The following is a 115,343-nucleotide window of genomic DNA, read 5'->3' as shown; positions in this document are numbered from 1 at the left end:
TGGCCATCACGGCGTACCGGGTGCCATTCGTGCATGTCGACGCCCGGCGATGTATTAACCGAAGCGCGAACTTTTTGCCGAACCTCGGGATCGGGGAAAAATAACGCTAATGGATCGGCCTGCTGATTGAGCTCATTAATGCTCCAGCCAAATACGCGTTCGCACTCACCATTCCATAATACGCAGCGGTTACTTTTATCAAACGAGTTCATTAAAACCGGGGCGCGTTCAAATAGTGCTTTATATTGTGTCACTATGCGCTGCATCTCTTTTGCTGTGCGTTCTCTGGCGACAATTTCCGCAAGATAGTTTTTTAGTTTTTCGACCAGAACAATAACGACATTTTTCACAATAGATAAAGAGTTCAAGGGCTGAGAAAATGCCAAAAAGAAATAACCTTCGAGCCCCAACTCTTTATAATGTAACTTACATAAAATACCGCTGCGTAATTTTCTGGCCGATATTTCTTGATGCGGAAATAATAAATCGCCGGCATGCCGCCGCCAGCAAATGACTCGCCAGGCACGCTGATGTCGTTGCAATTGAGACTGCTCAAGAAAGATTTGTACATCCTGCAGCGTGCAGCCCGGCGACCCTGCGCTGACGAGCTGCCACGCGTCATCCTGCCGGATAACCACCCACGCAAGCGTGGATCCTAGTGCTGTATTGATTGCGCGTAATATCTCTTCCATTGAACGTTGAGCGGTGAGCCAGGGCATCAGCCTTACCAGAACCGACAACGCCGCATCAGCATCCTCCGGCGGCACGGCGGAATTTTCTATTTTCATATTTTTTCATTCGCAGGTTATAAGACGCGAAACCAGCTTCAAATGATGTCATCAGGAAAAAAGAAGAGGCGGCCATCAATTCAGTTAGCGCAACTGCACGCGCAAATATCTTCCTCACGCATGAAAAACGTGATGAAAAGAATATATCGATAAAGATCAAAACCCTGAATCATCATTCACAGGCTAATAAGATTTTCCTCAAAAGCATAATATATGCGACACAAGCTGTAAACGTTGTAGCAATTAGGATGCTAAATATCACTCATATGTATTAGTTGGAAAAAACATTAATTCCTCCGCACGCATAAATATATTGGCAATATATTTACGAATGAAACACAACTATCACGATGCAAAAAGCACGCTTTTTGTACTGGCGAATAAATCAACAAATGTGATATAGTTCACACATTCTTGAAACGGGGAATGCCGTTTCAATTCGTTGTGTTATTCGCGGATGTTCAGCATTGCCACTCGCGCAACGTGCTTGTCCGCCCGGTATTCGGTCTTTCTGAGGATGGTTTGATGGCTACCTTTACCGCCAGCGTCGTGCTTCTCCGCTGGCAGTTACTGAGTGCAGTGTTGATGTTTATGGCCAGTACGCTGAACATTCGCTTCCGTCGTGCTGATTATATTGGCCTGGCAGTGATCAGCAGCGGCATGGGCTTAGCAGCGGCATGCTGGTTCGCTACCGGTTTGTTGGGCATTACGGCGATAGATCTCTCCACGACCTGGCACAATCTGCTCGTCGTGATGGAAGAGATCGCGCAAAAAGCGCCACCCGAGTGGCCGATGATCGTTACCTGATTACTGAAAGCGCCTGCGGGCGCTTTTTTATTTCCTCTGGTGGTCATTTTTCTACCCGACGGACTTTCGCATAAATATAAACAACGACTCTGCGCCAGCGGCCGATCTTTACCGGGACTCACCGGCGCATAAAGAGGCTAACAGCCATTTCTTTGCAAAACGGATCGGGCGGATAAGCCGTCTTATTGCCAGCCAGGGGGTAAACGGGAGTACACACTCGCCGAATCGGGGCGTAAAAACAGAGATGCCCGCTAAGACTCTGCTTCGCGGGCATCTGCACTTTTACTTCATCACCACGATTGTTTTATTCAAGAATACGGGTTTCCCACGGTCGCCAGAGCGGGTGGAATTTTTGTGGCTGATAGTGCGTCGTTTCGCGCTTGCCGAAATAGAATAGCGCGTCCATCTCATTTTTTATCACCACCATATTTGAACCGTCCGCATGCCCGCCAACGGTGACCGAACCGTGATAACCTTTTACCGGCACGCCGGTGTAATTCGCCAGTTTTTGTGCGAAAGAATCAATGCCACCTTCCGCACCATGGCAGCTTAAGCAACGAATGTTCTTAAACCGCACATCGCCAGCCAGTTCCAGCGTATCCAGCGCCACATCAAACGGCCCTTTGATACCACCAGCAACCTGCAGGCCGGTCGTGCTGTCACCGTTTGGTGTAAAAATGCCATGACCAATGATATTCAGCCGCGGCTCGCCTTTATAGCTATCGGTGAAAAACATATACATATTCGGATCATTTAAAGGGCCATCGCGACGCACAATATTGATTTCACCGGATAATGTCACCCTCCCCATCTCTTTCTCACCCACATCCGCGCCAACTTTAGCAATATCAGCGAATTGTTTGATGTTGAGTTTTGACGACGCCATAGGATCGGAAAAATTTTTTCCTCCCGCTTGCGGTAATGAGACATGTAACACGTCCGGGCCAGCGGATTCGGGTACGGCGTGGCTTAATGGCTTGCTGCCGGGAACATTCGCTTCCGCAGCTGGATTTAATGGCCTTTCCACCGCGATTTTCGGCTCCGCAATAGCGGCTTTGATTTCACCGTGCGGACCTTTAGCAGTGCCAGAAGGTCGTTCAGTAAGCCGCGCCGCGCCCGCACCGGGAAGCGATCGCACTCCGCCCGGGAATTCCGGCAACGGCCCGCCCAACACCGCGCCCAGAAAAACCTCCTGCAAACTTTCGCCCAGCGTGGGCAACGGGATCTTGCCTTCATCTTTGGGGACATGGGAAATATCGGCCTGTTTATCACCGGTTCGCCACGCATAATGCCGCTGCTGAAACGCCTGAAAAGACTCCTTTGCGGGCGTATAGGCAGGCTCCAGCTGAACCGCTCTGAGTGTTTTGTCTTCGTAAGGGGAAATATCATAAGGTTTGAATACATCAATCGCTGCCGGGCCTTTGATATCCATACGTTTTCCTCCGACTGTTGCCGTCTTGTTTTGGCTGGTAGCGTCGCGCCACAGCTATCTATTAAGTGGCCCGGCATGCGCCTTTTCGTGACGTCGTCAGATAATTATTTCCCCAGTTTCGACAGCATTTCCGGGCGCATAAATTTATGGATAACCAGCATAAACAGCACCGATGGCACCAGCAGGATCAGCGCGGTGATAGATGACACCTGGTAGTTGCCCGACATACTGGCGGTATAGAGCAAAATGGGCAGCGTGGTGATATCCGGTGCGCCCACAAAAAAGGTGGCGGTAAACTCATCCAGCGATTCCAGAAACACAAAAATGCTGGCGGCAATCAGCCCGGGCGCGGCCTGCGGCAAAATGATATGGAAAAACGTGTAAACCGGCCCGGCGCCCAGGTTGCGCGAGGCGCGCGCCAGCAGCGGATCGAGTGAAGCGAACGCCGCCACGCTTATCCAGATCGAATACATCAAGCCGTGAACGCTATGCACCAGCACCACACCCGCCACCGTACCGTTCAGTCCCCACTGATAAAACAGCCGCGCCACGTTCATATACACCGTCAGGTTGGGAAACGCCTGCGGGATGAGAAACAGCAGCATAAAGAAGGCGCGACACGGCATGGATCGATGCGACAGCGCGTAACCCGCCGGAACAGAAATCAGCAGGCAAACCAGCACCGATAGCACGGCGATCAACACGCTAATGGAGAGCGATCCCGAGACATCGCTGTAGGGGCTAAACACCTGGCTCCAGTACTTTAATCCCCACTGGCTCGGCAAGGTGTGCGGGAAAAACCAGCTTTCCGCCACCGTCCAGATAAGCAGGTTCAACAGCGGGCCAAACAGCGCCAGCACCAGAAAAGTGAGCAACAGCGTTTGCAGCAGAAAACTGCCGCGGAGTTTTTGTCGAAACGTGGTCATCACTGCGCCCCTTTCGCATGCAGGCTGTGGCGTAAATAGAACCAGGAGAGCGCCGCGCAAATCAGATAGGAGATCACGCCCATCGCATTCGCCACCGGGTAATCGCCGTACGAGTTAACGCGAAACGCCATATCGACGGTCATCATGGTTGGCGTGCCGGTGCCAATCATTAGCGGCACGGAAAGTACCGACATCATCGTCACCGTCGAGAGCACCATCGCCACACCAATCGTCGGCAGCACCTGCGGCAAAATGATGTCGAACAGAATGCGTAAACGCGACGCGCCGAGGTTTTTCGCCGCCAGAATATGCGACGGATCCACCGCCGACATCGCGCCGCAAATCAGTAACGTCGAGAACGCCATCTGCTTCCAGACAAAGGTAATAATGATCCCGCTCCAGCCCAGCAGCGAGGTGGTGTCCATTGGCGTTAACAACCCGCTCGCCACCAGCACATTGTTCATCAGGCCGTTTTTGGCGAGGAAGGTGCGCATCATCTGCGCGGTAACAATAAAGGGAATAAACAGCGGCAGGCGGTATAAAAATGCCAGCGTCTTAACGATGCCGCGAAACGGCGACAGCACAATAATGGCGGAAATTGTTATCGACAGCAGCGCCAGAATTACCAGTGAAACCAGCACGATAAGTACGGTAAAGAGAATATCGTTCGAGTAAAGCGCAAAGACTTTATCAAAGTGCGCCAGCGTGAATGTCTGCGTATCACTGGTGAACGCAGAGATCAGCGAAAAGCCCAGCGGCCAGAGGAAAAAGACGGCGATCAGCAGCGTGGCCGGGCCAACCAGTAAGAAGTATTTAAAGGCGTGTCGCATGGTGAACCTGAATAATCACAGCAAAAAATGCCCGGGCGAAATGCCCAGGCATATCCGTCAATCAGTTAGAAACCTGGCTCTCGTAGCCCTCTTTGATATCGTCAAAGTACGGCGTGATCGGGAAACTTTTGCCGTATTTGGCTAAATCATCCGGCGAGATTTCCGCAAACAGTTTCTGCCAGGTGGCGGCGTCCAGCTTCTCTTTGACGTATTTCGCGTCAATCCCCGGATACCAGTTGAACTGCTTCACAATGCCCTGCGCCTGCACATCCGGGCTGGTCGCCAGCGCAATAAACTCCTGCGCCAGTTTGGCCTGCGCAGCGTGTGCCGGAACAACGTAATACATTGGCTGGCCCGGCATCCCTGGGGAGATTAATGCCAGCTTGATCGACGGCGGCACTTTGCCCTGATCTTTCCAGCTATAGAACATATCGACCCATACCGGCCCCATGGTGATTTCACCCCGGCTGAGCATATCCAGCGTCCCGGCGTTACCCGGCGTGAAAGTGACGTTTTTATTGAACTCTTTCAGCCTGGCGAACGCCTGACTCCAGGTTTTTTCCACGCTTTTGTCATACGGCAGCGCGGAAAGACGCGCTGCATCAGTGCCGTAAGCATAAATCCAGCCGACCACGAAGCTGACGCCGGACATGCCGTTTTTAATGCCGTTATAGCCAAAAGCTTTCGGGTTTTTCGCCGACCACTGCACCAGCTCGTCGTAGGATTTCGGCGGGGTTTTAATCAGATCGCTGTTATACGCAATGGCGGTCTGGCTCAAAAACATCGGCATTACATAACCATCAACGTTAACGCCCAGCGCGTTTTTGGCATTCTCCGCCGTGACCATTGAGCCGGTGTTAATGGACGAGCGGTATTTCTCCAGCAGCCCTTTTTCCACCAGTTGACCACCTGCGGCCTGGTGTACAACCGCGACGTCGATATCCCAGCTTTTCGCGCCGCTCTGCTGTTGCGCCGTCAGTTTTTCGACAATCTTGTTTGAGCCCGCATCGCCCGGCCCGGTGCCGACCACCTGCACTTTCACGCCCGGATGCGCAGCTTCAAACTTTGGCCCCAGCCAGGTTTTAACGTAGTCGACCATATTTTGATCGCCCGCCGTCGCCACATTGAGAACCGTTTCGGCGCTGGCGGTGTGAACGGCACCCAAACAGAGTGCGGCGATGACAGCAAGTTTCGGTTTTACTGACATGATAATCCCCAGGAAAAGTGTGTTGGTTGGCTTAAGAGGTTGCAAAAACATGCAGCGCCGTTTCCGGCACATGCAAAATCACCGGCGTTCGGGCAGGCCAGAACTGTGTGGAATCCGCGAGAAAAATCTGCCCCTCGCAGCGCACACTATGACGATACTGGTGACCGAGAAATGCGCTCTCTTCCACCACGCCATTCAGTACCAGGCCCGGCTGCTCCGACATCGTTAACGGGCGGTGCATGTTGACGTCCGAACTGCGAAAATAGAGCGTTTCCCCGCCCGCATCAGCCCGCGTCATGCAGTTATCCGCGCCCATAAAATCCGCGACAAACGGCGTTGCCGGGCGGTGATAAATATCTTCCGGCGTCCCCATTTGTTCGATGCGCCCGTTATTCAGCACCGCAATTCTGTCGGCCATCACCAGCGCCTCTTGTTGGTCATGCGTGACGATTAACGAGGTGAAACCGAGCTTTTTCTGAAGCGCTTTGATCTCGTGGCGCACATTGAGGCGCACTTTGGCGTCCAGGTTCGACAGCGGCTCATCGAGCACCAACACATCCGGCTCAATGGCTAATGCGCGCGCCAGCGCCACGCGCTGACGCTGGCCGCCGGAAAGCGCCGTCACTTTTATATCCGCATAATTTTCAAGGTTGACGATTTTTAATAATTCCTGCACGCGTTGCGCAATCGCCTCTTTTTTAACGCGGCGGACTTTTAAGCCATAACCAATATTTTGCGCGACGGTAAAATGTGGCCACAAGGCATAACTCTGAAACACCATGGTAATATTTCGCTGCTCCGGCGTGCTGTAAGTAATATCTCTACCGTTAACGGAAATACCACCAGAACGCACCGGAATAAAACCACATAACGCATTGAGTAACGTGGTTTTTCCACAACCAGACGGCCCAAGCAGCGCAATCATTTCGCCCTTTTCCACAGCGAGATGAATATCGTGAAGAACGATATTTTCGCCATAGCCAATTTTCAGTTTTTCAATCTGTAAATAACTCACGGGCGTTCCTTTCTTCAGCTTTTCTTTCGCCGATGAACACGTGTTCATTTATTTGCAAAAAAAATGCAACGTTGCACCGACATTATGTGAGCCTACTTTGTCGTCTATTTGTGACAGTTTGATTAAGTGCGCAATAAATTTGGTGGGGCGAAATGAAAATAGATGTTCTGGGCTGCGGTAGCGCCTTCTCATTGCAGCAAAACACCTCGGCAATCCGCGTTATCGATAACGAAAATCGCCAGTTGCTGATCGATTGTGGCCCGACAATCCCGCGCGCGCTGTGGCAGCGCGGCGGCGACGTAAACGACATCGACGCCATTTACTTCACCCACGTTCACCCGGATCACTGCACCGGGCTGACGGCGCTGCTGAATTACTGGAAAAGTTTTCAGCGTCGTAAACCGCTGATCATCTGGTCGCAGCGTGAACAGCGCCCGGTGCTGATAAAACTGGCGAGCCTCGCTAACTGGCCGGAAAGCAGCCTCTGTTTCGACATTGACTGGCGCGACAGCGAAGCCGAATGGCAGTGGCAAGGCTGGCAGATGCGCACCGCGTTTACGCACCATGAGCTGCCTAATCTCGCCCTGCGAATCGAAGCAGACGGCCACAACCTGTTCTACAGCGGCGACGGACGCCCAACGCCGGAAAGCATCGCGCTGATGCACAACGCGACGCTGGCGTTTCAGGAGTGCGCTTCGGCAACGGCGCTGCCCAATGACGCCTCGCACGGCGATTTTCCCGGCTGCCTGGCGCTGTTCGGGCAACTGCGTTTACCGCGCCTGGGGTTGTACCACTGCAACGACGCCGCCTTGCCCGCGATTGAGCAAGCCTGCACGCCGTATCCGGGTTTGTTTCTCAGCCACGATGGTTTCGCCACCGATCTCAGCCGCCGTGCGGAGGGGAAAGTGTGAGCCAGAGTTTACGCAAACAAGCAGTAACCGCTGAAGACGTGGCGAAGCGCGCGGGCGTGTCCCGCGCCGTGGTGTCGCGCGCGCTCAGCAGCAACGGCAGTATTTCGCCTGCCACCAAAGAGAAAGTGCTGCGCGCCGCGCAGGAGCTTGGCTACCAGGTCAATTTCCTCGCCCAGGGGCTGAACCGCCAGCGCAGCCACTTGATTGGCGTGATTGTCGCGCGCATTGGCGACCCGTTTCGCAGCAGCCTGCTGGAAGGCTTGCTGCATGAAATTCAGCGCCGTGGTTACCAGGCGCTGGTCACGGAGATCACCGGCGAGCAGGATCTGGTCACCACGCTGCGCCGTTTTACTCAGTTTCGCGTCTCCGGCGTGATCGTCACCTCCGGCCAACCGCCGGAAGCGATAGTGAACGAGTGCGTCAGCCAGCGCATTCCGGTGGTCGGCATCAACCGCCACCCGGATATTCCATTGGTCGATTTCGTCTGTTCCGACAACGTTTCCGGCGCACGTCAGGCCGCTGAACAGCTTTATCACGCCGGTTGTCGCCGTTTTGGCTGGCTCAATAATTGCGGATCGACCTGGGCGGGCATTCAGCGCGGCGAGGCTTTTTTCCAGGCTTTGCAGCAACTCGGCGTGGATACTCAGCAGCAAGTGCGTTGGTATGACGCGCGCGAAGAGGGCTACGAGGGCGGATTTCAGGCCGCGCAACAGAGTGATGAAGATCTGCCGGAGGGCATCTTTTGCGCCAACGCGCAATTGGCCTGCGGTTTTCTCGACGGCATGCGCCAGCGCGGAAAATTCGCGCCAGACGATTTTCATCTGATAGGTTTTGATAACACGCCGCAGAGCGGCCAGTTCAGCTACCAGTTAACCACGCTGCATCAGGATGTGGCGGAGATAGCGAACCGGGCGCTGACGCGCCTGCTGGAGCGGGCGAAAAATCCTTTACAGCCTTCCCGCGTTGAGTGGGTTAAGGTGAAACTGATCCACCGACAAACATCGCCACAGATTGGCTAAGAGTCCAGATATGACAGAAGAGTTTACCCAGGCGCTGTGCGCGCTGATTCGTCGTCTCGGTCAGCAGGCGAAACAGCTTCGTGATAACGGGCTGACCATCGAACAAAAAGGCCGCCAGGATTTTGTCTCCCAGGCGGATGTGTATGTCGAAACCGAGCTGCGCGCCTGGCTGAAAGCCGAACGCCCGCAGGACGGTTTGCTCGGCGAGGAGCGCGGGCTGGAGCCGGGCAGCGACGGCGTATGGGTTATCGACCCGATTGATGGCACCACCAATTTTATTCTCGGCATGGATTACTGGTGCATTTCCGTCGCTTACGTGCGCGACGATGCCATCAAACTGGGGGTGATTTACGCCCCGGATCGCAACGAGTTTTTCTTCGCCGAAAGCGGCAAAGGGGCGTTTTTAAACGGCAAACGCCTGAGCCTGAGCGAGCCGGATGCCGACGCGGTAGTGCTTGGCATTGGTCGCTCCAGCCGCAGACCGCCGCGCGAATACACACAAACCATCGAAACCTTGTTTGAACACGGCGTGGAGCATCGTCGTTTTGGTGCGGGCGCGTTAATGCTGGCGCACGTTGCCGCCGGCCAGGTGCATGGTTATTTCGAAGCGCACCTGCACAGTTGGGATGCGCTGGCAGGGCTGGTGATTATTAAAGAAGCGGGCGGCATGCATAACGATTTTCTTGCCAACAACGGCCTTACGCAGGGCAATAACGCCTGGGCGGCAACCCCGCAAGTGTGGCAGCGTCTGCAACCCGTTTTGCTGCCAAACGGTTAAACCTGGTTTGATACGTACAATCCGCCTTCGACGAAGGCAGTATTAATGGCGCTCTCAGGGGCCTTCGAAAAGAAACCTCAACTTACCCTGTGAGTTGCCAATCCATGCAATGCAGCGCTAAAACCTGTTAATGACCCCATTCACCGGACGACTTTTCAATGAGCAATAAACCGGTTTCCGCGCGCCGTTATGTTTCCGGGTATGCGTAGTGAACCGCCAGCCAGATAGTCGGTGGTTCCGCCTGCGTCCAGTTCACCCGGTGGCGGCATTGCGCGGGAATATTGACGAAATCGCCGACGTTTAACACACGTTCTTCCCCTTCACCTTCAAGCTGTAACCCTGCCGCGCCCTGCACGATCAGCACCCACTCGCTTTGCGGCTGGCAGTACCAGAAATCCGGCGGGCTGGCCTGCCCGGTGGAAATAATGCGCTCAATTTTCACATCCGGGTGCGAAAGCAGATCGTCAAACGTCTCTGCCTCGCCCGCGCTTGCGGGGAAATCTCGCAACAGGTTGGTTAGCATCGGTTTTCGCGTATTCACAGAGCGCCTTAATTGTCAGTGAACATTGTGTCAGGTTTTATACGGGGTTTTTATTACTCGCACTGGCGGTGAAATGCATAAAATAGCAAACGGCTCCGCAGAGCCGTTTGCTAAAGATACTTAAAACTAAAGCGCTTTTTTACCGACAACATACAATTCTGTGGCATCAGTCAGCACACCGGAGTTGTTAACGTACTCACTACCATCACCCAGCGAGATGTTGCGATGAACACCATTATCCCCCACATCGGTTACCCAGCAATAATAATTAGAAGTAACGCCTGCATTCGCATACCGGGAACAGTCGCCCCATTCCGACCACAGGTATGACGCCCAATGTCGCTGGGGTAGATCAAACTCTGGCTCATAGTAAACAAGATCGTTTTGGGAAGGCATCTCCAGACCATTTTCCTTACACCAGGCATTAGCATCCGCCCAGTTTTTTTGCACCCCGCCCGCCGTAACAAACCATTGACTTACGGTAAAGGTATAGACATACCTCGGCGTCCCTGTGTCGATAGGGAGAGCCGTGACCGTCACCGTATTGTTGGTGCTATCCGGCGTATCAATAAAAGTGACATTGGCGTCACTGTCTATACTCACCCACGGTTGATCGACTGACCACTGGTAACCGCTGTTGTTTGATGCAGTTCCGTTGAACAAAAATTGGAATTTCGCACCAAGTATGCCTGTTACGGGGAAGTGGCTGCCTATACTAAACTCGTATCCATTCACCGAGAACTCCGTGTCAGCAGGCATCGGTACAGCGACAGGCAGGATGTGGAAAGTCGTCGAAAGACCTTCAAGAACCTTACCATTAACCTTCACAGAGAGGGTGACATCACCCCGGGTCACGCCACCTATCATCGCATCATATGAACCATTTTTCCTGTCAGTAAACCCGGAATGGACAAGCTCTGCCATGCTACTGATAAGCTCAATGCTTTGCCCGGCGATCAGGTTGCCATAAATATCTTTTAGTATAAGGGTGAGGGTTGACATGCTTAAACCTGACTCGTCGATAGACGAAGGGTCCGCTGCCAGTGTCGACAAGGTTGGGCTCAGGTGATTAACGTCAGCCGTGAAAGTCACCATCACAGAAGCGTGATGACCATCGCAGGTAGCGTCCACCGTATGTTGCCCAGCAACAGTACTGGTCACGACAGCCGTTACGCTACCATCCTCACCCGTGCTCTGCGTAAGCGGTTCAATGCTAACGTCGCTATCGCTGCTCAATGTCACAACTTTACCAGCCAAAGGATCGCCATACGGGTCATAAGCTATAACGTTGATGGTGTTGCCTGCCGTTTCACCGACTACGCCATTGTTGGCAACGACGGTTATCTCAATCCACCAGTCTGGCTGAACGCCTAAAAGATCGTTTTCATCTTCGCTGACCACAAACCATGGCGTATAAAGCGTGCGCCGCTGATAGCCTTTGGCGGTGAGCACCTCTCTTTCACGCCCGAGCGGATCGAAATAGTGCGTATCGGCATACAGATCCTCTCGCGCACTGTCGTCCGTTACCCATTCCCAGTTGTTGAGGAAATAGGGTTGATACGTGCGAATAGCCTGGCCTTTGTTGTCATACTCCGTACGTCCACTCACCGCCCAGCGGGTATCCGTGTGCGCCGTTTCCGTCACCAGCGTTCCATCGTCCGCACGCTGCCAGGCGTCTCCGGCTTCGAAGCGAACCGAGGTTTGCAGTAAGCGTCCAAACCCATCGCTGAATTGAACCGTCTGGCGGATCTGCTGCTCATCACTGCCTTCCCCCTGATCGTAACGATCGGTAGTGAGTGTCAGCACATGGGGTGGTATGCGATTTAGCTGCCAGCTATCACTCGCATAAACCAGGCATTGCGCCACCGGTAACGGCGGTGTTAGCGCCAGCGCCTGATCCACACTCGTTGGCGGCACGAAGTCCGCATCGCTGTAACCGGCTGCTACCCCATTTTCAGTTCCGCTGAAACGAGAACTGGTGACACGGCCTAATCCATCAAGGGTAACCTGCTGAATATTGTTGTTCACATCGGTGAGTTTGACCGGCGTTAAGAACCGCCAGTCATACTCAGCCTGGGTGGTTAATCCGGCGGCATCCACCACTTTCGTTACCACGCAGTCGTGCGCATCGCGCGTCAGGGTAATCGCGCCGGTGAGCTCAGAATCGCGTACGGTCTGCGGCAGCCAGAAATGTTCAGCCGTGCCATAGGTGGTGAGGTTCCGATGTACAACCCAGCAATTGAAGTACGCATACCAGATATAACCGGCCTGTTTCAGAACACTGTCGGTGAAATCTTCTTTCAGCGTTTCCACCATCTCCTGATCCAGTACAGCTGTTTCGGTAAAAGCAACGCGCGGTGGGAATGCAGGCTGTTCCGAAGTGGCATTATTATTGCCATCCAGATACCACTGTTGTTGCATGCCCGCAAATGCCTGGCTGGCTGGCGTGCCCAGTGGCGTGCCGGAAAGACTGAGTTCTTCCAGCGTTAACCCTGTTTCTGGTGCAGAGGAATAGAGGTAAACATCACTGGAAAAAAGGTCAGTCAGCCCATTAACCCATATTCCCGAAGCCATATCGTCAATGGCATACCAACGGCTAGTCTGGCAGGTCACCACCAGTTGCTGCTGCTGATCATCATAGCTGGAAGCAAACAATGTATCCGGCAGTGTATCCGGGTAAGGGCTGGTTGCCGGTTGAGTGCGGCGCGGATAGTTCACCGTTACCGAATAGAGCGGCAGGCCATGTTGATCGCTGGAGAGCGTTATCTGCTGGCTACATTGCGGATCGTTACTCACCCGTTCGTAGATATAGGTGCGCGTTTCTGCGATCGTCGGCCAGACAACCGGATAGATCCCCTCCCCCTTTGCCGCCACCAGACGAATTTGAGGGCGAGATTCGCTAACCTGGTAGGGAACAGGTTGCTGCTCGCTACCGTCCAGGCCATATAGCTCACTGCGTACTAACAGGCCTTTCATCCCCCGACGCAGCCAGAAATCGTCGCTTTCATCTGCGGTATACGGTTTTTCATTGTCACCATAACCACTGGTAAAGCGCGCGGTAAAATACGCGAATGCGCCGCTATCACCAGACCACCAGCGCTGCGCCAGCCGGTCATCTACAGCAGGCAAACCGGTGGCAAACCAGTTGCGCGTCAATGACGGCTGGCTGATTTCCGTGGTCGTCCCCTGGCTGGTCAGTGTGTCGGTGTCCTGCAATTCCACATAGCCGAAACCGCGAAATTCACGCTCCTTGCCATCCCACGCGCCACCACGGTAACGGGCAGAGCTCACCAGGTGATTACCGGTAATTTCATCCGTTACGTCAGTGCGGGAAAGCAGGTGAAGCGGAAACGGTAAATAGCTGGCGGGAACAGGCTCCCCGGCGGTTACCGCGTCTTGTTTTTCATCCAGCCAGAACTGCGCCGAGCTGCGGTAAGTGAAACCATGCCGCGCGCCCATGTTGTTGCTCATGTTATTCAGCAACCACGGTTTAACGGCTGTTAAATCGCAGACATAATGCCGCGGTTTCGGGTGCGGCACAGTCAGTATCAGGCTGGCAACGCCTAAGCCTTGAATATCTGCGACCTGTAACTCGCAGGTATTATCAAAACGCACGCCATCCGGGAGAAGGACCTCAAACGGTTCTGCAAAGCTATTACCACTTTGGTTAATGGAGATAACCACCTTTTTGCTGAGCGCATAAATCACATCCGTGGTGCCCGAGCCGTCAATATCCGCCAAAAAAATCTGCGCAGGGTTAAAGATCACATCCGCCGGAACCTGCCAATTCGCCATTGAGATTGGCAGGCCAAACTGACCGTGCCCATTGTTAGGCCAGTAGCGGACACTATCTTTTTTTACCTCAACCAGATGCTGCTGCCCACTCCCCGCCATATCGCTGAATGCGACCAGCACCCGCTCATCCATGCCGGGCACCGGCAATGTCACGCCGGTAGGTTGTATCACGTTCAGCGCTTTTTCCCAGCCATCTCCGGTACCTGCGTAAAGCCGAACGCTTTTCGGCCCGATTAATACCAGATCCGCCAGCCCAGCCCCCGAAACATCGGCAAGCTGAGCGCGCGGATGCAAATATTCCACCGGATAAGCTGAGAGCGGCGTGAAATTAAGCCAGCCCCGCTCCGGCGTGCGTGAATAATAGCCATTGACCCCTGCCGCAGAGACGACCCACTCCATATAACCATCGCCATTGAGATCCGCCAGCACACCGCTATCACGTAACGCGGGAATAATTGGCAACGCCGTCGGTTCATCCCAGGTAACGGCATCTGCATCGTCACCTGGCTGGCGAACCGGAGCGCGATACCACCAGGCCCCGCTGTCCTGATACAAAATGCCAGCCAGCCCTTCACCGTTCAGATCCACCATCTGATACGGTTGCTGAGTGTTCGTATTTGCCAGGTCTTCACGCTCTTGCCATGAGACCTGCCATTCAGGCTGCCCCGTATCCGCCTTAAATGTACTCCATCCAAATACCGTCTCAGGCAGAGAGGTGAACGCACCATCAGACGCGAGTCCCGACTGCGACACACCAACGAGCGTGGTCACTATTGGTGATTCGGTGTAGCGCATGGCGAGGCGGGTAACTAATTGCGGAACACTCTCGGACGTGCTGCCGCTTAAGGTGTCGGTAAAGTGGTAACTCAACACCTGGTGGCAGAGGCGGCGGGTGCGCACCTCAAAACCATATTCCCAGCTTGAGAAGCAATCCTGGCGGCAAGTCCAGTCGCCAGAACCGGGCGCTATCCAGGTCGGTGACGTGGCGGTATCGGCGGTGCGCTCGCCATAATCGAAAAGCACCACAAATAACCAATCCGTCAGCGTGGGTGTGGTGGTCAATCCGGGTAAGACGCGCCCGGCAACCCGGTTGCCATAGCAAACCGCAGCCAGATAGCGTTGCGCACTGACATTCGGGTGCGCTGCAGTTTCTGTGGCATCGCAGCCCGTCTCATCTTCGGCGCGATACATCCAGTAGATCTGCTCACCGGTAACGGATACCGACGACGCTATCAACCAGATAGCAGTGTCTTCCAGGGCTTGTGGATCACTGACACGCGCTTGCTGGGTATTGCCGTACAGGAGAACTTGCCCGTCCGGCATGTACTGCACCCAAAAATCACGCCCCGTCGTCTCGCTTGAAACCCAATATTCCAGCCGACTGAAATCACTTTCAATGCGATACCGATAACGGTAAACGGTAAAGCCGTCGCCAAGATCAATGCCAAGTAAGGTGTTGGATGTACGGACATTCGCGGTACCGTCGTCAGCCAGAAATGGCACGATCACTTCCCCATTCGGCCCGACAAATTCATCCTTCTCGTTGTAATCTGGCACCCCTTTTTTCGAGCGCCGACGAATGGCGGGCGGATCAACGCTCCATCCCATACCAAATGCGCCGTTACCAGAACGGCTGTGATAGCTCAGCGCCAGTGAAGGCGCATAGCCTCTGCCGGGGTTGATCGGTAGCGGTATGCTCAGGGCATTTGCCCCGTCCGGCCCTGCGCCGGCAACATCACCTTTTAAGCCGGTGATAGCACCGCCGCCTTTGGGCAACGAGAGGGTCTCTGGCCTGACAATATCTGTGTTTTGCATGGCTGCGCTCCCACAGGCTCCCCACAGGGAGCCTGAAATAAAAGACAGTGATTTAGCCGGTAATGGTGTAGCGGATATGCAGAATGATGTCCTTGAGGCTGAGTAGCAGCTCTTTTTGCTCGCCCGTCACATCCTGGAGACTCAGGGTCAGCGTGCCGCTGTCATCCACCGGGATCCCTTCGAACGGCAGCCAGCGCCCGTCATTAAAATCAAGCTGGAACTGGCCGCTGTCGTTCATGCCGTGCGACACCGCCACGGCATTGCACCCCTGCGGCAGCGCCACGCTGCCCCCGTAGCTCAGCACCGCGCGGATATTCTGGTAGGGGCCGATCAGAAACGGCAGCGTGACGCTTACCTGTTTGATACGCCGCCGCGCGCCCAGCTCAGCCGGATAATTACCGGCAATATTCAGTTCGGTGAGTTTCACGCTGGCCTGCAACTGGCCTTCGGCGACCGACAGCGTATTCCCCCCGCTGCCTGCGCTCCCCGAGCCGCTGTGGATAATTGATGCGGACTCATCCAGGAAATTGAACCCCCCGTTCGGCAACCCGCTGTAGAATTTTGCCAGCGACACGGTTTTGCTCACTTCCAGCACGCGCGCATCCTGCTCTATCCACGCCTGCGACATCCGCTCCAGCCCCAGCATCAGCGTTTCGCCCGCCATAAAGCCCAGCCAGTTACCCTGCCACGCTCCCGGTCTGATAAACGTCGTCGCCTCATCGCCGAAGTGCAGCTGCCACGCCCGCTGTGCCAGCAGGCAGCGCGTCAGCGCCGCGTCATAGAACTGGTAGTAAATTGTCGACAGCGTACCGCGCAGCCAGCTGTACAGCGCCTGGCCGCTGAACTTACCCTGCAGGTAATCCAGCTGCGCCTGCGTCTGCGCCAGCTGTGTTTCCACCACCGCTTTCTGCAGCGCCACCCCTTCGCGACGCACAGCCAGCGACGCCAGCTGCGCATCCACCTGCCTGATCTCGGACTCCGCGTTATCCCGCTGGATCCCCCACTCCTGGCGGCGGCGGCGGTATATTTCCGACTGCGTAATCTTGTCGCCGGCGATCCGCACCCCGTCAGCAGCAATCTGTACCCCTATCCCTGCCGCCGACATCAGGGCACCGTAGCGCATGCCCCCGACCGCCAGACCGTAGATGTTGGGTACCATATCCAGCCCCGCCGCCACCATATGCAGGACAGCGGCGGCTTCAGCCGTCACCGAGGAGGCCATCAGCAGGTTCATCGCCTGCGTCTCCCCGGCGTTGACGTTTTCGTCATACAGCTGCCGGTAGCTGTCCCGCCGCTGTTCGGCACCACGGCGGCTCGCCTGCAGCGCCGCTTTGTCCGCGTCCAGTTCAGCCAGCATGTGCTCCTGCACCTGAATGTTCTGGTCCAGCAGCGACACCCCCTGGGTCTGCAGCAGTACGGAGAGCGCCTCCGCATCCTGCCGCTCGGTGATGGCCTGCAGGGTGGTACCGAACTGGATAAGCTGGCTCACCACGCCCCGGGCACTCTCCAGCAGCGTCGGGAAGCGCAGCAGCGGCAGGGACACTGACGGCAGCGAATCGCCCCCGCCGGCGGCACTCACCGCCGCGCTCAGCAGCGCCGACGGGTTCGCCGCCGCCGCATACACCGGCAGGTAGAGCGCCTGGCCGTCTATCGACAGGTTATGGCGCAGGTTGTACAGCCGCTGGCGCAGCGTCTGCCAGTAGCCGCTCAGTTTGCTGTTGAACTGCGGGTAGAACAGCCCCAGCAGCGAGTTCGCCGTGCGGGTTTCCACCTCCGCCACGGTTTCAGTCCGCAGATTGAGCAGCTCTGTCTGGTAAGCCTGCCGCAGGGTCTGGCTGGCGGCGGAGCCCAGTACCGGGCTGGACCAGTTCCCCCGCCCCTGCACCAGCGCGTCATAGGGTTCATCGCCCAGCAGGTTCAGCGCCTGCTCGTACCACATTTTGGCTTCGTTCAGCGTGTCGCGCTCCAGCAGCCGGTAGGCCGCATCGCCGCGGGCGATGAGTAAATCCAGCGCCCGCATGAAGATGGCGACCTTGTAGTGCATCGGGTCGGACTGGGCCACCGCGTCCGGGTCAACGGAATCGAGCGGGTCCGGGTTCCACGAGGTGTCCTCCTCCAGCGGGCGTACGTTCCACGTCCACGGTGCCGGGGAGCCATTGCTGCTGTAGTAGCCGGCGGGGTTCCAGATGTATTCCATCCAGGTGGTGGCGTCGTCGAATTTGCTTTCGTGCAGCAGGCGCTGGAACACCATTGCCGGCACGTAGAAGAACATCTCCCAGAAATAGAGCGCGTTGGCACCGGTGAAATCCATTGGCTCGCTCTCGCTGCTGTGAATTGAGGAGGTTAATCCCCGACTGCTATCTGCTGTATCCTTCACATAGGCGCTGGCAGCACTGTCCCAGGTATAATTCTCCATCGTTTTGTATGAGTTCATCCCGTTATAATCGGAATACTCAACACCAATGAAAGATCGATTACTTTCAGCGCCGGTTTTATTGTTATCACGGGGAAGAAAAATCGTAACAGTGGTATTTGTATCCGCTGAGACATTACCCGATGAAATAATATTTATATCACGACTTTCTGTATCACTAGACGAAGAGTTAATGCCCACCAAATATAATTTGTACCAGCCGCTGCCGTGTAATGCCTGGGTATATTTATCGAAGGTCACCGTAATATAGCTACCGGGGCCTAACCGGGGCTCCTGCAGTAATTGGGTTTCCATCGACAGCACCGCGTCCAGCCCGAGAGTGGCACGAGCAACCAGCTGGCGGGCAAACAGGGTATTAATACGCACGCGGTAAGGCCCGCGTTGTAGATACTGCACGCCGGTATCAGCACGCATAAGCGACATTTTACGCGAGTCCACCTGCTGGTATACGGTCAGGGTGGCATGCTGCGATCCCAGTGACTGCCCGAACGTGTTTTGCGCCCACAGATTGATAGTGAACTCAACTTTCCCGTTCACAAAATCACTTACGGGGAATGTGAAAAAATTGCCTTTAAAGCTGTAGGTAGTATCCCAGTCAGGGGTGGCCATGCCGGCATTTCCGGCTTCGTACAATGATTTGCCCTTCCATGAGATGGTGTACCCCACATCCTGAGGATTGACCTTCGTTGAATAGTTAATCTTGTCACTAAAGTGTTGTTGGTAAACAACAAAACCCTCTGCAGAGCTGTATAGCCAACCACTTTCAGGCAACTGATACTCCAGGGTTTTAAATTCCCATTCATTCCAATACCCGGCATAGTTAATGGGGGGATTGCGTACATATGTCTTAATCCGAAAGTCCTGGGCAAAATAAACGGTCGGCTCAATTAAATCGCGGCTCATTTTAATGAGCCCCGTCACAACATTAGTGTGATCACTCTCAATACCATTAACACCCTCAACAACAACAAATCCCTCACCCGGCTCCAAACGATTGGCAAAACTAAACGGGGTTTTATAAAAAGCATAAGTATGACCTACGCCCTGTAACGTTTTAATATAATCAATCCAGTTCCTCCGGTTATAACCAAAACTACCGGAATTGTAGCCATTAAATATATATCTGACATTCACATCGTAATAAACGGCGACCTTTTGCGTATCCACATTTAAAAAAGCGCCAGCAACTTTATAATTTCCGTTCATGATGGAAAGGTTTTCATAACCCCACGAATACTCCAGTGGTTCGGCGGTATAAGTGACAGCCTGCACTAACAGCATATTAATCCGTCGTTCACTCTGCGTGTCGAGCTGCTGCCAGATATAGCCACGGTAATTGTCAGCATTATTAAGGGTGGCTATTTCATGCTCCACCGAAACGGTTAAACCCGACACCTGTATATTCAGGTTACCCGCCTCGCTGTCCGCCGGGGTGTAAAACAGCACCATTATCTTCGGGCTGTTTTCATTGCTGTTGGTACAGAACAGATGTTTCGATGACAGCGCGCTGACATCTCCGGCCGGCAGATAATCCGACAGTTTGCCGAACAGCGGGGCACTCCAGCTGCCGTCGTGGCGCAGGTACGAGAAGCTCAGGAAGTAGTCTTTTGCCTCACTCACCGTACCGTTGTTATCTGTCGCCACCGGTCGCTCCGTCACCCACACCACATACAGCCGGTCATTAAAGACCACCGGCCGCACCATGTTGTTGTACGCCGCGATACCCGTGCCGATTTCCAGCCACTCGCTCCATGCCGTCGCCGGGTACTTCCCGTCCGTCAGCATGCTCTGCTGCAGCGAGCGCCAGTAGTATTTCTCCCCCTCGTCCGTCGATTTGCCGATAAACCACGTCTTCCCTTCCTCTATGCTGGCGTTGTCGTGGTAGGCACTCACAATGTCCAGGTTGGCGATTTTCTCAAACTGCGTCATGTACCCCTTAAACGCATCCCCCACCGTGTCCGCACTCAGCTCGCTCTGCCCGATGGTGTTCAGCATCGTGTCCATCATGCTGGTCTGACCGGTACGCACCGTCGGGTCGATATAGTTTTCCGGGTAGTACACCAGCTGCGACACCCCCGCCCACGTGCTGTAGCGTTTGTTGTACAAATCCCAGTCCGTGAAGAACTGCCGCGTCAGCACCGCCTGCTGCACCTCCGCCTCCTGGGCGTTACGGCAGCGGTTCACGTACAGCTGGATACTGGCAATCGCCTCCGCCACCCGCGTCGTCATCACCTGCGACGACACCTGACCGTCTATCAGCAGCCACGCGTACAGCTGCTCCCGGTTGTCCACCCCGGCAATGGCCGCCGTCTGAATGTAATAGTTACTCAGCGCCGCGCTGGTCAGCTCCTCCAGCTGCTGCTGCAGTCTGACCGTCAGCTCTGCATTCAGTCCCGCCTGCAGCTGGTTACTCACCGCCAGCCACGCCCCGTACGACGGGGCGCTGTCATCACTGATGGTCGTGTATTTCAGCGCCACCAGCGCCGCCGCCGTCGACGGTGTGCAGTTCAGCGCCGCGGCAAAATCCAGCCACTGCAGCGTCACGTCCAGCGTCTGCAGCGAGCGGATAATCCCGCCCGCGCCGCTGTCCGCCAGCCCCAGCGCCTGGGCCGCCGCCTGCGGCGTCACTCCCAGCGCCTGCGCCAGCAGGTCGGTGGTCAGTGTTCCCGCCTCCAGCGCCGCCAGCAGCTCCTGTGCGTAATTTCCCGTCTGCAGGATGCGCCGGTTTATCCGCCCCAGCAGGCGCAGCGACTCCATGTCCAGCGGGATGACGCTCACCCCGTCCGCGAACCGTGACGGCGCATCAATCAGCATCGCCAGCAGGTAGTCACTGATGTTCGTCTTGCGCACCAGCAGCACCAGCTGCCCCAGCGCCTGGCAGAACGCCACCAGCTGTGCCGTTTCCGCCTCACTGCGGTCATCCTTCAGCGCCAGCGTGACAAACGTCTTCACGTCCGTCCCGCCCGGTTTCAGCTGCTCCAGCCAGCGCAGGACACTCTCCGCCCGGCCCGACAGCTGCCCGGTGGCGGCTGCCACCGGTGCCAGCGCGCTGATGAGCACGGACACCTCCGCGTCCGCTGAATCCACCGCCCCGCGTACGGCCGCAATCAGGCTGCTGATTTCCGGCGTCAGCACCGTGCTGTGGCGCGGGGTCACCATCAGGTACAGCTCACTCACCGTCCAGCCCAGCTGTGTCAGCCAGCGCGTGGTGCTGTGGACAAAGTTCACCAGCGTGGCAAAACCGTTCTCATCCAGTGCCGAGAGCGGCGTCTGCCCCCACGGCGACACCGACAGCAGCAGGCCGAGTTCGGTGGCTGTCAGCTGGTGCACATCCGCCAGCAGGTGCACCCGGTAGAGCAGCGCCAGGTTCTCCGCCGTGGCGGTGAAGGTCACGCCCGTCCCCGCCGCCAGCTGCCACAGCGTTTTCAGGTCCGTGCCGCTCACGTGGAAGCCGCGCTTGATGACGCTGGCGCGGAACAGGTGCTCCGCGTCCTGCGAGTCCCAGTCCACCGGCGCGCCGTCGGCGGTAAAGCTCCGGTTACTGAGCAGCGGCGTGTTGAACAGGGTGGTGAACCAGCTGACCTGCCCTTTCACCCCCACCGCGCTGATGCGCCCGCCCGCCAGCACCAGTGCGTCTTCCAGGCGCAGGCCGTAGCGTTTCAGGTAGTAGTAGCTGAGGAAGCTCAGTCCCAGCATGCCGGTTTCAAACGGCTCTTCACCGGGGTTGTTGTAAATCAGCAGGTACATCTGCTCGGGGGTGAAATGGCAGGCTTTGTACAGGCGGATAATTTTATTCAGGTACAGCAGGTACTGTTCCGCTGACAGGGTGTAGAGCCGGAAAGTGGCTGTTGCATACTTATAATCGTGTTGGGCAGCACGGTAGCGCGATATCCCAATGGTGACGCCGGCGGCAACTTTATCTCTCGGGATGGTTACCGGAACACTGATATGCTCATTTGAATGCGGTGTGAGAGTGGCTCTATATAAATCATAGGAATTTCCCCCGGTGATACCGATACGCACTTCCTCTGCGGAAGCAAACACTGACTTGAAATTAAAATTCAGCAGATAGCTGTCGCCGCCCTGCGGCAGCAGCTCCATATAACTGAGCGTGTCGTGCAGCCCGCTGCGGACAATCTGCACCACCTGCCCCACAGACGTGTCATCGCCCGCGATCAGCGTGGTCAGGATATTACTGGTGTAGTACTGTACCGGTTCAGAAAAGTCATGGCTTGCCAGCAGGCTTGTTAATGCCGACAGCGCGTCAATGCTCACGTCGTAATAACTGGCCTGCATATAGATGTTCGTTAATCTGTTAGCGGTGACGGTACCAAAGTTTTTCGCGTATAACGCCGCAGCAGTATCCGCGGTGATCTCCTCCGTCAGAATGCGGTACAGCTCCGGTGAGACATCCGCCATGATCGCCAGCAGCGAGGATAAATCCACCTGCTGCGCAATCGCCGGGCTTTCCGCCAGCGCATCCAGCATCGGATCCTGCAGCAGGATCGCCTGCCGCGCGCTCTCGTACGCCAGGTGGTACGGCGTGGCGCCGGAGAAACGCCAGGTGGAGAGTTTTTCCATCACCGCGTCGCTGTCCGTCCCCTCCCGGCTGACAATCGTGTCGAGCACAATGTCATTGGCGATCGACAGCGTGCTCACCTCCGCGTCCATGTTGTCCTGGCTCAGTGCCAGCCGCGTCAGATCCGGGCGGCGGCTGTCCAGGTGCCGGGCACTGCCGGTGGTGTGCAGGTCGCGGGCTTCGCGGTAGAGCTCGGTCAGGTAACCGGCGGGGGAAAACATCGAGGCCACTGACCCTGGCAACACATACTGCTGCGCGCGATTGCCGAACAGCGAATCATAAGCCCGCAGGTTCTGGTTCTGGGTTTGGGTTTGGGTTTGGGCCTCAGAAATGCCCAGCCGGATAGCACGGGCAAGTTGCGGGTTGGCCCGGCTGAAGATACGCGCTTCGGCTTCGGTGTTTTTTTTCTGCGCGTCGCGGACCACCTGGTCAAGGAACCGGGCCTCGCCCCACGAGAGAACATCCTGGTAGCTGTCCCAGATCTCGGCAAACGAGTTAGGCATCAGAGAGGCGAGCAGGGTGTTTGCATCCACCGTACTGGAGCGGGAGGTATTGATTTTACTTAATATCGTCTCGGTATCGTAATAGGAGTCATACATAGCGAATATTCCCCTGAGTTACTCATTCTTTAAACAGAAGAGACTGGCTAATTTTCCGGGGTTATTACGGACTCCCGCCGGGAGCCCGTAATAAAGAACAGCGCCTTAGCCGGTAATGGTGTAGCGGATATGCAGAATGATATCCGTCAGGCTGAGCAGTAGTTCTTTTTGCTCGCCCGTCACATCCGGGAAACTCAGGGTCAGCGTGCCGCTGTCATCCACCGGGATCCCTTCGAACGGCAGCCAGCGCCCGTCATTAAAATCAAGCTGGAACTGGCCGCTGTCGTTCATGCCGTGCGACACCGCCAGCGCATTACACCCCTGCGGCAGCGCCACGCTGCCCCCGTAGCTCAGCACCGCGCGTGTATCCTGATAAGGCTCTACCTGTAACGGCAGCGTGACGCTTACCTGTTTGATACGCCGCCGCGCGCCCAGCCCAGCCGGGTAGTCGGACAAAATGTTCAAATCGGTGAGCTTCACACTGGCTTTCAGTTGCCCGTCAGCTATCGACAGCGTATTCCCCCCGCTGCCTGCGCTCCCCGAGCCGCTGCTGACCAGCGCCACAGCCTGTTCCGCAAGCGAGAAAGATCCACTATAGAAATCTGCCAGCGACACGGTTTTGCTCACTTCCAGCACACGCGCATCCTGCTCTATCCACGCCTGCGACATCCGCTCCAGCCCCAGCATCAGCGTTTCGCCCGCCATAAAGCCCAGCCAGTTACCCTGCCACGCTCCCGGTCTGATAAACGTCGTCGCCTCATCGCCGAAGTGCAGCTGCCACGCCCGCTGTGCCAGCAGGCAGCGCGTCAGCGCCGCGTCATAGAACTGATAGTAAATTGTCGACAGCGTACCGCGCAGCCAGCTGTACAGCGCCTGGCCGCTGAACTTGCCCTGCAGGTAATCCAGCTGCGCCTGCGTCTGCGCCAGCTGTGTTTCCACCACCGCTTTCTGCAGCGCCACCCCTTCGCGGCGCACAGCCAGCGACGCCAGCTGCGCATCCACCTGCCTGATCTCGGACTCCGCGTTATCCCGCTGGATCCCCCACTCCTGGCGGCGGCGGCGGTATATTTCCGACTGCGTAATCTTGTCGCCGGCGATCCGCACCCCGTCAGCAGCAATCTGTACCCCTATCCCTGCCGCCGACATCAGGGCACCGTAGCGCATGCCCCCGACCGCCAGACCGTAGATGTTGGGTACCATATCCAGCCCCGCCGCCACCATATGCAGGACAGCGGCGGCTTCTGCCGTCACCGAGGAGGCCATCAGCAGGTTCATCGCCTGCGTCTCCCCGGCGTTGACGTTTTCGTCATACAGCTGCCGGTAGCTGTCCCGCCGCTGTTCGGCACCACGGCGGCTCGCCTGCAGCGCCGCTTTGTCCGCGTCCAGTTCAGCCAGCATGTGCTCCTGCACCTGAATGTTCTGGTCCAGCAGCGACACCCCCTGGGTCTGCAGCAGTACGGAGAGCGCCTCCGCGTCCTGCCGCTCGGTGATGGCCTGCAGGGTGGTACCGAACTGGATAAGCTGGCTCACCACGCCCCGGGCACTCTCCAGCAGCGTCGGGAAGCGCAGCAGCGGCAGGGAAACGGACGGCAGCGAATCGCCCCCGCCGGCAGCACTCACCGCCGCGCTCAGCAGCGCCGACGGGTTCGCCGCCGCCGCATACACCGGCAGGTAGAGCGCCTGGCCGTCTATCGACAGGTTATGGCGCAGGTTGTACAGCCGCTGGCGCAGCGTCTGCCAGTAGCCGCTCAGTTTGCTGTTGAACTGCGGGTAGAACAGTCCCAGCAGCGAGTTCGCCGTGCGGGTTTCCACCTCCGCCACGGTTTCAGTCCGCAGATTGAGCAGCTCTGTCTGGTAAGCCTGCCGCAGGGTCTGGCTGGCGGCGGAGCCCAGTACCGGGCTGGACCAGTTCCCCCGCCCCTGTACCAGCGCGTCGTAGGGTTCATCGCCCAGCAGGTTCAGCGCCTGCTCGTACCACATTTTGGCTTCGTTCAGCGTGTCGCGCTCCAGCAGCCGGTAGGCCGCATCGCCGCGGGCGATGAGCAAATCCAGCGCCCGCATGAAAATGGCGATTTTGTAGTGCATCGGGTCGGACTGGGCCACCGCGTCCGGGTCGACGGAATCGAGCGGGTCCGGGTTCCACGAGGTGTCCTCTTCCAGCGGGCGTACGTTCCATGTCCACGGTGCCGGGGAGCCATTGCTGCTGTAGTAGCCGGCGGGGTTCCAGATGTATTTCATCCAGGTGGTGGCATCGTCGAATTTGCCCTCCTGCAGCAGGCGCTGGAACACCATTGCCGGCACGTAGAAGAACATCTCCCAGAAATAGAGCGCGTTGGCACCGGTGAAATCCATTGGCTCGGTGTTTTGTACTCTCAGAACGCTAATCTGCACGTCGCGAAGCGCGCTCGTATCAGTACCACCGGCAAACCCGGTCAGGGATAAATCGTCGAACGTTAGATCTTTAAAAACCCCTTGATAAAACGTACCTTTTTGACACGTCAAAAAAACGGCAAGCCCCTTGTCTCTGTCTTCAGGGAATTGAATTAAATCGCCATAAGCAGTCTGGGATGTCGGGATAAAAAGTTGAACTGTTAAGGGAGTTTCTTGTAATACACCTGACCAGAAGGGATATCGGGTAGTATCCGTTGACGTCGATGAGTCTGGTGAAATACTCAGTTGCACGTTCGCATTCGTACCATGCTTGTCTGCGTTATATGGCGGGAAAGTGACACTGACATAACTCCCTTTACCCAGCTTCGGCTCCTGCAGTTTCTGGGTTTCCATCGACAGCACCGCGTCCAGCCCGAGATTGGCGCGGGTCACCAACTGGCGGGCAAACAGCGTGTTAATACGCACGCGGTAAGGCCCTCGTTGCAGGTAAATCATCCCCGTATCGGTGCGCGCAAGCGACATTTTCCGCGAATCTGTTCCCTGATAAATCGTCAGGGTGGCGCCAGGGTTACCCAGGGATTGTCCCAGCGAATTTTTCGCCCAAACGCTTACTGAGAACACCATTTTCCCGTTTTTAAAATAAGACACCGGGCAGTGAAGGACAGAGTTTGAAAAACTATAGACGGTATTCCAGCTCGGGGTAGCCATGCCAGAGTTACCAAACTTGTAAAAAGACTTACCTGGAATATCAAAGGAGTATCCAACATCTTCCGGGTTAACGAGAGTGGAATATTCAAAATAATTACCAAATAGTTGTCGCGTATAAAAACCCGAACCATTATTTATCGTATAGCAATTATTTATATCGGTCGAATTGATATCAGCCACCCACATATCTCCAAAATTATTACCAGAGGAAAAAGGATCATATGTCATTTTCCAATAATGGGCGCTTCCAATAAAATAACCGGGTGCCGTAGTAGGATATTGTGTTCGCAATAAAAAAAGAGGCCCTCTGGTTCCGTCATTATCTCGCGCATAAACAACAACCCCTTCGCCATTTTGCGCAACATACGTATATTGCAGTGGTTGTTTAAAAAATAAATAGCCATGCCCAACCGATTGGACGGATTTAACCAAATCCATCCAGTTTCTTCGGTTATTACCAAATGAACCACCGCCATAGCCATTAAAAACATAGTTGAGACTTATGTCATACCAGACATCAACATTTCCTTTTTCTGTATCCAGGGAAACACTACGAATATGATAGTTCCCAAAGGTTATTGCCATGTGTTCATACCCCCAGGCATAACCCATTGAGCTGGCGGTATAACTTAATTCTGGCACAAATAAAAAATTCACCCGCCGTTCGCTTTGCGTATCATAAGCTCGCCAGACATAACCATGGTAATAACCCGCATTCGTCAGGGAGGTTATTTCATGTTCTACCGAAACGGTTAATCCTGACACGGACACCCCCTGGTTACCCGCCTCGCTGTCCGCCGGGGTGTAAAACAGCACCATTATCTTCGGGCTGTTTTCATTGCTGTTGGTACAGTACATATGTTTCGATGACAGCGCGCTGACATCTCCGGCCGGCAGATAATCCGACAGTTTGCCGAACAGCGGGGCACTCCAGCTGCCGTCGTGGCGCAGGTACGAGAAGCTCAGGAAGTAGTCTTTTGCCTCACTCACCGTACCGTTGTTATCTGTCGCCACCGGTCGCTCCGTCACCCACACCACATACAGCCGGTCATTAAAGACCACCGGCCGCACCATGTTGTTGTACGCCGCGATACCCGTGCCGATTTCCAGCCACTCGCTCCACGCCGTTGCCGGGTACTTCCCGTCCGTCAGCATGCTCTGCTGCAGCGAGCGCCAGTAGTATTTCTCCCCCTCGTCCGTGGACTTACCGATAAACCACGTCTTCCCTTCCTCTATGCTGGCGTTGTCGTGGTAGGCACTCACAATGTCCAGGTTGGCGATTTTCTCAAACTGCGTCATGTACCCCTTAAACGCATCCCCCACCGTGTCCGCACTCAGCTCGCTCTGCCCGATGGTGTTCAGCATCGTGTCCATCATGCTGGTCTGACCGGTACGCACCGTCGGGTCGATATAGTTTTCCGGGTAGTACACCAGCTGCGACACCCCCGCCCACGTGCTGTAGCGTTTGTTGTACAAATCCCAGTCCGTGAAGAACTGCCGCGTCAGCACCGCCTGCTGCACCTCCGCCTCCTGGGCGTTACGGCAGCGGTTCACGTACAGCTGGATACTGGCAATCGCCTCCGCCACCCGCGTCGTCATCACCTGCGACGACACCTGACCGTCTATCAGCAGCCACGCGTACAGCTGCTCCCGGTTGTCCACCCCGGCAATGGCCGCCGTCTGAATGTAATAGTTACTCAGCGCCGCGCTGGTCAGCTCCTCCAGCTGCTGCTGCAGTCTGACCGTCAGCTCTGCATTCAGTCCCGCCTGCAGCTGGTTACTCACCGCCAGCCACGCCCCGTACGACGGGGCGCTGTCGTCACTGATGGTCGTGTATTTCAGCGCCACCAGCGCCGCCGCCGTCGACGGTGTGCAGTTCAGCGCCGCGGCAAAATCCAGCCACTGCAGCGTCACGTCCAGCGTCTGCAGCGAGCGGATAATCCCGCCCGCGTCGCTGTCCGCCAGCCCCAGCGCCTGGGCCGCCGCCTGCGGCGTCACCCCCAGCGCCTGCGCCAGCAGGTCGGTGGTCAGTGTTCCCGCCTCCAGCGCCGCCAGCAGCTCCTGTGCGTAATTTCCCGTCTGCAGGATGCGCCGGTTTATCCGCCCCAGCAGGCGCAGCGACTCCATGTCCAGCGGGATGACGCTCACCCCGTCCGCGAACCGTGACGGCGCATCAATCAGCATCGCCAGCAGGTAGTCACTGATGTTCGTCTTGCGCACCAGCAGCACCAGCTGCCCCAGCGCCTGGCAGAACGCCACCAGCTGTGCCGTTTCCGCCTCACTGCGGTCATCCTTCAGCGCCAGCGTGACAAACGTCTTCACGTCCGTCCCGCCCGGTTTCAGCTGCTCCAGCCAGCGCAGGACACTCTCCGCCCGGCCCGACAGCTGCCCGGTGGCGGCTGCCACCGGTGCCAGCGCGCTGATGAGCACGGACACCTCCGCGTCCGCTGAATCCACCGCCCCGCGTACGGCCGCAATCAGGCTGCTGATTTCCGGCGTCAGCACCGTGCTGTGGCGCGGGGTCACCATCAGGTACAGCTCACTCACCGTCCAGCCCAGCTGTGTCAGCCAGCGCGTGGTGCTGTGGACAAAGTTCACCAGCGTGGCAAAACCGTTCTCATCCAGTGCCGAGAGCGGCGTCTGCCCCCACGGCGACACCGACAGCAGCAGGCCCAGTTCGGTGGCTGTCAGCTGGTGCACATCCGCCAGCAGGTGCACCCGGTAGAGCAGCGCCAGGTTCTCCGCCGTGGCGGTGAAGGTCACGCCCGTCCCCGCCGCCAGCTGCCACAGCGTTTTCAGGTCCGTGCCGCTCACGTGGAAGCCGCGCTTGATGACGCTGGCGCGGAACAGGTGGTCCGCGTCCTGCGAGTCCCAGTCCACCGGCGCGCCGTCGGCGGTGAAACTCCGGTTACTGAGCAGCGGCGTGTTGAACAGGGTGGTGAACCAGCCGGGCTGCCCTTTCACCCCCACCGCGCTGATGCGCCCGCCCGCCAGCACCAGTGCGTCTTCCAGGCGCAGGCCGTAGCGTTTCAGGTAGTAGTAGCTGAGGAAGCTCAGTCCCAGCATGCCGGTGTCAAACGGCTCTTCACCGGGGTTGTTGTAAATCAGCAGGTACATCTGCTCGGGGGTGAAATGGCAGGCTTTATACAGGCGGATGATTTTATTCAGGTACAGCAGGTACTGCTCGGGTGACAGGGTGTAGAGCCGGAAAGTGGCAGTTGCATAATAATATCCTCCCGTATCGGCCCTCACCCTGGAAATACCAATGGTGACGCCGGCGGCTAATTTCGCTGCCGGGATCGTGACCGGAATAGTGATATGTTCATTCGACTGTGGCTGGAGTGTTCCGCTGTACAGATCGGAGGAGTCCCCACCCGTTGTGCCAATATAGAGTTTTGTCCCCAGGCTCCACACGGATTTGAAATTAAAATTCAGCAGATAGCTGTCCCCGCCCTGCGGCAGCAGCTCCATATAACTGAGTGTGTTGTGCAGCCCGCTGCGGACAATCTGCACTACCTGTCCGGCTTCCGTCTCTTCTCCGGCAACCAGCGTGGTCAGGATATTACTGGTGTAGTACTGCACCGGTTCAGAAAAGTCATGGCTTGCCAGCAGGCCGGTTAATGCCGACAGCGCATCAATACTCACGTCGTAGTAACCGGAAAGTGCATAGACATTTTTTAATCTGTCCGTTGAGACAGTACCAAAGTTTTTCGTGTACAACGCCTCGGCAGTATCCGCGGTGATCTCTTCCGTCAGAATGCGGTACAGCTCCGGTGAGACATCCGCCATGATCGCCAGCAGCGAGGATAAATCCACCTGCTGCGCAATCGCCGGGCTTTCCGCCAGCGCATCCAGCATCGGATCCTGCAGCAGGATCGCCTGCCGCGCGCTCTCGTACGCCAGGTGGTACGGCGTGGCACCGGAGAAACGCCAGGTGGAGAGTTTTTCCATCACCGCATCGCCGTCCGTCCCTTCCCGGCTGACAATCGTGTCGAGCACAACGTCATTGGCGATCGACAGCGTGCTCACCTCCGCGTCCATATTGTCCTGGCTCAGCGCCAGCCGCGTCAGATCCGGGCGGCGGCTGTCCAGGTGCCGGGCACTGCCGGTGGTGTGCAGGTCGCGGGCTTCGCGGTAGAGCTCGGTCAGGTAACCGGCGGGGGAAAACATCGAGGCCACTGACCCTGGCAACACATACTGCTGCGCGCGGTTGCCAAACAGTAAATTAGAATCCCGCAAGGAACGATCCAGATCGATTCCCAACCTGACCGCACGGGCAAGTTGCGGGTTAGCCCGGCTGAAGATACGCGCTTCAGTTTCGGTGTTTTTTTTCTGCGCGTCACGGACCGCCTGATCGAGGAACCGGGCCTCGCCCCAGGATAAAACATCCTGATAATTTTCCCAGATCTCGGCAAACGAGTTGGGCATCAGCGAGGCGAGCAGGGTGTTTTCATCCACCGTACTGGAGCGGGAGGTGTTGATTTTACTTAATATCGTTTCGGTATCGTAATAGGAGTCATACATAGCGAATATTCCCCTAACAGACTCATTCTTTAAAAAGAAGAGAGTGATTAATTTTCCAGGGCCATTGCAGGCTCCCGCAGGGAACCTGCAATAATGTCATCGACTTAGCCGGTAATGGTGTAGCGGATATGCAGAATGATATCCGTCAGACTGAGTAGCAGATCTTTCTGTCGGTCAGCCACGTCCGGGAAACTCAGGGTCAGCGTGCCGCTGTCATCCACCGGGATCCCTTCGAACGGCAGCCAGCGCCCGTCATTAAAATCAAGCTGGAACTGGCCGCTGTCGTTCATGCCGTGCGACACCGCCAGCGCATTACACCCCTGCGGCAGCGCCACACTGCCCCCGTAGCTCAGCACCGCGCGGATATCCTGATATGGCGCAAGGAGCATTGGCAGCGTGACGCTTACCTGTTTGATACGCCGCCGCGCGCCCAGCTCAGCCGGATAATTACCGGCAATATTCAGTTCGGTGAGTTTCACGCTGGCCTGCAACTGGCCTTCGGCGACCGACAGCGTATTCCCCCCGCTGCCTGCGCTCCCCGAGCCGCTGTGGATAATTGATGCGGACTCATCCAGGAAATTGAACCCCCCGTTCGGCAACCCGCTGTAGAATTTTGCCAGCGACACGGTTTTGCTCACTTCCAGCACGCGCGCATCCTGCTCTATCCACGCCTGCGACATCCGCTCCAGCCCCAGCATCAGCGTTTCGCCCGCCATAAAGCCCAGCCAGTTACCCTGCCACGCTCCCGGTCTGATAAACGTCGTCGCCTCATCGCCGAAGTGCAGCTGCCACGCCCGCTGTGCCAGCAGGCAGCGCGTCAGCGCCGCGTCATAGAACTGGTAGTAAATTGTCGACAGCGTACCGCGCAGCCAGCTGTACAGCGCCTGGCCGCTGAACTTACCCTGCAGGTAATCCAGCTGCGCCTGCGTCTGCGCCAGCTGTGTTTCCACCACCGCTTTCTGCAGCGCCACCCCTTCGCGGCGCACAGCCAGCGACGCCAGCTGCGCATCCACCTGCCTGATCTCGGACTCCGCGTTATCCCGCTGGATCCCCCACTCCTGGCGGCGGCGACGGTACATTTCCGACTGCGTGATTTTATCTCCGGCGATACGTTCAACATCGGCGGCAATCTGTACCCCCATTCCCGTCGCCGACATCAGGGCACCGTAGCGCATACCGCCATCAGCCAGACCGAAGAGATTGGGCACCATATCCAGCCCCGCCGCCACCATATGCAGGGCGGTGGCCGCTTCAGCCGTCACCGAGGAGGCCATCAGCAGGTTCATCGCCTGCGTCTCCCCGGCGTTGACGTTTTCGTCATACAGCTGCCGGTAGCTGTCCCGCCGCTGTTCGGCACCACGGCGGCTCGCCTGCAGCGCCGCTTTGTCCGCGTCCAGTTCAGCCAGCATGTGCTCCTGCACCTGAATGTTCTGGTCCAGCAGCGACACCCCCTGGGTCTGCAGCAGTACGGAGAGCGCCTCCGCATCCTGCCGCTCGGTGATGGCCTGCAGGGTGGTACCGAACTGGATAAGCTGGCTCACCACGCCCCGGGCACTCTCCAGCAGCGTCGGGAAGCGCAGCAGCGGCAGGGACACTGACGGCAGCGAATCGCCCCCGCCGGCAGCACTCACCGCCGCGCTCAGCAGCGCCGACGGGTTCGCCGCCGCCGCATACACCGGCAGGTAGAGCGCCTGGCCGTCTATCGACAGGTTATGGCGCAGGTTGTACAGCCGCTGGCGCAGCGTCTGCCAGTAGCCGCTCAGTTTGCTGTTGAACTGCGGGTAGAACAGCCCCAGCAGCGAGTTCGCCGTGCGGGTTTCCACCTCCGCCACGGTTTCAGTCCGCAGATTGAGCAGTTCTGTCTGGTAAGCCTGCCGCAGGGTCTGGCTGGCGGCGGAGCCCAGTACCGGGCTGGACCAGTTCCCCCGCCCCTGTACCAGCGCGTCGTAGGGTTCATCGCCCAGCAGGTTCAGCGCCTGCTCGTACCACATTTTGGCTTCGTTCAGCGTGTCGCGCTCCAGCAGCCGGTAGGCCGCATCGCCGCGGGCGATGAGTAAATCCAGCGCCCGCATGAAGATGGCGACCTTGTAGTGCATCGGGTCGGACTGGGCCACCGCGTCCGGGTCGACGGAATCGAGCGGGTCCGGGTTCCACGAGGTGTCCTCTTCCAGCGGGCGTACGTTCCACGTCCACGGTGCCGGGGAGCCATTGCTGCTGTAGTAGCCCGCCGGGTTCCAGATGTATTTCATCCAGGTGGTGGCGTCGTCGAATTTGCTTTCGTGCAGCAGGCGCTGGAACACCATCGCCGGCACGTAGAAGAACATCTCCCAGAAATAGAGCGCGTTGGCACCGGTGAAATCCATTGGCTCGGTGTCATTGCTCAGGATATTGACGCTCTGGAACATGCTAATATCCGAATCATCGTTAATGATTATTGCATCGCCGCTATAGATAAAATGGGCTCCCCTCCAGCCTTCGTTAGCATGATCGACCGGCCTGTTTGCATAGACCATAAACACCTGGGCAATAGCCTCACTATTAAGCGGAGTTTCATCGAGTGGCACAAATACCCTGACAGTGGTTGCTGTATCGGCTAAGGTGCCTGAATAGATGGGGTATTTACCTGTGGCGTCAGAAACAAACATCAGGTAGAGGTAGAACGCCCGGCTGTTACCATGGGTGCTGGCGTTGTAGGGCGGAATAACGAAGTCGCAATAGAACCCTTTACCCAGCTTCGGTTCCTGCAGTTGCTGGGTTTCCATCGACAGTACCGCGTCCAGCCCGAGATTGGTGCGGGCCACCAACTGGCGGGCAAACAGCGTGTTAATACGCACGCGGTAAGGCCCGCGTTGCAAATACTGCGCGGCGGCATCGGTACGAATAATCGGCATGACCCGGCTTACTGTGTCTGCCTTTTGGTAAATGGTCAGCGTTCCGTTCTGCTGACCCAGAGAAAACTGCGTACCAACTTGCATATCCTGTGATGTGGCGGTAAACAGAACATCTATCTCTGCTCTTCCGTAAACAAATGCACTTCCAGGAATAGTGAACGGCATATTGGTGAAAGGATAGGTTGTGTACCAACCGGGTTGTGGCCTGTTTTCATTAGTTACATAGTCTGTATGAGAACCGTTATATTCTTCCGTCGAACCTTCACAACTGAACTTAACCTTAACTTTATCAGGGCTAACATTTGTTGAAAACATAGTACTTGCAGACCCAAACTGATGGAAACCATAGCCCACCGAAGTAATTTCATATGAAGACCGCATATCTTCATTCCGAAGGAGAAATATAAATAACGTACGATCCTTCACAGCTGAAGTTAGGGATGGATTATTATTATCATCAAATTCAATTTGTGGATTAGTTCTAATATATTTATCCGATCCGATATAACCTCTGGGTGCAGCATTAACTATATCATCATCATCATTTGTATAAGCAACCATAAATTCCGGGGTATTCGGATCGCTATTTTTCACCGTAATAGGATCTTTAAAAAAGTAAGATGTCAGACCTATGCTCTGCACACTCTTAATCATATCCATTAAAACTCTTCGATTATTTCCATATCTCCCTTTATTCAAGCCATTAAACTGATAACACACATTTGCATTTATAGTGAGATCCACAGACTGCGTATCGGTATTTAATTTCGCGCTGCTAACAGAAAAATTCCCATCTATCATAATTGACAGGTGTTCATATCCCCAGCCATAACCCATTTCCCCGGCAGACCAACTTATTGTTCCGGGGCTAAATAAAAAATTAACCCGCAATTCACTCTGCGTATCATATTGGGGCCAGGAAAAACCATGATAATAACCAGCGTCAGTAATTGCGGCGAACTCATGCTCAATAGAAATAGATATACCGGGTACTTCCTGACCTTTATTATCTGCAGCAGCTTCGGCGGCGGTATAAAATAGTGCAACAATTTCCGGTTTTGCCTCATTACTGTTGGTACAGAACAGACGTTTCGTCGCAATCGCGCTAATTTCCTCTGAAGGCAGGTAATCCGATAACTTACTTTTAAGCGCTGCACTCCAGCTGCCGTCATGGCGCAGGTACGAGAAGCTCAGAAAATAGTCTTTTGCCTCACTCACCGTGCCGCTGTTATCTGTTGCCACCGTCAGTTGCGTCACCCACACCACATACAGCCGGTCATTAAAGACCACCGGCCGCACCATGTTGTTGTACGCCGCGATACCCGTGCCGATTTCCAGCCACTCGCTCCACGCCGTTGCCGGGTACTTCCCGTCCGTCAGCATGCTCTGCTGCAGCGAGCGCCAGTAGTATTTCTCCCCCTCGTCCGTCGATTTGCCGATAAACCACGTCTTCCCTTCCTCTATACTGGCGTTGTCGTGGTAGGCACTCACAATGTCCAGGTTGGCGATTTTCTCAAACTGCGTCATGTACCCCTTAAACGCATCCCCCACCGTGTCCGCACTCAGCTCGCTCTGCCCGATGGTGTTCAGCATCGTGTCCATCATGCTGGTCTGACCGGTACGCACCGTCGGGTCGATATAGTTTTCCGGGTAGTACACCAGCTGCGACACCCCCGCCCACGTGCTGTAGCGTTTGTTGTACAAATCCCAGTCCGTGAAGAACTGCCGCGTCAGCACCGCCTGCTGCACCTCCGCCTCCTGGGCGTTACGGCAGCGGTTCACGTACAGCTGGATACTGGCAATCGCCTCCGCCACCCGCGTCGTCATCACCTGCGACGACACCTGACCGTCTATCAGCAGCCACGCGTACAGCTGCTCCCGGTTGTCCACCCCGGCAATGGCCGCCGTCTGAATGTAATAGTTACTCAGCGCCGCGCTGGTCAGCTCCTCCAGCTGCTGCTGCAGTCTGACCGTCAGCTCTGCATTCAGTCCCGCCTGCAGCTGGTTACTCACCGCCAGCCACGCCCCGTACGACGGGGCGCTGTCATCACTGATGGTCGTGTATTTCAGCGCCACCAGCGCCGCCGCCGTCGACGGTGTGCAGTTCAGCGCCGCGGCAAAATCCAGCCACTGCAGCGTCACGTCCAGCGTCTGCAGCGAGCGGATAATCCCGCCCGCGCCGCTGTCCGCCAGCCCCAGCGCCTGGGCCGCCGCCTGCGGCGTCACTCCCAGCGCCTGCGCCAGCAGGTCGGTGGTCAGTGTTCCCGCCTCCAGCGCCGCCAGCAGCTCCTGTGCGTAATCTCCCGTCTGCAGGATGCGCCGGTTTATCCGCCCCAGCAGGCGCAGCGACTCCATGTCCAGCGGGATGACGCTCACCCCGTCCGCGAACCGTGACGGCGCATCAATCAGCATCGCCAGCAGGTAGTCACTGATGTTCGTCTTGCGCACCAGCAGCACCAGCTGCCCCAGCGCCTGGCAGAACGCCACCAGCTGTGCCGTTTCCGCCTCACTGCGGTCATCCTTCAGCGCCAGCGTGACAAACGTCTTCACGTCCGTCCCGCCCGGTTTCAGCTGCTCCAGCCAGCGCAGGACACTCTCCGCCCGGCCCGACAGCTGCCCGGTGGCGGCTGCCACCGGTGCCAGCGCGCTGATGAGCACGGACACCTCCGCGTCCGCTGAATCCACCGCCCCGCGTACGGCCGCAATCAGGCTGCTGATTTCCGGCGTCAGCACCGTGCTGTGGCGCGGGGTCACCATCAGGTACAGCTCACTCACCGTCCAGCCCAGCTGCGTCAGCCAGCGCGTGGTGCTGTGGACAAAGTTCACCAGCGTGGCAAAGCCGCTCTCATCCAGTGCCGAGAGCGGCGTCTGCCCCCACGGCGACACCGACAGCAGCAGGCCGAGTTCGGTGGCCGTCAGCTGGTGCACATCCGCCAGCAGGTGCACCCGGTAGAGCAGCGCCAGGTTCTCCGCCGTGGCGGTGAAGGTCACGCCCGTCCCCGCCGCCAGCTGCCACAGCGTTTTCAGGTCCGTGCCGCTCACGTGGAAGCCGCGCTTGATGACGCTGGCGCGGAACAGGTGGTCCGCGTCCTGCGAGTCCCAGTCCACCGGCGCGCCGTCGGCGGTGAAACTGCGGTTACTGAGCAGCGGCGTGTTGAACAGGGTGGTGAACCAGCTGACCTGCCCTTTCACCCCCACCGCGCTGATGCGCCCGCCCGCCAGCACCAGTGCGTCTTCCAGGCGCAGGCCGTAGCGTTTCAGGTAGTAGTAGCTGAGGAAGCTCAGCCCCAGCATGCCGGTTTCAAACGGCTCTTCACCGGGGTTGTTGTAAATCAGCAGGTACATCTGCTCGGGGGTGAAACGGCAGGCTTTATACAGGCGGATAATTTTATTCAGGTACAGCAGGTACTGTTCCGCTGACAGGGCGTAGAGCCGGAAGGTGGCCGGTGCATAATAATATCCTCCCGTATCGGCCCTCACCCTGGAAATACCAATGGTGACGCCGGCGGATAATTTCTCCGCCGTAAGAGTAACCGGAATGCTGTAATGCTGATTTGCCTGGGGGGTGAGCTCTCCATGGTATAAATCGGAGCTGTCTCCTCCGGTCGTACCAATATCTAAAATTGTTTTGTTGCTTTGTGTTGAATTAAAACTGAAATTCAGCAGATAGCTGTCCCCGCCCTGCGGCAGCAGCTCCATATAATTGAGCGTACTGTGCAGCCCGCTGCGGACAATCTGCACCACCTGCCCCACAGACGCATCATCACCCGCGACCATCGTGGTCAGGATATTACTGGTGTAATACTGCACCGGTTCAGAAAAGTCATGACTCGTCAGTAAACTGGTTAATACTAAGAGCTCTTCGGGGTTTACATCATAATAAGCGCCCAGCGGCCAGGCATTCGTTAAATCATCGATGGGGGTGCTGCCAAAGTTTTTCTCATATAACGCTGCGGCAGTACCAGCGGATATCTCTTCGGTCAGAATGCGGTACAGCTCCGGTGAGACATCCGCCATGATCGCCAGCAGCGAGGATAAATCCACCTGCTGCGCAATCGCCGGGCTTTCCGCCAGCGCATCCAGCATCGGATCCTGCAGCAGGATCGCCTGCCGCGCACTCTCGTACGCCAGGTGGTACGGCGTGGCGCCGGAGAAACGCCAGGTGGAGAGTTTTTCCATCACCGCGTCGCTGTCCGTCCCTTCCCGGCTGACAATCGTGTCGAGCACAATGTCATTGGCGATCGACAGCGTGCTCACCTCCGCGTCCATGTTGTCCTGGCTCAGCGCCAGCCGGTTCAGATCCGGGCGGCGATTATCCAGGTGACGCACGTTGTCGGTAGTGTGCAGATCCCGGGCCTCACGGTACAGTTCAGTCAGGTAACCAGCAGGCGAGAACATCGAGGCCACCGAGCCGGGTGTTACATACTGTTGCGCGCGGTTGCCAAACCAGGAGGTGTAGTCCCGCAGATGGCTGCTCTGGGCGATACCCAGCCTGACCGCACGGGCAAGTTGCGGGTTGGCCCGGCTGAAAATACGCGCTTCGGCTTCGGTGTTTTTTTTCTGCGCGTCACGGACCGCCTGATCGAGGAACCGGGCCTCGCCCCAGGATAAAACATCCTGATAATTTTCCCAGATCTCGGCAAACGAGTTGGGCATCAGTGAGGCGAGCAGGGAATTTTCATTCACCGTGCTGGAACGGGTGATATTGATTTTATTTAAGATCGTAGAGATATCGTAATAGGAATCGTACATAAGGTATCCCTCAACTTTTTAAATAGGGAAGGCTGGTTAGATACAGATGAAAATTTACGTTGCGAGCAGCCACGCCATCATTAATTAATGCTGGCGGATATAACCCCAGATAAAGACATGCTGTTTTCAGCTTACTGGAGTATGCGTTAAGGCGCTTCGAATGCGCTTACAATGAATTACCGTTAAAAACCTCGTAATAAAGCGGATAGAAGAATGCCCCGCCAGAGGAAGATGAAATACAGCGTAGGATATCCTTGCGCATCACTCCAGCGACGATACACACGACTCAAAACGCGGAAAAAAAGTGATAAACGAGAGCATTTCAAGAGGATAAAAATGCAAAAGGATAAAAAAAGACGGCCCTTTAGAATTTTATCCTGTCCTTTTTAAATAAAAAAACCGCCATAAACCGGATGTGAATTTCAAAGGCATATAAATACCTAGGATTTTTCATGAAAACATTAAAAACACAAATAGGATAATTCACGAAAAATAAAAAACATCCAGGATTCTTCATGATCATTTAGTGCGCAAATATATTTTAGAGCAGAGAGATATTGAAGGACAATATATCCTACTCAATAATGGAGGTTATCTAGCGAGGCGCTGATTGATCTCATCTTTGCTGTGCGAGCAACTCTTTTTCATCGGGGAGAAGTCCACCTGTTGCAACGTCTTAGAATTCAACAGTAGCTCCATATCACCATCGACTAAGTTGCAGTATTTTATGGTTTTTAGCGCAACCATAGCCGGCACACATTCAACGGAATTTACGTCAGCAAGGAACAATTCTTCGATACTGCGATTCTTCTCAAGGACAGCAAATCCCCGTAACGCGTTGCATTTTTCCAGATAGCACGCGGAAAGATTATCCCGCTTATTGATTTCAGAAATAGCTTTTAAATTAGGGTGATAAATCAGACTTAGCGCCGGAGCGGCGATAATTCCCGCCAGGCTGGTTACTTTTGTTCTGCCGATCCGCAACGTTTTCAGCTTATTAAATTCATTAAAATCATTACGGCCTTTTAAATAGGAAATAGTCAGTTTTTTAACTTCGCCATACGATAAAGTGGTGAAAGATCGACGCCTTTTAATTTCACATCATCAGTAATATAAAACGAGACGATTATGTCGTTATTGATCAATGGCGAGAAGTCTGGCTTTTACGGGATAGATAAATTTTATTTGATCAAACTTTTTGCTTGCGACTTACGCACTCCCTTGAGCCAATAAAACAAAAGGAACGTCCAGCTCATGACTATTTTCGTTATAGACAATAGCTTTCATATATTATCTTTAGCACCGAGACACAGAAGTTAATATGTAAGCCACGCCAAATGAGGTAAGTATTAAAAAGAAGTGAAGCGCAACGTCTTCACTTCTTTATGCATCAATGTTGCGCCAGATATTGCTGTACCAGCTCGTTACCGGCAACGCCCATCACATTGAATTGCTTGTATTCGCTTTTATCAAGCACTCTGACGTACTCATCGCCATTGTATAAATGCCCGGCGCTGTGGAATATTTGCAGCTCTTTTTTCCAGTCCGTCAGCGGGATATTACCGATGATTTCCCACTCACCACTTTTGAGGCTATCCACCGCTGCAAAGATCACCTTAGTGATGCCTCGTGAGTTTTTAAACGGCAGAAACTCATCGTGTTGCGGAATGGTTTTATCAGCCTGAATGCTCAGCACGCCAAATGCGAAAGCCTTTTTAAAGCGCCCTTTTAAGGCACAGACGATCTGACACACGGCAAACCGACCATCGGCAGTTGGGATCAGAAAGATATCACCTTCCTGGTATTTTTGACTCATATGCTACCCCTTATGATAGACAGCGCGTCTTGTAAGATTTCTTTACCCCATGCTGAGCTATCGCCAGCGATTTTATAGGTGGGTGCGTTTTTATTTCCGGGGCGGTAAGACCGGATATCATTCAATAAATTTGTTAAAGGATTCATCGACTTAGCGCCACCATGCATACCAATCAGTTTTTCTTCCAGAAATTTAGCTTCAGCTTTGGTTAAGTTGTTGTCAAAAATGATCAGCTGTTCCAGATGCGATTTACCCGGCGTTTTTGCATGGGCGTTTAAACGGGTGGGCGCATCACCGCGCCCAACATAACGGATTTTGCCATTCTCGTGCAGAATATATAACCCTTGCCCTTTGGCGCGGTTGTACTTCTTCTTCGAGCCTCCGGGCGGGCGCGTAGACGGCAGGCCCAGGCAGCGCTGCAAGCCGAGCGGATCGCTCCAGGCCAGTGGATTTGGCGCATATTGGTATACGCTAACCCCCGCCACCATCCCCACGGGATCCTGGCTGATATAGGCCGCAATGTTCGGGTCATAATAGCGATAGCGGTTGTAATGCAGCCCGGTTTCCGCGTCATAATACTGCCCCTGAAAACGCAGCGGGTTGTCGATGCGGCTGGCATAAACCTCTCCTTTCTCGCCCCAGATGCCGCTTTTCTCCGACCAGACAATCTCTCCCTGTGGCGAGGTCAATCTGACCGGCGCACCGTTGGGATCGCAGTGGTAGTGCCAGCTCTGCTTTTCACCCTCTTCTTGCGTCAGTAACGCCAGCGGCCAGAAGCTGTCCGGGTAGTAGATATATTCCCGCATCTCATTGAACAGTTTGGCCTGCGCTTTCTGCCGTTTTAACCTGCCGCCGGTATCGAAAATACTGAGCGCGGCCAGCGGTTCCTGCTGCGTAGTGACCGTTTCCCCCGCCAGCACATCATCCTGCCAGTAGAACCAGCGGGTTTCGCTCGCCGTCTGCTTGAATACCCGTCGACCCAGGCCGTCATAGCCATAGCGCACCAGGCTGTCGCCTTTACGCACGGCGACCAACTGGCGGTTGTCATCCCAGACAAAATCCTCTTTTTCGCCTTCGCACTGGCTATCCCGCCGCTGGCGTAGCTCACCGGCGCGGTCAAACACATAGCGCACGCCGTGGTGAATGCCTTCGCGAAACCAACCGCCCGCGGTGTCATTCACCTCATGCGTTTGCGTCTGCAATTGATTACCGGCGGCATCCTGCACAAATTGACGCAGTGCGCCATCCGGTGCGGTATGCGCCGTCAACCGTCCCACCGGATCGTAACTGTAGCGATCGCTGCCCCACAGGCTATCTTCCCGTAACGTCAGATTCCCGGCGCGATCGTAAGCAAACCCGCTGGCAAACAATGGTAAATCGTGTTGCAGCACCTGCTGGGTACTGAGTCGCCCCAGTCTGTCGAAAGTAAAGGTACGCAGGACATCGGCGGAGAGCTGTTCGCTCACGCATCGCCCGGCCTCGTCGTAGGTGAACAGAATAGGCGCATCGTCGTTAAGCTGTATCTGGCTGAGCCGCTCATGCGCATCGAGGTGATAACGCACCTGATGACCACTGTCGCTTTCGCGTGTGATTAACACACCGCGTTCGTTGTAACCGTAGCGCAGTTGAAAACCATCCTGATCCTCCTGCAGAACACGCCCGGCATCGTCATAGCGCCAGCTCAGCCGCCGCCACGGGTTTTCACACAGCACCATCCGTCCGCAGGGATCGTAATGGTATTTAACCTGTAACGTGTCGCCGCTGCGCCGCTCCGTCAGCCGTTCCCTTTTGTCATAGCCGTAACGCACTTCGCGACCCAGCGGATCCTCGCGACTTATCAACCGGCTGGCCTTATCCCAGCCGTAACGCGTCACCTGCCCCCAATAATCATGCTCTTCCGTCACCCGCCCGAGCGCATCGCGCGTCAGTTGCCAGCGTTGACCATTTTGATTCACCACCGACACCAGGCGATCTTCCGCATCATAGATAAAGCTCAGCGTCGCGCCGTCCGGGGTTTCGCAGGCTGTCAGCATGCCGCTGCCGTTATAGCGAAGCTGCGTAGTGCGCCCCTGCTCATCGGTGTAACTGACTGGATCATCTTCTCGATCGTAGACAACACGTATTTCCCCGCCTGCCGGATCGGTGGTTGCCACCAGACGGTCTTTTCTGTCCCAGTGAAAACGGGTTACCCCCCCGCTTTCGTCAATACGCTCCAGCAGCGTTCCACGTACCGCGTGGCGAAGCTGTATCGCGCCCGCGCCAGCCTGTTCAATCCGCTGCGGAAAGCCATAACGATCATACTGGTAGCGCGTGGGCGAAACACCGGGCACATGCGCCGCGCAAAGCTGCCCAAACGCGTCGTACTGATAACTTGTGGCAACGCCGGTGGGATCGATTTCGCGGTTAAGATTACCGGCCTCACTGTATTCCGATCGCCAGACCGCGCCTTTCTCATCGGTAAGCGCCAGTAATTGCCCGTCATCGTCATAAACCGCCTGAATTACGCAACCATCGGGCATCTGTTCGGCGGTCATGCGCCCCTGTTCGTCATACTCCCAGCGGTGTGTGCTGCCGTCCGGCTCTGTCACTTCCACCGTGCGGCCAAAATCGTCATAGCGGAACACGGTGTTGCCACCCAACGGATCGATTTCCGAGACGGGCAGACCATTTTCATCAAAGGTGATACGCGAAACAGCACCCTGCGAGTCGGTGACTTCCACTTCGTTGAGCAGCGCGTGGTACGCAAAGTGATAATCCCAAACCCCACCGTCGCCCCAGGCGTGGATAACCTGCCAGGCCTCGTTGTACTGGTAGTGAAACCCCTGCCCGTTGCGGTCAACATGGCTGACCATACGACGCTGCTGATACGCAAAACGGCGCGGATGCGACAACGCATCGATCTCCGCGCTCAACTGGCCGTGGGTGTCATATTCGTAGCGGGTAAGCGGCGTTATCTCTCCGTCCAGCACATTATGCAGACGCAGAGAATGCAGACGGTTTCGCTCCTGCGTGACGAGGATTTCGCGCCCGGTCATCCCCGCGTGGGTATACTCACGAATTTTCCGTAACTCGCCCTCTTCCCGCTCAAATCGCCACCCATTACCGCTACGATCGACAATATCGGAAATCGGCAGGCCGCCCTGCTTACCGCTAAAGTGCAGCAGCGGACCACTTTCCTGATCCACCCGCCACACCACCTCGCCATCACGGGTTTCCCGCCACAGGCGGCTGCCCTCCGGCAAACCGTGAATGGCATGTTCGCGTCCGTCGCTTTGCGGCAACGCAGCAAATAATGTCATCCCTTCCGGCTGCGTCAGCAGCGCGACGCCCTCTTCTGCCAGCACATCGAGGCGGATATCTGCCGGGGTTGACCAGCCAAAGCCGCACAGCCCTTCGACCTCAATATCTGCCGACGAATAGCTCCGCGCCCACGCCAGCGGCAGACGACCCGCTAACAGGAAATCCTGCTGCTCCAGGCTGACGCTGCCGTCGCGAATATCCACCGGTTCAGCGCGCAACACGCGGCACTTGAGGAAGCCGGAGTCCATATTACGAAACAGCTTTTGCCGCAGCTTACGAAAGCGGCGCATAAACAGCCGCCACTGCGGCGTTTTCTTCAGTTTCTTGAAGCCTTTACCCAGCCCGCTTAACCCGGCGCGCATCAGCAGCGCCATCAGGTTGATGGTCGGCGGGCCGCCAACCACCACGTTATTGGGAATGGCGAGGTTAAAGGTGAGTGGGAGTGTGAGAGAGAGCGGTTTTGGCTTGGTGGCGCGCTTGAGGCGAAACGGCGGTACAAGACCAATAATGTTGCAGCTCAACACCGGCATGCCGATGCGCGAGAACGGCTCGCCGTCCACCGAGACGGTTTTGCTGCCCATAAACAGCTCGTCTTCAATCTGCGGGCCGCCCGGCGCGCGCAGCGGCGGCACCCATACGCCGCCGACCGGAATATGCACCGCGATTCCGCCCGTTCCTGCACTCGCGCGCTTAATGCTGTTGACGTGCACCGTGGTGCCAATCAGCGGCAGGTAATCGAACACGTCAAAAACAATGCCGATATGCGGCGTTGGCAGCGGCCACGGGTAGGTATGAATATCCAGCCCGAGCTGCGGATCGAAGTGCGCGCCGGAGTGCATAAGTCTGGCCTCAGAACATGGCGCGCAGTAACGCGCGTAAGAACGTTCGAACCTCTGTCGCCAGCTCGCTATCGGAAAGGCTTAAAAACAGCAGCGCGAGCAGCGTGACGACAACAATAATAATGATGCGATTTTTCATAGCGGGTTGCTTCCTGCAGTGTCAGATAACGATGCGTCATGGTTGCCCCAGGCGGGCAGGTTTTGCCACTCGCCAGGGGGCGCATCAAAGGGGTGAGCGATCTCCGGCAGGCCGTTCCAGTGCGGGTGTAATTTCTCCCGCGCCAGCCGGATAACACGGCGAAAACTGTCATCGCCGCGACGGATCAGATTTTCCCGCTCCTCGCGGATCACGGTAAACATGGCCTCAAGTTGTAACTGCAAGCGGCTTTCAGCCTGCTTAACCTGCGCGACGGTCGGTTCACTGAGCAGCGCCGCTTCCGCCTGCTGGATCAGCCGCTGTTTTTCACGTTGCCAGCGCGCAGCGCAGGCTTCAAGCGCCTCGGTGCGGCGCTTATCGTGCATACGCAATAAATCCTGAAACACCAGCGGCAGCGTGGTCTGGCTGCGTTCGGGCAGCGGCACGCTTTCCGCCGCCTGCACGGCACGCGCGTACTCCTCCATCGCCGTCGGTCGGTGACCGGCGAGCCAGAGGCAAAAACCGGACATGCGCCAGCCTTCCATCTCAAATACCGGATGGGGAATGGTCTGCGCTTCCAGCGCCGCCTGGCGATACCCTTTCGCCGCTTGCAGGTGATCTTTTTTCGCAAACCACGCGCCCGCTTCACCGAAGGTGCTTTGCGTGCGCAACTGCCCTTTCAGCGCCGGATCAGGGATATCACAAGCGAGGGTTTGTGCCTGCCGGTAGTGGGTGACGGCCTGCGCATGGTCGCCGCCTTTTAGCCAGCCACCGGCCATCAGGTTGTGCATCATCGCTTGTTGATCCGTCCAGCCGCGCCGCTGCGCAATGCCCAGCGCCAGCTCGCCGCGTGCGGCGACTTGTGCAGCACTGCCTTTTTCCAGCAGCAGCATCGCGTCCGCCAGGTAGCGGCGAAACAGCAACCGGTCGGCATCGGTATCCGTCTGCTGCTGCGCGGTCTGGTGCATCACCCGCATGCCATCGACTTCATCGACAATCAACTGCACCTCGCGCGGATGCGCCTCATATAACGGCTGCCAGATCGGTTGTTCCAGCGTATCAATCAACAGCACACGCGGGGCACTCGCATCCTGCTCCAGCCAGCCTGCCAACCAGCGCGCCAGGGCGCTTTCGTCGCTGACGCCGGAGGGTTTAAGCACCAGTACCAGGTAACGGAGATCGTCGGCGAAAGCCTGTGCGAAGCTCTGTAATAAGCTGTTCAGCTGCGCCGGGGAGTAACAGGGCAGCCAGGGTTCCGCGTTCCAGGCGGCGGCATTTTCCGTGGCTTCGTACTGCTCGACAAACTCCCGCCCCAGCGCGTCGCTGTAGCCATAACCGGTTTCGAAGGGGGTATTCAACCCAAGAAACAGATCCGGCAATGTGCGGCCTTCCGCGTGCTGCTGCAGGGCGATAAAGGCATCCAGCAGCGATTCGCCGCCTGCCGGAACGCGCCAGATAAACAGGCGGGTGCGCGCGGCATTCTCGCTGGCGTCCAGCCAGCTTAGCTCCAGCTCGCTCATCACTTTTTCTGTGGGATTCTTTGCCGCGCGCATTCCGTGTCCTTATCAGGCGTTAAGCTCGATTTTCTTGCCATTGACCATCACGCCTGCCGCGTTAATGGTGATGGTCGAGCCGCCCGCGGTGATCTCCACGCTGCCGTTGCCAATCAGAATGCCGCTTTCGCCGACGTTGATCTGGAAGGTATCCGTTGCGCTGTCCGCCACGCTGCCCTGGGTAAAACGGGTGTCGCCGCCGGTGATGCTCAGCGTGCGTCCGGCACCAATATTCACCTCTTGCTTTTGCACCACCGTGCGCACTTCACTGCTGCTGACAGTGACATTGCGGTTGCCGGTCACTTCCAGTGTCTGGTCGCCGGTGACCTGCACAGTGCGGTTTTGCTGCACGCTCACTTTTTCGTTGCCCTGCACGGTGCGGGTTCTGTCCTGCACCACGGTCAGCGTCTGGTTGCCTTGCACTGTGCCGGTGTTGTTGCTCTTCACCGTGGTGGTGTGGTTGCCGGTAATGGTCTCATCGCGGTTTTGCTCGACACTGAGGGTTTCATTGCCTTTCACGCTTTCCGTGCGGTTCTGCTGCACGGTAGTGGTTTCGTTACCGTTGATGGTTTTGCTGCGATCCTGGCCGATAGTGACGGTTTCATTGCCGTCCACTGTGCGGGTACGGTTCTGTTTGATATGGCTGGTTTCGTCTTTGCCAACGGTTTTGGTGCGGTTGCTGCCAACATCATGGGTTTCGTCGTTTTCGACTTCGGTATCCATGTTGCGTTCGGCATGCAGCCAGAGTTGCTCCTCACCGGGTTTGTCTTCAAAGCGCAGGGCGTTAGCGTTATCCGGCGAACCGTCTTTCGAACGGCTCATAAAGCCCATCTGCGTCGCCGCCGCCGGCAGCGCCCACGGCGGCATGCTGGCTTCGTTATAAACGCGGCCAATGATTATCGGTCTGTCCGGCTCACCGTTAATAAAATCGACCACCACTTCGTCGCCCACGCGCGGGATCTGCACACCGCCGTAGCCCTGCCCGGCCCACGCGCTGGAGACGCGCACCCAGCAAGAGCTGTTCTCATCGCCCTGGCTTTGCCGATCCCAGTGGAACTTCACCTTCACGCGGCCATATTTATCCGTCCAGATCGACTCACCTTGCGGCCCGACCACGCGCGCCGTTTGTGGGCCATAAGTGCGCGGCCAGTCGGTGACCGATGCCGGGCGAAAAGGCGTTGTCGCCGGAATAACGGTAAAGGCGATGTTGTGCTGTGAGCTGAAAGGCCCACCGGAGGCGTACTGATTCTCTTCAAACGCATATTGGGCGCCAATCACCAGCCACTGTGCGTTATCGGCGAAGTTTGGCGCATTGGTAAGCCGAAAAAGATGGCCGGGCGCGATACCGGTCGCGGTGCCGGAGCCTTGCATTTGCTGCTGCTCCGCTTGCCATGCCTGCTGGCGAATACGCGCGTACGCTTCACCGTCGCCATGCTCAACAAAGCGGCCAGGCCAGTCATAGACATCAATTTTCCCGGGGCTTGGCGAAACGGGGTTTTGCAGGGTTTGCAGCATCCAGGCGTGCGGCTTGCGGAAATCGTAATCATCGGTGCTGTACAGACCCGGCGTCACCACGTGGTTCGCCACCAACTGGCTGATGCCCTCTTCGTTGACCGCGCCGCCGCCGGTTTGCGCGTGCCAGGGGATAGTGCCGTAACCGGGAAAAGCTTCGGCCTGCGAGTAGTCGTCCATCAACACCAGCGTGTGGCCCTCTTTGCTGTGACGAAACAGGTAGCTGATGCCTTCAAGCTCCAGCAGACGGCTGATGAAGTGGAAGCTACTTTCACCATACTGCACGCTGTAATCCCACTGGCGGTAGCTGCGCGTCAGCTTGTCTTCAACCCTGACGTTGTATTCCGAAAACAGCGTTTTGGCGATATCCGGCACGCGCTGCTGCTGGAAAATGCGGAAGTTGCGATCGCGCATCATCGGCCAGAAATCAGGTTCAAGTGTTACCTGATACGCCGCATAATGCGTGCCGTCCAGCTCTTCGGTGCGCACCGAAACGGCGGTCACTTTCCCGGAAAGATAGCGTTCGCTGCCCGGCATCTGGCACGGGATCACCACCGTCATCTCCTGCCCGAGCAGTTTTTGCCGATCAAGGGTGAAGTCTTTGCTCAGCAGGTCAACCTGAAATCGAAAAGGGGTGGAAAGGTGCTCTTCACCTTTCAGTTTCCAGAACAGGAGTGAATCACTGCCAACGGATGACAGGACGGTTATCCGGTTAACCATACGTATTCCTTGGTAGCGGCGGCGGATATTTCGGGAGAAAACGATTTGCGGGAAATCATTCAAAAGAAACTTATACGCGCGCGTATTATTTACTAACAACCAATGATTACGATTAATATTATCTGCAGTTCATAAAAACGACAGTTAAATACATCTCAGAATCGTCTTATTTTATAATTAAAATAATAACTTATTTAAAATCAATTCAGTGCAAATTACCATACTAAAAAAGAGGACTTCAGGTTATTCGATTCAGCTAACAATAAATAATGACGCATCATATATTCTTCAATTTACAATAATATCTCCCTAAATGAAACTTGCGTATTTAAAATTATAAACAGCCGTCAGTTGGCCTACATTTTTAAACTTCGGTGCGGGCTATGGCATCCACCGTTGCCGATTTGCGGTTTCGCAACAGCCCGCTGCCCAACAGTTGTCCGCTGTCGCACAGCCAATGGCCTTTAGCACATTTGCGCATATTCTTATTCGGATATATTGGTTTTCGCCGCAGGTGCAACGAATATAATCCGCTTAAATACGGTAGCAGAATGAACAACTGAAATATTTACAAGCATTCTGCCAGCTTTTTCTGGCAATAATGATGTGCGGAAGGTGTGTAGTGCCAACATGGTTACCCTTAGCGATCGATTCGTTCTGGCCAATGCTTTCCGCCGGGCTGAAATTTACCATTCCCTTAACATTAAGCGCATTTATTCTTGGTCTGGCGCTCGGTTTTATTGTGGCGTTATTGCGTTTATATGGCCCGGCATTTTTAAAACCGATAGTCAGGTTTTACGTCTGGTTAATTCGCGGCACCCCGTTATTAGTACAGCTATTTTTAATTTTTTACGCGTTGCCCAGCGCAGGAATTACTATCGATGCATTTCCGGCGGCGGTAATTGGTTTTACGGTAAATATTGGTGCTTATACCTCGGAAGTGATCCGCGCCACGCTGCTCGCCGTGCCTAAAAGTCAGTGGGAAGCCGCCCATGCCATCAGCATGACCTGGGCGCAGGCGCTACGGCGCATTATTCTGCCGCAGGCCGCGCGCATCGCTGTGCCGCCGTTATCCAATACCTTTATCTCGCTGGTGAAAGACACCTCGCTGGCCTCGGTGATCACCGTGCCGGAGATGTTTCTCGCCGCGCAGCAAATAGCCGCAGTGACTTACAAGCCGTTAATTTTATATAGCGAGGCCGCGGTGATTTATCTCTTATTCAGTTCTGTCTTATCGCATTTACAAGAGAAGCTGGAGCGGAAATTAGCCGGGACAACCGTTAAGGAGCGAGCAAATGATAACGCTCTGCAACATTGAAAAAAGTTTTGCTGGTCACCGGGTGCTGCAAAATATTCATTTAACGGTAGCAGAAGGCACCGTCACCGCGTTAATTGGTCCCTCCGGCAGCGGGAAAAGTACATTATTACGTTGTATTAATTTGCTGGAAATTCCCCAGTCCGGAGAATTAACCATCGGCAAAGAAGAGATGGTATTTACGCCAGGTGCCCGTATTAAAGGCCAGGATATTCGCCGGATGAGCCGTCAGACCGGAATGGTTTTTCAAAACTTTGCGCTGTTTCCGCATATGACCGCTCTCGACAACATTACCGAGGGACTGATTACGGTGCATAAATGGGACCGCGAGCGAGCCCGTAAACGCGGCGAGGCGCTGCTGGAGAAGGTTGGCATGCTGCATAAGCGTAACGCACTGCCGAATACACTTTCCGGCGGCCAGCAACAACGCGTGGCGATTGCCCGCGCGCTGGCACCTTCGCCTGCGGTGTTGCTATGCGATGAGCCAACCTCGGCGCTCGACCCGGAACTTTCCGGCGAAGTGGTCGCCGTCCTGCGCCAGCTGGCACACGAGGGCACGACGATGATTATGGCCACCCACGATCTGCGCTTAGCAGCCCATATCGCAAGCCAGGTGGTATTTCTCGAAGCCGGGGAAATTGTCGAATCGGGCAGCGCCAGCACCCTTTTTTCACAGGCGAAGAAACCACGAACCACGGAATTCATCGCCTCTTTAAGCACAGCGTTTTCGACTATCGAAGCGCATCAATAACAATATTTACGGGGTAACGCAGATGAAGGCATTCGCAACACTGGTGATAGCAGGCGTTATGCAGCTGGGCTTTGCTCACGCGGCGCTGGCGCAGGATGATCTGGCAAAAATTCAATCCGCCGGGGTGTTAAAAATTGGCACCGAAGGGACTTATCCGCCCTTCACTTTCCATAATGCCGCCGGCAAACTGGAAGGGTTTGATGTCGAAATCGGTCAGGAGATCGCTAAGCGCCTGAAAGTAAATGCCCAGTTTGTTGAAGGTAAATGGGATGGCCTGATCGCTGGTATCGACGCCAACCGCTACGAGGCGGTGATCAATCAGGTGGGCATTACGCCGGAACGCCAGAAAAAATATGACTTCTCCGAGCCGTATATCGCCTCTAAAGCGGTGCTGATCGTTAACAGCAAAAATGCGGCAATCACCCGTTTCGAGGATTTAAAAGGCAAAAAATCCGCCCATACACTGACCAGCAACTATGCGCAGATTGCCCGCAAATATGGCGCGGAGATCGTCGCCACCGACGGCTTTAACCAGTCTGTCGATTTGGTGGTGCAGGGACGCGCCGATGCGACCATCAACGACAACCTGTCATTCCTGGATTTCAAAAAACATAAACCCGACGCGCCGGTGAAAATTGTCGCCACGCAATCTGACGCGGAGAAATCCGGCGTGTTGTTCCGCAAAGGCAACCCGCAACTGAAAGCCGCGATTGATAAAGCCCTGGAAGAGATCAAAGCCGACGGTACTTATCAGCGCATTTCGCAGAAATACTTCGGCGCGGATGTGTCGAAGTGATGCGCAGCCGCTGAATGGTAAGACCCCGCAACGCGGGGTTTTTTATGCCGCTGGAGCCTTGCGCACGGACACCATTTTATTTGTGCGCGTCTTCGACAATATGTAAGTTCGACCCTATGCAAAGCTGGGGCGCTGCGTTTGTGCTGCTTGCCGTTGCGACGTTGCGCCCACTGTTGCGGTGCTACTGCTGCATCAGTTCAGCGGGTGCGGCGCATAATAACTGGCTTAAAGCTGAAAACTTTGCGGAACCCCGAGCCTGGCTGGGGGTTTTCTGTAAACAAAAAAACCCCGCCAGGCGGGGTTTTTAAATTTGCGGAGTAACGCAAATCAGAACGGAATGTCGTCGTCAAAATCCATCGGCGGTTCGTTAGACGGTGCCGGTGCGGACTGCTGCTGCGGGCGAGACTGCGCGCCGCCGCTAAACTGGTTGCCACCCTGTGGCTGCTGAGGCTGACCCCAACCGCCCTGCTGCTGACCGCCACCTGCCGGAGCGCCGCCACCCTGACGACCGCCCAGCATCTGCATGGTGCCGCCAACGTTAACCACTACTTCAGTGGTGTATTTTTCCTGACCGGATTGATCGGTCCATTTGCGGGTACGCAGCTGGCCTTCAATATAAACCTGAGAGCCTTTACGCAGGTACTCGCCGGCCACTTCCGCCAGCTTGCCAAACAGCACAACGCGGTGCCATTCGGTCTGCTCTTTGGTTTCGCCGGTCTGCTTGTCACGCCAGGATTCGGAAGTAGCCAGCGTAATGTTGGCAACTGCGCCACCACTCGGCATATAGCGTACTTCCGGGTCCTGGCCCAGATTACCGACGAGAATCACCTTGTTTACGCCTCTGCTGGCCATATTGTGTCTCCTGAAAACGTTGCTTGATTCTTAGTAGTGTAAACGCGCGATTGTAGCATTACAAAGCCACACTTAGATAGCTGCGAGGAGGATTCCAGATTATCGCCGCGCGCCATAGTTTGACATACCCGAAGCGAAGATGCATGCGAATACTGTATATTCATTCAGGTTAAATTGTGTCATAATTAGCCGTTTCTGACCGCTGGTTGTCCTTCAAACACACCAGGCAAAAAGTGTTCCTCCGGGTAAAAGGTGAATGGATTGGATAAGATAGAAGTACGGGGCGCCCGCACCCATAATCTCAAAAACATCAACCTCGTCATCCCTCGCGACAAACTGATTGTCGTTACCGGGCTGTCGGGTTCTGGTAAGTCCTCCCTGGCTTTCGACACACTCTATGCCGAAGGGCAGCGTCGTTACGTTGAATCGCTCTCAGCGTATGCGCGTCAGTTTCTGTCGCTGATGGAAAAACCGGACGTTGACCACATTGAAGGTTTATCGCCCGCCATTTCTATTGAACAAAAATCGACATCCCACAACCCGCGCTCCACCGTCGGCACGATCACGGAAATTCACGATTACCTGCGTCTGCTGTTCGCCCGCGTTGGCGAACCGCGTTGCCCGGATCACGACGTTCCGCTGGCGGCGCAAACCGTGAGCCAGATGGTGGATAACGTGTTGTCGCAGCCAGAAGGCAAGCGCCTGATGCTGCTGGCGCCGGTTATCAAAGAGCGTAAAGGCGAGCACACCAAAACGCTGGAAAACCTTGCAAGCCAGGGTTACATCCGTGCGCGTATTGACGGCGAAGTGTGCGATCTCTCCGATCCACCAAGCCTCGAGCTACAAAAGAAACACACCATTGAAGTGGTGATTGACCGTTTTAAAGTGCGCGAAGACCTCGCCCAGCGCCTGGCAGAATCGTTTGAAACCGCACTGGAACTTTCCGGCGGCACGGCCGTGGTGGCCGATATGGACGAGCCAACCGCTGAAGAGTTGCTGTTCTCCGCCAACTTCGCCTGCCCGATTTGTGGCTACAGCATGCGCGAGCTGGAACCGCGTCTGTTCTCGTTCAACAACCCGGCTGGCGCATGCCCGACCTGCGACGGTCTGGGCGTGCAGCAATATTTCGATCCCGATCGCGTGATCCAGAACCCGGAGCTGTCGCTGGCCGGCGGCGCCATCCGCGGCTGGGATCGCCGCAACTTCTACTATTTTCAGATGCTGAAATCGCTGGCGGAACACTACAAATTCGACGTGGAAGCGCCGTGGGAAAGCCTGAGCGCTAACGTGCAGAAAGTGGTGCTGTTTGGTTCCGGTAAAGAGTCGATTGAGTTCAAATATATGAACGATCGTGGCGACACTTCCGTGCGTCGCCACCCGTTTGAAGGCGTGCTGCATAACATGGAGCGTCGTTACAAAGAGACGGAATCCAGTGCGGTACGTGAAGAACTGGCGAAGTTTATCAGCAATCGCCCGTGCGCCTCCTGTGAAGGGACGCGTTTGCGTCGCGAAGCGCGCCACGTTTTTGTTGAAAACACCCCGCTGCCGACCATTTCCGATATGAGCATCGGCCATGCGATGGACTTCTTCAACAACCTGAAACTTTCCGGCCAGCGGGCAAAAATCGCCGAAAAAGTGCTGAAAGAGATTGGCGATCGCCTGAAGTTCCTGGTTAACGTCGGCCTGAACTACCTGACGCTCTCGCGCTCGGCGGAAACGCTCTCAGGCGGTGAAGCGCAGCGCATTCGTCTGGCAAGCCAGATTGGCGCAGGTCTGGTAGGCGTTATGTACGTGCTGGATGAGCCTTCAATCGGCCTGCATCAGCGCGATAACGAACGTCTGCTTGGCACGCTTATCCATCTGCGTAACCTCGGTAACACGGTGATTGTCGTCGAACACGACGAAGACGCCATTCGCGCCGCCGACCATGTGATCGACATCGGCCCTGGCGCGGGCGTACACGGCGGCCAGGTGGTAGCGGAAGGGACGCTGGATGCCATCATGGCGGTGCCGGAATCCCTGACCGGGCAGTACATGAGCGGCAAACGTAAAATTGAGCTGCCGAAACAGCGCGTGAAAGCCGATCCGGAAAAAGTGCTGAAGCTGACTGGCGCGCGCGGTAACAACCTGAAAGATGTAACGCTGACGCTGCCGGTGGGCCTGTTCACCTGTATCACCGGCGTTTCTGGTTCCGGTAAATCGACGCTGATCAACGATACGCTGTTCCCAATCGCCCAGCGTCAGTTGAACGGCGCGACCATCGCCGAACCTGCGCCGTATCGCGATGTGCAGGGGCTGGAGCATTTCGACAAAGTCATTGATATCGACCAGAGCCCGATTGGGCGTACGCCGCGCTCCAACCCGGCCACCTATACCGGTGTCTTTACGCCGGTGCGCGAGCTGTTTGCCGGTGTGCCGGAGTCCCGCTCGCGCGGTTACACGCCGGGGCGCTTCAGCTTTAACGTGCGCGGCGGTCGCTGCGAAGCGTGCCAGGGTGATGGCGTAATCAAGGTTGAGATGCACTTTCTGCCGGATATTTACGTGCCGTGCGACCAGTGCAAAGGCAAGCGCTACAACCGCGAAACGCTGGAGATCAAATACAAAGGCAAGACTATCCACGAAGTGCTGGATATGACTATCGAAGAAGCACGCGAGTTCTTCGATGCTGTTCCGGCGCTGGCGCGTAAGCTGCAAACGCTGATGGATGTTGGCCTGACCTATATTCGTCTTGGACAGTCGGCGACGACGCTTTCCGGCGGTGAAGCCCAGCGCGTGAAGCTGGCGCGCGAGCTGTCGAAACGCGGCACCGGTCAGACGCTCTATATCCTCGACGAACCAACCACCGGCCTGCACTTTGCTGATATCCAGCAATTGCTGGACGTGCTACATCAGTTACGGGATCAGGGCAACACCATTGTGGTGATTGAGCACAACCTGGACGTGATTAAAACGGCGGACTGGATTGTCGATCTCGGCCCGGAAGGCGGCAGCGGCGGCGGCGAGATCCTGGTCTCCGGCACGCCGGAAACGGTCGCCGAATGCGAAGCCTCTCATACGGCGCGCTTCCTCAAACCGATGCTGAAGTAATTACACGGAGAGTTGCTGCCGGACCTGTTCCGGCACCAACTCAATCGCCTGCTGATACGACGCATCCACCAGGTAGTAAATCTGCGAATCCGGTAACGAACCATCCAGGTAAACGGTGCTCCAGTGCGCTTTATTCAAATGGCGGCTGGGGCGCACATCTTCATGCTGCTGGCGCAGCAAATCCGCGAGTTCCGGGCTCGTTTTCAGCGACGCTGCCGGCCGGCCTTCCACCTCTTTCACCATCACAAACAGCACATCCGCAACTTTGATTTGTGTTGCTTTCCAGTCGCTGTGCACGCTCTGTTCAGCGCCAGGCTTCGCCATGCAATATTGCAGTAACTCGGAAATTGTCACTTTTGCTTCTCCTTGTCATGTCGTGGTGGGGTATCGCGATCGGCATAAATACATCATTTAAGCGTAGTGTATGGATAAAAAAATCGTGGGCCGTTACAAAACCTGACGATCAACACAACCTAAACAGAATCGAGAACGCTGGAACCTTTTGTGATTTAGAGTGACAAATAGTTACAAGTAGAAAGTAATAGTTATTTTTTCATTTTTTTCAATAAGATAAGAAAGGCACATTATTGTGCTGTTGATTGCGGATAAAAGAGAAAACTCCCGGAGATGCCTGATGAGCATATTACATGGCGAGAAGAAAACCGTCCTTGTCGCTGAAGATGATAGTGATATTGCCGGTGTTATGATTGCTTACCTTGAGCGCGACAAGTTCGCGGTGTTTCATGCCCCTGATGGTGAAAAAGCGGTCATCATGGCCGAAAAATATCAGCCTGATTTTATTATCCTTGATATCAAAATGCCGAAAAAGGACGGCTGGCAAGTGTTGATGGAGCTGCGCCAGACCACCGATATCCCCATTATGATGCTGACCGCGATGGACACCGATGCAGATAAGATCCAGGCATTAAAAACGGGCGCTGATGATTTCCTGGTGAAACCGTTCAACCCGGAGGAATTAGTCGCCAGGGTGCATGTTATTTTAAAAAGAAGCCAGCAATATCATGCTCGGGAAAATCTCAAACTTTATAAAACCAGAAACATTGAAATAAATAAAATAACGCATCAGGTGTACGTTGGGCCGAAGAAAATGGATTTATCTACAGACTTAACCTCTACAGAGTTTAAGATATTGATGCATTTAATTCGCTACCCGCAGCGCGTTTTTACGCGCGAAGAAATCATGAATTCTTGCATGCCAGAGGGTAATGCCTGCGATCGCACCGTGGATAGCCATGTCAGCAAATTAAGAAAGAAGATCCAGCAGGCGGGCATTGTCAATGTGCCGGAGTGCGTACGCGGCTTCGGCTATCGGCTGGGAGATTAAGGTAGCCAAAAACTCCCGGCGGGGGATAACCACCGCCGGGAGCATTCATTAAAACAGCGTCCTGCCCAACGGCAGAATGTCGCACCACTGTTTTTTATAGCTCCAGTAATCTTTATAGACCCCGAGAGAAAATTTAAATTTTTTATCTTTCGCGAGACATAATTCTTTTGCTTTGCAGATATTCACCCACAACAAAATACTGCCCAGATTAAATTCAGGATAGTTCTGAGAATACCCACCATTAATATCATCGAAATAAAAATAGCCATCGCACTCGGCCATAAAAATGATATCAAACGCGCAGGGGCGACCATGCATAAACAACACCGCGCCAAAGAGTAAATGTCGCAATGCGGCAAATGTTCTGATTAAGTCATCACGCGCAAAACAGTAAATTTTACCCTGCCAGCGCTGCCTGAACACGTCGATATATATGTCGGCCAGTTCACTATCTGAAAAGTCATCAACCCACCGAACTTCACCGCCACAGGCAAGAAACTTTTTCATTTCGCCGTTGCGTTTTTTCTGTGACGCTTTCGACAGGCTCTCTTTGACGTAGCAGATCTTGTTTTTTAAATAACGGCTGAATAAAACATTGAGAAAATCTGTGCGATGGTGCGGCGACAGCCGCTTGGTAACCGCAGGTAAATACCCCACCTTTTTCGTTTGCAGCGGCAGCATGATGTCATCAAAAACAAAGGGATAACGCCGGTCCTGTAGCGATAGCGAACCCTTCACCGCGTAACACGCGCCAACGTATACCTGCTTGCGACGAATGACGTAAAAATCCAGCTTCGCCCCCGTTTCAGCACTTAAAAATTGCAGCACATCCGGATGTGTACAGACAGAACCGCCAAATTGTTGCCAGACCATTTTGTAGGTGGCGAAATCGCACGGTTCCCAACCGTACAGCCACACGAAAACATTCCGTAAAACCATAACTACCCCGTGTTATCAGACGCACCCACACGTCTTTATGCAGGCTTATAACCGGGGTATATGGAGGTTTGATGGAGCGGCTACTCTCCTTGCAGCGTGGCGATGATTTTGCGCGAGCCGCCGTGAATGCGGTGCTCGCCAAGCCAAATTCCCTGCCATGTGCCCAGCACCACGCGCCCGTTTTGCACAGGTAACAGCAGAGAAACGCCTAACAGCGAGGATTTAATGTGCGACGGCATATCATCCGGCCCTTCGTAATCATGCTCATACGGCGCGTTGTCCGGCACGGCTTGCAGAAAATGCTGCTCCATATCGTGGCGCACGGTGGGATCGCAATTTTCGTTCAGGGTGAGCGAAGCAGAGGTATGTTGCAGCAACAAGTGCAGCAAACCAACGTTAATGCGGGAGAGATCGCGAAGTTGCCCAAGCACCTCGTCCGTCACCAGATGAAACCCGCGCGACTTCGCGCCAAGCGTAAGGGTTTGTTGATACCACATGCCTATCTCCTGTCAGCAAAATGAACTCTTGTCAGTGTGGCAGCATGTTGCCAAAACAGGAAAGCCAGGGCTAATACTCGGAGTTCACAATCACTTCCTCGCCCAGCGCACCCGCCTGCGGTAAAGGGCGATAGGTCGAGTTTGAAGCGCGTAGCACGCGAATTGGCCGGGCTTCGCTTTCTCGTGCCGCGGTGATATCGCTGTCTGAATCGCCATAGAAAATACGGATTTTATTGGCCTTCAGCCACTGAGTTTTGCTGTTCTGGCCAGGCTTATCGCCGGCGAAAATCACCGGGTTCATATTGGCCGCAGGAATAAGAAAATCGTCCTGTAACGTTTTACTTACCGTTTCTGTTTTTGTCGGGCTACGGCCGGTGATGAAAAAGATGCTGTCACCGCGCTTTACATGCATCGCAATCAGATGGCGGGCCACTTCTTTCGGAATACTGAACTCGTCCCAGCCGTTGTTCATCTTTTCCCAAAAGGCCGGGTTTTGCAGATAGGCTTCGCTCTCGGGTGACCAGGTTTTTTTACCGCGCCAGAAACCGGGGCTGGAAAATAGCACCGTGTCGTCAATATCAAACCCGACCGCCATTGGCGGGCGTTCGATCAGAGAATTTTCAATTTGCGCCACGGAAACCCAGTGAACGGGTGCCTGTTCGGCGAGTCTGGCAACATTGGTGCCTTCAGATACCGGCGTGGGTGCCGATGCGTAAACCGCGCTGCCAAACGTCATCCACAGGCAGACCGCGCCGAGCGCGCGTATGAACTTTCGCATATTTATCCCTAAATTATCAGTTCGTTATATTTTATAAATGGTGCGAATGGTCAAAATGTTACCAGACCATACCCTGTGAAGCCGATGAAAAAAAGGATTTTTTGCAGATTATTCAGAGAATAAGCGAATATTGAGGCATAAATAATCCCCTGCCAGACCGCAGGGGATGAAGAAAAGTAAGTGGGTGCTTACATTACTGCGGCGAATGCTTGCGCCACGCGGTGGACATTGCGGCTGTTAAGACCGGCAACGCACATCCGCCCGCTGGCGATGAGATAAATACCAAACTCTTCACGCAGACGATCGACCTGCGCCGCGCTCAGGCCGGTATAACTGAACATGCCGCGCTGTTTAAGCAGGTAATCGAAATTGCCACCTGGTACCGCCTCTTTCAGCACGGTGACCAGCTCCTGGCGCATCGCCAGAATACGCGTACGCATGGCTTCCACTTCCGCCAGCCAGGAGGCTTTCAGGCCTGCGTCGCCAAGCACTGTCGCGACCAGCTGTGCGCCAAAATTCGGTGGGCTGGAGTAGTTACGGCGCACGGTGGCTTTGAGCTGCCCCAGCACGCGGCTGGCGGCGTCCGCATCGTCACATACCACGGAAAGCCCGCCAACGCGCTCGCCATACAGCGAGAAAATTTTCGAAAAAGAGTTGCTGACCAGCGCAGGCAGCCCGGCGCGGGCAACGGCGCGGATGGCGTAAGCATCGTCTTCCATTCCGGCACCAAAGCCCTGATAGGCGATGTCGAGGAACGGGATCAGATTGCGCGCTTTCAACACCTCAACCACCTGGTCCCACTGTGCGTGAGTGAGATCCGCACCGGTTGGGTTATGGCAGCAGGGGTGCAGCAGCACAATGCTCTGTGCGGCCAGGGTGTTCAGTTTTTCCAGAAATGCTTCAAAACGCACACCATTAGTGGCGCTGTCGTACCAGGGGTAAGTACTCACTACAAACCCGGCACCTTCAAATATCGCAACATGGTTTTCCCAGGTCGGGTCACTGACCCACACGCCGGAATCTGGAAAGTAACGTTTCAGAAAATCTGCGCCGACTTTCAGCGCACCGGAGCCGCCTAAGGTCTGGATGGTAGCAACACGTTTTTGCGCCAGTACCGGATGTTCTGCACCGAACAGCAGCGGAGCTATCGCGTCGCGATAGCTGTTGAGCCCTTCCATCGGCAGATAGACCGATGCACCGTGAGGCTGTGCGTTCAGGCGCGCTTCGGCTTCGGCAACCGCCTGCAAACGCGGGATGATTCCGTCTTCGTTGTAATACAGCCCGATACTGAGATTGACCTTGTCGTTGCGGGGATCTTCTTTAAAGCGCTCCATTAACGACAGAATCGGGTCGCCGGCGTAGGCGTCAACTTTCTGAAACACGCGTGTACTCTCCAGGTTTACAGTAGGCAAGAACCACCACAATAAACCGGAAGCAGAGGAAGATCGAGAGCAGCAACCGCGGTGTTAAAAAATAAGCGCTTTAGCCGCGCAGCGCGGCGAGAATTTGCGCCACGCGCTCGCTTACCGAACCGTGTACACGCAGAAAGGGAATGCCGCGTTGCGTCAGCTGTTCGTTGTACCAGGCCTGCTGGCGCTGGCGGAAGGTTTCATCCTGGCGGGTGCCATCCTGTACAAACGGGAAATCGTCGTCACACAGCACCACGAGGTGGTAGTGCCGCTGCGCCAGTGCATAGAGCGCATCAGGCGCGTGGCCAAACATCGCCAGCGTATAGAACAGCGTCGTCAGCGGGGAGGTGTCGCACACCAGCCACTGCCGGGCGTCGGCGGCATCTTCGCGCTGCACCTGCGTTTGTGCAATCAGCAGCATATCGTCATAAACCAGTTCACCGCCCTTTTCGTCCCAGCGTTCGCGGCCATATTCCGCCACAAACGCCGTATCCAGCGCTTGCGCCAGCGCGATGCTCAGCGTGCTTTTGCCGGTCGATTCACCGCCCAGCAGACAAATGCGCTGCACAAAATCCCGGTAAACAACGGGCGCTAACATCTGCCGCCAGCGATGAACATCATTGCGAATCAGCGTACCAGAAGGCGCTTGTTCTCCCTGCTCACGCTGCAAACGCACATGCACAACAGGGCGTGCAAAGCGTTCACTGAGTACGCGGGCAAAGCCATCGCCGTACTCTTCGGCGGTAAACACCGCCTGCGGTTGGCAATGCAGAATCTGCAAACAGATATCGGCCATATAGTGGCGATGCAGATCGCCGTCGGCGTCGTTATGCGGTGGCGCGCTCAAGCCATAATCAGCGAGACGCTGGGGGGTGAGAACCAGAATGTCGCATTGCGGAAAACGCGCACGCAGCCAGCGTTCACGCTTTTCCGGCTCGCATCCAGGCAACTCTGGCACAGAGTAGCTGACGATCCACAGACGTTCGCACTGTTCCAGCGCGGCGTTAATCAATCGTTCGTGGCCGCAGTGTAACGGCGCAAATTTACCGACGATTAACCCGCTGGCAAAGCGTTTCATCGCGCGGCCATCGCTTTGCGCCATTGATACAGGCCATGCCAGGCGTTACACCAGAAAACAAGATATAACCCGGCGGTGAGCCAGAGATCGCGGGCGGCATACAGCGGCACGGCAATGGTGTTAACCAGCAGCCAGAAATACCAGCTTTCGAGCCTGCGCCCCATCAGCATAAATTGCGCGAGCACGCTGAAAACCATAATGGCGGAGTCCAGCCACGGCGACCACGCGTTGGTAAAGCGGTGCAACAGCCAGGCGTAACACCCGGCGACAACCAGCGCGCCCGCTAACATCAGCAACAAATGGTTAAGCGGCGTTTTGCGTACCGCCAGTTCGCTGCCGTGGTTGCCTTTCAGCCAATTGATCCACCCGGCAATACTGCTGGCGATAAAGAACAGTTGCAGCGTGACATCGGCGTAGAGCTGTACGGAGTAGAACACCCAGCCATACAGCACGCAGCCAATAATCCCCGTCCACCAGGTGTGCATATTGTTGCGCGCGGCAAGCCATACAGAGAGGGCATAAGCCAGGCAGGCGGCGATTTCCATTGGCGACAAGGCGCAATCCTTTTAGTCGATGTATTTTAAAGTGGCCCGCGAAGTCAGGCGCGTGATAAGTTCGTAAGCACTCACTTTTGTTGCTTCAGCAATGCGTTCAACGGGTAAACCTTCGCCCCACAGCACCACTTCATCACCGGCTTTGTCTTGCGCATCCGGGCCGAGATCAACGCAAATCATATCCATCGCCACACGACCAACAATCGGCACTTCGCGACCATTAACCAGCACCGGCGTACCGGAAGGCGCAGCGCGTGGATAGCCATCGCCATAGCCCATCGCCACCACGCCTAAACGCGTGTCGCGCGTGCTTTCCCACGTGCCGCCATAGCCCACCGCATCGCCCGCTTTATGCTCGCGCACGGCGATCAGTTGCGAAGTCAGCGTCATGACTGGCTGAAAACCGAAATCGGCACCCCAGGGTTTACTCTCGAGCGGCGAAACGCCGTACAAAATAATGCCTGGCCGAACCCAGTCGAAGTGCGATTGCGGCCACAGCAGCGTACCGCCGGAAGCGGCAATGGAACGCAGACCAGGTTTGCCGTTGGTAAAGGTGGTGAAGATATCAAGCTGGCGCTCTGTTGCGCCGCATTCCGGCTCGTCAGCGCGGGCAAAATGGCTGGCAACGTTAACTGGCTGGCGCACATTTTTGCACTGTGACAAGCGCGCATAAAACGCCTCAGCCTCGTGCGGATGTACACCCAGGCGATGCATACCGGTATCAAGCTTCATCCACACGGTAACCGGCGCTTTCAGCGTCGCGGTTTCCAGCGCTTCCAGCTGTTCAAGGCTATGAATAACCGTGTGAAGCTGGTGTTCAGCGACCAATGGCAGATCGCTGGCGGCGAAGAAACCTTCCAGCAGCAAAATCGGTTGTGTGATGCCGCCCGCGCGTAATTGCAGGGCTTCTTCAAGACGGGAGACACCGAAAGCATCGGCATCGGGGAGCGTTCGCGCGGTCTCGAGAAGACCGTGTCCATAGGCGTTCGCTTTCACGACCGCAACCACGCGGCTGGCGGGAGCCAGTTCACGCAGGCGTTGCAGATTGTGTCGCAGAGCGCGGCGGTTAACTACTACGGTTGCCGCTTGCATTTACATTACCCTATCAAGCAATCGTCAATATCATTCGTGTGCAGGAGACGACAAGTCCGTCGATCCCGACGGTTTGGTAAACCAGGCGACCAGGATCAGCGGAGGCAGTCAACGCCCCTGTAATGCGAAGGATGAAGAGGATTTATTCGTCGTCGTATTGTGGCCCAGCATAATTATCAAAGCGCGACCACTGCCCGTTAAATGTCAGACGCACGGTACCTATCGGCCCGTTACGCTGCTTACCAATAATGATTTCTGCAATGCCTTTTAAGTCACTGTTTTCGTGATAAACCTCGTCACGATAAATAAACATGATCAAGTCGGCGTCCTGCTCGATGGAGCCGGATTCACGCAAGTCGGAGTTTACCGGACGTTTGTCGGCGCGCTGCTCCAGCGAGCGGTTAAGCTGCGACAGCGCCACCACCGGCACCTGTAACTCTTTCGCCAGCGCTTTTAGCGAGCGGGAGATTTCGGCGATTTCCAGCGTACGGTTATCCGACAACGACGGCACACGCATCAGTTGCAGGTAGTCGATCATGATAAGCCCAATGCCGCCATGCTCGCGGGCGATACGCCGCGCACGGGATCGGACTTCCGTCGGCGTCAGGCCGGAAGAGTCATCAATATAGATATTGCGTTTTTCGAGCAGGATGCCCATGGTGCCGGAGATGCGCGCCCAGTCTTCATCATCCAGTTGGCCGGTACGAATGCGCGTCTGATCGACACGCGAAAGGGAGGCCAGCGAACGCATCATGATCTGTTCGGAGGGCATCTCAAGACTGAAGATTAATACCGGTTTATCCTGCAACATCGCCGCGTTTTCAACGAGGTTCATCGCAAATGTCGTTTTACCCATCGACGGACGCGCGGCAACAATGATCAAATCCGACGGCTGTAAGCCCGCCGTTTTCTTATTAAGATCGTCATAGCCCGTATTCACACCGGTGACACCGTCGTGCGGCTGCTGGAAAAGCTGTTCGATACGCGAAACGGTCGCTTCAAGCACATCGGCGATGTTTTTCGGGCCTTCGTCTTTATTTGCGCGGCTTTCGGCGATTTTGAAAACGCGGGATTCGGCAAGGTCGAGCAGATCTTCACTGCTGCGCCCCTGCGGATCAAAACCGGCGTTGGCGATTTCATTCGCCACCGAAATCATTTCGCGCACTACCGCACGTTCGCGCACGATATCGGCATAGGCGCTGATGTTTGCCGCACTTGGCGTATTTTTGGAAAGCTCAGCCAGGTAAGCAAAGCCGCCAACAATGTCCAGTTGCCCCTGCAGCTCCAGCGATTCTGCGAGCGTTATCAGATCGATGGGTTTGCCCATCTCCTGCAAGCGGTGCATCTCGGTAAAAATATGGCGGTGCGGGCGCGTATAAAAATCATCCGCCACGACGCGTTCGGCAACATCATCCCAACGCTCGTTATCCAGCATTAAACCGCCCAACACCGACTGCTCCGCTTCAATAGAATGCGGAGGCACTTTCATCCCCTCGAGCTGTACGTCGCGGGTTTCAGTCTGTTTGTTGAAGGGTTTATTTCCTGCCATAGTGAATGGAGCTATCCGGGTAATGAATGGGTTGAGAGATTATCACATCAGGAGGAAGCATGGCGACGAGAATAGAATTTCAAAAGCATGGTGGGCCTGAGGTGCTTAAAGCGGTTGAGTTCACCCCCGCAGCGCCAGCGGAAAACGAAGTGCAGGTAGAAAATAAAGCCATTGGCATCAACTATATCGATACCTATATCCGTAGCGGATTATATCCGCCGCCAGCGTTACCAAGCGGGCTGGGCACCGAAGCGGCAGGCGTGGTAAGCAAAGTGGGCAGCGGCGTCACGCAGGTGAAAGTGGGCGATCGCGTGGTGTATGCGCAATCGGGCCTGGGTGCGTATAGCTCGGTGCATAACGTTTTGGCGGATAAAGTCGCGGTGCTGCCGAACGCGATCTCCTTCGAGCAAGCGGCGGCGTCATTCCTGAAGGGGCTGACGGTGTTTTATCTGCTGCGCAAAACCTATGAAATCAAGCCAGATGAAATGTTCCTGTTCCATGCTGCCGCCGGTGGTGTCGGGTTGATTGCCTGCCAGTGGGCAAAAGCCCTTGGCGCGAAGCTGATTGGTACCGTGGGTTCCGCGCAAAAAGCGCAGCGCGCGTTGCAGGCAGGTGCCTGGCAGGTGATCAACTACAGCGAAGAGAATGTGGTGGAACGTGTCAAAGAACTCACCGGCGGTAAAAAGGTGGCGGTGGTGTACGACTCGGTGGGGAAAGACACCTGGGAAACGTCGCTTGATTGTCTGCGACGTCGCGGATTGATGGTGAGCTTTGGCAACTCTTCCGGCCCGGTTACCGGCGTGAATCTGGGTATTCTTAACCAGAAAGGCTCGCTCTACGCCACGCGCCCTTCCCTCAATGGCTATGTCACTAACCGGGAAGAGTTGCAGGAAGCCAGTAATGAGCTGTTTTCGCTGATTGCCAGCGGGGTTATCAAAGTGGATGTGGCCGAGAGCCAGAAGTTCGCGCTGCACGATGCACAGCGGGCGCATGAAGTGCTGGAGAGTCGGGCGACGCAGGGCTCCAGTCTGTTGATCCCTTAAGCTAAGTACCTGAAAGAATTAGGGCTTCCCGTGGGAAGCCCTTTCTTTTTTAGTTCGGCTGCATTGTAGGGTACAGCGCGATGAATTCGTTAACGTCGCGATAGTGACAGATTTAATAAGTAAATCCTATTCGGTTCTAAGCAATGTACCGGGAAAAGTCTTCGGTATGTGACGAACCACGCAATACTTTAGTAACGCCAACGGTTATTGCGTTGATAACGTGGGACCTTCGGTTCTTTCACGGCACGGATAATCCAGACAACGGCGACGGCCAGCAGCAGCCATGGCAATAGCTTGATCATCAATGCGAAAAGCCCGCCGAGGAACATAACAGCCGTTGCCACCAGCAGCGCTGCGATGATGCCCAGCAGCGAAACGCCGGTCACCAGCAACATGATAAAAAAGCCCACGATAAACAGTAATTCCAGCATGATGGATCTCCCAAAGAGGTAACTTCCCGGTTATTACAAGAACCATGCCAGGGAAAATTAGCTTATTTATCAATAAAAAAGCTCCGCAACAGAAGGCGGAGCTTAGTGAATTTGACTACCTTTTGGTGAAACTTTAACGCTTTGACGCCACCAGGTTGAGCGCGTGTTCCACTACCGCGATATCCGCACCGGCTTTATGCGCATTTTCACTCAGATAACGACGCCACTGGCGCGCGCCAGGAACGCCCTGAAACAGCCCCAGCATATGCCGCGTGATATGCCCGAGATACGCGCCCTGGCTCAGTTCGCGCTCAATGTAGGGGTACATGGCGCGCACCACGGCGACCGGATCGGCATCCGCCACGTCTGCGCCAAAGATCTCGCGGTCAACAGACGCCAGCATGCCAGGGTTCTGATACGCTTCGCGACCCACCATCACGCCATCCATATGCTCCAGATGCGCTTTGGCTTCTTCCAGCGATTTGATACCGCCGTTAATCGCCATTGTCAGGTGCGGAAAATCACGCTTCAACTGATAAACGCGAGGGTAATCCAGCGGTGGAATTTCGCGGTTCTCTTTCGGGCTTAACCCTGAAAGCCACGCTTTGCGCGCATGGATGATAAAACTTTCACATTCGCCTTTTCCGGCCACGGTGCCAATAAAGTCGCAGAGAAATTCGTAGCTGTCCTGATCGTCAATGCCAATACGCGTTTTGACAGTGACCGGAATCGATACCACATCACGCATCGCTTTGATGCAATCCGCCACCAGTTGCGCTTCGCCCATCAGGCATGCGCCGAAACGGCCATTCTGCACGCGATCGGACGGACACCCAACGTTGAGGTTAATTTCATCATAGCCGCGCGCTTCGGCCAGCTTCGCACAATGGGCAAGCTGCGCCGGATCGCTACCGCCGAGCTGCAACGCCACCGGATGTTCTTCTTCGCTATACGCCAGGTAATCGCCCTTGCCATGAATGATGGCACCGGTGGTGACCATTTCGGTGTAGAGCAACGTCTGGCGCGACAGCAGGCGCAAGAAGTAGCGGCAATGTCTGTCCGTCCAGTCAAGCATCGGCGCAATGGAGAAACGATGGGCAGGAAAAGTAGCGGACTGATTGTGTGGCAGCATGGCGAATATTTAAGCATCGAATGAAAAAGGGGCGCTACTATAGCACAGGCAAAACCGGAGGCGCAGCGCCTCCGGCTAAACCTTAGAATGTGACGCTCAGCTGTGCGCCTGCGCCCCAGGTTTCATCTTCACCAACCAGCCCCATCAAATCGACATGGACACGGTTAAACGGTGCAAAACCGACACCGCCAGTGAAGACGTTTTTATCATCACCTTTCACATCCGCGCGGTAACCGGCCCGCACCGCCAGCCAGCTAAGCGGGCGAACTTCCGCACCAACGCCCACGTACTGGGAGTTTTTCTCGCTCTTAAAGCCTTTGGTTTCGGTTAAATCCCCATCGGCGCTTAATGTCACCAGCTCATTATGCCAGGCCGCGCCAGCCGTCACTACCGGGCTAATCTGGTAGGTGTCTTTATAATTGGTGACCACACCGGTTCTACCATTGCGAATTCGAATATTCTGTGTATCGATATCGCGCGAGATAAGGTTGGTGCCGGTTAAGCCCACAGTGATGTTTTCACTAAGATCTGCCGCAGCACCGACATCGATGTTAAAGCCGGTGTCATCGGTGCGATAACGGCTGTCTCTCAGGTCGCTGCTCTTATAGTCATAAATAGACGCGGTGTAGTTGTAGACCCACGTTTTTTGCAGTTTCGGCGTCACGCCAAGGGACAACGGCACGCCAGCGACTTCAAACTGGCGCGCCATGGCGATACCAAAGTCGGAGACAATTGCCGCACGGCCCGCTGCGGTAGAGTTGAGGTTTTTGGTGATCTCTTCGCTACCGTTTGGCGAAACCACCGCGCCTAACGCTTCGCCTACTGCAAAACCGGTGTTGTTCTGAATATTGCGCAGGTAATCAATATCCTGTTGATCGATATTCGAGCTAACGCGAGCGTGCGCATACGCTTTGGTGACAAAAGCCAGCGAGAGCACATCATTTGGAATGCTGACCGCAATGCCTGCGGCAGCTTTGGCCTGCGCGGTTTTGCCTTTCAGGAACACCAGTTCGTCAGCCAGATCTTTCGCCGCTGCCTGGAACTGATTGACCGTGCCAATCGGGTTGGCAATGATCTGCGCAGCGGTCAGGTTATCGACCACATCCTTGTAACCATCAATTTTGTCATTGATGTTATCGATTTCATCGCGAAGGTTATCTTTGTCGGTAATTTGCGCCTGAACGCTCGGCAGGATAATCGTGACGTCATCTTCCGGCTTGGCTTTCGCCAGCAACGCCGGGTTGATGAGTGCTCCACTACCATAATTTGCCGATGCAACACCCGTTCCTCCCATTGCATCGTTACGTGCTTCTGCCCAGGTATTGGCTGCTCCTGCTTGATTTGCCGCAAAGAAGGAGACAGCGATAGCGACCACTGAAAGTTTACGTTTTTTATTCACAATATGTGTCTCGTAGCCAGATGAGTTTTTTTAAGCCTGTTTATTTTAAAAGAAACAGGAATTCACTATTGCTGCGAACAACGACCAAAAAAGAAGCTAAATCATGTGAACGTACAGGATATATATGAACGCTATAGTTATTGAGGAAACTCTCAATATTTATAGAAGAGGAAATTCGTTTCGGGAAGGAAAGTGAGAAAAGGAGTTTACGGGCGGCGATCTCGGTGTTTTGGGCAGGACATGGTAAAGTGTGGGTTTCTATTTCCCCGACCAGAGAGCGCAAATGGATAAGACCACTTCGCAAGAGATGTTAGTGCAGGCTGAAAAGCTGTGCGCGCAGCGCAACGTGCGCCTGACTCCCCAGCGCCTTGAAGTGTTGCGATTACTGAGCCTGCAACAAGGGGCGATCAGCGCCTATGATTTGCTTGATCTGCTGCGCGTAAGCGAACCGCAAGCAAAACCGCCGACAGTTTATCGCGCGCTTGATTTTCTGCTGGAGCAAGGGTTTGTTCACAAAGTTGAGTCCACGAACAGCTATGTGCTGTGCCACCTTTTTGATCAGCCGACGCATACTTCTGCGATGTTCATTTGCGACCGCTGTGGTTCGGTGAAAGAAGAACAGGCCGAAGGGGTGGAAGATATTATGCATGCGCTGGCGGCGAAAATGGGTTTTGCCCTGCGCCATAATGTCATTGAAGCCCATGGTCTGTGTGCGGCTTGTGTGGAAGTGGAAGCCTGCCGCCATCACGATCACTGCCAACATGATCACAGCGTTCCGCTAAAGAAAAAACCGCGATAATAGTCTCTCGTTTTTTATCGGCTATTTATTACCTACCACACAGCCCACCAGGTTTCGCATTTTAACTGCGGCGAGCAAGCGCATACTGTGGCAGCCCTAGGTCAGGCAAACTGTTGGTAAAAGGAGATAGACAGCGGGATGCGATAAGAACGCAAAATCTGGAAGCTTGTAAGCCAAATCAATGCGGTTCGAGCTAATAGATGTGGAATCTGGAGGGGTGGTACATCCTTGTACCTTCGGGCAGGGTAGCCTTCAGAGGGTTAACACATTTGAGGGGATGTGTTGGCTACCAACGGTAATCATTACGCGTTTCCCAGTCCGTCACCTCTTTTTCTGCCTGATCTTTCGCGTAACCGTAACGTTCCTGGATTTTACCCACCAACTGATCACGTTTACCTTCAATGATCGTCATATCGTCATCGGTGAGCTTGCCCCATTTCTCTTTTACAGTACCTTTAAACTGTTTCCAGTTACCGCCGACTTCGTCTTTATTCATCATGGACTCCTTATCGTTCGGTTTAATAAAATGACGTTCTCGCCGTGCTGAACGTACTGATTATTGTAGTCATGGATTCGGCATTATGAATTTTATTCGGAATCTTTAACCATCTAACAAGATAAAAGCAGCGTAAACGAGGCGAGAAAATCGGAACACTAAAGCAGGGAATAATGCGCTATTAGGAAGGATCGCTGGCAGCAAACCAACTGTTGTTGCGCCAGTGACGACGCCATACCAGCGCCAGCGTCAGCCCACGCAGAGCAAGGAACACAGCGAGCGACAACCACAAACCGTGATTACCCAAAACAGGCACGGTGAGTAGCGTAACGGCAAACCCTGCCGCCGCCACCGCCATGCTGTTACGCATTTCGGCCGCGCGCGTTGCACCCACAAACATTCCGTCCAGCAGATAACACCACACTCCCACTAGCGGTAAGATGACCTGCCAAATCAGATAATGCCCGGCAAGCTGTTGCAGGGCGGGGAGCGACGTTAACAACGCGATAATTTGCTTACCCGCCACCGCATACACAACGGCAAAGAACAGCGCCACCAGCCCGGCCTGCCGGCAAGCAGCCCGCCAGATATGCATCAATTGACTGCCGTCTCTGGCACCGTAAGCCTGCCCGGAGTGCGCCTCAACCGCGTAGGCGAAACCATCGAGCGCATAGGCGGTAAAGGTCAAAAACATCATCAGCACCGCGTTTGCCGCCACCGTCTCATCCCCGAGCCGTGCACCAAACACCGTTATCGAACCAAAGCAAAGTTGCAGCAGCAGCGAACGCAGCATGATATCGCGGTTCAGCGCCAGCAAACGCCGCACGCCGCCGCGCCATGCATTTTTCAGTGTCAGTAATGGAATGCCGCGCATCACCAGTACGTGTCGCACCATCCATAAGCCAATGGCGAAGGTGGCATATTCCGCGATGACCGTGGCAAGCGCCGCACCTTGCACATTCATATGCAGCCCCATGACCAACCACAGATCGAGCACGATGTTGAGCAGGTTCCCCACCACCAGCAATACCACCGGTGCACGCGCATACTGCACGCCGAGCAACCAACCGAGCAACACCAGATTGCCCAGCGAAGCGGGCGCACTCAACCAGCGAATATCCAGGAACCGTCGCGCCTGTTCCAGCACCGCCTCGCTACCGCCAGTGATATGCAGCGCCAGATCGATAAGTGGCGTGCGCAGCAGAGTAATGAACACACCGGCTCCAAGCCCCAGCAGCAAAGGCTGGACTAACGCACGCGCCAGCGCGGGCGCATTCTTCGCGCCGAACGCCTGAGCTGTTAGCCCGGTGGTGCTCATGCGCAAAAAAAGCAGCAGCATAAAGAGAAAACTGGTCGCCGTTGCGCCAATCGCTACGCCGCCCAGGTAAACCGGGCTGTCCAGATGCCCCACTACCGCCGTATCCACCAGCCCCAGCAACGGGACAGTGATATTCGAGAAGATCATCGGCAGCGCAAGCCGCCAGAGCGCTTTGTCAGATGCGGTTAGCAGTGGCATGGTTTGAAAGTGAAATTTAATGAGGGAAAAGAGGAGATCGCTGCGGAACCTGAACCCGCCCCGCAGCAAAGCAAATGTGCGTTACAGCCACGCGCCATTACGAATGACACCGACCGCTAACCCTTCGATGGTGAAGTTTTGATCGCGCAGATCGACAACGATCGGGGAAAACTCGCTGTTTTCCGGCAACAGCTCGACGGTGTTACCCTGCTTTTTCAAACGCTTGACGGTCACTTCGTCTTCAATACGCGCAACAACAACCTGGCCGTTACGCACATCCTGCGTTTTGTGCACCGCCAGCAGATCGCCATCCATAATGCCAATGTCACGCATCGACATGCCGCTAACGCGCAGCAGGAAATCTGCATGAGGTTTAAAGAGGCTCGGATCAACCTGGTAATGGCCTTCGATATGCTGCTGAGCCAGCAGCGGCTCACCCGCAGCGACGCGACCAATCAGCGGCAAGCCAATATCGTCCTCTTCTTCTTCAAGCAGCAGGCGAAGACCGCGTGATGCGCCAGATACGATTTCGATAACCCCTTTGCGCGCCAGCGCTTTGAGGTGTTCTTCCGCCGCATTTGGGGAACGGAACCCCAATTGCTGTGCGATTTCCGCACGCGTTGGTGGCATACCGGTTTGAGTGATGCGATCGCGAATAAGATCGAACACCTCTTGCTGCCTGGCCGTTAATGCTTTCATCCCGCCCCCTGGGTGTATATACAGTTATGCTGTGAGTATATACAGCTAAAGGCGATTTTGGAACCAAATTTAAGCAAAAAACCAGGGCGTTATCGAATTCTGGAAGCGTTATCGAAAATGTGACCAGAGTAATGCGATCCAGGTGAACAGCGCCAGCAGGATGGACATCAGCACCGCCGCCGACCCCATATCCTTCGCCCGCCCGGAAAGTTCATGGAATTCCGAACCAATTCTGTCTACCACGGCTTCGATGGCACTGTTCAAAATTTCGACAATCATTACCAGCGTCACAGAACCAATCAGCAGTACGCGCGTCATTGTGTCAATATCGAGCCAGCAAGCGATTATAATTGCCAGGATAACCGCAACGGACTCCTGACGAAATGCCGCTTCATTAATCCAGGCGGCGCGAACGCCTTTCCAGGAGTATCCAGCGGCTTTAATGATCCGGGTGAAACCGGTGGTATTATTAGCCATTTAAAAGAACCTTTTTATTAAATTGGCGTCAATGTCTCAGCAAGCGCGCAGCGGTACAACAGAAATTATGTGCGCTTTCTGATATTCTTGCGGCGCAATGGCACTATTAACCAGAGGCTTTACATCCTTTATGTCCGGCTGGCCACGAATTTACTACAAATTACTGAATTTACCATTAAGCGTGCTGGTAAAAAGTAAATCGATCCCCGCAGAACCTGCACAGGAACTGGGTCTCGATACATCACGCCCCATCATGTACGTGCTGCCTTATAACTCAAAGGCAGACTTACTGACTTTACGCGCGCAGTGTCTGGCGCATGAGTTGCCCGATCCGCTGGAACCGCTGGAAATCGACGGCGCGTTGCTGCCACGTTTCGTGTTTATCCACGGCGGCCCGCGCGTGTTCACCTATTACGCGCCGAAAGAGGAGTCGATCAAGCTGTTCCACGACTACCTGGATCTACACCGCAGCCATCCCGATTTGGATGTGCAAATGGTGCCGGTATCGGTGATGTTTGGCCGTTCACCTGGGCGAGAAAAAGGCGAAATTAACCCGCCGCTGCGCATGCTGAACGGCATCCAGAAATTCTTTGCTGTTTCCTGGCTTGGCCGCGACAGCTTTGTGCGTTTCTCACCACCGGTTTCGCTGCGCCGTATGGCGACCGAGCACGGCACAGATAAAATTATCGCGCAGAAACTGGCGCGCGTGGCACGTATGCACTTTGCCCGCCAGCGTCTGGCCGCAGTAGGCCCGCGCCTGCCGGCGCGTCAGGATTTATTTAACAAATTGCTCTCTTCCAAAGCGATTGCCCGCGCGGTCGAAGATGAAGCGCGCAGCAAAAAAATCTCCCATGATAAAGCGCAGCAAAACGCCATCGCGCTGATGGAAGAGATCGCCGCGAACTTCTCCTACGAGATGATCCGCCTGACGGACCGCATTCTGGGTTTTACCTGGAACCGTCTCTATCAGGGCATCAATGTGCATAATGCGGAGCGCGTACGCCAGCTGGCGCACGACGGCCATGAAATTGTCTATGTGCCCTGCCATCGCAGCCATATGGACTACTTGTTGCTCTCCTATGTGCTCTATCACCAGGGGCTGGTACCGCCGCATATCGCTGCCGGTATCAACCTGAATTTTTGGCCCGCCGGGCCGATTTTCCGCCGCCTGGGCGCTTTCTTCATTCGCCGCACCTTTAAAGGTAACAAGCTTTATTCCACCGTGTTCCGTGAATATCTGGGTGAGCTGTTTAGCCGTGGTTATTCGGTGGAGTACTTCGTTGAAGGTGGACGTTCGCGCACCGGGCGTTTGCTGGATCCGAAAACCGGTACGCTGTCGATGACCATTCAGGCGATGCTGCGCGGCGGTACGCGCCCCATCACGCTGGTGCCGATTTATATCGGGTATGAACACGTGATGGAAGTGGGCACTTACGCCAAAGAGCTGCGTGGCGCGACAAAAGAGAAAGAGAGCCTGTTGCAGATGCTGCGTGGTTTAAGCAAGCTGCGTAACCTCGGTCAGGGCTATGTGAACTTCGGCGAACCCATTCCGCTGATGAACTACCTGAACCATCATGTTCCCGAGTGGCGCGAAGCCATCGATCCGATTGAATCCATCCGCCCGGCGTGGTTAACACCAACGGTGAACACCATTGCCGCTGACCTGATGGTGCGCATCAACAACGCCGGTGCGGCTAACGCTATGAACCTGTGTTGTACCGCGCTGCTGGCCTCACGCCAGCGTTCACTGACGCGCGAGCAACTGACCGAGCAGCTAAGCTGTTATCTCGAGCTGATGCGCAACGTGCCTTATTCGCCGGATTCGACCACGCCGTCGGCCAGCGCCAGCGAGCTTATCGACCACGCGCTGCAGATGAACAAGTTCGAAGTCGAGAAAGACACCATCGGCGATATCATCATTCTGCCGCGTGAACAGGCGGTGTTGATGACGTATTACCGCAATAACATTGCGCATATGCTGATGCTGCCGTCGCTGCTGGCGGCGATTGTCACCCAGCATCGCGCTATCTCCCGTAGCGAGATCCTGCGCCACGTCGAGTTACTTTACCCGATGCTGAAAGCCGAGCTGTTCCTGCGCTGGGAAAAAGCGGAGCTGGCGCAAGTGCTGGAGAACCTGATGCAAGAGCTGCTGCGCCAGGGCTTGTTGACGGTGAAAGACGATCGTCTGAGCATCAATCCGGCGCACTCCCGCACCTTGCAACTGCTGGCGGCAGGCGCGCGCGAAACCTTACAGCGTTACGCCATTACTTTCTGGCTGCTGAGCGCCAATCCGGCGATGAACCGCAGCACGCTGGAAAAAGAGAGCCGCACGCTGGCGCAGCGCTTGTCGGTACTGCACGGCATCAACGCGCCGGAGTTCTTCGATAAAGCGGTATTCAGTACGCTGGTGCTGACGCTGCGCGATGAAGGTTATATCAGCGATACCGGCGATGCGGATCCGGCACGTACCTTAAACGTGTACCAGATGCTGGCGGACTTGATAACGTCGGATGTGCGTCTGACGATTGAGAGCGCGACGCAAGCGGAAGCGTGACAGGAAATTTTCCCCTCTCTTCCCGGAGAGGGGAAAAAACTCAAGGCAAATGCAGATAACTCAACGCCAGCCCTAAAAACAGCACCAGCCCAACATAGTTATTGTTCATAAACGCTTTAAAACAGGCATCACGGTCACGCCTGGCAATCAACGTTTGCTGATAAACAAACAGCGCACCGGCGATCAGCACCGTCCCGTAGTAGGTCCAGCCCAGCCCATTCAGCCAGCCAATCGACGCCATCAGCACCAGCACTGCCACCTGCAATATCCCGATAATCAGCTTGTCGAAACGACCAAACAGAATTGCCGTCGACTTGATGCCAATCTTCACATCATCGTCACGGTCAACCATCGCATACTGCGTGTCATACGCGACTGCCCACAGGATATTGGCGAGGAACATGATCCAGCAGCTCAGCGGCACAGATTCACTCACGGCAGCAAACGCCATCGGAATCGACCAGCCGAACGCCGCCCCGAGCACCACCTGCGGCAGATGCGTATAGCGCTTCATAAACGGGTAAACCCACGCCAGCGCCAGCGCCGCGACGGAGAGCAAAATGGTCATGACATTCAGCGTCAGCACCAGCGCGAAGGCCAGCAGCACCAGCACCACAAACAGAACGCGCGCTTCGTTTTCCGTTACTGCGCCGCTTGGCAACGGGCGATTTGCCGTGCGTTTAACATGACCATCAAATTTACGATCCGCATAGTCATTGACGACACAACCGGCAGCGCGCATCAGCCAGACGCCCGCGACAAAAACCAGCAAAATCCACAGCGGCGGTACGCCCGGCGTCGCCACCCACAGCGCCCACAGCGTTGGCCACAGCAGCAGCAAAGCGCCAATTGGTTTGTCCGTACGCATAAGCCTGTGAAAGGCCAACAGCTTAGTCTGCGTGAGACTCCACTCCATTTTCTTTTTCCTCTTAGTACAGCGGCGATGCAGGCAAAAACAGTTCGGTCAGCATCAGCGGTTTTCCGCCCAGACGCAGACGGGAACGGCGTCCCCAGAGCTGCTCATGACGACCAATTTCAATAAAGTCACGCGTAAGCGTAGATGAGGTAAAGAGATATCGCCCAAGCGGCGTTTTACCCAGGGTTTGCAGCGCCAGTTCCGGGCCGCTCAGCGTAGATTCGGGCACCACGGTGCGTCCGGCGAGCCAGGGTTCCCCGTCGGCGCAGAGAATAATTTCCCGCAACCAGTAACGATCCTCCTTCGGCAGACTGTCGCGCTCTTCGGAGATCTCATCCACCGTCACAAAGCCTTCCCGAATCAGCGTAACGCTGACCGTCTTGCCTTGCTGCTCAAAACGTTTGGTCATCGAATCTTCCAGCAACAGCCACTCGAGCAGTTGCGGTTCAAGCGCGGGAATTGCGTCTACGTAGCGCAGCGCACGCAGTTGCGTAAGCGCAGGGTGTGACATGCCTTACTCTCCGGTACATAACGTAGCGTTATTGTATCGCAGAACCGGCGCACGGGGCGGGGAAACTTCATTCAGTTTTCATCAGCGCAACAGATGCGCAACAGCGCGCATCTGCGCCGGAAAAAAAGGTGCGTCAGGCGACGCACCAGTTGCTGCAAATATCAGCATTGTGGGGAGAGATTACCCCTTGCCTTTTACACTGCTGATAAAAGTGGCACGGGCGGATTTCGACCCGAGGCGTTCTGCTTCATTCAATAATTTCAGCGCCTTATCAATATCACCTTTAGCAGCGGCTTGTTTGATGGCCTGGTTAAAGTAGCTCTCTGTATCGTTGAGCATCGGCTCGCTTTTCGCCACTGGCGCAGGAGCCGCAGCGGGCGCGACGGCAGGCGCCGGTTGCGTGTTGTAAGCCGGTGCAGCGGTATTGCCCACGGTAACGGAAGCCGGGCCAGAAGAGCCAAACAGCGGGCCGACTAATATGCTGGAAGAGGAAGAGGTGCTGGCTTTCAGCGCCAGTGAACCTGCCACGCCATGGCGGGCAATCGGATCGGGAATATCCGGTACGGCGTTGCCGTTACCTTTGGCATAAGCTTTAGCCGGATCTACCATCTGCGTGGTTTTTTGCAGATCTTTTTGCGTGGTAAATACCAGCAGATAAAGTTTCTGCTGACCCAACGCCGGGGTCAGTTTCATCGTGCCTTCTAAACGGTTATCCGACATCACGCCCGGCTCCTGGTACGCAAAGAAGCTGGACGGGAAAAATGCTGCAGGGGTGAAGTTCTGATCAAGTACCAGCACGTTGGGCGCATAAACGCTCTCGTTGTTCACTTTGCTGGTCAATGTAATGTTCAATTCGCCAATATTCGCCGGAACGCTATAGGCCATCACCGGGCCAGTAATATCACCGGCGTTCAGCGTCTGCCCGGCAGCAGAGACATCGCTGGTCAGCGTTTGCGAAGGTGAAACCGGTGTCCAGTGCAGTTGTTGAAGCGTTGAAGCAGGAATAGACGGTGCTGCAGAGACATCCTGCGGCACGATATTTATAGCAGCCAGGCTCACAGCGGGAGCCGCAGCCAGCAGCCCTGCGGATAAGCAGAGCGCGACGAGACTTTTTTTCATTTTCATTATGATCACCTTGATTGCGCGGTGAGCGTTGGCCAGGCAATAGCGCGCGTCACCTAAGATTGAGGGGCTTGCGCCCCTCATTTGGTCATTACAGCGGGTGTTTAAGTATTACCACCAGATTTCCATCTGGGCGCCGAAGGTCCACTCGTCGTCGTTACCACGACTATTGGTGCCAAAGCCAAACGGTGTAGTCGCGCCATTGCTCGCAGCCAGGGAAGAGGTGTTGCCATCGGCGTCCGTTTTAACGTAACCCCATTTCTCATCCCACTTGGCGTAGGTAGCGAAAACGCGGATTGCCGGACGAGACCAGATGCTGTCGCCCGCCTGCCACTGTTGCGCCAGGGTGATTTTGTACTGACTGTTACGATCGCCGGTTTGCTGGGATTTCACGTTGTCGTAGCCCACTTCCATCAACGTGCTCATGATCGGCGTCCATTTGTACATCGGGCGGACACCCACGGTGTACCAGGTGTTGCCTTGTTTGTTGTCACGATCGGTGTCCTGATACATACCGACGTACATCAAATCCCACTTCTCAGCGAGGTTGATAGCACCGTGATCCAGTACGCGGATCAGGTGACCGTCGTTATCCACAGCGCCGCCGCGAGCCTGGCCTTTACCCTGTGAAATCATCGCGTCGGTGGCGTACTGCACCACGAACTTGTTGTAACCCTTCATCATGCTCTGGGTATGTTCAGCAGTGAACATCCAGCCATCTTTCGATGCGCCCGGCTCCAGGTAATAGTCGTCAGGAATGTTGGTGTGACCGTAGTCAACGCCAAGTTCCAGCATACCGTTCGGGTTGGTCGCCATCTGCGCTAAACGCACATCGAAGACATCGTTTGGCACTTTGTTGTTATACGTGCGCAGGCCGGTGTTCGGATCGCGATCGCCAAAGGCAGAAGAACCACCCAGCTCAGAAGAACGCGTTGCGGCCAGAGAGAGTTTACCGATGCCAACGTCAATATTTTCAATACCTGCACCCGGGCCGGAAATATCCCAGTAGTAGAAGTCGATCATATGTACGTCATGGCGCTGATAGAAACGCTTACCGGCCCAGATGTTGGCGCCTGGCAGGGAGTCGATCAGGTTTTTACCCACTACGTTAAATTCGCGAACCGCTGGTACGTTGTCGTTTTCCCAGTCGTTCAGCTGTGCGGTTTTATAGGCGATGTTAGAGTCAAAATAGAAGCTTTTATCCGCCTCTTTCCAGACTTCCTGACCTAATTTAATTTCCGCATAGGTTTCGCATTCGTTACCGAGACGGTATTTGGCATCCGCACCGGTAGCCTGGAAGCATTGCTGCTCGCCGCCGCTGCCGGTCCAGCCAATCCCCGAACGGGCGTAACCTTTGAAATCAACAGCACCCGCCTGTGCAGACAGTACGCCTGCCGCGATGGCGAGAGCCAGTGGAAGTTTGCGCAGAGTAATCATCGTTCTATCTCCTGAGCTTGCTTTTCTTTTTTTACACATCCCCCTTCGCGCTATCTCTTTATTGGCTGCCGTCATGAATCCCGGCCTGGTACGGTTGTACGTTGCCGGAGAGTCATCACGTTGCCGCCTCGACATAATGCGAATGGCTTTGTGTAAACGCTTTGTGGGGTACGCTTAAACGCCCGGCTCTTTATGTAACCGGCGGCAGGCGGTGCCATCTTCACGGAACAGATGGCAACGCTCCGGCGGTAAGCCGATGGCGAATGTGGCACCCTCTTCTACCAGCACCACGTCGTTCTGGCGGTAGACCAGGTTCTGACGTATTGCAGGGATCTGGATATGAATTTGTGATTCGTGACCAAGCTGTTCGACGACCTGAACTTCGCCCTCCAGCGTGACATCGGCGATGTCACTGGGCAGCAGATGCTCCGGGCGGATGCCCAAAGACATATTTGCGCCGACCTGCACATTGGCGCTGTCCACCGGCAGCCACACGCGCTGGCGGTTAGGCAGCTCAACCTGAACCTGTTCAATGGCGGTAGAGGTCACTTTTACCGGCAGGAAGTTCATCTTCGGCGAGCCGATAAAACCGGCGACAAAACGGTCTGCCGGGTAGTGATACAGCTCCAGCGGTTTACCCACTTGCGCCACGCGCCCGGCATCGAGCACCACGATTTTGTCGGCCAGCGTCATCGCTTCCACCTGATCGTGGGTGACGTAAATCATCGTGCGGCCAAGACGTTTGTGCAGACGGGAGATCTCAATACGCATCTGCACACGCAGGGCGGCATCAAGGTTGGAGAGAGGTTCATCAAGCAAGAAAACGCGGGGTTCAGCCACCAGCGTACGACCGATCGCCACACGCTGACGCTGACCGCCAGAAAGGGCTTTCGGTTTGCGATCCAGTAAATGCGCCAGTTGCAGCACTTCCGCGACTTGCGTGACGCGCGATTTGATCATCTCTTTTTTCGCGCCCGCTAACTTCAGGCCGAAAGACATATTTTCCGCAACCGACAAATGCGGATAGAGCGCGTAGGACTGAAACACCATGCCAACGCCGCGTTCTGCGGGAGGAACCTCATTCATGCGGGTATCGCCAATCAGCAAATCCCCGCTGGTGATGGTTTCCAGCCCGGCAATCATGCGCAGCAGCGTCGATTTACCACAGCCTGACGGACCGACAAACACCACGAATTCTCCTTCGTGGATGTCGAGACTGATGTCTTTCGACACCACCACATCGCCCCAGGCTTTCGTTACATTACGCAGCTGTACGCTCGCCATGCCCTTCTCCCTTCGTTACAACCTGTCACCAACAGAAACATTCAACGTGGGCTGACTATGGAGCATCGATTCAGCGGGCGAATCCTCCACCCCCCTGGTTTTTTGTGGGGGAGGAGGCGGGAGGATGAGAACAATGTCTCTGCCCCCTGGACAGGCGGGCTGCGGGCATTTTCGTGATGGGCTCTGCAAAAATCGGCGCTTTTTTATGTGCGCTAACACACATAATGCAAATCTCTGTAACAGAGATCACACAAATCGCCCCAGGGGCGTAGGGTTAAGGAGGATGAGAAGCGCTTGTCAAAAAAGGAGACTAATCCCGTCGAACTACCTTGAGCGTATCCACGAGCACATCACCTAAAGGACGGGATATATGAAAATCAAAACAGGCGCACGCATCCTCGCTTTGTCCGCAGTGGCGACGATGATGTTTTCCGCCTCTGCCCTCGCCAAAATCGAAGAAGGTAAGCTGGTCATTTGGATCAACGGCGACAAAGGCTATAACGGCCTTGCCGAAGTGGGTAAGAAATTTGAGAAAGACACCGGCATTAAAGTCACCGTAGAACACCCGGATAAACTGGAAGAGAAATTCCCGCAGGTTGCTGCAACCGGCGACGGCCCGGACATTATTTTCTGGGCGCACGACCGCTTTGGCGGCTATGCGCAATCCGGTCTGCTGGCGGAAGTCACCCCGGATAAAGCCTTCCAGGAGAAGCTGTTCCCCTTCACATGGGACGCGGTACGTTACAACGGTAAGCTGATTGCCTACCCGATTGCGGTCGAATCTTTATCACTGATTTACAACAAAGACCTCGTGCCGAACCCGCCAAAAACCTGGGAAGAGATCCCGGCGCTGGATAAACAGCTGAAAGCGAAAGGTAAGAGCGCGTTGATGTTCAACCTCCAAGAACCGTACTTCACCTGGCCGCTGATTGCCGCCGACGGCGGTTACGCCTTCAAGTTTGAAAACGGCAAATATGACGTGAAAGATGTCGGCGTCGATAACGCAGGCGCGAAAGCCGGTCTTAGCTTCCTCGTGAAGCTGATTAAAGACAAACACATGAATGCCGACACGGATTACTCAATTGCAGAAGCGGCGTTTAACAAAGGTGAAACCGCGATGACCATCAATGGTCCGTGGGCGTGGGCCAATATTGATAAGAGCAAAGTCAACTACGGCGTCGCGCTGCTGCCAACCTTTAAAGGTAAGCCTTCTAAACCGTTCGTTGGCGTGCTGAGCGCAGGCATCAACGCCGCCAGCCCGAACAAAGAGCTGGCGAAAGAGTTCCTCGAAAACTATCTGCTGACCGATCAAGGCCTGGCAGACGTTAACAAGGACAAACCGCTGGGTGCAGTCGCGCTGAAATCCTATCAGGATCAGTTAGCGAAAGACCAACGTATCGCCGCGACCATGGATAACGCGAAAACCGGTGAAATTATGCCGAACATCCCGCAAATGGCCGCCTTCTGGTACGCCACACGCACCGCGGTTATCAACGCCGTTAGCGATCGCCAGACCGTCGACGCCGCGCTGAAAGACGCCCAGGGTCGTATTACCAAGTAAAAATGTGAATGCCTTATCCCCGCACGGGGATAAGGCGAATTGGACATGTTGTATACGCGGCATCCTTCACGCGCATCATGGCGGCAACGTTGAGTATCCCGGCGCGCTTACAAATGTAAGCTACCAGCGTGCGCAACCGCAGCCAACAACGCGGCAGCGTGAAGGGTGTTGAGTAGAGAGGAAATCCCCATGGATGTAAGAAGAAAACGCCACTGGTGGCAAAGCCCGCAACTCGCATGGGCGGCCATCACCGTTGTTGGCCTGTTGGTGGCTTACCTTGTCGTTATGATGTATGCCCAGGGGGAATACCTTTTCGCCATTACCACGCTCGTCCTCAGCTCGGCGGGCCTCTATATTTTCGCCAACCGTAAAGCCTATGCCTGGCGCTATGTTTACCCCGGCGTGGCAGGTATGGGGCTGTTTGTCCTGTTCCCGCTGGTTTGTACCATCGCCATTGCGTTTACCAACTACAGCAGCACTAACCAGCTCACTCAGGAGCGCGCGCAGCAGGTGCTGCTCGATCGTTCCTACCAGGCAGGCAAAGCGTATAACTTTGGGCTTTACCCGGCGGGAGATGCGTGGCAACTGGCGCTGACCGACGGCGACAGCGGTAAAAACTACGTTTCCGATGCGTTCAAACCCGGCGGCGAGCAGCAACTGACATTAAAAGAGGCTGACGCCCTGCCCGCTGGCGAGCGCGCCAATCTGCGCATCATCACGCAAAACCGCCAGGCGCTGAACCAACTGACCGCCCTCCTGCCGGATGGCAGCAAAGTGGCGATGAGTTCGCTGCGCCAGTTCTCCGGTACGCGCCCGCTGTATCAGCTTGAACAGGATGGCACGCTGCTCAACAACCAGAGCGGCGCGAAATACCGCCCGAACAACGATATCGGCTACTTCCAGGCGATTAACGCCGACGGCAGTTGGGGCAGCGAAAAGCTCAGCCCCGGCTATACCGTGACCATCGGCTGGGATAACTTCACGCGCGTCTTTACCGATGAAGGTATTCAAAAACCGTTCATTGAGATCTTTATCTGGACGGTGGTGTTCTCGGTGCTGACCGTGGTTCTGACCGTTGCCGTGGGCATGGTGCTGGCCTGCGTCGTGCAGTGGGAATCCCTGAAAGGCAAAGCGATTTATCGCGTGTTGTTAATTCTGCCGTATGCCGTACCGTCGTTTATCTCCATTTTGATCTTCAAAGGGCTGTTTAACCAGAGTTTTGGCGAGATCAACATGATGCTGAGTGCGCTGTTTGGCATTAAACCGGCCTGGTTTAGCGATCCCACCACCGCACGTTCAATGATCGTGATCGTCAACACCTGGCTCGGTTATCCGTACATGATGATCCTGTGCATGGGGCTGTTGAAAGCGATCCCCGACGATCTGTATGAAGCCTCAGCCATGGACGGTGCCGGACCGCTGCAAAACTTTTTCCGCATCACCTTCCCGCTGCTGATCAAGCCGCTGACGCCGCTGATGATCGCCAGCTTCGCGTTTAACTTTAACAACTTCGTGCTGATCCAACTGCTGACCAACGGCGGGCCGGATCGCATCGGCACCACCACGCCGGCTGGTTATACCGACTTGCTGGTGAGCTACACCTATCGCATCGCCTTTGAAGGCGGCGGTGGTCAGGACTTTGGGCTCGCTGCCGCTATTGCCACGCTGATTTTCCTGCTGGTAGGTGCGTTGGCTATCGTCAACCTGAAAGCTACGCGCATGAAATTCGATTAAGGAGGACGAAAATTATGGCTATGGTGCAGGCGAAATCGCAAAAGCTGCGGCTGTTTATCACCCATTTGTTACTGCTGGTGTTTATTGCCGCGATTATGTTTCCGCTGCTGATGGTGGTTGCCATTTCGCTGCGTGAAGGTAACTTCGCCACCGGCAGTTTAATTCCGGAAAATATTTCGTGGGAGCACTGGTGCCTCGCGCTGGGCTTTAGCGTCGAACATGCCGATGGCCGCGTCACGCCGCCGCCGTTCCCGGTGCTGCTGTGGCTGTGGAACTCGGTGAAAATCGCCGTGATCACCGCGGTCGGCATTGTGGCGCTCTCCACCACTTCTGCGTACGCCTTTGCCCGCATGCGCTTTCGCGGCAAAGCGACATTGCTGAAAGGGATGCTGATTTTCCAGATGTTCCCGGCGGTGCTGTCGCTGGTGGCGCTGTACGCGTTGTTTGACCGGCTCGGTCAGTACGTGCCGTTTATCGGCCTGAATACCCATGGCGGGGTGATCTTCGCTTATATGGGCGGGATCGCGCTGCATGTGTGGACGATCAAAGGTTATTTCGAAACGATCGACGGTTCGCTGGAAGAAGCCGCCTCGCTGGATGGCGCAACACCGTGGCAGGCGTTCCGCCTGGTGCTGCTGCCGCTGTCGGTACCGATCCTGGCGGTGGTGTTTATTCTGTCATTCATCGCCGCCATTACCGAAGTACCGGTTGCCTCGCTGCTGCTGCGCGATGTTAACAGCTACACGCTGGCGGTCGGGATGCAGCAATATCTCAACCCGCAAAACTATCTGTGGGGCGATTTTGCCGCGGCGGCGGTGCTGTCCGCGATCCCCATTACGGTTGTCTTCCTGCTTGCGCAGCGCTGGCTGGTTAACGGCCTGACCGCAGGCGGTGTGAAAGGTTAATTTTCATTGTTGTTATTACGCCCTAAATATTTCGGATGAGAGCACGGCGGCGACTGCATGAATCCCCGGCAGCTGACTGAAGTCAGTGACCGGGGTGAGTAAAGGAAGCCAACGCAGCTATCACCCGAAAGATGACCGGCGTTGCCACTGCACCCTCAACTTGTATCACCCGAAACTCTAAATAATTCAGGTTGCAGGAAGGCGGCAAGTGAGCGAATCCCCAGGAGCTTACATCAGTAAGTAACTGGGGTGAACGAACGCAGCCAACGCCCCTGCAGACTGAAGAATGACGAGTAACTTGTGAAGTCATTGGCGATCCCCGGATCGCCCTTTTTTTATTCACGCCTCAGCCGCTTCGAGTTACACAACCACAGCGTGATCACCAGCAACAGGATCGCCGCCGAGTAGATCAACACATCCATTGGCGACTGGTGATCGACGATGATCAACCGCACAATCGCGGTAATGCCGATGTAGATAAAATAGCGCAGCGGGAAGTGAAACCCGGACTGAAAGTACTTCACAATCAGGGCGATAAATTCGAAATAGAGAAAATAAACCACCAGCCCTTCCACCAGCTCATATTTGCTGGTTTGCACCGGCGCGAACAGCACATCCGCTAGATGCAGTGTCTCTTTGCCCAAAAAGACAATCAAAATCAGACCGAGGCTCAGCAGACCAAGGTTCAGCACGGTCTGCAATATGGTCGAAATAAATTCAACGCGTGGACGAGTTAGCGATGTCATAGCGGCACCTCATTACTGGTGAACAACGCTTTGTATATCGCAAAAATGTGATCTGGATCTACATTATTTGCTTATATTTTGTGACACCACGTGATGACATGTTGCCCAGACATGTCCACGCAGGAGACGAAAAAGATCATGCTTACAATACGTAAGGCAGAAATTACGGACGCCGCGTTATTGAGTGAAATGGGCTGCGCCAGTTATCGCCATCATTTTGCCCCTCTGTGGCGCGAACCGGCCGAGCTGGAGGCATTTCTCCGCCAGGAGTATTCCCCGGCAGTCATCGAGCAGAGCCTGCAAAGCGAAGCGGGCAGCTGGTTTATCGCGCAGAATGCGGCACCTGTCGGTTTCGCTAAAGTCTCCTGGCATCGCGCGGTCGACGAGCACGGCCCGGCGGGTACGCTGCTGCATAAACTCTATCTGCTACCGGGCGAAACGGGGAAAGGCTACGGCGAGCGATTGCTGGCAGAAATAGAGCGCCTGGCACAACAACGTGGTGAGAGTTTTATCTGGCTGGAAGTGCTGGACGCCAACCCGAACGCGCGGCGCTTTTACCACCGGCTGGGATTCACGCATCTCAAAGACACCACGTTTAGTACCGCGTCGCAGCAAAGTACGCTGCATATTCTGGGCAAACCGCTTTAAGGAGGGACGATGACAAGCGCTTCTTTGCGCCAAACCGCCGTACGCAATGTGACCTGCGGCGACAACGTGGTGATTTATGAACCCGCCAATTTATACGACTGCACGCTGGCGGACGATGTGTTTGTCGGCCCGTTTGTCGAAATCCAGGGACATACCCAGATCGGTAAAGGTTCGAAGATCCAGTCGCACAGCTTTATTTGCGAATATGTCACCATTGGTGAGCGCTGCTTTATCGGCCACGGCGTGATGTTTGCCAATGATATGTTTCGCGACGGCAAACCGGATCCCGACAGCAACAACTGGGGGCGCATCATGATTGGTAATGACGTGTCGATTGGCAGCGGCGCGACGATTCTGGCAGTGACTATTGCCGATGGCTGTGTGATAGGCGCGGGCAGCGTGGTGACCAAATCGATCACCGAGAAAGGGGTGTATGCGGGAAATCCGGCGCGGCTGTTGCGCCGGTTGTGAATGCTACTTTCTCTCCCGCAAACGGGGAGAGAAATATGGCTGATGGTGAAAACAGGCAGACCTTGCAGCACTTCTCTCTCCAAACGGGGAGAGAGAAGGTTTACTGGAAGTTGACCGTCTTATCGTTGGTCATGTTGTAAAGCTCAAACTTACGGCCCAGCATCTGACCACCGTCACGCGTCAGCGGCGTCCAGCCAATGCCAGCGCGGCTGCGGGTCGGACCGGTGCTGAACAGATCCAGCGGAACCGAAATGTAGACCCCTTTGGTGAAGTCCCCTTCCCCGTACTGCGCGGCTGAAACGTTGGTTTTGGTGGCATACGCGCCCACCACAATCCCACTGTCAAAGTGCTTCGACACATCCAGCGTGACGCCTTTATCGCCCGCCAGATATTGACCGACGCTGGCTTTCACCAGCACATTTTCGGCGAACCACGGCGTCCAGTAAGCGGTAAAGTGGCCGGTTTTCACGCTGTAATCGGTGAATTTCATCATGTCCTGCGCACTGCGCCAGTCACGCTGTTTCACATAGTTGCCATCAATGCCAAACGCCCAGTGGCTATCAACCGGACGCCACAACAGCTCGGCACCGGCACCGCCGTACATGGTTTCCAGATACCCGGCATACACCTGGCCATAGAAATTATTGCCCAGGTACTGGAAGTAGTTCGCCTGCATGTTGTTGATGTAAATATCGTTCTGCACATATTCACGCACGCGGGTACGTACACGCGGCAGGGCGGTGTCTCTCGGCGGGTTGGTGTAGTTAAACTTGTCATAGTTGTTGGTCAGGTTGCCAAACAGGCTACCAGTGGTCAGCAGGTGATCCGTGAGCCACCAGTCGGCAGTCGCCATCACGCCAAGCTGGTACATGTAGAAAGCTTCCGGCCCGCCGAATGACTGGTTAAGCACCGGATCGATATGGAAATCGAACGAGGATTTATCGATATACCAGCCCTGCTCCGGTTTGTCCGGCACGATAGGCGTTTCGCGTTTTTGCACCAGTTCCGTATCCTGCCCCAGCGGTTCGCCTTCAAGGTGGAGCTTCAGGCTGGCAACATCCGTTTCGGTGGTGACAACCGGCATATTGAGGCGGTTTTCCGTCACGCGAATAGTGCGAATGCCATCCGGCAAATCATTCATGATGATGCGATTCGCACGCTCAACCCCTTCCTGGGTATTGCGGTATTTCACCTGCTCACCGGTGACATACAGCGTGTCACCTTTCACCTGAATTTGCGGATCGGTAAGCCCGGCGTTGTATTTCAGTAAGGTCAGCTGATTCGCCACCACCGAATGCTGGAGGATCGCATCTTGCGGCTGTGGCTGATATTTTGGCCGCGCGTTGTCGATATACGATGGGCGCAGATCGCTGAAATTGTTACGCAGGGTAAAGCCGAACATCCAGGTATTCCCGCGCTCATAGCTCAGGTTGATGTCCGCCCAGTCGGTGACGCGGTAAATCGCGCCGACGTTGACCTTGCTGCGCTGCGGCAGTTTACCGGCGAAGTCCTGCTGGTAGTTGTTCCCTTCATACTCCAGTTTCAGGCGCAGCGGGTTCCACGGCGTCTGGTACTCCACCCCGCCAAACAGCGCGGTCGGGCCACGGAACATCTGGCTGGTATCCGTGGAGCCAGCGGCTTTATAACGGGTGTCGCGCGTACAATATTTCTCGTCGTAGGAGCAGAGCGGGTTTTTGATATTACCGCTGGTGCCAAGGTAGCCCCAACCGATACCCAGCGAGAAATCGAACGGCCCCCAGGCTTTGTTCGCCACCAGATATTCGCCGTCAAACAGCCCGGTACCGCCAATATCGCGCGCACCCACGGAAACTTCCGGCAGCCAGTAGCCTTCTTGCCACAGGCGCAGTTTTAAATCGAAGGCTTTATCTTTGTAGGACTGATTGCCCGAGAAGGCTTCTACCGAACTGTATTTCCGCGTCCGCACATCGGTGTAGCGCAGCGTTGTTTCCAGCCACGGGAAGAGCTGCACCGAACCGGAGTAGTAGCGGTACTGATTGTTATCGCGGTAGTTAAAGCTCAGTTCACCCTCGCGCGACATCCGCGCGGTGGGCGTTTGCAGCAGGCCGACGCCGCCGAAGTCCGACTGCGATGGGCCAATCGGTTCCGGGTACGATTCTGCGTGACAGGCGGCGCTAATCCCCAGCGCCAACAGGCTAATGACAAACGATTTTTTCATTATTATTCCGGTATCCGATGCGTCAGGGTCTGAAGAATGTCGGCATTCAGCTCGTCATACTCGTTGCTCCACAAACCCGGTGCGAAACCGACAAAAATCACGCTGCCGGGCATCGGCTCCACGTGGCGTCGGTTCCAGTAGCCAACCGGTACCTTTTGCGTTTTGCCGTTGGGGTAAATCACCCAGGCATAGCTGCGTTCCGCGCCGCTCAGCAGGCTCATCTCATCCAGGTAGCTCACCACATCGCGTCCCGGCGTGAACACTTTTTTGCCCGGGCTGCTGATAAGCCCAACCATGGTGATGGTGGTCGGCTGCGAACCAACCCATAAGGTGTATTGCCCTTCTAATGGCCGGTTGGCGAGGCGGTGGGTACGCAGGTAATCCGGATCCAGCTCAACGATTTGTCGACCGGTGACCTTCATCGCCTGCAACTGCTTGCGCAGCGCGTTGATCGCCGCGGCGCTGTTGCCGCTCTCATCGGCGGCAAGTGCGCTAAGCCGCGCAAGAAGTGCCTGATGGCGAGCCTGTTCGGCAACCGTCGCCTGACGTTCGCTGACCACAGCACCAGGCCACCAGCTATTCGCCAGACGGGGCTGCCCGACCAAATCGACCAGGTGTTCGGCGTTGGTTAAGGTTTTCGGCTTGCTATCGCCCTCGGTATAGACATCAACAGTGCCGACAGCGAACGCCAGCGGGGAAGCGAGGCTGGCTAACAGCGGAAGAAGAGCGCGTTTTTTCATTATTTCGCCGCCTTAATCAGGGTGGTTTTCACCGGGAACCAGTCCGCGCCAAGGTACTGCTCGGATTGCCGGATAACCCCTTGTTCATCCACCCAATAGCGGTTGCGCCAGCGTTTCTGGTCGGTCGTCACCTCTTCATCGAGGATGCGTACTGCGGTGACGTCGCTCGCCAGTTTCACCGTGTCGGTGCCATTCCAGCGGAAGACAGAACGGGCGGTGGCGTAGCGCACCTGCTTGTGTTCCGTCCAGCCCATTAAGCGTGTCCAGCTCGCGCCATCGACAATCTGGTTCGGTTTAGCCAGCGGATCTGCCGCCAGGTTATTAACATCCAGCAGGTTGTCGCCAGGCAGATGCGTTTTCACGATGCGATAGTTTTGCGTGACGATGGTGGACTGATCCTGCGTTACCCATTTCTGCTGCCCGTTTTCGGCGAAAGCGAGCACCACAAAAAGTTGTGGGCCGTTGTTGAGCTGCATGTACTGGCTGGCGTACGGCATATTGAGGATTTCTTCATCCGTGAGCTGCACGCCCGGCGTGCCAAATACGCTGTTCCAGAGTGAATTCCCGAGGCCTTTGATGGGGCCTGAACATGCCTGAAGGAGCAGGCAAATCAAGATGATACCAGGTCGCTTCACGACTCTTCTCCGAAAGGGGCGGAATAACCACACCGAAGTGTGGTTATAGTTAATGTACCCGCTATTACTGGGTACTTGTGGTCGTGGTGGTCGTGGTTCCCGTGTTGGAGCCATCACCGCCACCGGTTGCCGCCAGCGCGACACCCACCGCAGACCCTACGGTGCTAACGCTCGTTGCTGCGGAGCTACCCGCAGAAACAGAGGTCGCTGCCGACCCTGCCGCTTCACCGATTTGCACCGGTGCAGCAAAAGCAGAAGTCGCCGCAAGCGCGGATATGGCAAAAATGCCATACAGGACTTTTTTCATATCAATTTCCCTTCATTGAATGAATGGAGATTTACCTGAAAGAATTCAGGCGATATCGAGTATACACAACTACAGCAGAGGGTTTACGCATCGGGAAATAGCGGGGAACGTTTTCGGAAAATTGGTATCAGGCATTTAGAAAGAGAAGGCAAAAATCAAAAATAGCATATCTTTCAAACGATTAAATAATGACAAAATATTGACACAATAAGGCTAGTCCTAAAATTTATAGTCGCCGCTTATCCGCCTGTCGCGTTTTTCAGATAAACCTGATGATAGATATAGAAACAGCGAACCAGGAATAATCCCCGTAATTTAGCTTTAAAATATCGATATCGGAATTGCTTATATATATCGGGCGAAATCCTCGCGCAATATAACCTTGCAGGAATAAATATAATCGGTAAAAAAAGCGCCGCCGAAGCGACGCTTATGTGGCTTAACCGCGCCAGGATTTGTAGCGGTTAATCAGACCATTGGTTGAGCTGTCGTGGCTGGTAATGGATTTGTCATCGCCCAGTTCCGGCAGAATGCGGTTCGCCAGCTGTTTACCCAGCTCCACGCCCCACTGATCGAAAGTGAAGATATTCAGGATTGCGCCCTGGGTGAAGATTTTGTGCTCGTACAGCGCAATCAGCGCGCCCAGGCTAAACGGGGTGATTTCGCGCAGCAGAATAGAGTTAGTCGGGCGGTTGCCTTCAAACACTTTGAACGGCACAACGTGGTTAAGCGTTGCCGGATCTTTACCCTGATCGCGATATTCCTGCTCGACCACCTCGCGGGATTTACCGAACGCCAGCGCTTCGGTCTGCGCAAAGAAGTTCGACAGCAGTTTCTGGTGGTGATCGGAAAGCGCGTTATGGGTGATAGCCGGCGCGATGAAATCACACGGAACCATTTTGGTGCCCTGGTGAATCAGCTGATAGAACGCGTGCTGACCGTTGGTGCCCGGCTCACCCCAGATGATCGGGCCAGTCTGGTAATCCACCGCGTTGCCGTTACGGTCAACGTATTTACCATTGGACTCCATATTGCCCTGCTGGAAGTAAGCGGCAAAACGGTGCATGTACTGGTCGTACGGCAGAATCGCTTCGGTTTCAGCGCCGAAGAAGTTGTTGTACCAGATACCAATCAGCGCCAGCAGCACCGGCAGGTTTTTATCAAGCTCAGTGGTGGAGAAGTGCTTGTCCATCGCGTGCGCGCCGGAGAGCAGCTCAACAAAGTTGTCGTAACCGACGGAGAGGATGATAGACAGGCCAATCGCCGACCACAGAGAGTAGCGGCCACCAACCCAGTCCCAGAATTCAAACATGTTCGCGGTGTCGATGCCGAACTCACCCACCGCTTTCGCGTTGGTGGAGAGCGCCGCGAAGTGTTTCGCCACATGTTTGTTGTCACCGGCGGTTTTCAGGAACCAGTCGCGCGCGCTGTGGGCGTTGGTCATGGTTTCCTGGGTGGTAAAGGTTTTAGAGGCTACCAGGAACAGCGTGGTTTCCGGGTTCACTTTTTTCAGCACTTCGGCGATGTGTGTACCATCGACGTTGGAGACGAAATGCATGTTCAGGTGGTTTTTGTACGGACGCAGCGCTTCGGTCACCATGAACGGGCCGAGGTCGGAACCGCCGATACCGATGTTCACCACGTCGGTGATCGGTTTACCGGTGTAACCTTTCCAGCTACCTGAAATGATCGCTTCAGAGAAGGCTTTCATCTTCTCCAGCACCGCGTTGACTTCCGGCATTACATCTTTGCCATCCACCACAATCGGCGTATTGCTACGGTTACGCAGCGCGACATGCAGCACGGCGCGATCTTCGGTACGGTTGATTTTTTCGCCAGAAAACATGGATTTGATCGCACCCGCCAGATCGGTCTCTTTGGCCAGTGCCAGCAGTTTGTCCAGCGTCTCTTGCGTGATGCGGTTTTTGGAGAAATCCACCAGCATCAGGTCGCCGAAGGTTGCGGAGAATTTGCTAAAGCGGTCGCCCTCTTTCGCGAACAGATCCGCGATAGTGACGTCCTTCATGTCAGCGTAGTGTTTCTGTAATGCCTGCCAGGCAGATGTCTGCGTTGGATTGATGTTTTTCATAGCAATACTCTTCTGATTTGAGAATTGTGACTGCCGTCGATTGTAGCGCCTGCCGGGGAAAATTGTGATGGTTTTTGTGCCGGCTCGCCGTACACGCGGGCGAATAACGACCAAAAATCGCCGAATTTGAGCACAACATAAGTCATTTTACTGACGACCAATGCAGCATGAAAAATCCGCATAATCCCGGCGTTGACAGCATGCCCGCTAACCCTTTATTTATAAACGCACTACCCGCGCATGCGCGGGTTTGCATAACCAGAGCTTTTCGCGTTAGCGCATCCCCGGGAGCTTACACAAGTAAGTGACCGGGGTAAGTGAAGGCAGCCAACACCGCTGCGGCGTGAAAGGCGAAGGTAAACATTGCCAGAAGAGGCGCGTTACCCAGGCACACGGTGTTCGAAGCGCCAGGCTGATGAAAACACCTGAGGGGGAGTAACGCCGAGATAACAAAACGCCTGGCAGCGTGCGTTATCGGCTACAGGGGCTGAATCCCCTGGGTTGTCACCAGAAGCGTTCGCAGTCGAACGTTTCATGTCCGCAGACGTTAGGCAAAGCGGGCAGACAAGGTGGAGCACTTCTGGGGAAATCGTAGCTGTTTATCGCTCTGCGCCCACCCCGTTTTTCGCTCTTCCCTTGTGCCATGGCTGAATAGAGAATCCCCTGACACGAGGTTGTTATGACTAGTTTCGTTGTCGCCAAATTTGGCGGCACCAGCGTTGCCGATTTTGATGCCATGAACCGCAGTGCGGACGTGGTGCTTTCTGACACCAGCGTCCGTCTGGTAGTGCTTTCCGCTTCCGCAGGGGTAACCAATCTGCTGGTCGCGCTGGCCGAAGGGCTGGAAGCCAGCGAGCGTTTCGTCAAGCTCGACGCTATCCGCAAAATTCAGTTCGATATTCTGGAACGCCTGGCGAACCCGGCGGTGATCCGCGAAGAGATCGAGCGCCTGCTGGAAAATATCACCACGCTTGCCGAAGCCGCTTCGCTGGCGACATCCACCGCGCTGACCGACGAACTGGTCAGTCATGGCGAGCTGATGTCGACATTGCTGTTTGTGGAAGTGCTGCGCGAACGCAGCGTACAGGCACAGTGGTTTGATGTACGCAAAGTGATGCGCACCAGCGACCGTTTTGGCCGCGCTGAACCGGATGTTGCCGCACTGGCGGAACTTGCCGGGCAGCAACTCGCGCCGCGTCTGAATGAAGGATTAGTGATCACCCAGGGCTTTATCGGTAGCGAAGCCAAAGGCCGTACCACCACACTTGGCCGCGGCGGCAGCGATTATACCGCCGCACTGCTGGGCGAAGCGCTGCATGCCTCACGCGTGGATATCTGGACCGATGTCCCGGGCATTTACACCACCGACCCGCGCGTGGTGCCCGCCGCGAAACGCATTGATGAGATCGCCTTTGAAGAAGCGGCAGAAATGGCGACTTTCGGCGCGAAAGTGCTGCACCCCGCCACACTGTTGCCCGCAGTACGCAGCGACATTCCGGTTTTTGTCGGCTCCAGCAGAGATCCGAAAGCCGGTGGCACGCTGGTGTGCAACAACACCAGCAACCCGCCGCTGTTCCGCGCACTGGCGCTGCGCCGCAAGCAGACCCTGCTCACGCTGCACAGCCTGAATATGCTGCACTCACGCGGTTTTCTTGCCGAAGTGTTTGGCATCCTGGCGCGTCACAATATCTCGGTTGATCTGATAACCACCTCAGAAGTGAGCGTGGCGCTGACGCTGGACACCACCGGTTCAACGTCGACCGGCGACACATTATTAACCCAGGCGCTGCTGACCGAGCTTTCTTCTCTGTGTCGGGTGGAAGTGGAAGAAGATTTAGCGCTGGTGGCGATTATCGGCAACGATTTGTCGAAAGCCTGCGGCGTGGGTAAAGAGGTGTTTGGCGTGCTGGATCCATTTAACATCCGCATGATTTGCTATGGCGCATCCAGCCATAACCTCTGCTTCCTTGTACCCGGAAAAGAGGCCGAGCAAGTGGTGCAAAAACTGCATCATAACTTGTTTGAGTAATTCCTCCCCGTTTGCGGATGAGAGCAAAAAGCCCGGCGAATCACCGGGCTTTTTTCTTATGCCATCACCGTCTGGTACAGCAACGCGTCGAGATCGCTGACTTTGCCGCTGCGGCTTTCCGGCAGCGCATCTGCGATTTCGCCGCGCGCCAGCTCATCGCCGATAAACGCATGCAGCAGCGGACGTTGCGCACCGTATTGCGCTTCGCCGGCCCGCTGTTTTAACGCCAGCAGCTCATCAATTTCCGCCCGTAATGGCGCGTCAAGATCGCTGCCTGCCAGCAACGAAGCGAAACGCATTGGCGGCATGCCTTTACCCGCTTCTATCCAGCGCACCGCCAGCAGCGGACGCAGCACGTAAAAGTACTTTTTCAGCCGTACCTGTTCACCCTGCAAATAGCCGCGAAAGTTCTTTTTCGCCATCGAATAGTAGTGCCAGCGCGCTCTGACTGGCGAAAACCAGTGCGGCACCTGCACGCGCAACGCGGCGAGCGTGGCGTCATCCTGCTGGTAAACGATCGGGGAATCTAGCCATTCGATTAAGGCCGGGTTAGCGCTTTTCAGCAACCCCAGCGCTTTGCGCCACTCCCACCCGCAAACGTCCAGCTCATCGTCTATCGGCAGTTCTATCACATCACGCTGCGGCTCGACGCGCAGATACCAGTCCGGTTGATGCACATACAGAAAGCGCACATCGTAATCGCTGTCCGTCGAAGCGAAACCCCAGCCGCGGCTACCGGATTCGCAGGCGTAGAGCACTTTCACGCCGTAGGTGTGTTCTACATCGTGTAACACCTGCCGCACGCGCCCACGCATGGCGACATCAACGCCTAAAGATTCCATGATTACTCTCCTTCTTATCCTTTCACACACACCACCTGCCGCAGGGTATGCACCACTTCCACCAGCGAGTCCTGCGCGGCCATCACCGCGTCGATATCTTTGTAAGCCATCGGGATCTCATCGATCACCTCGCTGTCTTTACGGCACTCTACATGCGCAGTGGCGCGAATTTGATCTTCCACGGTGAAGCGTTTTTTGGCCGCTGTACGGCTCATGGTGCGTCCTGCTCCGTGGCTGCATGAGCAGAAGCTCTCTTCATTTCCCAGCCCACGCACGATAAAACTTTTCGCGCCCATCGAGCCGGGAATAATCCCCATCTGCCCTTTTTGCGCAGAAACCGCGCCTTTACGCGTCACCAGCACCTCTTCACCAAAGTGCGTCTCTTTTTGCACATAGTTATGGTGGCAATTCACCGCTTCCTGCCGGGTGATAAACGGTTTGGTCACAATGCGCGACAGCGCCGCCAGTACGCGCAACATCATCACTTCACGGTTATGGCGTGCGAAATCCTGCGCCCACTCGACCGCTTCCAGATAGTCGTCGTAGTGCTTGCTGCCTTCCCGGAAGTAGGCCAGGTTTCGGTCCGGCAAATTGGCGATATGCTGCTGCATATCCTGCTGCGCGAGCGTGATAAACACGTTACCGATGGCGTTACCCACGCCGCGCGAGCCGCTGTGCAACATCACCCACACGCGCTGCTGCTCATCCAGACACACTTCGATAAAGTGGTTACCGGTTCCCAACGTTCCCAAATGTTGATGGTTGTTGGTTTGCAACAAGCGCGGGTATTTATCTGTCAGGCGCTTAAAACGCGGCGCAAGCAACGCCCAGTGGCTATCCACCTCTTGCGGCGGGTTTTCCCACGCGCCTTTATCACGTTTCGATCGGTTCACCGAACGTCCGTGCGGTACTGCCTGCTCAATGGCGCTGCGCAATCCGCCGAGGTTATCCGGCAGATCCGCCGCCAGCAGCGAGGTGCGCACGGCAATCATGCCGCAGCCGATATCCACGCCAACCGCCGCCGGGATAACCGCCCCTTTGGTTGGGATCACGCTGCCGATGGTTGAACCTTTCCCCAGATGGACATCCGGCATCACGGCCAGGTGTTTGAAGATAAACGGCATTTTTGCTGTGTTCAGCAACTGCTCACGCGCTTCGGGTTCGACCGGCACGCCGTGGGTCCACATTTTCACCGGCGCGCTGTTCTCCTGCGCCAGCAGTTGATAGTCGTTATGCTGCATCATGGCTTCCTTTGATGTTAACAAGGCCGTGTAATACCTGGTCTAAGCCACCGAAGACCGAGATCTTATCGATGCGCTCCGCCACACGCTCCAGCGTTTCTAACTCTTTAAGCCGCAACGCCACCGGGTTGCTCTCCATCACTTTTGCCGTGTTCAGCAACGAACGGGTCGCTGCGGTCTCTTCACGACGGCGGATAACATTGGCCTGTGCCGATTTCTCCGCTTCCACTAAGCGCGACAGGATCGTTTTCATCTCACCGGGCAGGATGATGTCTTTCACCCCGAGCGACGCCACTTCAATACCAAATGCCGCCATGCGATTTGCCACCTGCACGCTCACTAACTCATCGATTACCTGCTTATCTTCCAGCAGCTCATCCAGCGTGCGCGTGCCCACAGCTTCACGCAGGGCAAACTGCAATTCGCGGTAGAGGTGATCCAGCGGTTTGCTCAGTTGGGCAAAGGCGCTTAACACATCGGTGTAACGCCAGTTCGCCGCCAGATTCAGCCGCAAGGTGACTTTATCTTTGGTCAGGATCTCCTGGCCGCTCACTTCCAGCACTTGCAAGCGTAAGTCCACCACTTCGGCTTCCACCAGATGATTTACTTTCCAGTAGCCGCTTAATCCCGCCGGTAACAGCGCCTGCGTCACGCCATCGACTTTTAAAACGCCCGCGTGCCAGGCCGGAACCTGCACCGCCAGGATCGCGTCGCGACCTTTTACCGCCACGCTGCGTTTGGGTTGCGCCACGGCGTTAAGGATATCCGTGGGGACCTGTACATCGCGGGTATCGATGCGTACCAGTTTCAGCGCGTCATCCGCTTGCCAGTAAAGACGGCGCGTTGAAGGCGGCAGGATCTCCAGCAGCATGCCGTTGAGATAAAGCGCACCGGCCTCGTTATCTGCCATATCGGCCACCAGGCAGTAACGCTCCACCCACTGCGGCTGGAAGCGGCGCAAATACTCCGCCAAACCGGCAGCCACTTCGCTGCCATCAGTATTCACCACCAGCACGTCGGGTTTGTTGAACCACGGCAGGCGGTGCTCACCGGTTTCCAGAACCTGAAAGTAGTCACCCTCTTTTGCCAGTAAACCTAATTGACCTTTACGTATTGTGATTTTATTGGTCATGACTTTCTCCTTAAATTGTTAGCCTTAACGACCGCGAATGCAGGGGCGAAACCGCAGGGGAAACACCGTTTTGCCTGCCGCCCGGCACCGTTACCGGCGGTCGTTGGGGGTAATCGTCAATAGCCCGACTACCGGGGTACTGCCTGTTTATCTCCATAGATAAGGTGGCGAATCCGGGATTCGAACCCGAAAAAGAACCGACTTTTCGCAAATGTCTTTCCACTGACGGAACGCCCCCGGAAAACGTCTTGTGCCGTTCCTGGTGCGCCGGCGGGGTGCATAACCCCTGCTACCTCAGCGTGCTGACGTAATAGTTATTGCCAGAAGCGTGCCAGAATCAGAAATAAGCAAATAAATTTTTTATCCATTTGAAAAATAATGTTTTTATTTTTCAAATGGTTTAATGGCATTGCGGCAGCGATGATTATTTTTTATCTTTAAATATCTTTTTTTATCTTTTGGGATAAGCATGAAGCGTCGGGTGGTAATTGGTGTACTGGGAACGGTGCTGGATAAACGTGGCAAACGGCAAAACCGCTTTCGCAAATGGCGACCCACCGTGGGCTTATGCCAGCAGCCGGATTTCGCTGTCGACAGGCTTGAACTGCTGCACCAGCCACGCGATGAATGGCTGGCGCAACAGACGGCGGAGGACATTGCCCTCGTCTCGCCACATACCGAGGTACGCAAACATGCGGTGATGATTAAAGATCCGTGGGATTTTGAAGAGGTGTATGCCGCGTTTCTCGATTTCGCTACCCGTTACCCGTTCGATACGGAAAATGAAGAGTACCTGGTGCATATCACCACCGGGACGCACGTCGCGCAGATCTGCTGGTTCCTGCTGACCGAAGCCCGTTATCTGCCCGCCAGCCTGTTGCAGACCGGCCCGGCGCCGAAAGGCGCTGCTGACGAAGCAATAGCTGCCGGCGTCTGTTCGGTTATCGATCTGGATTTAAGCCGTTACGCCACGCTGACCAGCCGTTTTCAGCGCGAACAGCAGCAGTCAGTGTCGTTTCTGAAATCCGGCATTGATACGCGTAATGCCACCTTTAACCGCTTTATCGAGCAAATCGAACGCGTATCGCTGCGCTCGACTGCGCCCATTCTGCTGACCGGGCCAACCGGTGCGGGAAAATCGTTTCTGGCAAAACGCATCTTTCAGTTACGCCAGTCCCGACATCTGGTGCAGGGGCGTCTGGTGGCGGTGAACTGCGCCACGCTGCGCGGTGATAATGCCATGTCGACGCTATTCGGCCATGTGAAAGGCGCATTTACCGGCGCACAACAGGCGCGCACCGGACTGCTGCGCGAAGCCGATGGCGGCGTGCTGTTCCTCGATGAGATTGCCGAGCTGGGGCTGGATGAGCAGGCGATGCTGCTGAAAGCGATTGAAGAGAAGACTTTTTTCCCCTTTGGATCCGATAAAGAAGTGCACAGTGATTTTCAACTGATTGCGGGCACGCACCGGAATATGCAGCAGTGGGTGGCGGAAGGACGTTTCAGGGAAGATCTCTTTGCACGTATCAATATGTGGACGTTCGCGCTGCCGGGTCTGGCGGAGCGGCGGGAAGATATCGCCCCGAACATTGAGTATGAACTCCAGCGTTTTTCACAGCAGCAGCAGACGCAAATCCGCTTTGATAAGGGCGCACGCGAGCGCTATCTGGCCTTCGCCTGTTCTCCCCACGCGGCGTGGCGCGGCAACTTTCGCGAACTGAGCACGTCAATCGCGCGAATGGCAACGCTGGCGGAACAGGGGCGGATTAACGACGCGTTAGTCGAAGAGGAGGTGCAGCGTTTAGCGCATCATTGGCGTGGGGAAGCAGCATTGCCTGACCTGCCGGTGGATATCAGCAAGCTGGATCTGTTCGATCAACGCCAGTTAGAAACGGTGATTGCCGTCTGTCGGCGCAGCCAGACGCTTTCAGAAGCAGGGCGTGAATTGTTCGCCATTTCCCGGCAGAAAAAGGCCAACCCGAATGATGCGGATCGCCTGCGCAAATACCTGGCCCGCTTCGGGCTGAGCTGGGAAAGCGTACGCGGCGCAACATAAAAGATCTTCATCATAATTTGTTTGAATAATATTCCTTAGCGCGATAAACAATACCAATGGTCGGGCTCGATCCCCTCCTTAAATACCCTCAATCATTCGGGTTGCAGGCCCAATTGCGAACAGCGCTCATCCGGTGAGGCTGCCGGGTTACCGGCGCAAAAATCACTGACGCTACTAGCTTCGCCAGCGCACCTGTAGCCTGAAGAGTGAAGGGTAATAAAAACACAACACAACAATCGCAAGGAATCCCCACATGCTCGCAACTTTCACGCGGCTGTTCCCGTTATGGGCGCTGCTGCTCTCGGTATTCGCCTATTATTTCCCGCCAACGTTTATCGCCATTGGTCCGTGGGTCACCACGCTGCTGATGCTGATTATGTTTGGCATGGGCGTGCACTTAAAAATTGATGACTTCAAACGCGTCCTGTCGCGCCCGGCTCCGGTTGCCGCCGGTATTTTCCTGCACTACCTGGTGATGCCGCTGGCGGCATGGCTACTGGCGCTGATTTTTAAGATGCCGCCGGCTCTCTCCGCCGGGATGGTACTGGTCGGTAGCGTCGCCAGCGGAACGGCATCAAACGTGATGATTTATCTGGCAAAAGGTGATGTCGCGCTGTCGGTCACCATCTCTTCGGTTTCTACGCTGGTGGGCGTTATCGCCACGCCGCTGCTGACGCGTCTGTATGTCGACGCGCATATTCAGGTCGATGTGATGGGCATGCTGTTAAGCATCCTGCAAATTGTGGTGATCCCGATTGCGTTGGGGCTGGTTGTGCACCACCTGTTCCCGCGCGTGGTTAACGCGCTGGAACTATATCTGCCCGCGTTTTCCATGGTCTGCATTCTGGCAATCATTAGCGCCGTGGTCGCCGGTTCCGCGAACTATATCGCCTCTGTTGGCCTGGTGGTGATTGTCGCGGTGATCCTGCATAACAGCATTGGCCTGCTCGGCGGTTACTGGGGTGGTAGACTGTTCGGCTTTGATGAATCCACTTGCCGCACGCTGGCGATTGAAGTGGGTATGCAGAACTCCGGCCTTGCTGCGGCGTTGGGTAAAATCTACTTCTCGCCGCTCGCCGCGCTGCCTGGCGCACTGTTCTCCGTGTGGCACAACCTTTCCGGTTCGCTGCTGGCGGGCTACTGGTCGGGCAAACCGGTCGACGGGCGTAAAACGCAAGCGGTGAAAGAGGGTTAACTTTACAAGAAATGGCTGCCGCCACAGCCATTTCACTCACCCCGCGATGTGATGGGCTGGCTCAATAAACACGTCGGTCGACACATTAAAGCGTTTCGCCAGCGCTCGGATATGGTCAACGGTCAGATTGCGCTCGCCATTAAGAATGCGGCTTACCAGGGAGCGCTGGCCGATTTCATCCCGAAACGAAGACTGATTTAATCCGTGCTGATCCATCAAAACCCGTAAAGCGGCAACGCCGCGTGGCAATGCCGCAATACGCGCGTTAAACGCCGCCAGCTCCGGGTCGTTATTTTCATAGTGCTCTATTTTTGCGGTAAGCAGCGCAGCCAGTGAGCTATCCGGTGCATGCATGAGCAACCGTTCAACCATCTCCAGCGCGTGCTCATACTCCTCTTTGCCGGGGTTATTTCCCAAAAAAGGTACCAGTTTCACCAGCTCGTCAGCAGCCTTGATCGCATCCTCAATCATTCTTTGGTCTCCCGATAATGTCTTATCAATTTGTCATATTCGGCATGGGTCACGATATGTTTGACAAATATTTTTGCTGATTCAAAGTCTGCGAAAAACAGCACCCTCAAATGGTTGCCACCGACATTGATAACCCACCATTTATCCCTGTATTTCATCTTGTCCAGGCTTGGGAACTCTTCTCGCAACGCGTCTGGATTCTGGTAAACGGTGCTTTTCAGGATTTTGTAAACCGCGTCCAGCGCAAGCGTGTGGTTTGGAAAATCTTTAGCCGCGTTATCGAACGGCCTCCTTGATATAACATGCATCGCTCCCTCACACGTTCCATTATGGAAACATCATAACTGCTGTTGATGGCGTTGACAAGATGGAAACATTCGTCGTTTTTTACCGACTTAAACCTCTTATCGTAAGTGCGTCACCCTACAGGGCAGTACAGGAAAGTCATCCGCTCAAAAACAAATCTGCGAAGCGCCTTCCGGGGTTTATGCATCACCACGCAGACATGCCCCTTTACATCGCGTAGACTCGATGCACTTCCCAAGGAGAACGCTTTATGGCCCTGACCAGACTGACGCAAAAAGAGATGACGGAGAGTGAACAGCGAGAGCTGAAAACGCTGCTGGATCGCGCCCGTATCGCGCACGGACGCCCGCTCAGCAACGCTGAAGCTAATCATGTGAAGAAGGAGTACATCGATAAACTGATGGCGCAGCGCGAAGCGGCAGCGAAAAAAGCCCGCCAGATGAAGAAACAGCAGGCTTATAAACCGGATGAGAACGCCACGTTTTCCTGGTCGGCAAACACCTCAACGCGTGGCAAGCGCTAACTAGCGTCCTTTCTTTTTCCTGCCCGGCTGGGTAAAGCGTTTTCCCGCCGGTTTCGCCCGGCTTTTCTCTTCGGGCTTCGCCACTTTTACTGCGGGCTTTTTCGCCGCTTGCGGTTTCGCTTTTGCTTTCGGCTTCGCTTCTGACGATGAGTTCTCAATCAGCTTAAACAGCCCAATCAGCTCGTCGTCGGTCAGGTCACGCCACTCCCCTGGCGGCAAGCCAGTGAGACTGACGTTCATAATACGCGTGCGTTCAAGTTTGGTGACTTCATAACCAAAGTATTCGCACATGCGGCGGATTTGGCGGTTCAGCCCCTGAACCAGCGTAATGCGGAAGGTAAATGGCGCTTCCCTTTTTACTTTGCACTTCTTGGTTTTGGTGCCGAGGATCGGCACGCCCGCGCTCATCCCCTGCACGAATTCGTCAGTGACGGGCTTATTGACGGTCACCAGATACTCTTTCTCATGATCGTTGCCGGCTCGCAGGATTTTGTTCACTAAATCGCCATGATTAGTGAGAAAAATCAGCCCCTGCGAATCTTTGTCCAGACGGCCGATAGGAAAAATACGGCTGCTGTGATTAACAAAATCAACAATATTGTCTTTTTCACCATCTTCGGTGGTACTGACAATACCAACGGGTTTATTCAACGCGATAAACACCAGATCTTCGTCGTTTCTCGGCTCGATAAGTTGACCATTCACTTTCACAACGTCTCCGGCAACCACCTGATCGCCAATCCCGGCGCGCTTGCCGTTGATAAAGACGTTGCCTTGCTCAATGTAACGGTCAGCCTCGCGGCGTGAGCAAATCCCGCTTTCGCTGATGTATTTGTTTAAACGTGTTGATTGGGTTGGCAGCATAAATTCTCCTGTAAAAGCGGAATATAACTGGCTTCGCCGGGAGATAAAACCGGATTTTCACCACACCAAATCGAATTTGTGCAGTTACGCAGTAAAAGTGGGGGTTTAGTTACCGTGCCCGCAGGCACGGTACGGGTCAAGCATCATCGCGCTCGTCGTCTTCATCCGGCTGCTCCAGCACGCTGTAGGCTACCGAGCAGAACAGGGAGTTAAGACGTTTCATGTCGCCCAGCAAACCGAGGTGCAGCGAGCTGGTTTCGATACTTTGCACATTTTGTTGATGCAGGCGGTCAACGTGCGCATGCGAATAACGGCGGTTCATAATGCGAAAACGGTGCTTGCTGCGACGTAAACGCCGGGCGCTGGTCACGTCACTGGAGAAAAATACCGACATCGCCAGCTTCAGATTTCCCACCAGCCGTTCATGCAGCGCATCGAGTTCCTGCAAGCCTTCAACAGAGAAAGCGCGCCGCGCCGCCAGCGATTTGTCGGCGATTTCGCTGCCCATGCGCTCGACAATATCGGAGGCCTGCTCAAGGTTCAGCGACATCTCGATAATCTCCGCCCAGCGTTTCGACTCCTCTTCTGCCAGCTCCTCTTTCGGCATCCGCGCCAGATAGAGCTTAATAGCGGTGTACAGCACGTTGATGTCATCGGCTTGCTTGCGAAGCTCCTTCTCCTGACGAGGCTGACCGTGCATGATTTTATGCAACCCTTCGAGCATCAGCTCCATCGCATCGCCCATGCGCAAGGTTTCCCGCGCGGCATTGGCCAGCGCCAGCGTTGGCGTATCAAGTGCAGAACTGTCGAGGTGCTTTGGCTTCAGGCGCGTATCCAGTTCTGGCTCTTCACGAATGATCCGCTTACAAAACTGCGCCATTGGCCCGGCGAACGGCACCATCGCCAGGCAGCGGATCAGGTTGTAGAACACATGGAAATAGATAACCAGTTCCGCTTCCGGCAAGGGAAGTTTCTGCATTGACGTGGCAAGCACATGCACAAACGGCAGGATAATCAGGCTACCCACCAGCTTGAACAGCAAACTGCCAAGCGCCACGCGACGGGCGGCAGCGTTAGCGGCGCTGTTATTGAGCATCGCCAGCAGGCCGGAGCCGAGGTTGGCACCAATCACCAGACATAGCGCCACCGGGAAAGAGATAATCCCCGCTGTCACCAGCGTCGCCGTTAGCAGTACCGCCGCCAGGCTGGAGTAACTGATAATGGCGAACACCGCGCCAATCAGTGCATCGAGCATAATGTCGCCGGTCAGCGAGGCGAAAATCACCTGCACGCCATTGGCCTGGGTGATCGGCGTAACCGCCTGCACAATCAGCTCCAGCGCCAGAAGAATCAACCCAAGGCCGATGCTGACGCGCCCAAGCTGGCCTTCGCGCGTCTGTTTACGCCCGAGGAAGAAAATGACACCAAGAAAAATCAACAGCGGTGATAACCAGGAGAGATCGAACGTCAGAATGCGCGCCATCAGTGCTGTCCCTACATCTGCGCCCAGCACAATCACCAGCGCCGGGGTGAGCGCCACTAAATCCTGGGCGACAAACGAGGTCACCAGCATGGTGGTGGCGTTACTGCTCTGCACCAGCGCAGTAACGCCGATACCCGCGCAGAAGGCGAGCGGTTTCCTTTCGACGCTACGGCTAAGAACGGTACGCAAACGGGCGCCAAAAACGCGCATCACACCGGTACGTACAATATGTGTGCCCCACACCAGCAGAGCCACGGCAGAAAGCAGATGAAGCAAAGTCAGCACAGAATCAGGTTCTCCTTATCGTTATGCGTTGCTCGTTACCAGGAAGGTAACGTCAACATTATGAAGTAAGTATAAGGCGTCAATGCGAAGAAAAGCGCAGGGTGCCGGTTAAGCACCCCGAGAGTTGTAAACAAAAATGACGGTTTTGTGACAGAAGCGAGGGTTTATCGGTTAGCGGGAAACGGCAGGCGCCGTTTGCGGGTTGCCCTGGCGTTTAGCCCACACAACCGAAGCAATTTTGAGCACTTCCGAAAGGACAAACAGCAAAATCGCCCCCCACGCAGCGGTAAAATCAGCGAAATGCATAAACAGTGGAATCAACGCCACTGAGCATTTTAGCGACAGCACGCGGGCTATTTCCTGCACAATAAAGAAAATAGAATGGATGTCTTTTTTAATGAAAAAAGACCAGGCAGAAAAAACCAGCGAGATAATCAATGCGATATTAATAAAGAACATCGCCTGTATAATTACGCCCATCAATCCATTCACATCTAGCTGTGAATAATTGGTATAAAAGCCGCTAATGTCGGAATAAAAAGGAACGTTACCGCCTTGCAGCGAAAAAAATAAATAACTGGCCAGCGCCAGCACGTCCATAATACCCCAAAAAGCAAAAATCTTATTTCTTAAATTCATAATCCTCATCCCTTACGCCTGGAATCCATTGCCATGATTTCCCCGATTGCGTCCAGGCATCATCACCCTCAAGGTATTTCTGATAAACGGTACGCTTTTCACCATAACGCCGGATCACCGAGCGATTATAGAGGATTTCTCGGGTATCCGACGAGACGCTCTCCGGTATTGGTGTCCATAGCTGAATTTTGTCTCGCGAAGTGTTCATATAATCTTTACCGTCGGAGCCAAATACGCGCCCTTGATCACCCATACTGGTCGCCCGGTTGAGCATCATTACCGCGGCATTTTTGACGCCGTGGAAGTCTGTTTCGCTGGTTTTCCAGTAACCTGGGCCAAACTCAGGGGTCACCGGTACAAAGGTACTTCGGGTCGGGGCGGGTCGACCATGCATTGCCACACTGTCTTTAAACCCGTTCAAAATGGTTCTGATAAACACCGCGTTAAACGACAAGTCTTGTACGCAAAACAGTTCGGCGTTTTCCGCGATAAAGAACGGGTAATAGAAGCGGTTACGCGTGCTGACGTTCGGGCGCACGACCACCACCACGCCTTTATCCACCAGGCTATCAATATGTTTTTCTTTTTGATGACCAAGTGGATCGTGCGGTAAGCCATATTTAAAACCGTGATGCCGCTTAATCGTATAACCATCGATACTGCCCAGAATATTATTCGGGCTATTCTCGATGAAATATTCCTTTTTAATAATATTTTTCGCGATATCTGGCGCCAGGATATTCTCGTAATCCTTCGGCAAAAGATTTCTTTTTCTTATATCATAAATATCCATTTCATAATACCTAAGTTAAATTTATGACAATTAAATGAACCGCAAAAGAGGAAGCAATCTTGCCGTGTAGTCCGCCTCCATCATACGCATGAAGGGGAAGAAGGGTCTAAGAAAATATCCATTTTTAAGAATGTTCTTAGTTTCAATCTGTATTATGTTTGCTTCACGATAGTTTCGCGAAAATGAAATGGTGAAAAACCAGGGCATTTAAAAAAATGCCCTGTTGTGATTAATCCGCGTCGTAACCTAAATTAGACGCCAGCCAGCGCTCAATTTCCGCCACCGACATGCCTTTCCGCCGCGCGTAATCTTCCACCTGGTCACGCTGAATTTGCGCTACCGCGAAATATTTACTGTCCGGGTGGCTGAAATACCAGCCGGAAACCGATGCCCCTGGCCACATCGCGTAGGATTCGGTCAGTTTCATCCCGGTATGTTTTTCAACGTCCAGCAACTGCCAGATGGTGCCTTTTTCCGTGTGCTCCGGACAAGCCGGATAGCCCGGTGCCGGGCGAATGCCCTGATAATTTTCACGGATCAACTCATCGTTGCTGAGGTTTTCATTCGGCGCGTAGCCCCAGTAGACTTTGCGCACCCGCTCATGCAGGTATTCTGCAAAGGCTTCCGCCAGGCGATCGGCCACCGCTTTCACCATGATTTTATTGTAATCATCGTGCGCGGCGTCATACGCTTGTGCTAACGCGTCCTCTTCAAGACCGCCCGTCACTGCGAATGCGCCAATGTAGTCCGCTTTGCCGCTCTGTTTAGGGGCGACAAAATCCGCCAGGCAGTAGTTGGCGAAACCGACTTTTTCCGTTTGCTGGCGCAGATGGCAACCCACTGTCAGCACTTGCGTGCGGGTTTCGTCGCGGTAGATTTCGACATCGTCGCCAACGCGGTTAGCCGGGAAGAGCCCGACCACGCCGCGCGGGTTGAGCAGCTTTTCCGCGCTCAATTTATCGAGCATCTCGTTGGCATCGGCAAACAGACGTTTCGCCTCTTCCCCCACCACCTCATCTTCAAGGATGCGCGGATATTTCCCGGCCAGCGACCAGGTCATAAAGAAGGGTGTCCAGTCGATGTAATTGCGCAGCGTCTCGATGCTGGCAGTAACTTCCTGCACGCCCAGGCGATGCGCGACCGGCGGAGTATAACTTTCCCAGTCAAACGCGAGATCGTTCTCCCGTGCGGCCTGCAACGTGACTGGCGGCGTACGCGGTTTTTTCCGCGCATGCTGGATACGTACGGTTTCATACTCTTTGCGGGTACGGGCAACAAACTCATCGTGCTGCGTATCCGAAAGCAGAGCAGACACCACACCTACGGTACGCGAGGCGTTTTGCACATACACCGTCGGCCCACTGTAGTTCTGTTCGATTTTCACCGCCGTGTGCGCTTTCGATGTGGTCGCACCGCCAATCAGCAGCGGGATGGTGAACCCCTGGCGTTCCATCTCTTTTGCCACGTTGACCATTTCGTCGAGCGACGGCGTAATCAATCCGGAAAGACCAATCAGATCAGCCTTCTCTTCGCGGGCGGTTTTCAGGATTTTATCGGCGGGCACCATCACGCCGAGATCGATAATTTCGTAGTTGTTGCATTGCAGCACGACGCCCACGATATTTTTGCCGATGTCGTGGACATCGCCTTTCACAGTGGCGATCACCATTTTGCCGTTGCTGCTGCCCTTCTCTTTGCTGGCTTCGATATACGGTTCCAGATACGCCACGGCTTGTTTCATCACGCGGGCAGATTTCACCACCTGCGGCAGGAACATTTTACCCTCGCCGAACAGATCGCCCACCACGTTCATGCCGTCCATCAACGGCCCTTCGATCACCTCGATCGGGCGAGCGGCCTGCTGACGCGCTTCTTCGGTATCGAATTCGATAAATTCGGTGATACCTTTTACCAGCGAATATTCGAGACGTTTTTTCACATCCCAACTGCGCCACTCCGCCTGCTGCGCGTTCGCCCCTTCATCGGCGGCTTTGCTGCCGCGGTATTTTTCCGCCAGATCCAGCATGCGCTCGGTCGCATCATCGCGGCGGTTAAGGATCACATCCTCAACGCCGTCACGCAGCTCGGCAGGCAAATCATCGTAAATCGCCAGTTGCCCGGCGTTGACGATGCCCATATCCATGCCGTTACGAATGGCGTAATACAGGAACACGGCATGGATCGCTTCACGCACCGGGTCGTTGCCGCGAAACGAGAACGAAACGTTGGAGACACCGCCGGAAATCAGCGCATGCGGCAGTTCGCGTTTGATATCTTCACACGCGCCGATAAAGTCCTGCGCGTAGTTGTTGTGCTCTTCAATACCCGTTGCCACGGCGAAGATATTCGGATCGAAGATAATGTCTTCCGGTGGGAAACCCACCTCTTCGGTCAGAATTTTATAGGCGCGACGGCAAATTTCGATTTTCCGCGCGCGCGTATCCGCCTGACCGATTTCGTCAAAGGCCATTACCACCACGGCGGCGCCATAACGACGCACCAGCTTCGCGTGGTGAATAAATGGCTCAACACCCTCTTTCATCGAAATCGAGTTAACGATGCCCTTACCCTGGATACATTTCAGCCCTTTTTCGATCACCTCCCATTTCGAGGAGTCGATCATGATGGGTACACGGGCAATGTCCGGCTCACCGGCAATCAGGTTGAGGAAACGCACCATCGCCGCTTCGGCATCGAGCATCCCTTCATCCATGTTGATGTCGATGATCTGCGCGCCGCTTTCAACCTGCTGGCGGGCCACGTCCAGCGCTTCGGCATATTTCTCTTCTTTGATCAGGCGTTTAAATTTGGCGGAACCGGTGACGTTGGTACGTTCGCCAACGTTTACAAACAGGCTATCGTCGCCAATGTTGAGCGGCTCCAGACCCGCAAGACGGCAAGCAACCGGCACCTCCGGTAGCTGACGCGGCGGCACGCCTTCGACCACGCGGCTCATGGCGGCGATATGCTCTGGTGTGGTACCGCAGCAGCCGCCGACAATGTTCAGAAAACCGGCTTGCGCCCACTCGCCGATTTGCACCGCCATGGTGTCGGCATCGAGATCATATTCACCAAAGGCGTTGGGCAGGCCGGCGTTCGGGTGCGCGGTGACATAGCATTCGGCGATACGGGAAAGTTCCTGCACATACTGGCGCAGTTCATCCGGCCCCAGCGCGCAGTTCAGGCCGAAGGTGAGCGCATCGGCGTGGCGCAGAGAGTTGTAAAACGCTTCGGTGGTCTGGCCGGAGAGCGTACGCCCGGAGGCGTCGGTAATGGTGCCGGAAATCATGATCGGCAGCTCAATGCCCAGCGCGTCAAACTCCGCTTTTACTGCAAAGATCGCCGCTTTGGCGTTAAGCGTATCGAACACGGTTTCGATCAGGATCAGATCCGATCCCCCTTCCACCAGCGCTTTGGTGGATTCGCGATAAGCGGTGACCAGCTGATCGAAAGTGATATTGCGAAACGCCGGGTCGTTAACGTCCGGTGAGATTGAGGCAGTGCGGTTAGTCGGGCCGAGCACACCCGCGACATAACGCGGTTTATCCGGCGTTTGCGCCGTCCATTTGTCGGCGCTGGCACGCGCCAGTTTGGCAGCAGCGAAGTTGATTTCCGCCGACAGGGATTCCATCTGGTAATCCGCCATGGCGATTGTCGTTGAGTTAAAGGTGTTGGTTTCGATGATATCCGCGCCCGCCGCAAAGTAGGCATCATGGATCGCGCTTATCACCTCCGGCTTGCTGAGCACCAGCAAGTCGTTGTTGCCTTTAAGATCGCAGGGCCAGTCGGCGAAACGCTCGCCGCGAAAATCCTGCTCACTCAAACGATAGCTCTGGATCATGGTGCCCATGCCCCCATCCAGAACCAGAATTCTTTTGCTTAACTGCTGCTTCAGTTGCTCAACTTTGCTGCTCACACGTGCTCCCGACAATGCTCAACCAGGCCAAAAGGCCAGCAGGACATACTGGCATAAAGTGGCAGAGCGGAAAAGCGACGCGGGGTGAACATGAGAGATGCTCACGTAACGCCCGTAAGCCTGATGGCTGCACCAACCCATAACCTTTTCAGTGCGATGACGGTTCAAGTTTTCAGGCCAGATTGCCGATGTATGCTGAAATCTTCTGCCCTCTTACAGGCACACCTACTTACGGAACCTATTATGTCGTTTTTGACGTCTCTTTTTGGCCATAAGAAACCTCGCCTCACCGACCTGCAACTCAACATTGCCGGGTGGCAATTGCATGAGAGCGGTGACACCAGCATGGCATGGTCCACTCCGGAACAAAGCGCGGTGCGCCTTCAGCTCCACGCCCCTGTGCAGTGGCCTTTTGCATTGCATGATATTGCCGCCGCCACACAGTATTGGCAGCAAGAAACTGCAAAGATTGGCGGCGCATTACTGGAGCTAACGGCGCTCGATATTCAGGGAATGGCGGCGTTGCAGGGCACGTTTAAATATCGCGATCCCACACCGGGTTCACTCGGGATGTATTTTGTCGCGATTGTCTGGCTCCCTGTAAAACAAGGCCTTTTCCAGATCAATGCTGAAGCGGTAGAAAAAGGGAACACCGGCTTTCGCGAAGCGGTGGTAATGGATTTACAACTTAAGCAGGGCAACATACCGCCCGTTAACGACGAACCCGAACTTCTCGACTCTGCCGACGCGCTCTTCGCCAAATTGCGGGAAAGTGAGCTGCGTTGCCTGCCGAGCGACGATCGTCAATATGATGAGATGTTTGCGGAGCATCCACTGAGCCAGGTAAGACGAACCATTGCGCTGTGTGCTCAACATACGCAGTTGGCGAAACACGTGCGCCAATAAAGAATCTGTGTCCGGCATTTTCGTTCTGTTTTGCGCGAACTCATCCGATCAGTCTGCCAGGGAGTTGCGTTATACTCAATCAAAACGAAAATGATTTCCACGATACAGAAAAAGGAGCCAGTCATGGCCACTTCCGTTCCCGCTAAACGAGGCAGAAAAGCTACAGCCCCGGCCGCTCCGGCGGGCGGGCAAGTCCAGTCATTGACCCGCGGCCTGAAACTGCTGGAATGGATTGCCGAGTCTCATGGCAGCGTCGCCCTTACCGAACTGGCGCAACAGGCCGGTTTGCCCAACTCGACCACCCATCGCTTACTCACCACCATGCAACAGCTAGGATTCGTTCGCCAGGTGGGCGAGCTGGGCCACTGGTCGGTAGGCGCACATGCGTTTATCGTCGGCAGCAGTTTCCTGCAAAGCCGCAACCTGATGGCGATTGTTCACCCAATCCTGCGCAACTTAATGGAAGAGTCCGGCGAAACCGTGAATCTCGCGGTGCTGGATAAGAGCGACCATCAGGCCATTATTATCGATCAGGTGCAGTGTACGCAGTTAATGCGCATGTCCGCGCCGATTGGCGGCAAGTTACCGATGCATGCTTCCGGCGCGGGAAAAGCGTTTTTGTCGCGTCTGAGCGATGAGCAGGTTGGCAGCTTGCTGCACCGCCAGGGGTTGCATGCGTACACCCATGCCACGTTGGTATCACCGGTACACCTGAAAGAAGATCTCGCCCAGACGCGTAAACGCGGCTACTCCTTTGACGACGAAGAGCACGCGCTGGGGCTGCGCTGCGTAGCGGCGTGCATTTTTGACGAACACGGCGAACCCTTCGCCGCGATTTCCATCTCCGGGCCTATCTCACGCATCACCGATGACCGCGTGACAGAACTGGGCGCGATGGTGATCCGTGGCGCGAAAGAAGTGACACTGGCTTACGGGGGAATGCGTTAACTTCCAAAAGGTTATATAGTGGACGTCCAATTTTTATCCACTCATCGGAATGACATATATGACCAAGGATGTTCACGATCGCCGTCCAGTAAAGACGCGCAATTCCGCCTGGGCGGCTTCGGCTGCCCGTTACCTGCGCCAAAAAGGCTACACGCCCAACACCATTTCTTTATTCAGTATTTTTTTTGCACTTCTCGCTGGCCTCTGTTTTCTTACCGTCTGGCACAGTGACAATACGCTGCTGCAACGCGGCCTGCTGCTATTCGCTATTGTCGGTATTCAGGGGCGGCTTATCTGTAATTTGCTCGATGGCATGGTAGCCGTAGAGGGCGGTCTGCGCAGCCCGGCGGGTGCTGTCTTTAACGAACTACCGGATCGCATTTCTGACAGCGTGCTGTTCCTTGGCGCGGGTTACGGTCTGGTGCAAGTGACTGGTGGGGTTGAGCTGGGCTGGGCGGCGGCTTTATTTGCGCTCTTTACCGCTTATGTACGCTTGCTTGGCGGCACCTGCGGCCTGGCGCAACAATTTAGCGGCCCAATGGCCAAACAACACCGAATGGCGCTGCTGACTGCTGCGACGGTTATCGCCATCATCCTGCCGCAGTGGGGGGAGCTGCTGCTGCTCTGCACACTGGCGTTAATTGCCCTTGGCGCAGCCTGGACGACAGTGCGCCGTACCCGTCGAATCATCTCTACATTGAAGCAGGAGAAGGCATCATGAAGCTGCATTTTTCTGTCGATAAGACCATTGTCAGAGCTTTTTTCGTTATGCTTTGCCGCCTGTTAACCGGCGTGAAAGCTTTTTGGCGCACCTTGCCACAGCCGGATCGCGCCACTATTTATTACGCCAACCATAGCAGCCACCTCGATGGTCTGGTTATTTGGGCGAGCTTTCCACGTGCGTTGCGCAATAGCGTACATCCGGTCGCCGCGGCGGATTACTGGAACAAAACAGCGCTTCGTCGCTACCTTGCTACGCGCATTTTTAACGCCATTCTGGTTGAACGGAGTAGCCCGGCTTCAGCCGCCAAAGAGACGGTAAAGCAGCGCGATCCGTTACAACCGCTGATGGAAAAGCTGGAACAAGGCCATTCGTTGATCTTCTTTCCTGAAGGTACGCGCGGCTCCGGTGATGAAGTCGCCAATTTTAAAAGCGGGCTTTATCACTTAACACAGCGCTTGCCAGTAGCGCAGCTGATTCCGGTGTGGCTGGAAAATATGAATCGTGTGCTGCCGAAAGGTTCACGTCTGGTGGTGCCGATTATCTGCACGGCAACGTTTGGCGAGCCATTGCCAGCGGTTACGGACGACGAAACGAAAAAGGAATTTTTAGACCGCGCCAGGTGTGCGCTGGAGGCACTTGCCCATGATTAATGTCGATTCCGATCTGCGCCTGCTACTGAGCGGGCTTTTCGGTCTGCTGACCGTCGCCAGTGTTATTGGTTTTTTGCTATCGCGCCGCTATCAAAACGCCACGATAGCTAACCTTAACGCGCGGATCCGCGCCTGGTGGTTGATGTGTACCGTTTCAGTCATCGCCATGCTGGTTGGCCCCATCGGTTCAGTTGTGCTGTTTGCGTTGATGTCGTTCTTCGCGCTACGCGAATGTATCACCCTGATGCCCACCCGCCGGGGCGATCATGAAGCACTGTTTTGGTGTTTCTTTATCATTCTTCCGGTGCAATACGTGCTGGTTGGCATCCAGTGGTATTCGGTGTTTGTGATTTTTATCCCGGTCTACGCCTTCTTGTTTATTCCGGCACGAGTGGCTATCGCGGGTGATACACAACACTTTCTTGAACGCAGCGCAAAAATCCAGTGGAGCCTGATGATGGCGGTCTACTGTGTTAGCCATGCGCCTGCGCTGCTGATGTTATCCATTCCGGGCTACAGTGGTGAAAATATCAAGCTAGTGCTGTTTATGATGATTGTTGTGCAGATTTCCGACGTGCTGCAATACGTCTTCGGTAAGCTGTGCGGCAAGCGCCCTATTGTGCCGAAACTCAGCCCGAACAAAACGGTAGAAGGCTTTGTGGGCGGTATTCTCAGCGCCAGTCTGGTCGGCATGGGGCTGTGGTGGATCACACCGTTTAACCCGTGGCAGGCTTTTGTTATTTCCCTGCTGATTACGCTGCTCGGCTTCCTTGGCGGTTTGTGTATGTCGGCGATTAAACGCGATCGCGGCGTGAAGGATTTCGGTGCAATGCTCGAAGGGCACGGCGGCATGATGGACAGGATTGATTCTCTCTGCTTTGCCGCCCCGATCTTCTTCCATGTGGTGAGATATTACTTTACCTGATTTACCCCGCCTGCCGCAGCGCGCCTGCGCCAAAGCGTACGCTGAAACGCTGGCGTTTGCGGTAGGCATAAACATCTTCGACATGCCCTTCGCGGATGCGCGCCTGCAACCCGCGCCAGTAATCGGCACGCAGTAGATCGGCATGCATCTCTTCGAATAGCGGACCGATTTCCGGGTCGGCGCACAACCAGTGACGAAACTCCTGTGGAAAAACATCGCCTGGCGACACGCTGTACCACGGTTCGGCGCTAAGCTCATCTTCCGGGTAACGCGGCGCGGGAATGTCGCGGAAATTCACTTCGGTCATGTAACAAATTTCGTCGTAATCGTAGAACACCACGCGCCCGTGACGGGTGACGCCGAAGTTCTTAAACAGCATGTCGCCGGGGAAAATATTGGCGGCGGCCAGCTGGCGAATGGCATTACCATACTCTTCTACCGCGTCGCGCAGTTGCTGACCTTTCACCTGCTCGAACCACAGATTGAGCGGCACCATACGCCGCTCAATATAGAGATGGCTGATGACGATGCGATCGCCGAGATCGGTGATTTTGCCTGGCGCTTGTTCCAGCAAAAGTGCCATGAGCGCCGGGGCAATCTGCCGTTTTTCCAGCACAAAGTTTTCAAACTCTTGTGTATCGGCCATACGGCCCACGCGATCATGCTCTTTGACCAGTTGATAGCAGGCACGAACGTGCGCGGCGCTCATCTCTTTTTGCGGGGGAAAGACATCTTTTATCACCTTAAATACCCGGTCAAAACCGGGCAACGTAAACACCAGCATCACCATGCCGCGAATGCCTGGCGCTTCAATAAACTGCTCATTGCTGGCGTTGATGTAATTTAAATATTCGCGGTAACTTTCCGTTTTGCCGTGTTTCTGGCAACCAATCGCCATATACAGTT

82 protein-coding genes and 1 riboswitch (2 of these 83 only partly in view) are annotated in these 115,343 nt (G+C 55.1%); of the genes, 26 read left to right on the top strand and 56 right to left on the bottom strand.

Annotation, left to right across the window (positions count from 1 at the left end; translation table 11 throughout):
• Window positions 1-788, bottom strand: the 5' portion of a protein-coding gene (locus tag M8Q36_RS07705) for a GGDEF domain-containing protein (protein WP_249880504.1). Its footprint begins 616 nt before the window's first position; only the first 788 of its 1,404 coding nucleotides appear in the window; it begins with the start codon at window positions 786-788; the stop codon falls past the left edge of the window.
• 525 nt (window positions 789-1,313) lie between these two features.
• Here M8Q36_RS07705 and M8Q36_RS07700 point away from each other — a divergent pair.
• Window positions 1,314-1,595, top strand: coding sequence for a YjcB family protein (locus M8Q36_RS07700; protein WP_045511800.1), 282 nt, complete (start codon window positions 1,314-1,316; stop codon window positions 1,593-1,595).
• A gap of 304 nt (window positions 1,596-1,899) precedes the next feature.
• Here M8Q36_RS07700 and M8Q36_RS07695 read toward each other — a convergent pair whose 3' ends face one another.
• The 5 genes from M8Q36_RS07695 to M8Q36_RS07675 form a co-directional block, all read right to left on the bottom strand.
• Entirely contained in the window at window positions 1,900-3,027 is a 1,128-nt protein-coding gene (locus M8Q36_RS07695) for a hypothetical protein (RefSeq protein ID WP_249880503.1), read from the bottom strand.
• 104 nt (window positions 3,028-3,131) lie between these two features.
• A complete protein-coding gene (locus M8Q36_RS07690; protein ID WP_249880502.1) occupies window positions 3,132-3,953 on the bottom strand; it encodes an ABC transporter permease in 822 nt (273 codons plus the stop codon).
• A complete protein-coding gene (locus M8Q36_RS07685; protein WP_249880501.1) occupies window positions 3,953-4,783 on the bottom strand; it encodes an ABC transporter permease in 831 nt (276 codons plus the stop codon). Before M8Q36_RS07685 ends, M8Q36_RS07690 begins: the two co-directional genes overlap by 1 nt.
• A 61-nt stretch (window positions 4,784-4,844) precedes the next feature.
• Window positions 4,845-5,990 (bottom strand): ABC transporter substrate-binding protein, encoded by a 1,146-nt coding sequence (locus M8Q36_RS07680; protein ID WP_249880500.1) that lies wholly within the window; start codon window positions 5,988-5,990, stop codon window positions 4,845-4,847.
• Between the two features lie 31 nt (window positions 5,991-6,021).
• A complete protein-coding gene (locus tag M8Q36_RS07675; protein WP_249880499.1) occupies window positions 6,022-7,005 on the bottom strand; it encodes an ABC transporter ATP-binding protein in 984 nt (327 codons plus the stop codon).
• Window positions 7,006-7,157: 152 nt separating this feature from the next.
• Between M8Q36_RS07675 and M8Q36_RS07670 the strand changes: the two genes are divergently transcribed.
• The 3 genes from M8Q36_RS07670 to M8Q36_RS07660 are packed head-to-tail and all read left to right on the top strand — an operon-like array spanning window position 7,158 to window position 9,713.
• On the top strand, window positions 7,158-7,916 hold the full coding sequence (locus M8Q36_RS07670) for an MBL fold metallo-hydrolase (RefSeq protein WP_249880498.1): 759 nt from the start codon (window positions 7,158-7,160) through the stop codon (window positions 7,914-7,916).
• Window positions 7,913-8,935, top strand: coding sequence for a LacI family DNA-binding transcriptional regulator (locus tag M8Q36_RS07665; protein WP_249880497.1), 1,023 nt, complete (start codon window positions 7,913-7,915; stop codon window positions 8,933-8,935). The genes M8Q36_RS07670 and M8Q36_RS07665 overlap by 4 nt, the downstream gene beginning before the upstream one ends.
• A 10-nt stretch (window positions 8,936-8,945) precedes the next feature.
• A complete protein-coding gene (locus M8Q36_RS07660; protein ID WP_249880496.1) occupies window positions 8,946-9,713 on the top strand; it encodes an inositol monophosphatase family protein in 768 nt (255 codons plus the stop codon).
• A 187-nt stretch (window positions 9,714-9,900) separates the two neighbouring features.
• Here M8Q36_RS07660 and M8Q36_RS07655 read toward each other — a convergent pair whose 3' ends face one another.
• The 11 genes from M8Q36_RS07655 to M8Q36_RS07605 all read right to left on the bottom strand — a co-directional run bounded on the left by M8Q36_RS07655 (window position 9,901) and on the right by M8Q36_RS07605 (window position 48,618).
• Window positions 9,901-10,236, bottom strand: coding sequence for a cupin domain-containing protein (locus M8Q36_RS07655; protein ID WP_249882733.1), 336 nt, complete (start codon window positions 10,234-10,236; stop codon window positions 9,901-9,903).
• A gap of 144 nt (window positions 10,237-10,380) precedes the next feature.
• Window positions 10,381-15,864, bottom strand: coding sequence for a SpvB/TcaC N-terminal domain-containing protein (locus M8Q36_RS07645; RefSeq protein ID WP_349654601.1), 5,484 nt, complete (start codon window positions 15,862-15,864; stop codon window positions 10,381-10,383).
• 52 nt (window positions 15,865-15,916) lie between these two features.
• Entirely contained in the window at window positions 15,917-23,476 is a 7,560-nt protein-coding gene (locus M8Q36_RS07640) for a Tc toxin subunit A-related protein (RefSeq protein ID WP_249880495.1), read from the bottom strand.
• Window positions 23,477-23,581: 105 nt separating this feature from the next.
• Window positions 23,582-31,099 carry a Tc toxin subunit A-related protein gene (locus M8Q36_RS07635; RefSeq protein ID WP_249880494.1) on the bottom strand — a complete coding sequence of 2,506 codons (7,518 nt, stop codon included), beginning with the start codon at window positions 31,097-31,099 and terminating at the stop codon, window positions 23,582-23,584.
• A 104-nt stretch (window positions 31,100-31,203) separates the two neighbouring features.
• Complete coding sequence (locus M8Q36_RS07630) at window positions 31,204-38,742, bottom strand: Tc toxin subunit A-related protein (RefSeq protein WP_249880493.1); 7,539 nt, start codon at window positions 38,740-38,742, stop codon at window positions 31,204-31,206.
• A gap of 591 nt (window positions 38,743-39,333) precedes the next feature.
• Window positions 39,334-39,726, bottom strand: coding sequence for a hypothetical protein (locus M8Q36_RS07625; protein ID WP_249880492.1), 393 nt, complete (start codon window positions 39,724-39,726; stop codon window positions 39,334-39,336).
• Window positions 39,727-40,132: 406 nt separating this feature from the next.
• Window positions 40,133-40,558: an immunity 26/phosphotriesterase HocA family protein gene (locus M8Q36_RS07620; protein ID WP_249880491.1), complete on the bottom strand. Its 426-nt coding sequence runs from the start codon at window positions 40,556-40,558 to the stop codon at window positions 40,133-40,135.
• Entirely contained in the window at window positions 40,555-44,697 is a 4,143-nt protein-coding gene (locus tag M8Q36_RS07615; protein WP_249880490.1) for an RHS repeat-associated core domain-containing protein, read from the bottom strand. The genes M8Q36_RS07620 and M8Q36_RS07615 overlap by 4 nt, the downstream gene beginning before the upstream one ends.
• 10 nt (window positions 44,698-44,707) lie before the next feature.
• Window positions 44,708-44,836 (bottom strand): hypothetical protein, encoded by a 129-nt coding sequence (locus tag M8Q36_RS25460; protein ID WP_020456137.1) that lies wholly within the window; start codon window positions 44,834-44,836, stop codon window positions 44,708-44,710.
• Window positions 44,833-46,386, bottom strand: a complete 1,554-nt coding sequence (locus M8Q36_RS07610; RefSeq protein WP_249880489.1) for a hypothetical protein — start codon at window positions 46,384-46,386, stop codon at window positions 44,833-44,835. The genes M8Q36_RS25460 and M8Q36_RS07610 overlap by 4 nt, the downstream gene beginning before the upstream one ends.
• 12 nt (window positions 46,387-46,398) lie before the next feature.
• On the bottom strand, window positions 46,399-48,618 hold the full coding sequence (locus M8Q36_RS07605) for a type VI secretion system Vgr family protein (RefSeq protein ID WP_249880488.1): 2,220 nt from the start codon (window positions 48,616-48,618) through the stop codon (window positions 46,399-46,401).
• A 622-nt stretch (window positions 48,619-49,240) separates the two neighbouring features.
• Here M8Q36_RS07605 and M8Q36_RS07600 point away from each other — a divergent pair.
• From M8Q36_RS07600 to M8Q36_RS07590, 3 genes are read left to right on the top strand one after another with little or no spacing between them, the layout of a single operon-like run.
• Window positions 49,241-49,936, top strand: coding sequence for an amino acid ABC transporter permease (locus tag M8Q36_RS07600; protein ID WP_249880487.1), 696 nt, complete (start codon window positions 49,241-49,243; stop codon window positions 49,934-49,936).
• Window positions 49,914-50,684 (top strand): amino acid ABC transporter ATP-binding protein, encoded by a 771-nt coding sequence (locus M8Q36_RS07595; RefSeq protein WP_020456133.1) that lies wholly within the window; start codon window positions 49,914-49,916, stop codon window positions 50,682-50,684. The genes M8Q36_RS07600 and M8Q36_RS07595 overlap by 23 nt, the downstream gene beginning before the upstream one ends.
• Window positions 50,685-50,706: 22 nt before the next feature.
• Window positions 50,707-51,480: an amino acid ABC transporter substrate-binding protein gene (locus M8Q36_RS07590; protein WP_249880486.1), complete on the top strand. Its 774-nt coding sequence runs from the start codon at window positions 50,707-50,709 to the stop codon at window positions 51,478-51,480.
• A gap of 327 nt (window positions 51,481-51,807) precedes the next feature.
• On the opposite strand, the gene ssb1 is transcribed toward M8Q36_RS07590, so the two are convergent.
• Window positions 51,808-52,332: a single-stranded DNA-binding protein SSB1 gene (gene ssb1 / locus M8Q36_RS07585; protein WP_017459456.1), complete on the bottom strand. Its 525-nt coding sequence runs from the start codon at window positions 52,330-52,332 to the stop codon at window positions 51,808-51,810.
• 261 nt (window positions 52,333-52,593) lie between these two features.
• Here ssb1 and uvrA point away from each other — a divergent pair, with 261 nt between their 5' ends.
• The gene (gene uvrA / locus M8Q36_RS07580) at window positions 52,594-55,419 is read left to right on the top strand and encodes an excinuclease ABC subunit UvrA (RefSeq protein WP_017459455.1); all 2,826 of its coding nucleotides are present in this window, start codon (window positions 52,594-52,596) and stop codon (window positions 55,417-55,419) included.
• On the opposite strand, the gene M8Q36_RS07575 is transcribed toward uvrA, so the two are convergent.
• Window positions 55,420-55,773, bottom strand: coding sequence for an MmcQ/YjbR family DNA-binding protein (locus tag M8Q36_RS07575; protein ID WP_020456129.1), 354 nt, complete (start codon window positions 55,771-55,773; stop codon window positions 55,420-55,422).
• A gap of 280 nt (window positions 55,774-56,053) precedes the next feature.
• Between M8Q36_RS07575 and M8Q36_RS07570 the strand changes: the two genes are divergently transcribed.
• Entirely contained in the window at window positions 56,054-56,764 is a 711-nt protein-coding gene (locus M8Q36_RS07570; RefSeq protein WP_249880485.1) for a response regulator, read from the top strand.
• Window positions 56,765-56,812: 48 nt separating this feature from the next.
• On the opposite strand, the gene M8Q36_RS07565 is transcribed toward M8Q36_RS07570, so the two are convergent.
• The 8 genes from M8Q36_RS07565 to dnaB all read right to left on the bottom strand — a co-directional run bounded on the left by M8Q36_RS07565 (window position 56,813) and on the right by dnaB (window position 64,660).
• Window positions 56,813-57,703, bottom strand: a complete 891-nt coding sequence (locus M8Q36_RS07565; RefSeq protein ID WP_249880484.1) for a GNAT family protein — start codon at window positions 57,701-57,703, stop codon at window positions 56,813-56,815.
• A gap of 80 nt (window positions 57,704-57,783) precedes the next feature.
• Window positions 57,784-58,200 (bottom strand): secondary thiamine-phosphate synthase enzyme YjbQ, encoded by a 417-nt coding sequence (locus tag M8Q36_RS07560; protein WP_249880483.1) that lies wholly within the window; start codon window positions 58,198-58,200, stop codon window positions 57,784-57,786.
• Window positions 58,201-58,270: 70 nt separating this feature from the next.
• Window positions 58,271-58,978, bottom strand: a complete 708-nt coding sequence (gene aphA, locus M8Q36_RS07555) for an acid phosphatase AphA (RefSeq protein WP_200552031.1) — start codon at window positions 58,976-58,978, stop codon at window positions 58,271-58,273.
• Between the two features lie 188 nt (window positions 58,979-59,166).
• Complete coding sequence (gene tyrB, locus M8Q36_RS07550; RefSeq protein ID WP_249880482.1) at window positions 59,167-60,360, bottom strand: aromatic amino acid transaminase; 1,194 nt, start codon at window positions 60,358-60,360, stop codon at window positions 59,167-59,169.
• 100 nt (window positions 60,361-60,460) lie between these two features.
• Entirely contained in the window at window positions 60,461-61,489 is a 1,029-nt protein-coding gene (locus M8Q36_RS07545; RefSeq protein ID WP_502825468.1) for an AAA family ATPase, read from the bottom strand.
• Window positions 61,462-62,019, bottom strand: a complete 558-nt coding sequence (pnuC, locus tag M8Q36_RS07540) for a nicotinamide riboside transporter PnuC (RefSeq protein WP_025263765.1) — start codon at window positions 62,017-62,019, stop codon at window positions 61,462-61,464. The genes M8Q36_RS07545 and pnuC overlap by 28 nt, the downstream gene beginning before the upstream one ends.
• A 12-nt stretch (window positions 62,020-62,031) precedes the next feature.
• Entirely contained in the window at window positions 62,032-63,111 is a 1,080-nt protein-coding gene (alr, locus tag M8Q36_RS07535) for an alanine racemase (RefSeq protein WP_249880481.1), read from the bottom strand.
• A 142-nt stretch (window positions 63,112-63,253) separates the two neighbouring features.
• The gene (dnaB, locus tag M8Q36_RS07530) at window positions 63,254-64,660 is read right to left on the bottom strand and encodes a replicative DNA helicase (protein WP_017459445.1); all 1,407 of its coding nucleotides are present in this window, start codon (window positions 64,658-64,660) and stop codon (window positions 63,254-63,256) included.
• A gap of 59 nt (window positions 64,661-64,719) precedes the next feature.
• Here dnaB and M8Q36_RS07525 point away from each other — a divergent pair, with 59 nt between their 5' ends.
• Window positions 64,720-65,703: a quinone oxidoreductase gene (locus M8Q36_RS07525; protein ID WP_175274415.1), complete on the top strand. Its 984-nt coding sequence runs from the start codon at window positions 64,720-64,722 to the stop codon at window positions 65,701-65,703.
• 188 nt (window positions 65,704-65,891) lie between these two features.
• Here the strand turns inward: M8Q36_RS07525 and pspG are convergent, their stop codons facing one another.
• From pspG to M8Q36_RS07510, 3 genes are all read right to left on the bottom strand, one after another.
• Complete coding sequence (gene pspG, locus M8Q36_RS07520) at window positions 65,892-66,134, bottom strand: envelope stress response protein PspG (protein ID WP_086873915.1); 243 nt, start codon at window positions 66,132-66,134, stop codon at window positions 65,892-65,894.
• Window positions 66,135-66,267: 133 nt separating this feature from the next.
• Window positions 66,268-67,266, bottom strand: coding sequence for a tRNA dihydrouridine(20/20a) synthase DusA (dusA, locus tag M8Q36_RS07515; protein WP_249880480.1), 999 nt, complete (start codon window positions 67,264-67,266; stop codon window positions 66,268-66,270).
• Window positions 67,267-67,348: 82 nt separating this feature from the next.
• Entirely contained in the window at window positions 67,349-68,665 is a 1,317-nt protein-coding gene (locus M8Q36_RS07510; protein ID WP_249880479.1) for a conjugal transfer protein TraF, read from the bottom strand.
• 283 nt (window positions 68,666-68,948) lie between these two features.
• On the opposite strand from M8Q36_RS07510, the gene zur reads away from it, so the two are divergent.
• Window positions 68,949-69,464, top strand: a complete 516-nt coding sequence (zur, locus tag M8Q36_RS07505) for a zinc uptake transcriptional repressor Zur (RefSeq protein ID WP_065369851.1) — start codon at window positions 68,949-68,951, stop codon at window positions 69,462-69,464.
• 286 nt (window positions 69,465-69,750) lie between these two features.
• On the opposite strand, the gene M8Q36_RS07500 is transcribed toward zur, so the two are convergent.
• The 4 genes from M8Q36_RS07500 to M8Q36_RS07485 all read right to left on the bottom strand — a co-directional run bounded on the left by M8Q36_RS07500 (window position 69,751) and on the right by M8Q36_RS07485 (window position 72,652).
• The gene (locus M8Q36_RS07500; protein WP_007372427.1) at window positions 69,751-69,960 is read right to left on the bottom strand and encodes a CsbD family protein; all 210 of its coding nucleotides are present in this window, start codon (window positions 69,958-69,960) and stop codon (window positions 69,751-69,753) included.
• 181 nt (window positions 69,961-70,141) lie between these two features.
• Complete coding sequence (dinF, locus tag M8Q36_RS07495) at window positions 70,142-71,476, bottom strand: MATE family efflux transporter DinF (protein WP_249880478.1); 1,335 nt, start codon at window positions 71,474-71,476, stop codon at window positions 70,142-70,144.
• Between the two features lie 81 nt (window positions 71,477-71,557).
• Complete coding sequence (gene lexA, locus M8Q36_RS07490) at window positions 71,558-72,175, bottom strand: transcriptional repressor LexA (protein WP_017459437.1); 618 nt, start codon at window positions 72,173-72,175, stop codon at window positions 71,558-71,560.
• Window positions 72,176-72,283: 108 nt separating this feature from the next.
• A complete protein-coding gene (locus tag M8Q36_RS07485; RefSeq protein ID WP_020456113.1) occupies window positions 72,284-72,652 on the bottom strand; it encodes a diacylglycerol kinase in 369 nt (122 codons plus the stop codon).
• Between the two features lie 130 nt (window positions 72,653-72,782).
• Between M8Q36_RS07485 and plsB the strand changes: the two genes are divergently transcribed.
• Window positions 72,783-75,206 carry a glycerol-3-phosphate 1-O-acyltransferase PlsB gene (gene plsB, locus M8Q36_RS07480; RefSeq protein ID WP_249880477.1) on the top strand — a complete coding sequence of 808 codons (2,424 nt, stop codon included), beginning with the start codon at window positions 72,783-72,785 and terminating at the stop codon, window positions 75,204-75,206.
• A 40-nt stretch (window positions 75,207-75,246) separates the two neighbouring features.
• Here plsB and ubiA read toward each other — a convergent pair whose 3' ends face one another.
• The 5 genes from ubiA to malK form a co-directional block, all read right to left on the bottom strand.
• Window positions 75,247-76,122, bottom strand: coding sequence for a 4-hydroxybenzoate octaprenyltransferase (gene ubiA / locus M8Q36_RS07475; RefSeq protein ID WP_249880476.1), 876 nt, complete (start codon window positions 76,120-76,122; stop codon window positions 75,247-75,249).
• A gap of 13 nt (window positions 76,123-76,135) precedes the next feature.
• The gene (gene ubiC / locus M8Q36_RS07470) at window positions 76,136-76,633 is read right to left on the bottom strand and encodes a chorismate lyase (protein WP_249880475.1); all 498 of its coding nucleotides are present in this window, start codon (window positions 76,631-76,633) and stop codon (window positions 76,136-76,138) included.
• Between the two features lie 180 nt (window positions 76,634-76,813).
• A complete protein-coding gene (gene malM / locus M8Q36_RS07465; RefSeq protein WP_249880474.1) occupies window positions 76,814-77,758 on the bottom strand; it encodes a maltose operon protein MalM in 945 nt (314 codons plus the stop codon).
• Between the two features lie 108 nt (window positions 77,759-77,866).
• On the bottom strand, window positions 77,867-79,192 hold the full coding sequence (locus tag M8Q36_RS07460; RefSeq protein WP_249880473.1) for a maltoporin: 1,326 nt from the start codon (window positions 79,190-79,192) through the stop codon (window positions 77,867-77,869).
• Between the two features lie 174 nt (window positions 79,193-79,366).
• A complete protein-coding gene (gene malK / locus M8Q36_RS07455) occupies window positions 79,367-80,476 on the bottom strand; it encodes a maltose/maltodextrin ABC transporter ATP-binding protein MalK (protein ID WP_249880472.1) in 1,110 nt (369 codons plus the stop codon).
• Window positions 80,477-80,846: 370 nt separating this feature from the next.
• On the opposite strand from malK, the gene malE reads away from it, so the two are divergent.
• From malE to malG, 3 genes are all read left to right on the top strand, one after another.
• Window positions 80,847-82,037 (top strand): maltose/maltodextrin ABC transporter substrate-binding protein MalE, encoded by a 1,191-nt coding sequence (malE, locus tag M8Q36_RS07450; RefSeq protein ID WP_249880471.1) that lies wholly within the window; start codon window positions 80,847-80,849, stop codon window positions 82,035-82,037.
• 189 nt (window positions 82,038-82,226) lie between these two features.
• A complete protein-coding gene (malF, locus tag M8Q36_RS07445; protein WP_249880470.1) occupies window positions 82,227-83,771 on the top strand; it encodes a maltose ABC transporter permease MalF in 1,545 nt (514 codons plus the stop codon).
• Between the two features lie 14 nt (window positions 83,772-83,785).
• Window positions 83,786-84,676, top strand: coding sequence for a maltose ABC transporter permease MalG (gene malG / locus M8Q36_RS07440; protein ID WP_249880469.1), 891 nt, complete (start codon window positions 83,786-83,788; stop codon window positions 84,674-84,676).
• Window positions 84,677-85,011: 335 nt separating this feature from the next.
• On the opposite strand, the gene psiE is transcribed toward malG, so the two are convergent.
• Complete coding sequence (gene psiE / locus M8Q36_RS07435; protein ID WP_020456105.1) at window positions 85,012-85,422, bottom strand: phosphate-starvation-inducible protein PsiE; 411 nt, start codon at window positions 85,420-85,422, stop codon at window positions 85,012-85,014.
• A gap of 138 nt (window positions 85,423-85,560) precedes the next feature.
• Between psiE and M8Q36_RS07430 the strand changes: the two genes are divergently transcribed.
• Together M8Q36_RS07430 and M8Q36_RS07425 are read left to right on the top strand one after the other, a co-directional pair.
• Complete coding sequence (locus M8Q36_RS07430) at window positions 85,561-86,070, top strand: GNAT family N-acetyltransferase (protein WP_249880468.1); 510 nt, start codon at window positions 85,561-85,563, stop codon at window positions 86,068-86,070.
• Window positions 86,071-86,079: 9 nt separating this feature from the next.
• On the top strand, window positions 86,080-86,541 hold the full coding sequence (locus M8Q36_RS07425; protein ID WP_249880467.1) for an acyltransferase: 462 nt from the start codon (window positions 86,080-86,082) through the stop codon (window positions 86,539-86,541).
• A 100-nt stretch (window positions 86,542-86,641) separates the two neighbouring features.
• On the opposite strand, the gene M8Q36_RS07420 is transcribed toward M8Q36_RS07425, so the two are convergent.
• The 5 genes from M8Q36_RS07420 to pgi all read right to left on the bottom strand — a co-directional run bounded on the left by M8Q36_RS07420 (window position 86,642) and on the right by pgi (window position 92,509).
• Window positions 86,642-88,738: a YjbH domain-containing protein gene (locus tag M8Q36_RS07420; RefSeq protein WP_249880466.1), complete on the bottom strand. Its 2,097-nt coding sequence runs from the start codon at window positions 88,736-88,738 to the stop codon at window positions 86,642-86,644.
• A 2-nt stretch (window positions 88,739-88,740) separates the two neighbouring features.
• Entirely contained in the window at window positions 88,741-89,478 is a 738-nt protein-coding gene (locus M8Q36_RS07415; RefSeq protein WP_249880465.1) for a capsule biosynthesis GfcC family protein, read from the bottom strand.
• Complete coding sequence (locus M8Q36_RS07410; protein ID WP_249880464.1) at window positions 89,478-90,113, bottom strand: YjbF family lipoprotein; 636 nt, start codon at window positions 90,111-90,113, stop codon at window positions 89,478-89,480. Before M8Q36_RS07410 ends, M8Q36_RS07415 begins: the two co-directional genes overlap by 1 nt.
• A 64-nt stretch (window positions 90,114-90,177) precedes the next feature.
• Window positions 90,178-90,420: an exopolysaccharide production protein YjbE gene (gene yjbE / locus M8Q36_RS07405; protein ID WP_007372406.1), complete on the bottom strand. Its 243-nt coding sequence runs from the start codon at window positions 90,418-90,420 to the stop codon at window positions 90,178-90,180.
• Between the two features lie 439 nt (window positions 90,421-90,859).
• Complete coding sequence (gene pgi, locus M8Q36_RS07400) at window positions 90,860-92,509, bottom strand: glucose-6-phosphate isomerase (protein WP_249880463.1); 1,650 nt, start codon at window positions 92,507-92,509, stop codon at window positions 90,860-90,862.
• 362 nt (window positions 92,510-92,871) lie between these two features.
• A riboswitch (Lysine riboswitch) is annotated at window positions 92,872-93,097 on the top strand.
• 91 nt (window positions 93,098-93,188) lie between these two features.
• On the opposite strand from pgi, the gene lysC reads away from it, so the two are divergent.
• Window positions 93,189-94,538 (top strand): lysine-sensitive aspartokinase 3, encoded by a 1,350-nt coding sequence (gene lysC / locus M8Q36_RS07395; protein WP_017459419.1) that lies wholly within the window; start codon window positions 93,189-93,191, stop codon window positions 94,536-94,538.
• A 56-nt stretch (window positions 94,539-94,594) separates the two neighbouring features.
• On the opposite strand, the gene M8Q36_RS07390 is transcribed toward lysC, so the two are convergent.
• The 3 genes from M8Q36_RS07390 to M8Q36_RS07380 are packed head-to-tail and all read right to left on the bottom strand — an operon-like array spanning window position 94,595 to window position 97,753.
• On the bottom strand, window positions 94,595-95,380 hold the full coding sequence (locus M8Q36_RS07390; RefSeq protein WP_249880462.1) for a nucleotidyltransferase domain-containing protein: 786 nt from the start codon (window positions 95,378-95,380) through the stop codon (window positions 94,595-94,597).
• 14 nt (window positions 95,381-95,394) lie between these two features.
• A complete protein-coding gene (locus M8Q36_RS07385; RefSeq protein WP_249882730.1) occupies window positions 95,395-96,621 on the bottom strand; it encodes an RtcB family protein in 1,227 nt (408 codons plus the stop codon).
• The gene (locus M8Q36_RS07380) at window positions 96,611-97,753 is read right to left on the bottom strand and encodes a slipin family protein (RefSeq protein WP_249880461.1); all 1,143 of its coding nucleotides are present in this window, start codon (window positions 97,751-97,753) and stop codon (window positions 96,611-96,613) included. Before M8Q36_RS07380 ends, M8Q36_RS07385 begins: the two co-directional genes overlap by 11 nt.
• A 469-nt stretch (window positions 97,754-98,222) precedes the next feature.
• Here M8Q36_RS07380 and rtcR point away from each other — a divergent pair, with 469 nt between their 5' ends.
• Complete coding sequence (gene rtcR, locus M8Q36_RS07375) at window positions 98,223-99,809, top strand: RNA repair transcriptional activator RtcR (protein WP_249880460.1); 1,587 nt, start codon at window positions 98,223-98,225, stop codon at window positions 99,807-99,809.
• Between the two features lie 253 nt (window positions 99,810-100,062).
• Window positions 100,063-101,004, top strand: a complete 942-nt coding sequence (gene panS / locus M8Q36_RS07370; RefSeq protein WP_249880459.1) for a ketopantoate/pantoate/pantothenate transporter PanS — start codon at window positions 100,063-100,065, stop codon at window positions 101,002-101,004.
• 36 nt (window positions 101,005-101,040) lie between these two features.
• Here panS and M8Q36_RS07365 read toward each other — a convergent pair whose 3' ends face one another.
• The gene (locus M8Q36_RS07365) at window positions 101,041-101,475 is read right to left on the bottom strand and encodes a helix-turn-helix domain-containing protein (protein ID WP_249880458.1); all 435 of its coding nucleotides are present in this window, start codon (window positions 101,473-101,475) and stop codon (window positions 101,041-101,043) included.
• Window positions 101,472-101,783 carry a type II toxin-antitoxin system HigB family toxin gene (locus tag M8Q36_RS07360; RefSeq protein WP_249880457.1) on the bottom strand — a complete coding sequence of 104 codons (312 nt, stop codon included), beginning with the start codon at window positions 101,781-101,783 and terminating at the stop codon, window positions 101,472-101,474. Before M8Q36_RS07360 ends, M8Q36_RS07365 begins: the two co-directional genes overlap by 4 nt.
• Before the next feature lie 248 nt (window positions 101,784-102,031).
• Between M8Q36_RS07360 and M8Q36_RS07355 the strand changes: the two genes are divergently transcribed.
• Entirely contained in the window at window positions 102,032-102,304 is a 273-nt protein-coding gene (locus tag M8Q36_RS07355; RefSeq protein WP_017459411.1) for a YjbD family protein, read from the top strand.
• Here the strand turns inward: M8Q36_RS07355 and rluF are convergent, their stop codons facing one another.
• The 5 genes from rluF to metH form a co-directional block, all read right to left on the bottom strand.
• Window positions 102,305-103,168 carry a 23S rRNA pseudouridine(2604) synthase RluF gene (rluF, locus tag M8Q36_RS07350; protein ID WP_249880456.1) on the bottom strand — a complete coding sequence of 288 codons (864 nt, stop codon included), beginning with the start codon at window positions 103,166-103,168 and terminating at the stop codon, window positions 102,305-102,307. It abuts the gene before it with no gap.
• Window positions 103,169-103,304: 136 nt separating this feature from the next.
• Entirely contained in the window at window positions 103,305-104,936 is a 1,632-nt protein-coding gene (locus M8Q36_RS07345) for a Na/Pi cotransporter family protein (RefSeq protein WP_020456088.1), read from the bottom strand.
• 171 nt (window positions 104,937-105,107) lie between these two features.
• Window positions 105,108-105,575 carry a hypothetical protein gene (locus M8Q36_RS07340; protein WP_249880455.1) on the bottom strand — a complete coding sequence of 156 codons (468 nt, stop codon included), beginning with the start codon at window positions 105,573-105,575 and terminating at the stop codon, window positions 105,108-105,110.
• A complete protein-coding gene (locus tag M8Q36_RS07335) occupies window positions 105,559-106,368 on the bottom strand; it encodes a DUF8093 domain-containing protein (protein WP_240528424.1) in 810 nt (269 codons plus the stop codon). Before M8Q36_RS07335 ends, M8Q36_RS07340 begins: the two co-directional genes overlap by 17 nt.
• Before the next feature lie 229 nt (window positions 106,369-106,597).
• Window positions 106,598-110,284, bottom strand: coding sequence for a methionine synthase (gene metH / locus M8Q36_RS07330; RefSeq protein ID WP_249880454.1), 3,687 nt, complete (start codon window positions 110,282-110,284; stop codon window positions 106,598-106,600).
• 243 nt (window positions 110,285-110,527) lie between these two features.
• Between metH and M8Q36_RS07325 the strand changes: the two genes are divergently transcribed.
• From M8Q36_RS07325 to M8Q36_RS07305, 5 genes are all read left to right on the top strand, one after another.
• Window positions 110,528-111,190 (top strand): hypothetical protein, encoded by a 663-nt coding sequence (locus M8Q36_RS07325; RefSeq protein WP_249880453.1) that lies wholly within the window; start codon window positions 110,528-110,530, stop codon window positions 111,188-111,190.
• Between the two features lie 123 nt (window positions 111,191-111,313).
• On the top strand, window positions 111,314-112,138 hold the full coding sequence (gene iclR / locus M8Q36_RS07320; protein ID WP_020456083.1) for a glyoxylate bypass operon transcriptional repressor IclR: 825 nt from the start codon (window positions 111,314-111,316) through the stop codon (window positions 112,136-112,138).
• 58 nt (window positions 112,139-112,196) lie between these two features.
• Window positions 112,197-112,859: a CDP-alcohol phosphatidyltransferase family protein gene (locus M8Q36_RS07315; protein WP_249880452.1), complete on the top strand. Its 663-nt coding sequence runs from the start codon at window positions 112,197-112,199 to the stop codon at window positions 112,857-112,859.
• On the top strand, window positions 112,856-113,512 hold the full coding sequence (locus tag M8Q36_RS07310) for a lysophospholipid acyltransferase family protein (protein ID WP_249880451.1): 657 nt from the start codon (window positions 112,856-112,858) through the stop codon (window positions 113,510-113,512). The genes M8Q36_RS07315 and M8Q36_RS07310 overlap by 4 nt, the downstream gene beginning before the upstream one ends.
• Window positions 113,505-114,437 carry a phosphatidate cytidylyltransferase gene (locus M8Q36_RS07305; RefSeq protein ID WP_249880450.1) on the top strand — a complete coding sequence of 311 codons (933 nt, stop codon included), beginning with the start codon at window positions 113,505-113,507 and terminating at the stop codon, window positions 114,435-114,437. The genes M8Q36_RS07310 and M8Q36_RS07305 overlap by 8 nt, the downstream gene beginning before the upstream one ends.
• A gap of 1 nt (window position 114,438) precedes the next feature.
• Here M8Q36_RS07305 and aceK read toward each other — a convergent pair whose 3' ends face one another.
• On the bottom strand, window positions 114,439-115,343 hold the 3' portion of the coding sequence (gene aceK / locus M8Q36_RS07300) for a bifunctional isocitrate dehydrogenase kinase/phosphatase (protein WP_249880449.1). It continues 844 nt past the right edge of the window; 905 of the gene's 1,749 nt are visible here — the last part of the coding sequence; its start codon lies off the right edge, out of view — the gene reads right to left on this strand; it ends in the stop codon at window positions 114,439-114,441.

The organism is Kosakonia sp. R1.Fl, from assembly GCF_023516815.1.
Classification (GTDB): Bacteria; Pseudomonadota; Gammaproteobacteria; order Enterobacterales; family Enterobacteriaceae; genus Kosakonia.
Note: the sequence above shows the minus strand (reverse complement) of the source record. Positions and strands in the feature narration are given on the sequence as shown.

Bases quoted from the DNA above. Each gene is read 5' to 3' on its own strand.
- M8Q36_RS07700 (WP_045511800.1), top strand. From the start codon at position 1,314: ATGGCTACCTTTACCGCCAGCGTCGTGCTTCTCCGCTGGCAGTTACTG.
- M8Q36_RS07695 (WP_249880503.1), bottom strand. From the start codon at position 3,027: ATGGATATCAAAGGCCCGGCAGCGATTGATGTATTCAAACCTTATGAT.
- M8Q36_RS07690 (WP_249880502.1), bottom strand. From the start codon at position 3,953: ATGACCACGTTTCGACAAAAACTCCGCGGCAGTTTTCTGCTGCAAACG.
- M8Q36_RS07685 (WP_249880501.1), bottom strand. From the start codon at position 4,783: ATGCGACACGCCTTTAAATACTTCTTACTGGTTGGCCCGGCCACGCTG.
- M8Q36_RS07680 (WP_249880500.1), bottom strand. From the start codon at position 5,990: ATGTCAGTAAAACCGAAACTTGCTGTCATCGCCGCACTCTGTTTGGGT.
- M8Q36_RS07670 (WP_249880498.1), top strand. From the start codon at position 7,158: ATGAAAATAGATGTTCTGGGCTGCGGTAGCGCCTTCTCATTGCAGCAA.
- M8Q36_RS07660 (WP_249880496.1), top strand. From the start codon at position 8,946: ATGACAGAAGAGTTTACCCAGGCGCTGTGCGCGCTGATTCGTCGTCTC.
- M8Q36_RS07655 (WP_249882733.1), bottom strand. From the start codon at position 10,236: ATGCTAACCAACCTGTTGCGAGATTTCCCCGCAAGCGCGGGCGAGGCA.
- M8Q36_RS07645 (WP_349654601.1), bottom strand. From the start codon at position 15,864: ATGCAAAACACAGATATTGTCAGGCCAGAGACCCTCTCGTTGCCCAAA.
- M8Q36_RS07640 (WP_249880495.1), bottom strand. From the start codon at position 23,476: ATGTATGACTCCTATTACGATACCGAGACGATATTAAGTAAAATCAAT.
- M8Q36_RS07635 (WP_249880494.1), bottom strand. From the start codon at position 31,099: ATGTATGACTCCTATTACGATACCGAAACGATATTAAGTAAAATCAAC.
- M8Q36_RS07630 (WP_249880493.1), bottom strand. From the start codon at position 38,742: ATGTACGATTCCTATTACGATATCTCTACGATCTTAAATAAAATCAAT.
- M8Q36_RS07620 (WP_249880491.1), bottom strand. From the start codon at position 40,558: ATGAGTCAAAAATACCAGGAAGGTGATATCTTTCTGATCCCAACTGCC.
- M8Q36_RS07615 (WP_249880490.1), bottom strand. From the start codon at position 44,697: ATGCACTCCGGCGCGCACTTCGATCCGCAGCTCGGGCTGGATATTCAT.
- M8Q36_RS25460 (WP_020456137.1), bottom strand. From the start codon at position 44,836: ATGAAAAATCGCATCATTATTATTGTTGTCGTCACGCTGCTCGCGCTG.
- M8Q36_RS07610 (WP_249880489.1), bottom strand. From the start codon at position 46,386: ATGCGCGCGGCAAAGAATCCCACAGAAAAAGTGATGAGCGAGCTGGAG.
- M8Q36_RS07605 (WP_249880488.1), bottom strand. From the start codon at position 48,618: ATGGTTAACCGGATAACCGTCCTGTCATCCGTTGGCAGTGATTCACTC.
- M8Q36_RS07595 (WP_020456133.1), top strand. From the start codon at position 49,914: ATGATAACGCTCTGCAACATTGAAAAAAGTTTTGCTGGTCACCGGGTG.
- M8Q36_RS07590 (WP_249880486.1), top strand. From the start codon at position 50,707: ATGAAGGCATTCGCAACACTGGTGATAGCAGGCGTTATGCAGCTGGGC.
- ssb1 (WP_017459456.1), bottom strand. From the start codon at position 52,332: ATGGCCAGCAGAGGCGTAAACAAGGTGATTCTCGTCGGTAATCTGGGC.
- M8Q36_RS07570 (WP_249880485.1), top strand. From the start codon at position 56,054: ATGAGCATATTACATGGCGAGAAGAAAACCGTCCTTGTCGCTGAAGAT.
- M8Q36_RS07565 (WP_249880484.1), bottom strand. From the start codon at position 57,703: ATGGTTTTACGGAATGTTTTCGTGTGGCTGTACGGTTGGGAACCGTGC.
- M8Q36_RS07560 (WP_249880483.1), bottom strand. From the start codon at position 58,200: ATGTGGTATCAACAAACCCTTACGCTTGGCGCGAAGTCGCGCGGGTTT.
- aphA (WP_200552031.1), bottom strand. From the start codon at position 58,978: ATGCGAAAGTTCATACGCGCGCTCGGCGCGGTCTGCCTGTGGATGACG.
- M8Q36_RS07545 (WP_502825468.1), bottom strand. From the start codon at position 61,489: ATGGCGCAAAGCGATGGCCGCGCGATGAAACGCTTTGCCAGCGGGTTA.
- alr (WP_249880481.1), bottom strand. From the start codon at position 63,111: ATGCAAGCGGCAACCGTAGTAGTTAACCGCCGCGCTCTGCGACACAAT.
- dnaB (WP_017459445.1), bottom strand. From the start codon at position 64,660: ATGGCAGGAAATAAACCCTTCAACAAACAGACTGAAACCCGCGACGTA.
- M8Q36_RS07525 (WP_175274415.1), top strand. From the start codon at position 64,720: ATGGCGACGAGAATAGAATTTCAAAAGCATGGTGGGCCTGAGGTGCTT.
- pspG (WP_086873915.1), bottom strand. From the start codon at position 66,134: ATGCTGGAATTACTGTTTATCGTGGGCTTTTTTATCATGTTGCTGGTG.
- dusA (WP_249880480.1), bottom strand. From the start codon at position 67,266: ATGCTGCCACACAATCAGTCCGCTACTTTTCCTGCCCATCGTTTCTCC.
- zur (WP_065369851.1), top strand. From the start codon at position 68,949: ATGGATAAGACCACTTCGCAAGAGATGTTAGTGCAGGCTGAAAAGCTG.
- M8Q36_RS07500 (WP_007372427.1), bottom strand. From the start codon at position 69,960: ATGAATAAAGACGAAGTCGGCGGTAACTGGAAACAGTTTAAAGGTACT.
- dinF (WP_249880478.1), bottom strand. From the start codon at position 71,476: ATGCCACTGCTAACCGCATCTGACAAAGCGCTCTGGCGGCTTGCGCTG.
- lexA (WP_017459437.1), bottom strand. From the start codon at position 72,175: ATGAAAGCATTAACGGCCAGGCAGCAAGAGGTGTTCGATCTTATTCGC.
- M8Q36_RS07485 (WP_020456113.1), bottom strand. From the start codon at position 72,652: ATGGCTAATAATACCACCGGTTTCACCCGGATCATTAAAGCCGCTGGA.
- plsB (WP_249880477.1), top strand. From the start codon at position 72,783: ATGTCCGGCTGGCCACGAATTTACTACAAATTACTGAATTTACCATTA.
- ubiA (WP_249880476.1), bottom strand. From the start codon at position 76,122: ATGGAGTGGAGTCTCACGCAGACTAAGCTGTTGGCCTTTCACAGGCTT.
- ubiC (WP_249880475.1), bottom strand. From the start codon at position 76,633: ATGTCACACCCTGCGCTTACGCAACTGCGTGCGCTGCGCTACGTAGAC.
- malM (WP_249880474.1), bottom strand. From the start codon at position 77,758: ATGAAAATGAAAAAAAGTCTCGTCGCGCTCTGCTTATCCGCAGGGCTG.
- M8Q36_RS07460 (WP_249880473.1), bottom strand. From the start codon at position 79,192: ATGATTACTCTGCGCAAACTTCCACTGGCTCTCGCCATCGCGGCAGGC.
- malK (WP_249880472.1), bottom strand. From the start codon at position 80,476: ATGGCGAGCGTACAGCTGCGTAATGTAACGAAAGCCTGGGGCGATGTG.
- malE (WP_249880471.1), top strand. From the start codon at position 80,847: ATGAAAATCAAAACAGGCGCACGCATCCTCGCTTTGTCCGCAGTGGCG.
- malF (WP_249880470.1), top strand. From the start codon at position 82,227: ATGGATGTAAGAAGAAAACGCCACTGGTGGCAAAGCCCGCAACTCGCA.
- malG (WP_249880469.1), top strand. From the start codon at position 83,786: ATGGCTATGGTGCAGGCGAAATCGCAAAAGCTGCGGCTGTTTATCACC.
- psiE (WP_020456105.1), bottom strand. From the start codon at position 85,422: ATGACATCGCTAACTCGTCCACGCGTTGAATTTATTTCGACCATATTG.
- M8Q36_RS07430 (WP_249880468.1), top strand. From the start codon at position 85,561: ATGCTTACAATACGTAAGGCAGAAATTACGGACGCCGCGTTATTGAGT.
- M8Q36_RS07425 (WP_249880467.1), top strand. From the start codon at position 86,080: ATGACAAGCGCTTCTTTGCGCCAAACCGCCGTACGCAATGTGACCTGC.
- M8Q36_RS07420 (WP_249880466.1), bottom strand. From the start codon at position 88,738: ATGAAAAAATCGTTTGTCATTAGCCTGTTGGCGCTGGGGATTAGCGCC.
- M8Q36_RS07415 (WP_249880465.1), bottom strand. From the start codon at position 89,478: ATGAAAAAACGCGCTCTTCTTCCGCTGTTAGCCAGCCTCGCTTCCCCG.
- yjbE (WP_007372406.1), bottom strand. From the start codon at position 90,420: ATGAAAAAAGTCCTGTATGGCATTTTTGCCATATCCGCGCTTGCGGCG.
- pgi (WP_249880463.1), bottom strand. From the start codon at position 92,509: ATGAAAAACATCAATCCAACGCAGACATCTGCCTGGCAGGCATTACAG.
- lysC (WP_017459419.1), top strand. From the start codon at position 93,189: ATGACTAGTTTCGTTGTCGCCAAATTTGGCGGCACCAGCGTTGCCGAT.
- M8Q36_RS07390 (WP_249880462.1), bottom strand. From the start codon at position 95,380: ATGGAATCTTTAGGCGTTGATGTCGCCATGCGTGGGCGCGTGCGGCAG.
- M8Q36_RS07385 (WP_249882730.1), bottom strand. From the start codon at position 96,621: ATGCAGCATAACGACTATCAACTGCTGGCGCAGGAGAACAGCGCGCCG.
- M8Q36_RS07380 (WP_249880461.1), bottom strand. From the start codon at position 97,753: ATGACCAATAAAATCACAATACGTAAAGGTCAATTAGGTTTACTGGCA.
- rtcR (WP_249880460.1), top strand. From the start codon at position 98,223: ATGAAGCGTCGGGTGGTAATTGGTGTACTGGGAACGGTGCTGGATAAA.
- panS (WP_249880459.1), top strand. From the start codon at position 100,063: ATGCTCGCAACTTTCACGCGGCTGTTCCCGTTATGGGCGCTGCTGCTC.
- M8Q36_RS07365 (WP_249880458.1), bottom strand. From the start codon at position 101,475: ATGATTGAGGATGCGATCAAGGCTGCTGACGAGCTGGTGAAACTGGTA.
- M8Q36_RS07360 (WP_249880457.1), bottom strand. From the start codon at position 101,783: ATGCATGTTATATCAAGGAGGCCGTTCGATAACGCGGCTAAAGATTTT.
- M8Q36_RS07355 (WP_017459411.1), top strand. From the start codon at position 102,032: ATGGCCCTGACCAGACTGACGCAAAAAGAGATGACGGAGAGTGAACAG.
- rluF (WP_249880456.1), bottom strand. From the start codon at position 103,168: ATGCTGCCAACCCAATCAACACGTTTAAACAAATACATCAGCGAAAGC.
- M8Q36_RS07340 (WP_249880455.1), bottom strand. From the start codon at position 105,575: ATGAATTTAAGAAATAAGATTTTTGCTTTTTGGGGTATTATGGACGTG.
- M8Q36_RS07335 (WP_240528424.1), bottom strand. From the start codon at position 106,368: ATGGATATTTATGATATAAGAAAAAGAAATCTTTTGCCGAAGGATTAC.
- M8Q36_RS07325 (WP_249880453.1), top strand. From the start codon at position 110,528: ATGTCGTTTTTGACGTCTCTTTTTGGCCATAAGAAACCTCGCCTCACC.
- iclR (WP_020456083.1), top strand. From the start codon at position 111,314: ATGGCCACTTCCGTTCCCGCTAAACGAGGCAGAAAAGCTACAGCCCCG.
- M8Q36_RS07315 (WP_249880452.1), top strand. From the start codon at position 112,197: ATGACCAAGGATGTTCACGATCGCCGTCCAGTAAAGACGCGCAATTCC.
- M8Q36_RS07310 (WP_249880451.1), top strand. From the start codon at position 112,856: ATGAAGCTGCATTTTTCTGTCGATAAGACCATTGTCAGAGCTTTTTTC.
- M8Q36_RS07305 (WP_249880450.1), top strand. From the start codon at position 113,505: ATGATTAATGTCGATTCCGATCTGCGCCTGCTACTGAGCGGGCTTTTC.